General features: G+C 31.6%; 121 protein-coding genes, 1 tRNA gene, 1 other RNA gene and 1 pseudogene (1 of these 124 running past the window's edge). 42 read left to right on the top strand and 82 right to left on the bottom strand.

What is annotated here, in order from left to right:
• The 3 genes in view from nuoF (BUB65_RS00610) to nuoF (BUB65_RS00600) are tightly spaced (at most 19 nt apart) and all read left to right on the top strand, a layout consistent with a single transcriptional unit that may run on beyond the window.
• Window positions 1-1013, top strand: the 3' portion of a protein-coding gene (nuoF, locus tag BUB65_RS00610) for an NADH-quinone oxidoreductase subunit NuoF (RefSeq protein ID WP_073071004.1). 796 nt of this gene lie to the left of the window's left edge; 1013 of the gene's 1809 nt are visible here — the last part of the coding sequence; the start codon falls outside the window, past its left edge; its stop codon occupies window positions 1011-1013.
• 19 nt (window positions 1014-1032) lie between these two features.
• Window positions 1033-1521, top strand: coding sequence for an NADH-quinone oxidoreductase subunit NuoE family protein (locus BUB65_RS00605; RefSeq protein ID WP_073071002.1), 489 nt, complete (start codon window positions 1033-1035; stop codon window positions 1519-1521).
• Window positions 1518-3146, top strand: a complete 1629-nt coding sequence (nuoF, locus tag BUB65_RS00600) for an NADH-quinone oxidoreductase subunit NuoF (protein ID WP_073071000.1) — start codon at window positions 1518-1520, stop codon at window positions 3144-3146. Before BUB65_RS00605 ends, nuoF (BUB65_RS00600) begins: the two co-directional genes overlap by 4 nt.
• A gap of 34 nt (window positions 3147-3180) precedes the next feature.
• Here nuoF (BUB65_RS00600) and BUB65_RS00595 read toward each other — a convergent pair whose 3' ends face one another.
• From BUB65_RS00595 to BUB65_RS00560, 9 genes and pseudogenes are all read right to left on the bottom strand, one after another.
• Window positions 3181-3549 (bottom strand): S1 RNA-binding domain-containing protein, encoded by a 369-nt coding sequence (locus tag BUB65_RS00595; RefSeq protein WP_073070998.1) that lies wholly within the window; start codon window positions 3547-3549, stop codon window positions 3181-3183.
• A 64-nt stretch (window positions 3550-3613) separates the two neighbouring features.
• Window positions 3614-3823 carry a 50S ribosomal protein L31 gene (rpmE, locus tag BUB65_RS00590; RefSeq protein WP_073070995.1) on the bottom strand — a complete coding sequence of 70 codons (210 nt, stop codon included), beginning with the start codon at window positions 3821-3823 and terminating at the stop codon, window positions 3614-3616.
• 93 nt (window positions 3824-3916) lie between these two features.
• Window positions 3917-5119 carry an HD domain-containing phosphohydrolase gene (locus BUB65_RS00585; RefSeq protein WP_200773520.1) on the bottom strand — a complete coding sequence of 401 codons (1203 nt, stop codon included), beginning with the start codon at window positions 5117-5119 and terminating at the stop codon, window positions 3917-3919.
• A 53-nt stretch (window positions 5120-5172) separates the two neighbouring features.
• Window positions 5173-6588: a GGDEF domain-containing protein gene (locus BUB65_RS00580; protein ID WP_073070992.1), complete on the bottom strand. Its 1416-nt coding sequence runs from the start codon at window positions 6586-6588 to the stop codon at window positions 5173-5175.
• Between the two features lie 10 nt (window positions 6589-6598).
• A pseudogene (locus BUB65_RS08405) lies at window positions 6599-7564 on the bottom strand (RAD55 family ATPase).
• Entirely contained in the window at window positions 7546-8001 is a 456-nt protein-coding gene (locus BUB65_RS08485; protein ID WP_200773518.1) for an RAD55 family ATPase, read from the bottom strand. The pseudogene BUB65_RS08405 and the gene BUB65_RS08485 overlap by 19 nt, the downstream one beginning before the upstream one ends.
• Window positions 7998-8360, bottom strand: coding sequence for a hypothetical protein (locus BUB65_RS00570; RefSeq protein WP_073070990.1), 363 nt, complete (start codon window positions 8358-8360; stop codon window positions 7998-8000). Before BUB65_RS00570 ends, BUB65_RS08485 begins: the two co-directional genes overlap by 4 nt.
• A gap of 264 nt (window positions 8361-8624) precedes the next feature.
• Window positions 8625-9182, bottom strand: a complete 558-nt coding sequence (locus BUB65_RS00565; protein ID WP_073070988.1) for a TetR/AcrR family transcriptional regulator — start codon at window positions 9180-9182, stop codon at window positions 8625-8627.
• 40 nt (window positions 9183-9222) lie between these two features.
• On the bottom strand, window positions 9223-10671 hold the full coding sequence (locus tag BUB65_RS00560; RefSeq protein WP_073070985.1) for a radical SAM/SPASM domain-containing protein: 1449 nt from the start codon (window positions 10669-10671) through the stop codon (window positions 9223-9225).
• A gap of 141 nt (window positions 10672-10812) precedes the next feature.
• Between BUB65_RS00560 and BUB65_RS00555 the strand changes: the two genes are divergently transcribed.
• Complete coding sequence (locus BUB65_RS00555; protein ID WP_327192006.1) at window positions 10813-11076, top strand: type II toxin-antitoxin system Phd/YefM family antitoxin; 264 nt, start codon at window positions 10813-10815, stop codon at window positions 11074-11076.
• Window positions 11077-11094: 18 nt separating this feature from the next.
• Complete coding sequence (locus BUB65_RS00550; protein WP_073070981.1) at window positions 11095-12198, top strand: ABC transporter ATP-binding protein; 1104 nt, start codon at window positions 11095-11097, stop codon at window positions 12196-12198.
• A gap of 32 nt (window positions 12199-12230) precedes the next feature.
• Here BUB65_RS00550 and BUB65_RS00545 read toward each other — a convergent pair whose 3' ends face one another.
• From BUB65_RS00545 to BUB65_RS00520, 6 genes are all read right to left on the bottom strand, one after another.
• Window positions 12231-12860 (bottom strand): phosphatase PAP2 family protein, encoded by a 630-nt coding sequence (locus BUB65_RS00545; RefSeq protein WP_073070979.1) that lies wholly within the window; start codon window positions 12858-12860, stop codon window positions 12231-12233.
• 18 nt (window positions 12861-12878) lie between these two features.
• Complete coding sequence (locus BUB65_RS00540) at window positions 12879-13598, bottom strand: ABC transporter ATP-binding protein (protein WP_073070977.1); 720 nt, start codon at window positions 13596-13598, stop codon at window positions 12879-12881.
• Window positions 13588-14445 (bottom strand): ABC transporter ATP-binding protein, encoded by an 858-nt coding sequence (locus BUB65_RS00535; RefSeq protein ID WP_073070974.1) that lies wholly within the window; start codon window positions 14443-14445, stop codon window positions 13588-13590. The genes BUB65_RS00540 and BUB65_RS00535 overlap by 11 nt, the downstream gene beginning before the upstream one ends.
• Window positions 14442-15503 (bottom strand): branched-chain amino acid ABC transporter permease, encoded by a 1062-nt coding sequence (locus tag BUB65_RS00530; RefSeq protein ID WP_073070972.1) that lies wholly within the window; start codon window positions 15501-15503, stop codon window positions 14442-14444. The genes BUB65_RS00535 and BUB65_RS00530 overlap by 4 nt, the downstream gene beginning before the upstream one ends.
• A 14-nt stretch (window positions 15504-15517) precedes the next feature.
• Complete coding sequence (locus BUB65_RS00525; RefSeq protein ID WP_234946710.1) at window positions 15518-16384, bottom strand: branched-chain amino acid ABC transporter permease; 867 nt, start codon at window positions 16382-16384, stop codon at window positions 15518-15520.
• 109 nt (window positions 16385-16493) lie between these two features.
• On the bottom strand, window positions 16494-17612 hold the full coding sequence (locus tag BUB65_RS00520; RefSeq protein WP_073070968.1) for an ABC transporter substrate-binding protein: 1119 nt from the start codon (window positions 17610-17612) through the stop codon (window positions 16494-16496).
• Between the two features lie 276 nt (window positions 17613-17888).
• Between BUB65_RS00520 and BUB65_RS00515 the strand changes: the two genes are divergently transcribed.
• Window positions 17889-19199, top strand: a complete 1311-nt coding sequence (locus BUB65_RS00515) for a nucleotide sugar dehydrogenase (protein WP_073070966.1) — start codon at window positions 17889-17891, stop codon at window positions 19197-19199.
• On the opposite strand, the gene BUB65_RS00510 is transcribed toward BUB65_RS00515, so the two are convergent.
• Window positions 19194-19991 carry a glucosaminidase domain-containing protein gene (locus BUB65_RS00510; protein WP_234946691.1) on the bottom strand — a complete coding sequence of 266 codons (798 nt, stop codon included), beginning with the start codon at window positions 19989-19991 and terminating at the stop codon, window positions 19194-19196. The genes BUB65_RS00515 and BUB65_RS00510 overlap by 6 nt on opposite strands.
• Before the next feature lie 561 nt (window positions 19992-20552).
• Here BUB65_RS00510 and BUB65_RS08260 point away from each other — a divergent pair.
• Window positions 20553-20753, top strand: coding sequence for an AIM24 family protein (locus BUB65_RS08260; RefSeq protein WP_084727981.1), 201 nt, complete (start codon window positions 20553-20555; stop codon window positions 20751-20753).
• Window positions 20754-21084: 331 nt separating this feature from the next.
• Here the strand turns inward: BUB65_RS08260 and mnmE are convergent, their stop codons facing one another.
• The 12 genes from mnmE to BUB65_RS00445 form a co-directional block, all read right to left on the bottom strand.
• Window positions 21085-22416, bottom strand: a complete 1332-nt coding sequence (gene mnmE / locus BUB65_RS00500) for a tRNA uridine-5-carboxymethylaminomethyl(34) synthesis GTPase MnmE (protein ID WP_073070963.1) — start codon at window positions 22414-22416, stop codon at window positions 21085-21087.
• A 7-nt stretch (window positions 22417-22423) separates the two neighbouring features.
• Window positions 22424-23053, bottom strand: coding sequence for a 16S rRNA (guanine(527)-N(7))-methyltransferase RsmG (gene rsmG / locus BUB65_RS00495; RefSeq protein ID WP_073070961.1), 630 nt, complete (start codon window positions 23051-23053; stop codon window positions 22424-22426).
• Complete coding sequence (locus tag BUB65_RS00490) at window positions 23050-23763, bottom strand: WecB/TagA/CpsF family glycosyltransferase (protein WP_073070958.1); 714 nt, start codon at window positions 23761-23763, stop codon at window positions 23050-23052. The genes rsmG and BUB65_RS00490 overlap by 4 nt, the downstream gene beginning before the upstream one ends.
• Window positions 23764-23810: 47 nt before the next feature.
• Window positions 23811-23896, bottom strand: a tRNA-Leu gene (locus BUB65_RS00485).
• A 21-nt stretch (window positions 23897-23917) separates the two neighbouring features.
• On the bottom strand, window positions 23918-25120 hold the full coding sequence (locus BUB65_RS00480; RefSeq protein WP_073070956.1) for a type III PLP-dependent enzyme: 1203 nt from the start codon (window positions 25118-25120) through the stop codon (window positions 23918-23920).
• A gap of 124 nt (window positions 25121-25244) precedes the next feature.
• On the bottom strand, window positions 25245-26381 hold the full coding sequence (locus BUB65_RS00475) for a CD0519/CD1768 family membrane protein (RefSeq protein WP_073070953.1): 1137 nt from the start codon (window positions 26379-26381) through the stop codon (window positions 25245-25247).
• Between the two features lie 14 nt (window positions 26382-26395).
• The gene (locus BUB65_RS00470) at window positions 26396-26875 is read right to left on the bottom strand and encodes a hypothetical protein (protein WP_073070951.1); all 480 of its coding nucleotides are present in this window, start codon (window positions 26873-26875) and stop codon (window positions 26396-26398) included.
• Window positions 26868-27785 carry an SPFH domain-containing protein gene (locus tag BUB65_RS00465; protein ID WP_073070948.1) on the bottom strand — a complete coding sequence of 306 codons (918 nt, stop codon included), beginning with the start codon at window positions 27783-27785 and terminating at the stop codon, window positions 26868-26870. Before BUB65_RS00465 ends, BUB65_RS00470 begins: the two co-directional genes overlap by 8 nt.
• A gap of 10 nt (window positions 27786-27795) precedes the next feature.
• Window positions 27796-28203 (bottom strand): NfeD family protein, encoded by a 408-nt coding sequence (locus BUB65_RS00460; RefSeq protein WP_159429126.1) that lies wholly within the window; start codon window positions 28201-28203, stop codon window positions 27796-27798.
• 60 nt (window positions 28204-28263) lie between these two features.
• Window positions 28264-30174: a threonine--tRNA ligase gene (thrS, locus tag BUB65_RS00455; protein ID WP_073070944.1), complete on the bottom strand. Its 1911-nt coding sequence runs from the start codon at window positions 30172-30174 to the stop codon at window positions 28264-28266.
• Window positions 30175-30190: 16 nt separating this feature from the next.
• Complete coding sequence (locus BUB65_RS00450) at window positions 30191-30595, bottom strand: hypothetical protein (RefSeq protein ID WP_073070941.1); 405 nt, start codon at window positions 30593-30595, stop codon at window positions 30191-30193.
• Window positions 30592-31137, bottom strand: a complete 546-nt coding sequence (locus BUB65_RS00445; protein WP_073070939.1) for an HD domain-containing protein — start codon at window positions 31135-31137, stop codon at window positions 30592-30594. Before BUB65_RS00445 ends, BUB65_RS00450 begins: the two co-directional genes overlap by 4 nt.
• A 183-nt stretch (window positions 31138-31320) precedes the next feature.
• Between BUB65_RS00445 and thrC the strand changes: the two genes are divergently transcribed.
• The 8 genes from thrC (at window position 31321) to BUB65_RS00405 (ending at window position 37952) form a co-directional block, all read left to right on the top strand.
• The gene (thrC, locus tag BUB65_RS00440; RefSeq protein ID WP_073070937.1) at window positions 31321-32532 is read left to right on the top strand and encodes a threonine synthase; all 1212 of its coding nucleotides are present in this window, start codon (window positions 31321-31323) and stop codon (window positions 32530-32532) included.
• Complete coding sequence (locus BUB65_RS00435; RefSeq protein WP_073070935.1) at window positions 32529-33002, top strand: (2Fe-2S)-binding protein; 474 nt, start codon at window positions 32529-32531, stop codon at window positions 33000-33002. Before thrC ends, BUB65_RS00435 begins: the two co-directional genes overlap by 4 nt.
• Window positions 32995-33837, top strand: a complete 843-nt coding sequence (locus BUB65_RS00430; RefSeq protein WP_073070933.1) for an FAD binding domain-containing protein — start codon at window positions 32995-32997, stop codon at window positions 33835-33837. The genes BUB65_RS00435 and BUB65_RS00430 overlap by 8 nt, the downstream gene beginning before the upstream one ends.
• Window positions 33837-34619 (top strand): FAD binding domain-containing protein, encoded by a 783-nt coding sequence (locus BUB65_RS00425; RefSeq protein WP_073070930.1) that lies wholly within the window; start codon window positions 33837-33839, stop codon window positions 34617-34619. Before BUB65_RS00430 ends, BUB65_RS00425 begins: the two co-directional genes overlap by 1 nt.
• Entirely contained in the window at window positions 34619-35065 is a 447-nt protein-coding gene (locus BUB65_RS00420) for a (2Fe-2S)-binding protein (protein WP_073070928.1), read from the top strand. The genes BUB65_RS00425 and BUB65_RS00420 overlap by 1 nt, the downstream gene beginning before the upstream one ends.
• Complete coding sequence (locus BUB65_RS00415; protein WP_073070926.1) at window positions 35062-37365, top strand: xanthine dehydrogenase family protein molybdopterin-binding subunit; 2304 nt, start codon at window positions 35062-35064, stop codon at window positions 37363-37365. The genes BUB65_RS00420 and BUB65_RS00415 overlap by 4 nt, the downstream gene beginning before the upstream one ends.
• Window positions 37366-37486: 121 nt before the next feature.
• Window positions 37487-37708, top strand: coding sequence for a DUF5320 domain-containing protein (locus BUB65_RS00410; protein ID WP_073070923.1), 222 nt, complete (start codon window positions 37487-37489; stop codon window positions 37706-37708).
• A gap of 1 nt (window position 37709) precedes the next feature.
• Window positions 37710-37952, top strand: a complete 243-nt coding sequence (locus tag BUB65_RS00405; protein WP_073070921.1) for a DUF5320 domain-containing protein — start codon at window positions 37710-37712, stop codon at window positions 37950-37952.
• Between the two features lie 72 nt (window positions 37953-38024).
• Here BUB65_RS00405 and BUB65_RS00400 read toward each other — a convergent pair whose 3' ends face one another.
• Both BUB65_RS00400 and BUB65_RS00395 read right to left on the bottom strand, forming a co-directional pair.
• A complete protein-coding gene (locus tag BUB65_RS00400) occupies window positions 38025-40085 on the bottom strand; it encodes a S8 family serine peptidase (protein ID WP_073070918.1) in 2061 nt (686 codons plus the stop codon).
• An 18-nt stretch (window positions 40086-40103) separates the two neighbouring features.
• Window positions 40104-41714: a hypothetical protein gene (locus tag BUB65_RS00395; protein ID WP_073070916.1), complete on the bottom strand. Its 1611-nt coding sequence runs from the start codon at window positions 41712-41714 to the stop codon at window positions 40104-40106.
• A 534-nt stretch (window positions 41715-42248) separates the two neighbouring features.
• Between BUB65_RS00395 and BUB65_RS00390 the strand changes: the two genes are divergently transcribed.
• From BUB65_RS00390 to BUB65_RS00365, 6 genes are read left to right on the top strand one after another with little or no spacing between them, the layout of a single operon-like run.
• Entirely contained in the window at window positions 42249-44372 is a 2124-nt protein-coding gene (locus tag BUB65_RS00390; RefSeq protein WP_073070914.1) for a RelA/SpoT family protein, read from the top strand.
• The gene (dtd, locus tag BUB65_RS00385; RefSeq protein WP_073070912.1) at window positions 44369-44818 is read left to right on the top strand and encodes a D-aminoacyl-tRNA deacylase; all 450 of its coding nucleotides are present in this window, start codon (window positions 44369-44371) and stop codon (window positions 44816-44818) included. Before BUB65_RS00390 ends, dtd begins: the two co-directional genes overlap by 4 nt.
• Window positions 44818-45597, top strand: coding sequence for an epoxyqueuosine reductase QueH (locus BUB65_RS00380; protein WP_073070910.1), 780 nt, complete (start codon window positions 44818-44820; stop codon window positions 45595-45597). The genes dtd and BUB65_RS00380 overlap by 1 nt, the downstream gene beginning before the upstream one ends.
• Window positions 45598-45621: 24 nt before the next feature.
• Window positions 45622-45963 carry a divergent PAP2 family protein gene (locus tag BUB65_RS00375; RefSeq protein ID WP_073070907.1) on the top strand — a complete coding sequence of 114 codons (342 nt, stop codon included), beginning with the start codon at window positions 45622-45624 and terminating at the stop codon, window positions 45961-45963.
• A 10-nt stretch (window positions 45964-45973) separates the two neighbouring features.
• Window positions 45974-46513 carry a transglycosylase SLT domain-containing protein gene (locus BUB65_RS00370; protein WP_073070905.1) on the top strand — a complete coding sequence of 180 codons (540 nt, stop codon included), beginning with the start codon at window positions 45974-45976 and terminating at the stop codon, window positions 46511-46513.
• The gene (locus BUB65_RS00365; RefSeq protein WP_073070903.1) at window positions 46494-47261 is read left to right on the top strand and encodes an ABC transporter ATP-binding protein; all 768 of its coding nucleotides are present in this window, start codon (window positions 46494-46496) and stop codon (window positions 47259-47261) included. The genes BUB65_RS00370 and BUB65_RS00365 overlap by 20 nt, the downstream gene beginning before the upstream one ends.
• Here the strand turns inward: BUB65_RS00365 and BUB65_RS00360 are convergent.
• Window positions 47258-48238 carry a polysaccharide pyruvyl transferase family protein gene (locus BUB65_RS00360; RefSeq protein ID WP_073070900.1) on the bottom strand — a complete coding sequence of 327 codons (981 nt, stop codon included), beginning with the start codon at window positions 48236-48238 and terminating at the stop codon, window positions 47258-47260. The genes BUB65_RS00365 and BUB65_RS00360 overlap by 4 nt on opposite strands.
• A gap of 96 nt (window positions 48239-48334) precedes the next feature.
• Here BUB65_RS00360 and panB point away from each other — a divergent pair, with 96 nt between their 5' ends.
• Genes panB through BUB65_RS00325 form a run of 7 tightly spaced genes read left to right on the top strand, consistent with a single transcriptional unit; the run spans window position 48335 to window position 54011 of the window.
• Complete coding sequence (panB, locus tag BUB65_RS00355; RefSeq protein ID WP_073070898.1) at window positions 48335-49129, top strand: 3-methyl-2-oxobutanoate hydroxymethyltransferase; 795 nt, start codon at window positions 48335-48337, stop codon at window positions 49127-49129.
• Window positions 49129-50289 (top strand): bifunctional phosphopantothenoylcysteine decarboxylase/phosphopantothenate--cysteine ligase CoaBC, encoded by a 1161-nt coding sequence (gene coaBC, locus BUB65_RS00350; protein WP_073070896.1) that lies wholly within the window; start codon window positions 49129-49131, stop codon window positions 50287-50289. Before panB ends, coaBC begins: the two co-directional genes overlap by 1 nt.
• Entirely contained in the window at window positions 50258-51223 is a 966-nt protein-coding gene (locus BUB65_RS00345) for a hypothetical protein (protein ID WP_073070893.1), read from the top strand. The genes coaBC and BUB65_RS00345 overlap by 32 nt, the downstream gene beginning before the upstream one ends.
• A gap of 3 nt (window positions 51224-51226) precedes the next feature.
• Window positions 51227-51829 carry a CBS domain-containing protein gene (locus tag BUB65_RS00340; RefSeq protein WP_073070891.1) on the top strand — a complete coding sequence of 201 codons (603 nt, stop codon included), beginning with the start codon at window positions 51227-51229 and terminating at the stop codon, window positions 51827-51829.
• Window positions 51829-52515, top strand: coding sequence for a segregation and condensation protein A (locus BUB65_RS00335; RefSeq protein ID WP_073070888.1), 687 nt, complete (start codon window positions 51829-51831; stop codon window positions 52513-52515). The genes BUB65_RS00340 and BUB65_RS00335 overlap by 1 nt, the downstream gene beginning before the upstream one ends.
• On the top strand, window positions 52487-52999 hold the full coding sequence (gene scpB / locus BUB65_RS00330) for an SMC-Scp complex subunit ScpB (RefSeq protein WP_073070885.1): 513 nt from the start codon (window positions 52487-52489) through the stop codon (window positions 52997-52999). Before BUB65_RS00335 ends, scpB begins: the two co-directional genes overlap by 29 nt.
• A complete protein-coding gene (locus tag BUB65_RS00325) occupies window positions 52980-54011 on the top strand; it encodes an AAA family ATPase (RefSeq protein WP_073070883.1) in 1032 nt (343 codons plus the stop codon). The genes scpB and BUB65_RS00325 overlap by 20 nt, the downstream gene beginning before the upstream one ends.
• On the opposite strand, the gene purB is transcribed toward BUB65_RS00325, so the two are convergent.
• The 19 genes from purB to BUB65_RS00230 all read right to left on the bottom strand — a co-directional run bounded on the left by purB (window position 54008) and on the right by BUB65_RS00230 (window position 76630).
• Window positions 54008-55294 carry an adenylosuccinate lyase gene (purB, locus tag BUB65_RS00320; protein WP_073070880.1) on the bottom strand — a complete coding sequence of 429 codons (1287 nt, stop codon included), beginning with the start codon at window positions 55292-55294 and terminating at the stop codon, window positions 54008-54010. The two genes, BUB65_RS00325 and purB, sit on opposite strands and share 4 nt — an antisense overlap.
• Window positions 55295-55309: 15 nt before the next feature.
• Window positions 55310-56854 (bottom strand): glutamine-hydrolyzing GMP synthase, encoded by a 1545-nt coding sequence (gene guaA, locus BUB65_RS00315; RefSeq protein WP_073071717.1) that lies wholly within the window; start codon window positions 56852-56854, stop codon window positions 55310-55312.
• A 26-nt stretch (window positions 56855-56880) separates the two neighbouring features.
• Window positions 56881-58092, bottom strand: a complete 1212-nt coding sequence (locus BUB65_RS00310) for an adenylosuccinate synthase (RefSeq protein WP_073070878.1) — start codon at window positions 58090-58092, stop codon at window positions 56881-56883.
• A 23-nt stretch (window positions 58093-58115) separates the two neighbouring features.
• Entirely contained in the window at window positions 58116-59279 is a 1164-nt protein-coding gene (locus BUB65_RS00305; RefSeq protein WP_200773515.1) for an NAD(P)/FAD-dependent oxidoreductase, read from the bottom strand.
• A 507-nt stretch (window positions 59280-59786) separates the two neighbouring features.
• Window positions 59787-61847 (bottom strand): elongation factor G, encoded by a 2061-nt coding sequence (gene fusA, locus BUB65_RS00300; protein ID WP_073070876.1) that lies wholly within the window; start codon window positions 61845-61847, stop codon window positions 59787-59789.
• A gap of 52 nt (window positions 61848-61899) precedes the next feature.
• Window positions 61900-62196 carry a hypothetical protein gene (locus BUB65_RS00295; protein WP_073070873.1) on the bottom strand — a complete coding sequence of 99 codons (297 nt, stop codon included), beginning with the start codon at window positions 62194-62196 and terminating at the stop codon, window positions 61900-61902.
• 9 nt (window positions 62197-62205) lie between these two features.
• Window positions 62206-62724, bottom strand: coding sequence for a hypothetical protein (locus BUB65_RS00290; RefSeq protein ID WP_073070870.1), 519 nt, complete (start codon window positions 62722-62724; stop codon window positions 62206-62208).
• Window positions 62721-64517: a polysaccharide biosynthesis protein gene (locus BUB65_RS00285; RefSeq protein WP_073070867.1), complete on the bottom strand. Its 1797-nt coding sequence runs from the start codon at window positions 64515-64517 to the stop codon at window positions 62721-62723. Before BUB65_RS00285 ends, BUB65_RS00290 begins: the two co-directional genes overlap by 4 nt.
• A gap of 4 nt (window positions 64518-64521) precedes the next feature.
• Window positions 64522-65769, bottom strand: a complete 1248-nt coding sequence (gene murA, locus BUB65_RS00280) for a UDP-N-acetylglucosamine 1-carboxyvinyltransferase (RefSeq protein ID WP_073070865.1) — start codon at window positions 65767-65769, stop codon at window positions 64522-64524.
• Window positions 65770-65773: 4 nt separating this feature from the next.
• Window positions 65774-66400 (bottom strand): hypothetical protein, encoded by a 627-nt coding sequence (locus BUB65_RS00275; protein ID WP_073070863.1) that lies wholly within the window; start codon window positions 66398-66400, stop codon window positions 65774-65776.
• Complete coding sequence (mreB, locus tag BUB65_RS00270) at window positions 66397-67410, bottom strand: rod shape-determining protein (protein ID WP_073070861.1); 1014 nt, start codon at window positions 67408-67410, stop codon at window positions 66397-66399. Before mreB ends, BUB65_RS00275 begins: the two co-directional genes overlap by 4 nt.
• A gap of 1 nt (window position 67411) precedes the next feature.
• Window positions 67412-69991, bottom strand: coding sequence for an alanine--tRNA ligase (gene alaS, locus BUB65_RS00265; RefSeq protein WP_073070859.1), 2580 nt, complete (start codon window positions 69989-69991; stop codon window positions 67412-67414).
• A 23-nt stretch (window positions 69992-70014) separates the two neighbouring features.
• Window positions 70015-70827, bottom strand: coding sequence for a phosphatidate cytidylyltransferase (locus BUB65_RS00260; protein ID WP_073070856.1), 813 nt, complete (start codon window positions 70825-70827; stop codon window positions 70015-70017).
• Entirely contained in the window at window positions 70824-71504 is a 681-nt protein-coding gene (uppS, locus tag BUB65_RS00255) for a polyprenyl diphosphate synthase (RefSeq protein WP_073070854.1), read from the bottom strand. Before uppS ends, BUB65_RS00260 begins: the two co-directional genes overlap by 4 nt.
• Complete coding sequence (gene frr, locus BUB65_RS00250; RefSeq protein WP_073070851.1) at window positions 71501-72058, bottom strand: ribosome recycling factor; 558 nt, start codon at window positions 72056-72058, stop codon at window positions 71501-71503. The genes uppS and frr overlap by 4 nt, the downstream gene beginning before the upstream one ends.
• Before the next feature lie 82 nt (window positions 72059-72140).
• A complete protein-coding gene (locus BUB65_RS00245) occupies window positions 72141-73835 on the bottom strand; it encodes a GspE/PulE family protein (protein ID WP_073071715.1) in 1695 nt (564 codons plus the stop codon).
• Window positions 73819-74874 carry a cell division protein FtsZ gene (gene ftsZ / locus BUB65_RS00240; RefSeq protein ID WP_073070849.1) on the bottom strand — a complete coding sequence of 352 codons (1056 nt, stop codon included), beginning with the start codon at window positions 74872-74874 and terminating at the stop codon, window positions 73819-73821. Before ftsZ ends, BUB65_RS00245 begins: the two co-directional genes overlap by 17 nt.
• 12 nt (window positions 74875-74886) lie before the next feature.
• Window positions 74887-76143: a cell division protein FtsA gene (ftsA, locus tag BUB65_RS00235; RefSeq protein ID WP_073070847.1), complete on the bottom strand. Its 1257-nt coding sequence runs from the start codon at window positions 76141-76143 to the stop codon at window positions 74887-74889.
• 4 nt (window positions 76144-76147) lie between these two features.
• On the bottom strand, window positions 76148-76630 hold the full coding sequence (locus BUB65_RS00230) for a DUF4894 domain-containing protein (protein ID WP_073071712.1): 483 nt from the start codon (window positions 76628-76630) through the stop codon (window positions 76148-76150).
• Between the two features lie 71 nt (window positions 76631-76701).
• Here BUB65_RS00230 and rnpB point away from each other — a divergent pair.
• The 3 genes from rnpB to ackA all read left to right on the top strand — a co-directional run bounded on the left by rnpB (window position 76702) and on the right by ackA (window position 79257).
• Window positions 76702-77035: RNase P RNA component class A (gene rnpB / locus BUB65_RS00225), an RNA gene on the top strand.
• A 44-nt stretch (window positions 77036-77079) separates the two neighbouring features.
• Window positions 77080-78015 carry a class II fructose-1,6-bisphosphate aldolase gene (gene fba, locus BUB65_RS00220; RefSeq protein ID WP_073070844.1) on the top strand — a complete coding sequence of 312 codons (936 nt, stop codon included), beginning with the start codon at window positions 77080-77082 and terminating at the stop codon, window positions 78013-78015.
• 21 nt (window positions 78016-78036) lie between these two features.
• Window positions 78037-79257 (top strand): acetate kinase, encoded by a 1221-nt coding sequence (gene ackA, locus BUB65_RS00215; protein WP_073070842.1) that lies wholly within the window; start codon window positions 78037-78039, stop codon window positions 79255-79257.
• A 45-nt stretch (window positions 79258-79302) separates the two neighbouring features.
• On the opposite strand, the gene BUB65_RS00210 is transcribed toward ackA, so the two are convergent.
• The 7 genes from BUB65_RS00210 to dnaN form a co-directional block, all read right to left on the bottom strand.
• Window positions 79303-79980: a rhomboid family intramembrane serine protease gene (locus BUB65_RS00210; protein ID WP_073070840.1), complete on the bottom strand. Its 678-nt coding sequence runs from the start codon at window positions 79978-79980 to the stop codon at window positions 79303-79305.
• 9 nt (window positions 79981-79989) lie between these two features.
• Entirely contained in the window at window positions 79990-80337 is a 348-nt protein-coding gene (locus BUB65_RS00205; protein WP_073070838.1) for a YbaB/EbfC family nucleoid-associated protein, read from the bottom strand.
• 14 nt (window positions 80338-80351) lie between these two features.
• Window positions 80352-81416 (bottom strand): FAD:protein FMN transferase, encoded by a 1065-nt coding sequence (locus tag BUB65_RS00200; RefSeq protein WP_073070835.1) that lies wholly within the window; start codon window positions 81414-81416, stop codon window positions 80352-80354.
• A complete protein-coding gene (amrS, locus tag BUB65_RS00195; protein ID WP_073070833.1) occupies window positions 81389-82375 on the bottom strand; it encodes an AmmeMemoRadiSam system radical SAM enzyme in 987 nt (328 codons plus the stop codon). The genes BUB65_RS00200 and amrS overlap by 28 nt, the downstream gene beginning before the upstream one ends.
• An 87-nt stretch (window positions 82376-82462) precedes the next feature.
• The gene (locus BUB65_RS00190; protein ID WP_073071710.1) at window positions 82463-82996 is read right to left on the bottom strand and encodes a GNAT family N-acetyltransferase; all 534 of its coding nucleotides are present in this window, start codon (window positions 82994-82996) and stop codon (window positions 82463-82465) included.
• Entirely contained in the window at window positions 82959-83765 is an 807-nt protein-coding gene (locus BUB65_RS00185) for an ABC transporter ATP-binding protein (protein WP_073070830.1), read from the bottom strand. The genes BUB65_RS00190 and BUB65_RS00185 overlap by 38 nt, the downstream gene beginning before the upstream one ends.
• Window positions 83766-83987: 222 nt before the next feature.
• Complete coding sequence (dnaN, locus tag BUB65_RS00180; RefSeq protein WP_073070828.1) at window positions 83988-85091, bottom strand: DNA polymerase III subunit beta; 1104 nt, start codon at window positions 85089-85091, stop codon at window positions 83988-83990.
• Window positions 85092-85191: 100 nt separating this feature from the next.
• Here dnaN and BUB65_RS00175 point away from each other — a divergent pair, with 100 nt between their 5' ends.
• From BUB65_RS00175 to rsmD, 8 genes are all read left to right on the top strand, one after another.
• The gene (locus tag BUB65_RS00175) at window positions 85192-86103 is read left to right on the top strand and encodes a carbohydrate kinase family protein (RefSeq protein WP_073070825.1); all 912 of its coding nucleotides are present in this window, start codon (window positions 85192-85194) and stop codon (window positions 86101-86103) included.
• Window positions 86090-87469, top strand: coding sequence for a glycosyltransferase (locus BUB65_RS00170; protein WP_143606613.1), 1380 nt, complete (start codon window positions 86090-86092; stop codon window positions 87467-87469). The genes BUB65_RS00175 and BUB65_RS00170 overlap by 14 nt, the downstream gene beginning before the upstream one ends.
• An 18-nt stretch (window positions 87470-87487) precedes the next feature.
• Entirely contained in the window at window positions 87488-88264 is a 777-nt protein-coding gene (gene folE2 / locus BUB65_RS00165) for a GTP cyclohydrolase FolE2 (protein WP_073070823.1), read from the top strand.
• Between the two features lie 12 nt (window positions 88265-88276).
• Window positions 88277-88585, top strand: coding sequence for a L7Ae/L30e/S12e/Gadd45 family ribosomal protein (locus tag BUB65_RS00160; RefSeq protein ID WP_073070820.1), 309 nt, complete (start codon window positions 88277-88279; stop codon window positions 88583-88585).
• 13 nt (window positions 88586-88598) lie between these two features.
• Complete coding sequence (locus BUB65_RS00155; protein ID WP_073070818.1) at window positions 88599-89441, top strand: GNAT family N-acetyltransferase; 843 nt, start codon at window positions 88599-88601, stop codon at window positions 89439-89441.
• A 15-nt stretch (window positions 89442-89456) separates the two neighbouring features.
• Complete coding sequence (locus BUB65_RS08340) at window positions 89457-89600, top strand: hypothetical protein (protein ID WP_159429125.1); 144 nt, start codon at window positions 89457-89459, stop codon at window positions 89598-89600.
• A gap of 182 nt (window positions 89601-89782) precedes the next feature.
• On the top strand, window positions 89783-89935 hold the full coding sequence (locus BUB65_RS08530) for a carboxypeptidase M32 (RefSeq protein ID WP_143606629.1): 153 nt from the start codon (window positions 89783-89785) through the stop codon (window positions 89933-89935).
• An 83-nt stretch (window positions 89936-90018) separates the two neighbouring features.
• Window positions 90019-90570, top strand: a complete 552-nt coding sequence (rsmD, locus tag BUB65_RS00145) for a 16S rRNA (guanine(966)-N(2))-methyltransferase RsmD (RefSeq protein WP_268807465.1) — start codon at window positions 90019-90021, stop codon at window positions 90568-90570.
• Here rsmD and BUB65_RS00140 read toward each other — a convergent pair.
• The 7 genes from BUB65_RS00140 to BUB65_RS00110 form a co-directional block, all read right to left on the bottom strand.
• Window positions 90553-91323 carry an ABC transporter permease gene (locus BUB65_RS00140; RefSeq protein WP_073070813.1) on the bottom strand — a complete coding sequence of 257 codons (771 nt, stop codon included), beginning with the start codon at window positions 91321-91323 and terminating at the stop codon, window positions 90553-90555. The genes rsmD and BUB65_RS00140 overlap by 18 nt on opposite strands.
• Entirely contained in the window at window positions 91320-92135 is an 816-nt protein-coding gene (locus BUB65_RS00135; RefSeq protein WP_073070811.1) for an ABC transporter permease, read from the bottom strand. Before BUB65_RS00135 ends, BUB65_RS00140 begins: the two co-directional genes overlap by 4 nt.
• Window positions 92132-93229: an ABC transporter ATP-binding protein gene (locus BUB65_RS00130; protein WP_073070809.1), complete on the bottom strand. Its 1098-nt coding sequence runs from the start codon at window positions 93227-93229 to the stop codon at window positions 92132-92134. Before BUB65_RS00130 ends, BUB65_RS00135 begins: the two co-directional genes overlap by 4 nt.
• A gap of 10 nt (window positions 93230-93239) precedes the next feature.
• Window positions 93240-94262 carry an extracellular solute-binding protein gene (locus BUB65_RS00125; protein ID WP_073070807.1) on the bottom strand — a complete coding sequence of 341 codons (1023 nt, stop codon included), beginning with the start codon at window positions 94260-94262 and terminating at the stop codon, window positions 93240-93242.
• Between the two features lie 79 nt (window positions 94263-94341).
• A complete protein-coding gene (gene speE, locus BUB65_RS00120; protein ID WP_073070805.1) occupies window positions 94342-95214 on the bottom strand; it encodes a polyamine aminopropyltransferase in 873 nt (290 codons plus the stop codon).
• A gap of 3 nt (window positions 95215-95217) precedes the next feature.
• Window positions 95218-95610: an adenosylmethionine decarboxylase gene (gene speD / locus BUB65_RS00115; protein ID WP_073070803.1), complete on the bottom strand. Its 393-nt coding sequence runs from the start codon at window positions 95608-95610 to the stop codon at window positions 95218-95220.
• Window positions 95611-95636: 26 nt separating this feature from the next.
• Window positions 95637-96170 (bottom strand): helix-turn-helix domain-containing protein, encoded by a 534-nt coding sequence (locus tag BUB65_RS00110; RefSeq protein ID WP_073070801.1) that lies wholly within the window; start codon window positions 96168-96170, stop codon window positions 95637-95639.
• 185 nt (window positions 96171-96355) lie between these two features.
• On the opposite strand from BUB65_RS00110, the gene BUB65_RS00105 reads away from it, so the two are divergent.
• The gene (locus tag BUB65_RS00105; protein ID WP_073070798.1) at window positions 96356-97789 is read left to right on the top strand and encodes a phospho-sugar mutase; all 1434 of its coding nucleotides are present in this window, start codon (window positions 96356-96358) and stop codon (window positions 97787-97789) included.
• Here the strand turns inward: BUB65_RS00105 and BUB65_RS00100 are convergent.
• The 17 genes from BUB65_RS00100 to BUB65_RS00020 all read right to left on the bottom strand — a co-directional run bounded on the left by BUB65_RS00100 (window position 97756) and on the right by BUB65_RS00020 (window position 112955).
• Complete coding sequence (locus tag BUB65_RS00100; protein ID WP_073070796.1) at window positions 97756-98532, bottom strand: DUF2520 domain-containing protein; 777 nt, start codon at window positions 98530-98532, stop codon at window positions 97756-97758. The genes BUB65_RS00105 and BUB65_RS00100 overlap by 34 nt on opposite strands.
• A gap of 11 nt (window positions 98533-98543) precedes the next feature.
• Window positions 98544-99194, bottom strand: coding sequence for a DUF554 domain-containing protein (locus BUB65_RS00095; RefSeq protein WP_327192008.1), 651 nt, complete (start codon window positions 99192-99194; stop codon window positions 98544-98546).
• Between the two features lie 28 nt (window positions 99195-99222).
• Window positions 99223-100194, bottom strand: coding sequence for a Gfo/Idh/MocA family protein (locus BUB65_RS00090; protein ID WP_073070792.1), 972 nt, complete (start codon window positions 100192-100194; stop codon window positions 99223-99225).
• Between the two features lie 28 nt (window positions 100195-100222).
• Window positions 100223-101077: a DMT family transporter gene (locus BUB65_RS00085; RefSeq protein WP_073070789.1), complete on the bottom strand. Its 855-nt coding sequence runs from the start codon at window positions 101075-101077 to the stop codon at window positions 100223-100225.
• 17 nt (window positions 101078-101094) lie between these two features.
• The gene (ybeY, locus tag BUB65_RS00080; RefSeq protein WP_073070787.1) at window positions 101095-101496 is read right to left on the bottom strand and encodes an rRNA maturation RNase YbeY; all 402 of its coding nucleotides are present in this window, start codon (window positions 101494-101496) and stop codon (window positions 101095-101097) included.
• The gene (locus BUB65_RS00075) at window positions 101483-102850 is read right to left on the bottom strand and encodes an HDIG domain-containing metalloprotein (RefSeq protein WP_073070784.1); all 1368 of its coding nucleotides are present in this window, start codon (window positions 102848-102850) and stop codon (window positions 101483-101485) included. Before BUB65_RS00075 ends, ybeY begins: the two co-directional genes overlap by 14 nt.
• Window positions 102843-103799 (bottom strand): PhoH family protein, encoded by a 957-nt coding sequence (locus BUB65_RS00070; protein WP_073071706.1) that lies wholly within the window; start codon window positions 103797-103799, stop codon window positions 102843-102845. The genes BUB65_RS00075 and BUB65_RS00070 overlap by 8 nt, the downstream gene beginning before the upstream one ends.
• A 15-nt stretch (window positions 103800-103814) precedes the next feature.
• Window positions 103815-104549 (bottom strand): tetratricopeptide repeat protein, encoded by a 735-nt coding sequence (locus BUB65_RS00065; RefSeq protein ID WP_073070782.1) that lies wholly within the window; start codon window positions 104547-104549, stop codon window positions 103815-103817.
• A gap of 27 nt (window positions 104550-104576) precedes the next feature.
• Window positions 104577-105452, bottom strand: coding sequence for a methylmalonyl Co-A mutase-associated GTPase MeaB (meaB, locus tag BUB65_RS00060; protein ID WP_073070779.1), 876 nt, complete (start codon window positions 105450-105452; stop codon window positions 104577-104579).
• Complete coding sequence (locus BUB65_RS00055; protein WP_073070777.1) at window positions 105449-105853, bottom strand: cobalamin B12-binding domain-containing protein; 405 nt, start codon at window positions 105851-105853, stop codon at window positions 105449-105451. Before BUB65_RS00055 ends, meaB begins: the two co-directional genes overlap by 4 nt.
• Before the next feature lie 12 nt (window positions 105854-105865).
• A complete protein-coding gene (locus BUB65_RS00050) occupies window positions 105866-106273 on the bottom strand; it encodes a biotin/lipoyl-containing protein (RefSeq protein WP_073070774.1) in 408 nt (135 codons plus the stop codon).
• A complete protein-coding gene (locus BUB65_RS00045) occupies window positions 106267-106578 on the bottom strand; it encodes an OadG family protein (protein WP_073070771.1) in 312 nt (103 codons plus the stop codon). The genes BUB65_RS00050 and BUB65_RS00045 overlap by 7 nt, the downstream gene beginning before the upstream one ends.
• A gap of 9 nt (window positions 106579-106587) precedes the next feature.
• Window positions 106588-108126 carry an acyl-CoA carboxylase subunit beta gene (locus BUB65_RS00040; RefSeq protein WP_073070769.1) on the bottom strand — a complete coding sequence of 513 codons (1539 nt, stop codon included), beginning with the start codon at window positions 108124-108126 and terminating at the stop codon, window positions 106588-106590.
• Between the two features lie 14 nt (window positions 108127-108140).
• Window positions 108141-108551, bottom strand: a complete 411-nt coding sequence (mce, locus tag BUB65_RS00035; protein WP_073070767.1) for a methylmalonyl-CoA epimerase — start codon at window positions 108549-108551, stop codon at window positions 108141-108143.
• 139 nt (window positions 108552-108690) lie between these two features.
• Entirely contained in the window at window positions 108691-111261 is a 2571-nt protein-coding gene (gene secA, locus BUB65_RS00030) for a preprotein translocase subunit SecA (protein ID WP_073070765.1), read from the bottom strand.
• A gap of 21 nt (window positions 111262-111282) precedes the next feature.
• Complete coding sequence (gene minC / locus BUB65_RS00025) at window positions 111283-111891, bottom strand: septum site-determining protein MinC (protein ID WP_073070762.1); 609 nt, start codon at window positions 111889-111891, stop codon at window positions 111283-111285.
• 11 nt (window positions 111892-111902) lie between these two features.
• Complete coding sequence (locus BUB65_RS00020) at window positions 111903-112955, bottom strand: HD domain-containing protein (protein ID WP_073070760.1); 1053 nt, start codon at window positions 112953-112955, stop codon at window positions 111903-111905.
• Between the two features lie 76 nt (window positions 112956-113031).
• Between BUB65_RS00020 and BUB65_RS00015 the strand changes: the two genes are divergently transcribed.
• Both BUB65_RS00015 and BUB65_RS00010 read left to right on the top strand, forming a co-directional pair.
• A complete protein-coding gene (locus BUB65_RS00015; RefSeq protein ID WP_073070757.1) occupies window positions 113032-113796 on the top strand; it encodes a metallophosphoesterase family protein in 765 nt (254 codons plus the stop codon).
• Entirely contained in the window at window positions 113789-114610 is an 822-nt protein-coding gene (locus BUB65_RS00010) for a DMT family transporter (RefSeq protein ID WP_073070754.1), read from the top strand. Before BUB65_RS00015 ends, BUB65_RS00010 begins: the two co-directional genes overlap by 8 nt.
• Before the next feature lie 496 nt (window positions 114611-115106).
• On the opposite strand, the gene BUB65_RS00005 is transcribed toward BUB65_RS00010, so the two are convergent.
• Window positions 115107-115343: ATP-binding protein (locus tag BUB65_RS00005; protein WP_073070751.1), on the bottom strand; the 237-nt coding region annotated here is incomplete at its 5' end.

Here is a 115343-nt window from a genome sequence, read left to right as displayed (position 1 = left end):
ATAGTGGTTTTTCTTTCGATATTGAAATTAGGATAGGCGCTGGCGCATTTGTATGTGGTGAGGAAACAGCTCTCATTAATTCAATTGAAGGCCAACGTGGTCAACCAAGAGTAAAACCTCCTTATCCAGCGCAAAAAGGATTGTGGGGTAAACCCAGTAATATAAATAATGTTGAAACCCTTGCCTGTGTCCCTCCTATAATTAACAACGGTCCAGAATGGTTCAGACAATGGGGAACAGAAAAATCTCCAGGTACCAAAGTATTTGCACTCGCAGGAAAAGTGAAAAATACGGGGCTTGTTGAGGTTCCAATGGGTATTACTATTAGAGAATTAATATATGAAATTGGTGGTGGTTCACCCACAGGTAAGAAAATCAAAGCTGTTCAAACTGGTGGGCCAAGTGGAGGAGTTATTCCCGAAAAATACTTCGATACTCCTGTTGACTACGAATCCCTGAATCAATTAGGTGCTATCGTTGGTTCTGGAGGCATGATTGTACTTGATGAAGATGATTGTATGGTTGATGTCGCAAAGTTTTTCTTAGAGTTTACCGTCGACGAATCCTGTGGAAAATGTACTCCTTGTCGTGAGGGGACAAAATTGATGTATGAAATTTTAGATAGAATAACAAGAGGTGAAGGAACAGAGGAAGATATTGAGATTCTCGAAAATCTTGGAAATGTCATTAAAGATTCTTCTTTATGCGGTCTAGGTCAAACTGCACCAAACCCAGTATTATCAACATTAAGATATTATAAAGATGAATATATAGCTCATGTAAAAGATAAATCTTGTCCAGCAAAAAAATGTAAAGAATTAATAAGTTACGTAATTGATCCTGAAAAATGTGTTGGATGTACTGCATGTGCAAGAGTTTGTCCAGTAAATTGTATTAGTGGTGAAGTTAGAAAAGTTCACGAAATTGATCAAGACACATGTGTTAAATGTGGCAGTTGTATAGAAGTGTGTAGATTTGATGCTATTAGTAAAGTAACACCAGCACTAGATTAAAAGGTGAGGGGGTCGCAGTATGATTACAACTGAAGAAATTAGGAACATCGTAAAAGAAGCTAAAAATGAAACACTTGAAGAACAGGATATTTTAATCTATACTCTTCACAAAATTCAAGATAAAATTGAAAAAAGCTACATTCCAGAACACGCTGCCCAAATAGTCAGCGAAGAATTAAATATTCCAATTTCAAAAGTATATGAAGTTTTAACTTTTTATACTATGTTTTCCACTAAACCTAGGGGAAAATATGTTATAAGAGTGTGTACAAGTCTCCCGTGCCATGTAGTAAACGGAAAGGAAATTATACAAGCATTAAAGGATGAATTAAAAATTGACTTTAACCAAACAACAGAAGACGGTTTGTTTACACTCGAAGAATCCGGATGTTTAGGACTTTGTGGGGTTTCACCTGTAATAATGATTAATCAAGAATATTATGGTGATCTCACCCCCGAAAAAGTAAGAGAAATAATTAGAAATCTTAAAGGGGGTGAACAGAAATGAAGCCAATAACTGTTCTAGTTTCTGTAGATAGTAATAGTGTACTTCTGGGTGCCAAAGAATTTTACAAGCAACTTGTCGAACTTGTAAAAGAACACAATTTAGATAAAATTGTCGATGTTTTAGAAACCGGTACGATGGGAAGTTATAACGGGGTTACCATTGGCATTATGCCTGATGGTGTCTTTTATAATGTCAAAAATAAAGATAACGTACTAAAGATTTTTGAAGAACACATCTTAAAAGGTAGAAAAGTCTTAGATTTAGAAATTAGCAAAGAACAATTAATCAGTACAGAAACAAAGGAACTACCAAATGAGTATAAAATAGTAACCCGCAACATTGGAAAAATAGATCCTAAAAACATTGATGAATATATTGCAAATAATGGATATTTTGCTTTAGCAAAAGCATTGAAAATGAAACCTGAAGAAATTATTGACGAAATTAAAAACAGTGGATTAAGAGGAAGAGGAGGAGCTGGATTCCCCACAGGATTAAAATGGGAATTTGCTTATAAAACAAGTGCTGATCAAAAGTTTATCGTTTGTAATGCAGATGAAGGTGAGCCAGGAACTTACAAGGATAGGTTGATTATGGAAGGTGACCCACACAGCGTAATTGAAGCAATGGTCATTGCCGGCTATGCTGTAGGAGCAACTAAAGGATATATATATATTAGAGGGGAATATTATGGTTCTATTGAAAATTTGAGAAAAGCAATAAAAGATGCATATGAATATGGTTTCTTAGGAAAAAATATTTTAAATTCTAATTTTGATTTTGATTTATTTATTAGACTAGGAGCAGGAGCCTACATTTGCGGTGAAGAAACTGCCCTTTTGGAATCAATTGAAGGAAAAGCTGGAAGAGCAAGACTAAAGCCTCCATATCCTCCACAAAGCGGTTTGTTTGGAAAACCGACTGTTATCAACAATGTAGAAACACTTGCAAATGTTCCTTCAATAATACTTAATGGTGCTCAATGGTTCAAATCAATTGGAACAGAAAATTCTCCAGGTACTAAAGTCTTTTGTTTTGCTGGAAATCTTTCAAACAGGGGAATTGTAGAATTACCAATGGGAGTGAAAGTTAGAGAATTAATTGCACTTTCTGGCGGAGTAGCTGGAAGCAATAAACTCAAAATGATCCAGACAGGAGGAATTGCTGGCACATTTATTGGTGAAGATAAATATGATACACCACTTGACTATGACTCTTTTAAAAACTACGGTGTAAGTCTTGGATCAGGTGTAATTCTCGGTGTTAACAATAATCATTGCGTAGTTGATATTGCGTTAAACGTTATGGAATTCTTCAGCCACGAATCCTGTGGAAAATGTACACCATGTCGTGAAGGTACAAAGTTGGCAGTTAATATTCTTAAAAAAATGAGCCATTTTGAAGCAACAAAAGAAGATTTAGACAAATTAATTGAAATAGCGAATCTTGCTAAAAGCGCTGCACTATGCGGTCTTGGACAAAGCTTCCCTGTACCTTTACTCTCGTTGATCAATAATTTCAAGGATGAATTTCTTACGCATATCGAAAATAAAGCTTGTCCTGCAAATATTTGTAAAAAAATAGAAAACAAAAAAAAGAAAAAATCTAAAAAACTGATAAGGTAAATTAAAATAGGGCGGGTTTCCCCGCCCTATCTATTTACCTTCTATTCTTTTTTCCTCTTTTTTTATCAAGTCTTTTACGATATTCCGAATGCTTTCTATCACTATCTTTCATAAACTTTGCCAATTTCCTTTCAAAATCCGAACTTGTTTGTTGGTCACTTCTAGATGTTCCTTTTCCTTCCTTTAACTTTAAAGAAATTTCCCACTTTCCATCCTTAGTTTTACCTAATATTTTTCCTTCAATCTCTTGACCAACTTTCAAATGATCACTTACGGATTTAACATACGTAGATGCAATCTTAGAAATATGGACGAAAGCTTTTTCTCCGTTCTCTAGTTCAACATTTGCTCCAAACTTGAGTATCTCCACTACTTTTCCTTTTACTACTTGCCCAACTTCCATACACACAAAACCTCCCTATGGATTTAAAAATAATTTACGGGAGCAAATGCCCCCGGCAACATTATTAATCTAAATTATATTTCTTTTTGAATTTCTCAATTCTTCCTTCCGTATCTACAAATGCTCCAGCTCCTCTACTACCTTTGTAAAATGGATGACAGCTCGAGCAAACATCAATCCTTACGTTTTCTCTAGTACTATAAAACTTATGCTCAGTGCCACAAGCACATTTTACAGTAATAAGCTTCATCTCTGGGTGAATTCCCTTTTTCACTTTCCTCACCTCACAAATTTTTATTATTTTATCATTGTTATTATACCATATAAATTTTTTATGTAAAGACAAATATCCGTTTCCTTCTTTTAATTAATTCTCAATTACTATATTATCAAATATACCACGCTTGATAAGTCTTACGACTATGTCAACAATACTAGGATCAAATTGCTTTCCTGAACATCTTTTCAATTCCTCAATCGCCCACTCTTTAGAAAATGCCTTACGATATGGTCTATCAGAAATCATTGCATCATACGAATCTACCACTCTAATAATTCGAGCTAAAACTGGAATCTTTTCACCTGAAATCCCTTCAGGATAACCACTACCATCATAATTTTCATGGTGATAAAGAACTGCTTTAATTATCTCTTTCGGAACATTGGCAGGTTCTAATATTTTTACTCCTAGTACAGGATGCTCTCGAATTTTCTCGATCTCTTGAGAAGTTAGAGGGGCTTTTTTTAATAATATATATTCCTCCACTCCAACTTTTCCAATATCATGTAACAGCCCTGCTATATAAATCTTTTTTTGTTCGTTTTCAGATAAGTCTAATTCTCTTGCAACTATTTTTGACCATTGAGCTACTCTCAGAGAATGGCCTTGAGTATATTTATCTTTTGCCTCCAAAGCAGCAACTAGTGCATTTACAACGTTATAAAAATAATTTTGTAATGATTTATATAACTGAGCATTTTCCAATGAGAGTCCCACTTGATTAGCAATAATAGACAAATAACCAATTTCATTACTCCGATGATCCATGGGATAATGTGTACAAACTATTAATATCCCATAAATATTTCCCAATCCTTGAATAGGAATTAGTAAAATTGATTGAATATTCTCTTTCATAAAATTTATTAAATTTTTGAAATATTTATAATCTTTAGTATCTTTTGATAAAACCAATACATTTTCATCTACAAATTCATTAATAACTGTATTTTCTATTTCAATGCGATCTTCAAAATTAACTTTTAACCCATCATTTTTTTCCAAATATGCTTTTAATATAATTTTCTTACCTGTTTCATCAAAAAGCCATATTGCAAAATACTCCCCTTCTATTATTTTATTGAGTCTTTTCAATGTTGCTTTTATAATTCCTTTTAACTTCAAATTAGAAGATATTATTTGTGTTATTTCAATAAGTTTTTTCAACATTAATGCATTTTCTTCTTGGGCTTTATCAAACGCAAGATCGAGAGTTTTATGAAGAGCATTCAAAAGTTTTGACTCTTTCTCGTCTTCAGACATCACATCTTTATCATCTATATTTGCCAATTTTTTCGTCCTCCTAACCAATTAAAATAATCTCTTCATTCAATCAAATCAATTTACAGTTCTTGAAAATAAACACGATTTTTACCTTGTTTTTTCGCTTGATATAAAGCTTTATCAGCTCTTTCAATTAAAGAATATACTGAATCTCCGTTTTTAGCTAGAGTTACTCCTAAACTCACCGTAATTTTACGGTTTGGAAAAGAATAATTTTCAATAGATTTTCGTATTCTCTCCGCAACCTTAATAGCTCCTTCTTTATTTGTTCCAGGTAGAAGAACTACAAACTCTTCTCCATCATAACGTCCAACGATATCTACAGCTCTAATAGATTTTTTTATTAGCTCTGCCACCTTTTGCAACACCAAATCTCCACGTAAATGCCCAAAAGTATCATTATAGGCTTTAAAATCATCAATATCCAAAAAAATAACTGCCAATGGAATTTTATATCTGATTGACTTTTCAAGTTCAACAATAAGCATATTCCGAATTGCTCGTTTGTTGAAAAAACCTGTTAGAAAATCTGTTTCTGCTTCTTTTTCCAACCTACTCACAAGTTTCGCATTAGCTAAAGCTACTGCTGTAAAATTAGCATATATGAAAAGATTCCTAATTCCATTAGCATCCATTATATCTGATGGAAATACGATACCTAATAATCCAACAGCGCCTACAGAAGTCCACAAAGGGTAGATTATTGCTTTACTTTTAGAATTAATTTCTAAACCAGAAAATCCATCCAAACTCGTTAATTCCTCTGTTGTTAAAAAAGTTGGCTCAACTTTTGAAAAAACTTTAGTCATTATTGGATGAGACATCATCCATTCTTTTCCAATTAAATCCTCTTTTAATTCACCTTTAGACTGTGCTATTTTGATTTTATCACCTTCACGCAAACCAATAAATCCTAAATTAGCATTATATATTATAACCAAAGAATTTGTTATAAGTTCCATAGCCTTATCTAATTCCGTTATTGATGTCAAAAGACGACTAATTTCATAAATACTATTTAATTCAAGATTCCGAAACCCTAATAGATTTTTTTCAAGTATTGATTTGAGAACTTCTTCAATTGTTTGATATACATTGTATGCCTTTGCAAGAAAAGCTCTTTCTTCTTCACTCTCAGTTTCAATTTTCTTTGTTGGAGCAATAATGAGATATCCTATTTTTTGCTCATAAGTTCCTAAACGATAAACGTATAGTTTAATACCAAAAGGACATGTAAAAACTCCTTTACGTTCTAAAGAATTAAATATTTTTTTATAAAAATATAAGCACTTCTCATTACAAAGTCGACATTCTTTATTTACCTGCCGGCATATTTCGAAACTCTTACTAAATTTCGAAAAAAGCCCACCATTTGAATTGAAAACATAAATATTAGAATCTATAACTCTGGCAAGCGAATCTTGAAAATCCTGCCAATACTTCATTGAAACAACCAATGAAAGATTCGTAGACATTAAATACACCTCATTTCAACATGTTTTCTTTATCTAATTTTCCTAAGATTTTTATTCCATTTGGAGTAATTTCATATTGTCTAAGTTCTCTACTGTGATTGTTACCTCGTGCTTTGAGAATCCCAATCATTTTTTGAAGCTTTGCACCGTTTTCAACATAACGTAAAATTATTATATTATCTGATATTAGTGAAATTTGATGTTTAGTTACAACAAGTGGTGAAAAGATGTTTTCGTTCAATACTGTAAAAATCGCAGTTACAAATCTTCTCTTAACAAATTGAGATATTGCCTATAAATAATCTTTGTACTTCTTTTCATCAAATACACTTTTTTCAAATGATGATATACTGTCAAGAACAAACCTTTTCACATTATTTGTTTCTATTAAATCCAATATTTCATACGCATGTTTATCAACATCAAGTTCCATAGGAGAAATAAATTTAATACTTAATGTGCCTTCTTTTATATATTTTTCTATATTCCACCCCATACTTTTAGCATTATCTATAATCTGAGCAACCGGTTCTTCAAAAGTAATAAACAATCCATTTTCTCCATTCTTAACTCCCTCAAGTAAAAATTTCAATGAAAAAACAGTTTTACCTGTACCAGTAGCGCCTGAAAGTAACGTAATAGTTCCTTCTTTTAAACCCCCATCAAGCATTTCATCAAGTTCAGAAATTCCAAATCCCTTTCTTAATTGTCTCACTTCATATTGAAGTTCTTTACCTTGCGGCTTTATCCGTGGATACACTTCAATTCCAGATGATGTTATCTGAAACAAATGTTCACCATGTTCAAAATCAGTACCTCTCATTTTCAATATTCGTAAATATCTTTTTTGAAATCTCTTTTCCTGTTGCCCGTAAAGGTAAAAAATCCCATCGGCAACTGCAAATTCACTCAAAAAAGTCAGTTCTTTTTCTTCATACTCCCCAATTAGAAAAACGGTTACTTCCCATATTGACAAAGTAGCTGCAAGTTCATATACAAAAACTCTGAAAGTACTTTCATCAGGAAAAAATCTCTTATAGCTTTAAAACTATCAATTACCAGTATATTAGGTTTATATTTCTTAATTAATTCTGTAAAATACTCTATGATTTTTTCAATTCCCCGTTTTCGTATAACATTTCCCAAATCACCATAAATAAATTTTTCATTCAAAAATTCATCTGAAAAAAACTCAAATTCCTTTAAATGTCTTACCATCTTAAATTGAGACTCAGAGATTGTAGTTAAATATATACTTTTCAACCCTTTTCTTACATTATTCAAAATTATATTTTGAGCAAATATTGTCTTGCCACTACCGGGAGGGCCTGCTATAATATTAAACGAATATAAAGGTATACCACCATATAGAATTTTGTCAAGATTTCTTATTCCTGTTTCTAGTTTTGTCATTCCTTATTCCCTCCCTCTAAATCCAAAGGAATCTCAATCATCTTCTTTATTTTTTCTACACTTTCTCGACCAATAAGTTTAGCAAGAATTTCAACATACTTTGAAATTAGAGCACCAAACATATCATCTATAGGAATATCTGTATTTAATTTTAAACTATCCATTATTCCCTCTAATACCACACCATTTTCTCCATAATGAATCATTTCCATTTCCTTATATTCCATTGAAAGCTCCCATATAATTCTTTCAAATAAAAGTCTAACAGAAAAACTTCCTAAATATTTTTCTGATACATTTACCATCTCATTAATTAACTTTTCATAACGTTTAACCTTTTCTTCCAATGATTCACTCAATGTTATCGCCCCCTTGAAGTTTTTTAACCATTGTCAAAATCCTGAAATTGCTAAGATGTAAAAAAAACATCGTTCTGGATTGTTTTAAAATCATCAATTTTATTATACCACTTCGTATAATTTTTTACACAATGATTCTTTAACATTTGTAATAAATTTATACTTAAAATTAACCAGAAAAGCAAAAAATAAAAAAACTTGGCTCTACAAAAGCCAAGTTAATCAATTTTTTAACTTATTAATATAAATCATTTCATCAATTTTTTATCTTTCCTTTAATAAAACATTCACCAACATCTTTTCAATTTGCCTAAGTAAAGTTTTCCTTGGCACAGAATCAACACTTGCAATCATTTCAGTTGCCACTTCTGGTTCAATATTTTCATTTACATACTTTTTTTTCTTTCCCTCTGAAATCATCTCCTCAATTTTACTTAAAAAACTTTCATATCTTTTTTTTGCATTTTTCCATGTTTCATGATCTAAAATATTTGTTTTCTCACGCCTTATTAACTCAGAAATAGCTTTTTTACTGGTTAAAAAATCTATATATCTTCTCAAAAAATTTTTTATTTTCACTGCATAATTTGATTCATTCTCATTTTCACCGAACAATTCATTCTCAAGCTCATTAATTGAATTTACCCATACTTCTTCAAATAAAACTTCTTTAGAAGGGAAATAATAATAAATCAAAGATTTTCGCACATTCGCTAATTGTGCTATTTCATCTATGCTAACACCCTCATATCCTTTTTTAGAAAAAGCCAATTTAGCTGCTTCTAAAATTCTTTGTTTTGTTAAATTAATCTTTCTTCCCAAATCTAACACCTCAAAAACCACAGGCTTAAAGCCTGTGGTATTAGATATTTAACTTTTTATCAACTTTTAATGCTTCTTCTTTGTTTGCATACCTCTTCATCCTTGTTTCGTAGTTATAAATTCCTCTATTTACAGGATACCTTTCAACATAGCCATGCTCGTACCAAAGTTTGTCAGCATATTGCTTCCACTCTTCGGCTAATTTATCAAGCTCAGGTGCCAATTCATTAATAACTCTTTCTGAACCTTCATGTTGTGGAATTGCATCAAAATGTTTAACCATAGCTCTAAATACCTTTGGATTATCAATTATTGGACATGGTCTGAACAAATTATTTGAAAATGGAATCATCTTTTTGTAAGCTTCAAAGAATGGTGATTTAAAGATTTCTAACAAAGTCTTTTCTCTTATGCTATCTTTTGCAAATTGCTGGAACACACATGGTTCAACATAACCTTTAGCATTAACATGGAAATACTTTGAACCAGCTGAAAGACAACCATGGGTTAAAAATCCATGATTCCAGAAATCTGCCACAAATGCAAACCGACCACTAAGTCTCATTTCATCAGTTTTAAAGAATCTTTCATACCTTTGTTTTGGACTTGGCACAAGATCCATTGTCGGATTGATTCCTACTGGCATAAATTGGTAAATCCAGACATAACCTACTCCATTTTGCTCTAAGAAATCCCAAAATTCATCTTTCATTATAGTATCGTGATTAACTTTTGTAGCAGTCACACTTGCACCAAATGGTACACCATATCTTCTTAATCTTTCCCACGCATTTAGAATAGCTTTATAAACTCCTTTCCCCCTTCTCCAATCCGTTTGTTCCTCAAAACCTTCAACTGATATAGCTATTGTAGCATTACCTAATTCAGCAAGCTTTTTAGCTCTTTCTTCAGTAATTAAAATTCCATTAGAATAAATCATAAAATAGTGTTGATCAAATTCTTCAAGAATTTCAAAAATGTGCGGCCAATAGAATGGTTCACCACCAGTAATCACCCAAAAATAAATTCCTAGTTCTTCCCCTTGCTTTAAAACACTTCTTACCTCATCTTTGGAAAGTTCATATTTTCTACCATAAAGTCCTGCATAACAGCCAATACATTCAATATTACATGCATACGTAGGACTTATAACTCCTAACTTAGGTAAAACAACTTTCTCCCTTTCCATAATTTTTTGCCTCATAGGTTCACCAATTGCAAATTCATTAATAATAAGATTATTAATAATTTTTTCCGTACATTTTGGACTTGAATTTCGAAAAATTTCAATCCACTTTTTAATCATTGGGTGTTCTTCTTCAGCCATTAATCCTATTTTTTTCAACCCACTCTTCGCAGGTTCTTTACTTAAAGCAGCAACAGTAAAAAGAAGCTTGGCAAAAGTCTTCGTATCCGCTTTTCTTATTACACTATTAACTATCTTCCCAGCTTGCCTATAAATTATTCCTTTTACTCCTCCAACAGCCATACTTACACCTCCATTTTTATTGACCATTCAGTCAAATTCTACTCCAGCAATGTTAATTGAGTGTTTCTAAAAAGTAACAGTTAATGTTTTGTGGCTATTTTAGAAAAATTTTGACTATAATTGTAGTCAGGAGGGATTGACTTGCCTAATCAAAAACATTTATTTTATAGTTTGGCGGAAGCAAAAGCAAAATTTTCAAAAGTGATCGAAGATTCTATACGGAATGATGTTATAATCACCAAAAATGGGCATCCCACTTCTGTAATTTTAAACTATGAAAAATACCTAAAAATTATAAATTTTATAGATAAAGTCTGGGATTTATATCTGCTGGAAATAGGAGATCCTTCACTGTTTGGAAAATTAAACATCAATGATCTCTTCGAAGATATCAATGAAGATTAAATATCAGGAGGTGCTGGTATGGCAAAAGTTGAACTTGAACACGTATGGAAAATTTATGAAGGAAAAGTTGAAGCCGTTAAAGATGCAACATTTACAATCGAAGATAAAGAATTTGTTGTTCTTCTCGGACCATCTGGATGTGGTAAAACTACAACATTACGTATGATTGCTGGTCTTGAAGAAATCACAAGAGGTACATTAAAGATTGATGGAAAAGTTATGAATGATGTTGAACCCAAAGATAGAGATATTGCCATGGTTTTCCAGAACTATGCTCTTTATCCTCATATGACTGTCTATGACAACATGGCTTTCGGTTTAAAACTTAGAAAGTTTCCAAAAAATGAAATTGAAAAAAGAGTAAAAGAGGCTGCCAAAATATTAGGTATAGAAGAACTTCTTGATAGAAAACCAAGACAACTGTCTGGTGGTCAAAGACAAAGGGTTGCTGTCGGAAGAGCTATAGTTAGAAATCCAAAAGTATTTTTATTTGACGAACCTCTCTCCAACTTAGACGCTAAACTAAGGGTCCAAATGCGTTCAGAGCTAAAAAAGCTTCATCATAGATTAGAAGCAACCATCGTGTATGTTACGCATGATCAAATTGAAGCTATGACTATGGCAGATAAAATTATTGTTATGAAAGATGGAGTAATTCAACAAGTCGGAACTCCTAATGAAATTTATAATAAGCCTGCTAACACATTCGTCGCAGGATTTATTGGAAGTCCCGCAATGAACTTTATTGACTCAAAAATTATTAAAGATAATGGCTTGTGGATTAAATCTGATGGTTTAAAACTCAAGATTCCAAAACAATTCGAAGAACTTCTCGAACAATATATAGATAAAGAAGTTATTTTTGGTATTAGACCTGAAAACATTTACGATAAAATGTTTGCAATGGCTCCTTCCGAAGGAGAAAACACTGCTTCAGCACAGGTCGACGTTGTAGAACCACTTGGTAGTGAAACAATTTTACATTTGATTGCTGGAAATGATAAATTCGTAGCAGTTGTTGATCCAAAAACTCAAGCAAAAGAAGAACAAATAATTGATGTAGTATTTGATATGAACGCAATGCATATCTTTGACAAAGAAACTGGAAAAGCTGTTTTATAAATCAAATACAAGTTTAAATTAAAAAGCGTGCCTCAGGGCACGCTTTTTTCTTGAAAAAATACTTTTCCTATTGTATAACCAATTATTGCTCCAGCTACTACATCGCTAAACCAATGATAATCACCAATAACTCTTGAAATAGAAAATATAACGGGAATCATGTAAAAAATTTTACCATACTTTTCAGCAATCGGTGTAAACAAAGCCCAAGCAAAGGAACTATGACCTGATGGCAAAGAATTAAATTCATTTTCCAAACTAAAAGGTTTAAATAAAAAGGGAGAATCAGAATAGGTCGGTCTAGCTCTTCCAATAAAAAATTTCAGTCCATATGTAATAAAAGAATTTACAGTTACACTCTCAAGAATTGTAAAAGAAAGATAAGGATCATTAAAATACGTAATGAATGATAAAACTGAAGTTAAAATAACAAAATCTTTTACATCCATTTTATTAATAAAATCTACAATATATATCTCGTACTTACTACTAAACATATTTTGAATTTCTCTATCAATTAAAAATAAGGGCAAAAAAGTTAATTGATAAATCGTCGGTTTAAGTGATTTTAAATCACTTAAACTTTCCTCAACAAGATTAAATGAGAATACAACCCCGGTTAATATTAAACAAATGATAACAACAAATAGTAATCTTCCCAACCTCAGCCCACCTCAATTTTAAATACCTAAATAAGCTTTTTTTACTTCTTCGTCTTTTAAAAGTTCTTTTCCTGGACCTTCTAATACTATTTTACCAGTTTCTAAAACATATCCATAGTCTGAAATTGCTAACGCTCCTACAGCATTTTGTTCAACTAATAAAACGGTGGTACCTTCTGAATTGATTTTTTTAATGACGTTAAAAACTTCTTCAACAAGTACAGGAGCAAGTCCCAATGATGGTTCATCCATCATAATTAATTGAGGTCTTGACATTAATGCTCTACTAATCGCTAGCATTTGCTGTTCCCCACCCGAAAGTGTCCCACCTAACTGCGATAATCTTTCTTTTAATCTTGGAAACAAAGAAAAAATCCATTCTAAATCTCTTTTGATATTTTCTTTGTCATTTCTTTTATATGCTCCCATTATTAAATTTTCATATACAGTTAAATTTGGAAAAATTCTCCTTCCTTCTGGTACTAAAGCAATACCAGTTAAATTAATTATATGAGGCGGTTTATTAGTTATATCCTTCCCATTAAATTTAATATGTCCTCTTTTTGACTTAATTAACCCCGCTACACACGAAAGCGTAGTTGTTTTACCGGCACCATTAGCTCCTATCAACGTTACAATTTTTCCACGTTGAACTTTAACATTAATTCCTTTTACAGCATGAATAGAACCATAGTAGACGTGCAAATCTTGAATATCAAGAACAATATCACTGAGCATGTTCCCACTCCTTACCCAAATAAGCTTCAATTACTTTTTTATTTGTCCTTATTTCTTCCGAAGTGCCTTCTGCTATTATAGAACCATAGTCCATTACAACTATTCTTTCACATATTCCCATTACAACCTTCATATCATGCTCAATTAATAGAATAGTTAGGTCAAATTCATCTCTAATGTATTTAATGAAATCCATTAATTCTTCAGATTCTTTTGGATTCATTCCTGCAGCTGGTTCATCCAAAAGAAGTAATTTGGGCTTCGTTGCTAAAGCTCTAGCAATTTCTAATTTTCTTTGCTGACCATAAGGTAAAGAACTAGCTTTTTCTTGTTCAAATTTTTGCAACCCTATTTTTTTCAATAACTCATATGCAGCTCCCTTCATTTCACTTTCTTTTTTCATATAACCTAACTTTGTCACTGCTCTCCAAAACCAAGCTTTCCCTTTTACTTTTCCTTCTTTTTGATGAGTTCTTAATATTCTATCAACACTTCTGTTATCTAGTGCGTGATGTTGAGCAACCAAAACATTATCAAGAACACTCAAATCAGAAAACAATCTGATATTTTGAAACGTTCTAGCAATTCCTAAATGTGTGATTTGATAAGGTTTTAAAGGTGTTATATCTATCCCATCAAAAATAACCTTACCTTTTGTAGGGTAATAAATTCCCGTAATAACATTAAAAACAGTAGTTTTACCTGCTCCATTCGGTCCTATTAACCCTACTAATTCATTTTTCATTATCTTATTCTCAAAATCATTTACTGCAACTAACCCTCCAAAAGCCATGGTAACATGATTAATATGTAAAATAACTCCTTGTTTTTCAAAAGGCACATTCATTTTTTGACACCTCTCTTTTTGAAAAACCTATATATAGAATTCCAAGTCAGCTCATTTCTCCCAAAAATTCCCCTATTCCAGAAAATCATTGTTAAAATAAAAATTGTCGAAATCACTAAAAGTCTCAATCCTTTAATGCCATTTGGAAAACTTAAACCAAAAAGTGTAAATGGATCTTCTAAATTTCTTAACCATTCCATAAGTAAAGCAAACATTACTCCACCAACTACAGAACCTGTTATACTACCTAATCCACCTAAAACTATCATAATTAATATATAAAAAGTCAAAATAGGGCCTAAGGTAGTAATTTTCGGATCAATTGTTGTTAGCCAGTGTGCATATAAAGCGCCAGAAATCCCAGCAAAAAATGCACCTATAATAAAACTCATAAGTTCATGCTTGAATACATTTATACCCATTGCCTCAGCCGCAACTCTATCTTCTCTTATGGCAAGCAAAGCCCTTCCGTATGAACTTTTCACCAAACTCACAATAAAAACCACTGTGATCAGCAACCAACCCCAAGCCCACCATGTATTAGTGTATTCAGGTATGCCTTTTAATCCTAATGCACCATTAGTTACACTTTGGGCATTTAATGCTATTATTCTTATAACTTCAGCAAACCCTAAAGAGGCTATAGCTAAATAATCTCCTGATAATTTCAATACTGGCCAACCTATAAAAAATGCAAATATTGCTGCTACCACACCACCAGCTAAAGTCGCTATAAAAAAGTTTGTATGCAAATTTTGAATCAATGGATTAACTGGTTCAATTATAAACGAAATTAACTTTTGTTCCGGAGTTAAAGTTAAAAGCGCAGATGTATAAGCACCAATTAGAATAAATCCGGAATGACCTAGCGATAAAATTCCAGTTATACCATTTATTAAATTCAAACTAACAGCCATAATAGCATAAATCGCCATTAAATTTATTATTCTCAATCTATAACTATCCAATGTTTTCGTAGCAATTAATAGCAAAAACATAAAAACTAAAATTGTTAATATTGTTAATATTGCCGTAGTTTTAGGAGATAACTTTTCCATATTTACCACCACCCTTAGACCTTTACTATTGAACGTTTTCCTAATAGTCCAGAAGGTTTAATAACTAAAATCACGATTAAAATTAAAAATGCAAAAGCATCTTTGTACTGCATAACTGAAGGAAACAGCGTTATAAGCATTACTTCAATTAACCCTAATAAAAATCCACCTAAAACTGCTCCTTGCAAAGATCCTATTCCTCCAAAAACTGCAGCAATGAATGCTTTCAATCCAGGATTAAATCCAGTATAAGGGTAAAAGTTTGGATATCTCATCGCCCACATTATTCCAGCTATTGCAGCTAATGCTGAACCTAAAGCAAAAGTAAAACCAATAACCATATCGACATTTATTCCCATTAAAGCTGTTGTAGGAATATCAGTAGATATTGCTCTCATTGCCATTCCTATTTTCGTTTTATAAACAATATAAAAAAGTATCAACAATGCTAATATAGTAATTCCAATCACTATGAAACTTATCTGAGGAATTATTATTTTCCCAACTTTATAGGTTTTAAAAATAACACTTGAATTTTTACCTAATACTTTCATGAATGATTTATAGTTTGAACCGAAAAAAACAACAGCAAAGCTTTCTAGGAAAAACGACATACCTATTGCTGTTATCAAGGCAGAAATTCTCGGAGCATTTCTCAATGGCTTATATGCAATTCTATCAATTAAAAAACCTAATAATGCAGTCGCAAACACTGAAAAAATTACTCCAACAAAAAAAGGCATTTTCATTAAAACAACCGCATAGAATGCAAAATAAATTCCCATGGTCATAATATCTCCATGAGCAAAATTAATTAATCTTAATATCCCATAGACCATCGTGTAACCTACAGCTATCAAAGCATATAACCCACCCACCATTAAACCGTTGAATATATTCTGTATTATTAAAACTGGATTTAAATTCACTGTTTTCACCTCCAATTGCACAAAAACCCCATGGGCAAAGCCATGGGGTTCTAGAAATTTATTACTTATCCACAAATTGATCAGGATTAATAACCGTTTCAAATTCAAAGTTTCCATTTTTCACAACATCAACAATGACTGATTTTAATGCATTCCCATGTTCATCGATCGTTATAATACCAGTTACCCCTTCAAAATTTTTTGTTTTTCTAATTTCTTGAGCTATTAATACAGGATCTGCCTTACCAGCTCTCTTAATAGCATCAACCAGTATCATATATGCATCGTAACCAAGTGCAGCCAAAGTTGAAGGTTTCTTTCCATATTTCTTAACAAAAAGGTCCACAAATTCTTTAGACTTATCAGTTACTTTAGCATCAGGATGGAAATGGGTAGTGAAGTATATTCCCTCTACAGCTTCTCCACCAATTTGAACTAATTCAGGAGCATCCGCTCCATCACCTGCTAAAATTTTCCCAGAAAATCCCAACATTTTTGCTTGCTGAGCAACTAAAGCAATCTCTGGATAATAACCTGTTACAAGAATTGCATCTGCACCATAAGAAAGTGCTTGTGTGATTTGTGCACTGAATTCTTGATCACCAGTTTTATAGAATATTTTTTTCACTTGACCGCCTAATTTTGTAAAAGTTTCAATAAAGAAATTTGAAAGTCCAACACTATAATCTTGTTCAAAATCAACAAAAACCGCTACTTTTCTTACACCAAGTTTTTCATAAGAGAAAACAGCCAAAGCTCCTCCTTGGAATGGATCAGTAAAACAAACTCTAGATACAAATTTTTTCCCCTCTGTAACTAATGGATTTGTGGAAGAAGGTGATATCATCGGTACTTTTTTATCTTCGGCTATCTGACCACCAGCAAGAGAATGAGAACTTGCAACTTCTCCAATAATTGCCACAACATGTTCTCTGTCTATTGCCCTCGAAACAGCATTTGCTGCTTCGGTTTTTTCACTTCTGTTATCTACTAAAACTAATTGAATCTCCTCACCAAGTACACTTGAAATTTGTTCATGTGCAAGTTGAACGCCTTCCCAAACCAATTGTCCAAATGCAGAAATACCTCCTGTCACAGGTAAAACAGCACCGATCTTTATCGTTGAAAAACCTGAAACAACAATAAATAAAACGAGCAGCGAAATAATAAGTTTTTTCATAGTATCCCCTCCTCTTAAAGAAGTAATTACGATTATTTTACAATAATTAACATGAACTGTCAAGTGTAAACAAAAGATTTTTTGTAATATTTTCAAATATTAGACCTTAAAGCAATTTAATCTTATTTTCCGTGTTTACAATTTGATTTAATTGTTAACTGTTGTGTTAAAAACATCGCAAAAAATTGTTCAAATACTTGGAACAAAACCAAACTTAAAAATTTGTGGTATAATTTATTCAGTCAGTGAATGAATAAACAACCAGGAGGGATTGAAATGGTGAATGCATTGTACAACAAAATACAAGAAAAAACTGCTATTGTAGGAGTTATGGGATTAGGTTATGTTGGGCTTCCTTTAGCAGTTGAAAAAGCTAGAGCAGGATATAAAGTCATTGGATTTGATATTCAACAAAAAAGAGTTGATCTTATCAATAAAGGTATCAATTATATTGGTGATGTTGACGATGAAGAATTAAGAGAACTTGTAAATAAAGGTTTAATCACTGCAACTACAAATTTTGATAAACTCAGCGATTGTGATGTTATCAGCATTTGCGTTCCTACTCCACTGGACAAATTTAAACAACCAGATTTAAGTTATATAATTCAAACTTCAGAAGACATTGCTAAAAGGCTTAGAAAAGAACAACTTATTATTCTTGAAAGTACAACTTATCCAGGAACAACAGAAGAAATTGTATTACCTATACTTCTTAAATCTGGTTTGAAAGTCGGTAAAGATTTTTACCTTGCTTTCAGCCCAGAAAGAGTTGATCCAGGAAACAACAGGTTCAAAACTAGAAATACTCCTAAAGTAGTTGGAGGCGTTACTCAAAAATGTACCCTACATGCTAGAGCCCTATATGAAAATGTTCTAGAGGCACCTGTCTTTCCTGTAAGCTCTCCCAAAACTGCCGAAATGTCAAAAATTTTAGAAAATACTTTTAGGCTAGTTAATATAGCACTTGTTCAGGAAATGACAAAAGTTGCTGAAAAAATGAATGTAAATATTTGGGAAGTAATTGAAGCAGCTTCAACTAAACCATTTGGATATATGCCATTTTACCCTGGTCCTGGAATAGGAGGTCATTGTATTCCAATAGATCCATTTTATCTGGCCTTTAAAGCTAAAGAATTTGATCTACACCTCATGTTGGTTGAAGTTGCAGGTCAAATTGCTGATGACATGCCCTATTACGTTGTACAAAGATTAGGAGATATTTTAAATGATTATAAAAAACCACTTAATGGGGCAAAAATTCTAGTTTTAGGTATTGCATATAAAGGAAATATCGATGATCTTAGAGAAAGTCCTGCATTAAAAGTAATAGAAATATTGGAAAAGAAAAAAGCTGAAATATATTATTTTGATCCTTTTATACCCCAATTTGAACATAATGGAAAAACATATACTTCTATTGAATTAAATGATGAAATCCTAAAAAACATGGATGGGGCAATTATTACTGCAGGACACACAGTAGGAGTAAATTACGAAAAGATACTCAAGAATGTTCCTTTCATATTTGATACTAAAAACGTCCTTAAAGATGTAAAAGAAAGAAAAAAAATAATATTATTATAATTCTGGAAGATGCTCCATCACTATTTTTACAATTTTTACATACTCTTCTCCCAATTCTGAATAACGCAGAAGGCCATCAGCAGGATGGCCTTTTTTCTTGCCAGCTCTAATTAATCTAAAATCTTCATAAAAAGGCAATTTATTCAAATTCAAAGCATAACTTCTCATTGAATCTAAAAGATCATCAAAAATTTCTATTTCGTAAGTTGCACCTAAAGGCCTATTTTTCGGCACTATGCCAGTTCCTGGAGAAAACGTCCATTCACCAAAAATATTATTAGCTTCTTGAGCAAATCTACTTGTCCCCCAAGCTGATTCAATTGCAGCTTGAGCAATAGCTAGATCTTCAGGTATAATATCAACTTTCAGTAACAAATCATCAATACTTTGAGCATCATATTTCTTCATATATTCCATTAGAACTTTAGAATTTTTTTGCTTTATAGCCTTTAAAATTTCCTTTCTTTCGCTCATTATTTCACTATTAACTTTTCTAATTATTGGAACTAAAATTTTCAAAAACAATTCTTTTCTCACGTTTGTAGGTGCTTCATTAAAATCTTCAGGAAATCTTTTAACTATTATATTTATATTCGAAAGATCTTCCAGTGAGTTATAACCAATCTCATCGAAAAAATCTTTCAATTCTTTCCAAGAATCGTATTCTATTGTTAGTTCATTAGGGATAACATATACAAATTCTCTTTTAAAATCCCAAGAAATATTAAAATATAAATCAAAAATAACAATTAAGATAAATGTCAAAATTAAAATAATTGCCAGCCGTTTCAAAAGCCTCACCTCTTTATTCCATAAACTTTCTTTACAATTTTATTTTAACATAATACAATGTTAAACAAATTAAAAAATTGTATATAAATAACTACATCTTCAACATCATTATTAATTTTTACATTTCTACTTTAAAACATGTTAAAATAGCCAAAAAGAGGTAAAAACATGAATTTCAAGCTCCATTTCAAAGGCTTTTATAGCATTTTGCAAATTAAAATGGAATTAGGGAAAATAATTATATCAGAACCGGGTACCATGGTTTCAATGAAAGGCAATATAGAGGTAACTACATAAACCAGAGGTCTTTTGAAAGCATTTAAACGTGTTTTTTAAAAGAGAAAATTTCCTTCTAAATAGCTATACAGCAAAAATAAATCCTGAAATTTCCTTTGCCCCAAACTCTCAGGAGATATAGAAATCAATGAGAACAATGAACTTTTGCTAGTACAATTTATTTTGTTTATAACTACTCAAGATTCTATAGATATTAATACAAAATTTGGTGGTTTAAAAAGTTTTTTGCAGGAGAAAGATTCTTCTTTATAAAATTGCTCGGATATGAACATGCTGCTATTTCATTTTTCGGAGCAATTTATAGAGTTAGAATTAGGAGAAAAATTAATGGTTTATATATGGCGTATAGTAGCATTTAATGAAAGGTTTAAGTATTCAATTAAAATCTTTGAAAATATAAAATCTACTTTATTTGGAGGTAAAAGGTTTGTACATGGGTTTATTGGACCCGGAGGGTTTATATAAAACTAGGAATTACCAAGAACCTGTTAGATAGTTCAAAAATTTAACTTCAAAACAAACTGGTAGTAGATAAAAAGTCTAAAAAACACATTTTTTTTGAACCTTTTTAAAAATATCAAGTCAAATACTATAGAAAAACAGAAAACAAAATTTCAAAAATTGAAATATTATGTAAGTAAAGTTATCTTAACAAAAATGGTTCATAATAGAAACTTTCGAAAGACTAACATTGTAACATAAATTCTGTTAACATTATGAAAGAGAAACCCCCTATCCCCCTTGAGATACACCCCCCACAGCTTTATGCGGGCCATAAAAAGGCCCGTGTTTTTTTTTATTTGCCAACACAAAAATTTGAAAAAATGGTATCTAATAAATCTTCACTAAACTTTTTCCCTGACAATAAATCTAATTCTTCCAAAGCTTTTCTTATGTCAATTGATATTATATCAAGTTCATATCCAAAATCAAAATTATCTAATGCACTTTTTATATACATTTTTACTCTTTCTAGAATTTCTAATTGTCGTTGCGTAGTTACATGAGAAGACTCTCCATTTTCTATTATATTTTTCACCTTATCTAAAATTTTATCTTCTAAATTTCTCAATCCTTCGCCTGAAAGTGCACTAATTTGCACAGACTCTTTTTGAAATCTTTCAATTTTCTTTCCTAAATCGCATTTATTCCATACAGGGATAAAATTGTAATCTTTGATTTTTTCATAAATATATTCATCTTCATTTGTAAAGCCTGTTGAAGCATCTAAAACAAACAATATTAAATCGGATTTTTTTATTTCCTTTAAACTTCTTTCAATACCAATTTTTTCAATCATATCATCAGTTTTTCTAATCCCGGCAGTATCAGCTATTATGAAATGTACCCCTTTTATATCTATCTCTCCTTTTATTACATCTCTTGTTGTACCGGGTACATCAGTTACAATAGCTCTATCTTCATATAATAATCTATTAAGTAAAGTAGATTTTCCAGAATTTGGTTTACCTACTATAGTCAAAATAATTCCCGAACTTAAATGCAAGCCTTTTTTACTTTTTTCAACCTTCTCCTTAATTGTTTCATATATTTCATTTAACCCTTTTAAAATCATGTCAATATCACTATCGATATCATCAGGATAATCAATTGAAACTTCTATTTCTGCTAATATTCTCATTAATTTTTCTCTGTATGATTTTATTTCTTCTCCAAGCCTTCCTTTTAAATTTTCAAGAGAAATTTTTAATGAAAGTTCACTTTTTGCTTCTATAATTTGATATATTGCCTCTGCCTGTATTAAAGAAAGTTTTCCATTCAAAAAAGCTCGTTTTGTAAATTCTCCTCGTTCGGCCAATCTTGCCCCACTATTCAAAATAACATCTAAAACTTTGTGAGTAATTAAAATCCCACCATGACAATAAATCTCAACAAGATCATTACCTGTATAAGAATTTGGTGTTTTATAAAATACTATATTAACATCGTCAAGTATTTCGTTGTTATACCATAAAGTTGTGTAATAAACCCTTCGATATTCAATTTTATCTAACTTAGTAAGCTTCTTTGCGATCTCATGACTTTTTTCTCCATCTATCCTAATTACTGCTATTGCTCCAGTCCCTTTAGGTGTGGAAATCGCAGCAATTGTATCTTGCAATGTCATTCTCCTTTCATAAAGGAAATTTGGATATTTTCGAATATCTCCTGGGGTATTTCGGGGGAGTTATGTCTTGTTTTTCGAAAACTAATAAATATCTTTTTTTCTCAAGTATATTATATTCTCTTATGTCTATTAATTTTAATTTCAATATTTCTATCGCTTTTTTTGCATTTTCTAATTCCTGTTTGTAATTAATTCCTTTGTACAAAAAGATTTTTCCATGCTTTTTTGCAAATGGAACTGTAAGTTCCAAAACAACTCTTAGTTCTGCAACCGCTCTAGAAAAAACTGAATCAAATTTTTCTTTAAAAGTACTCTGTTCTTCAATTCTTCCATGAACAAATTTTAATTTATTCAAACCTAACTTTTCACAAATCGTCTTCACATAATTTATTTTCTTCAGTGACGAATCTATCAAAGTCCCTTCAACATCATAAAATATATTAATAAAAACCCCTGGAACTCCTCCACCAGTTCCTACATCTAAAAAATTTTCACCTATTTCTTCTTTTTTGAGAGGTTTTAAACTATCGATGGCAAGAAAATTATAAGCTAACTCAAAATCTTTAAATGCTGTCAAATTAAAAGGTGCATTAATAATCTCTAAAACATAATTTTTGATAATTTCATCTTTCGTCATTTTATTTTCCCACTAATTACCAAAAAATAATATTTTATTATCTCAAGTGGCACATGCCTTTTTTTTATCGGAGATTGTAACCATCTGTAGAACCACTCAAGACGTAAATTTTGAAAAATAATTGGAGCCCTTTTCTTCCTGCCTGAAATTACATCAAAACTTCCACCAACACCCATGGCCAATTTAAATGGCAAGTTAAAGTTTTCGTAAATCCATTTTTCTTGTTTTGGGACTCCCATTCCTACAAACAATAGATCTGGTTTTAATTTTTCAATTTCTTCATTAGGAATTTTCTCTTCTCTAAAGTATCCATGATGAAATCCTACCACATTTACCCCTTGTTTTTTCAATTTTTTTGCCGCTTCTTCAACAACAATTGGTTGAGAACCCAAAAGATAAACTTTCCAATTGTACTTTTTAGAGATGGTACATAGATACATCATAGTATCTATTCCCGTTACTCTTTCTGTATACAAATTCCTGTTTCTTTTTAAGGCCCAAACTATACCTGAACCATCAGGTATTATAAAATTCGCGTGATTAACAATTTTTCTGTAATAAGCATCTCTTAAAGTTCTGAGCAAGATCGAAGCATTAAGAGTAACTACAAATGTTTTTTCTCCATTAATAACTTTTTCAACTATCCTTTTTCTAATATCATTTGTTTTACCAATTATTATATTTAAGTCATTCAATTTCACTATATCCACTTTTTCCACCTTTCTAGCTTAATGAAAAATCCCGGAAAACCCGGGACTGGTGCCGAGGGCGGGATTTGAACCCGCACGGGCAATGCCCACATGATCCTGAGTCATGCGCGTCTGCCAATTCCGCCACCTCGGCACTTCTCAATTCCACAATATATTATAACATATCATATTTCTCTGATTGTTTTAAAATTTCTTCTACTGCATATTCTAAATTTTGTTTCAAAAGTAATCCATTCTGAAAAATTACTTCTGGGGAAGATATTCCATTAAAGTTCGTACCATATTCTGTTGTGTAAGCTCCTGTATTGTAAAATACAACTAAATCTCCAATAGTTGTATTTTTTGGAAGTTTTGCATCATAATACATCACATCCACACTATCGCAAGTAGGTCCTGCTAAAACAAATTGTTTACTTTCAACGAATTCTTTACCAACAACAGAAATTTCATATCTGATATTCTGAATAGTCTCTGTTAAACCATGAAAAACCCCTACATCGGTATAAATCCAATTTTCTTCACCTTTTTTACTTCTTAAAATAACAGATGCTATCATCACACCTGCATTACCTACCATTGAACGGCCAGGTTCAACTATTACAGTTATATTCTCGCCTAAATAATCTCTTACAGATTGATTAATAACTTCGGATATTTCTTCTATAGATGGTATTTCCTTCGAATATTTTATTGGCATTCCTCCACCAGTATTTACCATGTTCATCTCTATACCTTTTCTTCTAGCTTCTTCAAAAACCACAGAAACTTCTCTAATAGCAACTCTCCAATTATTTGGATTGTAATTTTGGGAACCAACATGAAAACTTACTCCTATAGGATTTAACCCGTTATTGTATGCATATTCAACCAACTGAATTGCATGATCAACACTTGTCCCAAACTTCCTTGTCAATGGCCAATCAGCATCATTCTCCATCCCATTAGTACTTATCCTAACATATATATCTGAACCTGGAGCATATTTAGCTATTTTTTCTATTTCCATTTCCGAATCAACTGCAAACATTTTTACTCCATTTTTATATGCAAATTCTATATCACTCGACTTTTTTATAGTATTTCCAAAACTCATCATCTTTGGTGAGACACCTAAACTCAAAAGTTTTTCTATCTCCCCTCTCGAAGCAACATCAAAATGACTTCCAAGCTTTTTCAAAGTTTTAATTATTTCTACATGGGAGTTGGCTTTAATAGCATAATACACTTTGCTATTTTCTATGCTATTAATTAGCTTTTTGTAATTTTCCTTTATTACTTCCAAGTCCATTACAAGTAACGGAGTTCCATATTTCGTAGCAAGCTTTTTCAAAACTTTGTTAACTAATATTTTGTCCACTTGCCCCACTCCCTTCATTTCAAAAGTCAAGTTAATAATAAACTAAATTATGAAACAATAAAATATCTATGAGTTTAATTTTATGATACAAGATGTTACAATTTAAATAAAAAGGGGAGGGGAATTAAAAAACCATTAAATACATAAGGTGAGCAATAACACCGGCAGACAAACCACCAAAAGTATGGGCCATAATTGCTTTTCCAGTTAAATATCTATATCCAAGTTCATCCATCATTGCTACATGTGTACTCAAATATCCACTCCATGTCATACCTATTGCAGTAAAAACTGCTATATCATTGGGACTTATAATCTTTAAATCAATAAATTTTGGAATCAAGGCTAGAGCAGCCCCAGTTGAACCTAAAGATGTTAATGGAAATGCAATCAATTCGGGATTGCTAAATCCAAACAAAGTCTTTATTAAAACAAATATTTTTTCACCTATCATTGGCAACAGTGGAATACCTTCGTAGGCAAGCCCTTGATAACCCTTTGTAGGATCTTTCGGCCCAAAAGTAATCATCATTACAAAAGTACTAATAACAAGCACACCAGGAATAATACCAATCCCTATTTCCACTCCACTTTTTCCACCATCTAACAATGCTTCTAAAAATCTCTCCATAAAACTACCTGGTCGAGTTTTTCTATAGTAATTTTCCGGAATAAGCATTTCTTCTTTTTTAACACTCCCAAATTTCCTTCTTGTAAAAAATGAAAACATCCTCACACTAACTATACTTCCTAAAAACGCTGAGATATTCCCAATAATCACAGCTGGAACAAGATTTACATTCATTTTATTTCCCTGAGCAATCATAAAAGTAGATACTATCAAACCCATTCCAAAAGATGTGCCAAGATTACATAACAACGGTTCTTGCCACTTTTCAAAATTATTCATAAATCTTTTATCTTTGGCAAGAGCAATTATGGCAGGATTATCAGAAAAGTAAGTAGAAATTATACCCATAACCGCTACACCTGGAAGGTTAAAGAGAGGTTTAATTAAGGGTTTCAAAAAGAAATCAATTAGATCAGCTACTCCAAATTCAAACAATAACGAAGAAAAAGCACCGGTAAGAACTGCAACAGCCATTATAAAAAAAACTGTGTTAATCAATAAATCATGAGCAGTTAACATGAGTGTCTTAAAGAAATTTGCTGTACCCATTGTTGTTTCTATCCCAACAAATACTAAAACTAATACTGCGATAAATGCAATGGCTTCAAAGCTTATCTTTTTCTTAAACACTTAAATCCCCTTTCTCAGTCCAATCTTAAAGCAATTAGTACTACTCCAACAAATAAAGATATACCACCAACTATTAAAGGATGCAAGGACTGAGAAATGGAATATGAAGCAATTAATATTACTAAATACTTGAAAAATGTACCAAAAATTCTTCTACGCACTCTTTTTAATGAAAAACTAGCATATTCGAATCTATCATTTCCAAGTGCCAAAACTAAAGTTCTAAAACGTGCATCAATGGAATAAATATCCCTTATTATTCTATATAAATGATACAAAGTTGACAAAACTATTAAAAATATAAAATTTATTACATTTGATTTCACATAATACCAACCGAAAATTCCTAAACTAAGTACAACCATCTCATTAAAAAATCTGAAAGTACCATACCTGAAAAACGAATTAGATAAGACTATTAAAAATGCAAAAATAATTGAAACCAGGAGCCCTAAGGCTCCTGATAAACTTATGACCAGTAAAACTTTAACCATCTTTATTTTCACCGCCGTCTTTTTTAAACAATTCTCCAATGGCACCTATGCTACCCAAAATACCTGAAACTTCCATCGGTAAGAAAATCTTCGTCGCAGTTCCATTAGCAACTTCCTTGAGAGTTTCAAGATATCTTACAGCAAGTAAATCATTCGTAGGATTGCCTTCATGAATTGATTTAAATACTACCATAATTGCTTCACCTTGTCCTTGCGCTTCTGTTATAAGTTTAAATTTATTTGCCTCAGCAACTTTCTTAATTGCTTCTGCCTCACCTTCAGCTTTTAAAATTGCTGCTTGCTTTTGCCCTTCAGCTTTTAATATTTCAGATTGTCTAATACCCTCTGCTTCGAGAATTGCAGCTCTTTTTGTTCTTTCTGCCTTCATCTGTTTACTCATGGCTTCCATAATATCTTTTGGTGGATCTATCTTTTTAATTTCAACACGAGTAATTCTAATCCCCCACTTATCTGTCGCTTCATCTAACACTGTTCTAAGTTTAGCATTAATTCTTTCTCTAGATGTAAGTGTTTGATCTAATTCAAGTTCACCAATAACATTTCTCAAATTTGTTTGAGCAAGTTTTACTGTTGCAAATTCAAAACTACTAACGTTATAAATAGCTTTATATGCGTCAGTAATTTCATAATAAATAACCGCATCTACAGTTACAACAACATTATCTTTGGTAATAACTTCTTGAGGTGGAACATCTATAACATGTTCTCTTAAATCAACTTTCTGCATTCTATCAAAAAATGGAACAATAAAATGAATTCCTGCTTTTACTTCTTTCCTAAATTTCCCTAATCTTTCAACAAGCCCTCTTTCATATGGCCTAACAATTCTTATCCCTGAAGCTGCTAAAATAAGCAGGAACAAAATTATTATCAAAAACAATATATACATATTTCCCCTCCTAACTTTCTTTTTCTTCTTCTTCACGTTCTACAATTAAATGCGCTCCTTCTACTTGCAATACTTTTACATGTTCACCTTTCTTAATCTTTATATCATCCTTTTGAGAATACGCACGCCAAGTATCACCATTTACTTTTACAACACCTTTCCCTGCTTTATTGTCTATTTCTTCTATGACCAAAGCTCTTTTTCCAATAATTTCATCAATATTAATCTTTCTTGGTTGTTCACCACTCATCTTATTAACTAATGGCCTTGTTAAGACTACTAGAATACCTGAAACAATTATAAATGTAGTTAGCTCCCAAATAGTATTCCCTACAAAATAGGCCGTAATAGAAGCAGCTATTCCACCAATTCCAAACCAGAAAATAAAGAATGTTGGAGTAATTATCTCCAATACCATTAACACAATACCTAAAACCAACCAAAAAATTGTTGGGTTGATTATATCACCCCCTTTAATTTATCCTTTTTTCAAAATTTCATTCTTCAAAATTTCCAAAAATTTTTCTACTTTTAAATCTTTAATTTCCTTACCATTTCTATCTCGAACGCTTATAGTATTTTCTCGCTGTTCTTTTTCGCCTACTATGATCATATATGGTATTTTATTCATTTGAGCATCTCTTATTCTGTATCCAAGAGTTTCATTTCTGGAATCCAATTGTACTCTTATTTCATTACCTTTCAACTCTTCAACTAATTTTTTTGAATATTCCGTATATTTATCTGAAACAGGCAAAATAATAACTTGAACTGGAGAAATCCATAGTGGAAATGCTCCTGCATAATGTTCTATTAAAATCCCAAAAAATCTTTCTAAAGAACCATATTTTGCGGCATGAATTAAAACAGGCCGTACTTCTTTACCATTACTGTCAATATAAGTTAAATTAAACCTTTCCGGCATTTGAAAATCAAGTTGAATTGTTGCACATTGCCATTCTCTACCAAGAGAATCTTTCACCTGAAAATCAATTTTTGGACCATAAAATGCTCCTTCACCTTCTGCAATTTCAAAATCTAAATTAATTTTCTCCAAAACATTTTTTAAAGCATTTGTTGCTATATCCCAAACTTCTTCATCTCCCATATGATCTTCTGGCATAGTGCTAAGAGTTGCTTTATACGAAAAACCGAACGGCTTATAAAGTTCGTCTATTAGTTTTACCAAAGATGTTATTTCTTGCTCTATCTGATCTTTTCGACAAAAAATGTGAGAATCATCTTGTGTAAAAGCTCTTACACGCAAAAGACCATGTAAAACTCCACTCCTCTCATACCTATGAACTTTTCCAAACTCAAACAATCTGATTGGTAAGTCTCTATATGACACTACGTCGTTCTTATAAATTAATATATGACCGGGACAATTCATAGGTTTAATTGCATATTCCACATCTTCTTTTTCAGTAAAATACATGTTATCTTTATAATGTTCCCAATGACCACTTTGATGCCACAATTTAACATTCATAACAAGAGGAGTTGCAACTTCTAAAAAGCCATATTTTTTGTGAAGTTCTTTTGAAAAGTTTACAAGTTCGTTTAATACAATAGTTCCTTTTGGAAGAAATATTGGCATACCAGCTGCAACTTCTGTATTAATAAAAAACAACCCAAGTTTTGGACCTAATTTTCTATGATCTCTTTTTTTAGCCTCCTCGAGCATCCTTAAATAGTTCTCCAACTCTTCCTTATTTGCAAAAGCCGTACCATATATTCTCTGAAGCATTGGATTTTTTTCGCTCCCTCTCCAATACGCCCCGGATACAGACAATAATTTAAAATGCTTAATTAACCCTGTTCTTGGCAAGTGAGGTCCTCTGCAAAGATCTATAAATTCTCCTTGTTTATAGAAACTTACTTTGTCATCTTGTATTTCTTCTATTAACTCCATTTTATAAATCTGTCCCTTTGCCTTCATTAACTTCAATGCCTCTTCTTTATTTAATTCAAATCTTTCAATCTTCAAATTCTCTTTTATAATATTTTTCATTTCCTTTTCTATTCTTTTTAAATCTTCTTCAGTGATTGTACCATCCAAAATTTCAAAATCATAATAGAAACCATTTTCTATAGTTGGCCCAATACCTAATCTTACATTATTTTCCCCGTATATTCTTACAACTGCTTGAGCCATGATATGCGCCATAGTATGTCGATAAAATTCTGGCGCTTCTTTATCTTTCTTTGTGATAATTTTCAAAGTACAATCAAAATCTATTGGTCTTTCAAGATCCCACAATTGCTCATTTACTAATGCTCCTACTGCTGTTCTATATAATCCTTCACTAATTTCCTTTGCAATCTGACCAGGAGTAACAGAATTTTCATATTCTTTCTGATGTCCATCAGGTAGAATAATTTTCATAAATACACCTCCAAGTTTATTTATAAAGAATAATTTTCTTTCTATACAATATCAAGAAAACAACAAATGAGATTATCATCGAGAAAAAATATGAATAATCATATCCTTCAAAAATTAGTGGTAGTAAAAATAAACCACTCTCAATCAAAGGTACTACCCATATTTTTAACCACAATTCTCTCATTGAGTCAATTAATACAATCAAAAATATCAACATTGCAAATAGCAAATTATATTCTCCATAAATTACTATAACATAAAAAGAAAGATAAATAACATATCTTAAAGCTTTTCCAAACCCAAATTTATTCACTGATTCAAAGTAAAATATTAAAGGTATAAGCACTAAATAATCCAAAAAAGCTCTATCAAAAGAAATCAAAACTAAGGGAAATAACCATAAAAACCATCTGAAAATCATAAACCAAGATCCTCCGAAATTTCTTTCATTGCTTCCAAAGAAAGTTCATAAAATTTATCTAATGTCAAACCAAATTCCTCACAAGATTTCATTTGTTCCCTGCTTGCACCTTTTGCAAAGGATTTTTCCTTAAACCTATTCAGTAAAAAATTTACATTTATAGCTGATAGCTTTTTTTCAGGTTTTATTAATGCACCTGCAACTATAAAACCAGTTGTTGGATCAGCTGCATATATCACTTTTTCAATTAAACTTTCTCTTTCCTTTTTTCCACAATGTGCTAATATAGCATTTTTGATTTCTTCAGTAACTGAATCCCCTAATATTTCTACAGTTTTTAAACCGTGCTCTTCGGGTGTATTTTTCGTGTACTCATAATCTAAGTCGTGTAACAATCCGGCCAAACCCCAAACTTCTTGGTTTTCGCCAAAATACTCAGCTATTTTTCTCATAACAGCTTCTGTAGCAAGACAATGTTTAATTAAATTTTTTGTTTTAACATGCTTTTTTAACAAATTGTAGGCTTCCGTTCTTGTCAGCATCCTACCCACCTCCGTTAAAAATAGTATACCACATTTTCCATTCAGATTACTTTATTCTTTTTGTAACCTCATTATCTTGATTTATCTTCAAAAAATAGTGATTTTGTTTTTTTTTCGTAAAATTACTACATTTTCTGTAATTTTTTACTAAAAGTATAATTTTAGCAAATTAGGAGGGATAAAATGTATAAACTCAGATGTATTTCTTGTGAAAAAATTTATGAACCTTCACCAAATTTATATACCTGTCCCAAGTGTGGAGAACGAATGGGAACACTCGAAGTTATTTATGATTATGAAAAAATCAACATTCATAAGAACGATTTTGATCCTGAAGGTGATATTTCCCAATTTGTCAAAATACTTCCCATTAAAAATTACGTAACCCATTTAAAGGTTGGAGGAACTCCTTTATACAAATTTAAAAATGTTTTGGGAATAAAAGAACTTTTAGTTAAATATGATGGAACTAATCCAACTGCATCTTATAAAGATAGAGCAACTGCTATAGCTATTTCAAAAGCGTACGAATACAACTATGAAACAATTTATTGCGCCTCAACAGGTAACGCTGCAAGCTCTCTAGCAGGTTTATCAGCCTCAACAAAACTAAATACTTTCATTTTTGTTCCTGCAAGCGCTCCAATTGCTAAAATAGCTCAACTTTATGTATATGGAGCTAACGTAATACAAATTGATGGGAGTTATGACGAGGCATTCGATATTTCAATGGAAGTAGGGAAAAGATTAAAATGGTATTCAAGAAATTCAGCTATCAATCCCTATTTACTTGAAGGGAAAAAAACAGGAGCACTGGAAGTAATCGTACAAAACAACTATGTTACACCTGATGTTGTATTAGTCGGCGTAGGAGATGGAACAGTAATTAGTTCGTTATATAAAGGTTTTTACGACTTTTACAAATTAGGTTTAATTAATGAAATTCCTAGAATCATTGGAATACAAGCAGAAAATGCCGATGCTATTGTAAAAACATTTGAAAAAGGGAAACCGTATAAACCCGTTGATATAGAATCAAAAACTATAGCTGACAGCATTTCAGTTGGAAAACCAAGAGATGTTATAAAAGCTTGCAAATATGTCGAAAAAAGCAATGGTACTTTTTTAAGAGTCTCAGATGCTGAAATTTTAGAAGCAATATCCGAAATGGCCAAATTAACCGGTATTTTCGGAGAACCAGCTGGTGCAGCATCTTATGCAGGTTTAAAAAAAGCTATTAAACTTGGCTTAATAAGAAAAGATGAAAGCGCCTGTATTTTTGTTACAGGAAATGGGCTTAAAGATATTAAATCTGTTGAAAAACTTATAAAAACTAAAAAAGTGAAACCAGATATTGAAGAAGTTCTAAAGTTCATAAAAGAGGTGAAAGTATGAAAATCAAATTTAAATTAAACGGGAAAATTGTTGAAAAAGATGTGCCGGTTCATAAAAGAGCTATTGATTTTTTAAGAGATGACCTCAATGTTTTATCTGTAAAAGAAGGATGCAGTGAAGGTGAATGTGGAGCTTGTACAATCTTAGTAAATGGAAAGAACGTACATTCCTGCCTCATGCTTGCAGTTGAATTAGACGGAAAAGAAGTTATAACAGTTGAAGGATTGGAAGATGACATTATACAAAACGCTTTTCTTGAAGCTGGAGCAATTCAATGTGGTTTTTGTACTCCTGGCTTTATAATATCAACCAAAGCTCTATTAAACGAAACACTTAACCCATCCGTTAATCAAATAAAAGAAGCACTTGAAGGTAATCTTTGCCGATGTACGGGATACGTGAAGATTGAAGAGGCTGTCAAATTGGCAGCTAAAAAGTATCTTAATAAAGGAAGTGAAAGCAATGATTAAGCAATATTTCAGACCGACTAATATTGATGAGCTTTCTGAACTCAAATTAAAAACAAATGGTTATCTTTTCGCAGGAGGAACAGACTTACTTGTAAAAATTAGAGCTGGAACAATTAAAACCGAAACATTAATTGATACAAAATATTTAGAAACAGATGGAATAAAAACTAACGCAAACAAATTATTCATCCCATTAAATACCACTTACACAGAACTTCGAAAATTCTTGAAACAAAATCAAATAAATTTACTTCTTGAAGAAATCATCAAAACAATAGGTTCTCCAATGATTAGAAATAGAGGTACGCCTGTAGGCAATATTGGAAATGCTTCACCAGCTGGAGATTTTGTTCTTGCAAGCTATTTATTCAATGCTCAAATATTAATCGAACCTACTTCAAAAAAAATACCAATAAATCAATTTATAAAAGGGCCCGGAAAAATTGAATTATCTGATGATGAATTCATTTATGGAATTGAATTAGAAATCTTAGAAAACTATAAATATTATTTTGAAAAAGTTGGAAGAAGAAATGCCATGATAATTTCTATTGCTAGCGTAGGAATGTTACTAAAAGAAAAGGAAGGAAAAATTGAGGATATTAGAATTGCTTTAGGCTCAGTAGCCCCTTACATTCTTAGAGACGAAAATTTGGAAAAAAGTGTAATTGGAAAAGAAATTAATGAAGACTTATTTAAATTCCTAGCTAGTAGCTATCAAAAAATAGCTTCTCCTATAACTGATGTAAGAGCTACAAAAGAATACAGAAAAACACTTGTCTATAATCTAATCTTAAAAGCATACAACAATTTATATAAAAAGGTGGTGATGTGATGCTTCACTTTAAAGAATATGTAAAACCTAAAACTTTAGAAGAAGCCTACAACTTACTTAATTCAAAAAATTCTGAGATATTAGGGGGAGCCGCATTTCTCAGACTATCAAACAGAAAAATTGACCTAGCAATTGATCTCATAGATGCTGGCTTGGACTATGTAAAAGAAAGTGAGAGTATTGTTGAAATTGGAAGTATGGTAACTATATCAGCGTTTGAAGAAAACCCTGCTTTATCAACACTATTCGATGGATTTCTCAAAAAGGTTGCCGAAACAATATTGAGTTTTCAAATGAGAAATATTATAACTATTGGTGGAACACTTTATCCAAAATACGGTTTTTCTGATTTAATTACTGCATTGCTCGTACTAAATACAGATATCTACTTGTATAAAATGGGAAAACTTCCTTTAGAAGAATTTTTGAAAACAAAAGTTCATAAAGATATTCTAGAAAAGATCGCAATAAAAAAAGAAAATCTTAAAGTTTCTTTCCAGTATATTAGAAATTCAGAATATGATTTCTCAATATTAAATGTTGCTGTTTCAAAGGGAGAAAAAATAAAAATAGCCGTTGGAGCAAGGCCAGGAGTAGCTGTACTAGCCCGCAATGCCATGGAACATATAACTAAAAAAGAATTGAATGAAAAAGTCATCGAAGAAACTGCAAAAATTGTATCGGAAGAAATTGATTTCTCAGATGACATAAAAGCATCAAAAGAATTTAGAAAAAAAGTTTGTGTAGCTCTTGTTAAAAGAGCCCTATTGGAGGTGATGTAATGAAAATAAATGTCGTCATTAATAACGAAAAAAAAGAATTGGAAATTGAACCTGATGAAATTTTATTAGATGTTCTTAGGAGGTATGGATATCATAGTGTTAGAAGGGGTTGCGATACAGGAATGTGTGGTATTTGCACCATCTTATTGGATGGGAAACCAGTTCCTTCATGCTCAATTTTTGCAGCTAGAGTCGACGGCCATGAAATAACCACTGTAGAAGGCCTTCCTGAAGCTAGAGAATTTGCAGAGCTTCTAGCTGAAGAAGGGGCTGACCAATGTGGTTTTTGTAGTCCTGGATTAATAGTAAACACAATTTATATTAAGAGAGCAAAAATTGAAAAAATGGATGAGGTTAAAATAAAGCTTATCGGTAACCTTTGCAGATGTACTGGTTATGAGGGACAACACAGGGCTATCGCCAAATTTTTGGGGGTGGAAAAATGAAAGAAGTAACAAGAAAAATTCCAAAAAAAGATGCGTTGGGAATTACTTTAGGTAAACCCGTATATACTGAGGATCTTGCTCCGAAAAATGCATTATTTGTTAAGATCTTAAGAAGCCCCCACGCATTTGCAAAAATCAAAAATATAGATACTACCGAAGCTGAAAAAGTTGATGGAATCGAATGCATCCTAACATACAAAGATGTTCCTAGAGTTCCAATTACCAGAGCAGGCCAAGGGTACCCTGAACCTTCTCCACATGATTGGTATATTCTTGATGAATATGTAAGATATGTTGGAGATGAAGTAGCGATAGTAGCAGGTAAGAACGAAAAATGTGTGAATGAAGCTATTAAAAAAATTAAAGTTGAATATGAAGTACTCGAACCTGTTTTAGACTTTGAAAAAGCCGAAGGACATTCATCAATTATCCATCCTGAAAAAGAAACACATCCAATGTTTGAAATTGGATTTAACGCCGAAAAAAATATTGCCGCTTCATATGAAATGGAAATTGGAAATATTGAAGAAGAGCTTAAAAAATGCGACGTTGTAGTTTCCCAGCGTTTTTACACACAGGCACAAGCTCACGTAGCATTTGAACCTCACACAGCGGCTTCTTATATAGACATGCATGGAAGACTAGTTATTATTTCTTCAACCCAAGTTCCTTTCCATGTCAGAAGAATCATTGCTGAAGCATTTAAAATACCAATTAAAGATGTAAGGGTAATTAAACCTAGAATTGGTGGAGGATTTGGTGGAAAACAGGCTGTCCATGGGGAACCATTTGTCGCCGCAGTAACATTGAAAACCGGCAAACCAGCAAAAATAGTTTATTCAAGGCAAGAAGTATTCGAAGCAACATATAGTAGACATCCCATGAGATATGATGTTACATTAGGAGCAACAAAAGATGGAAAATTGAAAGTAATTGATATAAAAGGACTATCAGATACAGGAGCATATGGCGAACACGCCCTTACGACATTCATGGTAGCAGGTTCAAAAACATTACCTTTGTACAATAAGGTGGATGCTGTAAGATTTTCAGGAAAAGTTGTTTATACAAACAAGGTTCCCGCAGGAGCCTATAGAGGTTACGGAGCAATTCAAGGTAATTTTGCATTAGAATCAACCATCGATATATTAGCAGAAAAACTTGGAATGGATCCTCTAGAATTTAGAAAGAAAAACATGATAAACGAGGGAGAAACTTCTCCAATCTTCAAAATTATGGGTGAAGGTCGCGAAGGCGTAGAAATGATTGTTAGAAGTTGTAAGTTAAACGAGTGCGTTGAAGAAGGAAAAAAATTAATTAAATGGGATGAGAAATTCCCAAGAGTAAAAGTATCCGAAACTAAAATAAGAGGCGTTGGTATGGCAATTGCCATGCAAGGTTCCGGAATAGCAAATATCGATATGGGTTCTGCAATTTTAAAACTTAACGATGATGGTTCTTTCAATTTATTAGTTGGTGCCACAGATCTTGGAACAGGAAGCGATACAATCCTCGCTCAAATAGCTGCCGAAGTTCTTAATGTTCCAACTGAAGATATAATTGTGTACTCTTCAGATACTGACCTTACACCTTTTGACGTGGGAGCATATGCTTCAAGTACAACTTATGTTTCGGGAAATGCAGTAAAAAAAGCTGCTGAAAAAATGAAAAAATTAATAATAAAAGAAGGGGCATTAAAACTCGGGCTTGATGAATCTAAAGTAGATTTTGACGGTAAATATGTATATGAAATCGATGGTGATAAAAAGGTTTCACTAAAAGAACTGGCGACTGTTTTACTATATACGGAACATCAAAAACAATTAATTGCTGAGGCTTCTTACGTTGGGCCAGAGTCACCACCACCATTTATGGCAGGATTTGCCGAAGTCGAAGTTGATATTGAAACTGGTAAGGTCAAATTAATCAACTATGTTGCAGTTGTAGATTGTGGAGTAACTATAAATCCTAATCTTGCAAAAATACAAGTTGAAGGCGGCCTCGTCCAAGGAATTGGAATGGCACTCTACGAAGATGTTAAGTATTCTCCAAATGGTAAGTTACTCACAAACAATCTTATGCACTACAAAATTCCTTCAAGAGTTGATATAGGAAATATAATAGTAAAATTTGCTGAAAGTTACGAACCAACTGGACCATTTGGCGCCAAATCAGTTGCAGAAATAGGAATTGATACCCCACCAGCTGCTATTGCTAACGCAATCTATAACGCAGTTGGAGTTCGAATAACTTCCCTTCCAATTACACCTGAAAAGATATTACTAAATTTAAAAAAATAAACCAAATTCTCCAATTATCTCCACCCCATAAAGGGGTGGATTTTTTTATAGAATATTAATTATTGAAAACTATTGACATTTTATCAATAGTGATATAAAATATATTCCAGGAGGTGAAATTATGAGGTGGAATGGTAGATTTCGAAGAAGGCACAATCCTTACTTTTATAGCAGATGGAATAACCCATATTTTCCTGATTTTTATGAACTAAAAGATGAGAGATTATTTCTAGAAAACGAAAAAGAAATGTTATTAGATTACAAAGAATATCTGAAAGAAGAAATGTTATACGTAGAAAGAAGAATAGAAGAAATAGAACAAATGCTACAAGGAGGTGAATAACATGCCAGGATTTGATGGAACAGGACCTTTTGGAACGGGACCTTTGGGGTTTAGAAGAGGTTACTGCAGAACATATGGAAGAAAAAACGTATGGATAAATCCATATATCAACGGGTACAGCTTTGATAGAGCTTTTGGACGAGGTTTAAGAATGGCACGAAGAAACGGACAAAGATTTGGATATGGTAGAGGTTTTGGTAGAGGTTTTGGATATGGTAAGGGTTTTGGAAGAATAAGTTGGTAATCAAAAATGCAAATTAAAAACTGCCCACCATATACGGTGGGCAGTTTGATTTTAACATTTTAAATTATTTATTTAGAAAGCTGTACCAAATAAATACCACCAATAACCGTTCCCACCATATTCATCAACTGTTGCCAATGTTGCGTCCGTAGAATCAAACGTTCCATACACAGGTATTTCATATCCATTTAGCGTAACTGTACCAGAAACTGTGCAAATAGTTCCTACTTCAGATCTTTCTATTCTCAAGAAAGCTAAATCAGCAACTTGCGAGAAATCATACACTGTACCAGTTGCAAAGGGAACCTCATAATATGAATATCTTGAACCATATACTAATTCAAAAAATGCTGAATCAAGCGTAACAGTAGCTGAGTCTAAATCTGCAGTTGGTTCATCAAATTCTACGTTAAAAGTTGAAGTGAACGTGAAAGTCCTTGTAGAATCTCCAACTAAATTAACAATATCATTATATTGTCTTTCTTCTTCGATCCTTCGAGCATAACTAATTCCATAATATCCATTAGCATAAGATCTATCGTTAGAATCAGGTCCCCCTACTATAACTTCATAACTTCCTGCATCAATGTTTGAAAAATGTGCTACTCCTGTATAATCTGTCTTTGCAAAATAGTCTCCTCCATTTTCATCTACTCTTTTCAATGAAACAAATACACCTGAAATACCATATCCCCAACTATCTTTAGCTACAACATCAAATGATAATCCACCGTTTCCTGGTAATTCTAAAGCTACCGAATTGCTTGCATTTATTAGTCCAAACCCTGATGAATGATCAAATCCAGGTTCATCAATATCAACTGCACCATCTTCAATCAATTTCCTTATTTGCCAAGGAGTTGCGTTCGGATATTTATCTAATAAAATCGCTACCAAACCTGAAACATGAGGACACGCCATTGAAGTACCTTGATAAAAATCGTATAAACCTCCATTCGTTCCTTCTAAAGTATACCCTTCATATCCCAACGAACTCATACCCGGAACAGTAGATAAAATATTAACCCCAGGTGCACCAACTATTACTGCATCACTTCTATTTGAAAACCAAACCGTTCTATAGTCACCACCGTAATATTCTACTGCTCCTACTTGAATTATTCCAGGATAGTTTGCTGGATATTGTAAATGTTGATCTGTGTGGCCATTTCCTGCAGAAACAGTTACAACTACATTATTATCTAAAGCATAATCAAAAGCTGTTTTAAGTGTATAACTATAGCCCCATCCTCCCCAGGAATTCTGAAGCACATTTGCTCCATGATCAACGGCCCAAAGAATACCTTCAGCAACTTCATCATCTCCTACGTAACCTACAGTATCAAATATAACAATAGGCATAATTTTCGCGTCGGGTGCAACACCCACAATTCCTATAGAATTATTTGATGCGGCAATTGTTCCTGCTACATGTGTACCATGTGCTCCTCCATAAGAAGAATCAGTACCCGCTGGTAAAATCTCATCGGTCAATGGTCTATAGCCTTCAACAACTTGACCAATCAAATCAGGATGTGTACCATCAACCCCTGTATCTACTACTGCAACAACTACCCCTTTGCCAGTATAACCAGCATTCCAAGCATTTTCAACATCTAAAGCTTCAAGACCCCAAAGGTATTTTGAAAATTCTTCATTACCTCTTCCAGTAAATGAATCAATAGAAACTTCTTTTTTACCTTTTATTATATTAATGACTTCATCTGAAACAGGTTTTGGATCTATAATTTGTCTCTTGTAACTTGGCTCAACATATTTTATACCTTTAAGATTTAGTTTAAATATTTTTTCATAAGCTTTCTCTACAGTTCCTTCAAATTTTATAGAAACCATTTTTATTTGAGGTAAATCTACGACTATCTTTCCATTCAAAACTTCTAATATTTTGTTTACATCTTCCCTATTTCTGTAACCAACTAATATTTTGCCTTCTTCATATTCTAAATCTCCTAATTTTCCAAAAATAACTTTGTCATCATTTGAATTAAAACCACTTCCAAAATTATTGTTGGTAGTTACTTTATTCAGCGAAACATTATTAACTCCACATGCCGAAAGAATTAGAAACAAAGCTAAAACAATTGGTAAAGTATATTTTAAAAGCTTCTTCATCACATCTCCCCCCTTTCCTTAATTCTCACCAGTTGTAAAGGTATTGTAAATCTCAGCCTCAACACCTATAGGATCAAATATACCAGCTTGATCTGCATATATTGAGTAAGCTATCGAATCATCGTCACCAACAATTGCTATTGCAAGTTCGTTACCCCACTCATAGGTTTTGTTCTTTTGCAAAACATTATATTGATACCAATCACCTATTCCGTAATCCACCCACCATAATCCACTCGGTGGATTATTAAAATCAAATGAAACACTTGTAGCATATGTTCCAATGAAACTATAATATGGGTAACCAGTTCCACTTAAAGAGTAATAACCATAATCATTCAAAGTATTATCATAAAGCCAAATATCAAAATAATAAACTGGTTGACCTTCAGGTGATTCAACGGGATTAACTATTTCCCAAGAAAATGTTGGATTTATAGAAACATCAGTAGCACCATCAACTGGGCTTAAATATTTAATATCAAACATACCGAGAGGAACCACTGAACCCAATAATGTTGGAGTAGCAACGTAATCACCATATTTTGCAGCAACTTCGTACCAAACTTCCTTCCCTGCTTCTAATTGTGGAGATTTATCTCGATAATAATTATATCCTGCTGGAACTGTTGCTGTTTCCTCAAAATTTTCTCCATCGAAACTTCTGTAAATTACATAACCTTCAGGTTCATCTGTAGTTGCCGAAGCTGATGAATCTTCCCATAAAGTCCAAGAAATTTCAACCCAAAGATTTGTATCTTTAATTGGAGCTGCTGTTATTTTTCTCTCACTATTGAATTCTGGAATTGCTTTCTTGTTTATCTTTATCGGATTATTATAGAACTCTAGTCCTCCGCGTCGTGTATATGCAAATATACTTGGATCTTCTTTCTCAACTACATATGCATTTTCAAAGATTATTTCTTTACTAATATTGAAATAATAAACATTTGCAACCATATTTTCATTTTGATCAAATACGACCACGTATAAAGGAACTAAACCTGAAAATCCTGAAATTGATAAAGTGCCTTCTGCAGGTGATTCATAATATATTGTTCGTGGAGTAGTGAAAAAACCTGAACCTGGAATTCCGCCTAACTTCACGTAAATATATTTGACATCATATTCTGATGTGTCTACGTTAATGACATAATAAATATCATTATTTATTGTCAACATGTTGTTATTTAAAGTTAATTCTGTAGCTTTTGAACTATCTGTATAAAACTTTATTGTAATATTTATAGGTTCTTTAGTAGTGGTCACGCCAACAGAAGACTTTCTCAACTGAGTTTCAATAGTTGTTGTTTTTTCAGCCTCAAATCTAACGTTATTAAACCTAGTAACTGCATAACCATCTTTTGATATAACAAAGTCTAAATATGAGTAATCAACATTTGTAGGGATACTAAAAACAACATGCCCTTCACTATCAGTTGTACCTTCCATTATTTTTTCACCATGATAAAAAACTTCTACAGTGGCGTCAGATACTGCATATCCTGAGTTATATTCAGTTACAAATAACTCAAGACCTGTGGTTGAAACGTTAAATAATACACAACCACTAAAGAAAATGAAAATAGTACTTACAAGAAGTGTCAAAAACAAAAGTCTCTTTTTCACACCTACCCCTCCTTTTTAATTTTTTAACTTTAAATTTAAATTAAACTAGAAAATCCTTATTTGATTTTATTATCACCTCCATTGCTCAAATGATAAATTTAAATAACAATTTTTTCATTTACAAAAATATATTGTATCATATTTTCTAATAAATATTCAATTAATTAAAGTTTTTAAAATCCGATAAACAAAATATAAATTAAATTAAATTGGAAACGGTTTCAAAACTAACTTAATTATTTTTCATCTCAAAATGTTAATTTTCTTGAAAATACGTTAATACTGCAAAAGTATAAAACATTCGCTAATAACTCTTCGAAAAACAGGCTTAATTGTTCAATCATTTGCAAAAGGTTACTAAATAATTGGTAAACTCTAAAATTGCAATTACAAATTAAATAAAATCATCCGGGTAAAAAATTTAAAAAATGTTTTTTTTATATTTCTTAATCATCTTATTATTTTCTTAACTTTTTGTTTCACACTTTACTTTGATTATGTGTTAAAATAATTAATATCTTAGAAGGTGAAAATATGGTTAAAACTGAAAATTACATTAAAGAATTTGAAATTATCTCTCAGAAAAAATTTAACCCCGAAGAAAAAAGTCTAATAGAAAAAGCCATAAAAATGGCTGAATATGCTCATGAAGGTTTTTACCGAAAATCAGGTGAGCCCTTTGTAACCCACCCATTGGAAGTTGCAAAAATTCTTGCATCCCTAAAGCTAGATGTTACTTCATTAATCGCTGGTATTCTTCATGATTCAGTTGAAGATAGTGAAGGTCGCGTCACTTTAGAAGACATAAAAAAAGAATTTGGAAAAGAAGTTGCATTAATAGTTGATGGGGTTACAAAAGTAAGCAAAATAAACGCCCCTGTTGGAAATATAGAACAGAAGAAAAAAAGCGAGACAATCCAAAAAATGCTTTTAGCAATGGCTGAAGACGTTAGAGTGATTTTTGTAAAACTTGCCGATAGACTTCACAACATGCGTACAATTGAGTATGTAGATAATATTGATAAAAAGAAATACAAAGCATTAGAAACTCTCGAAGTATATGCTCCAATTGCTCACAAACTTGGAATCCATGTAGTCAAATGGGAACTTGAAGATCTATCTTTTAAAGTTCTTCATCCAAATGATTATTACAAAATTAAAGAATTGGTTGCTAAAAAGAAAAAAGAAAGAGAAGAAAGAACCAAAGAATATGCTAATCAACTAAAAGCTGCTTTAAAAGAACATAATATAAAAGCAAAAATTGAAGGAAGATACAAACACTATTACAGTATTTGGAAAAAGATGAAAGAAAAAAACAAAAAATTTGACGAAATATACGACTTGATAGGTATAAGAGCCATAGTTGATGATATAAGAACATGCTATACAACTGTCGGAGTTGTACATCAAATTTGGGTTCCTCTTCCAGGAAGGTTTAAAGATTACATTGCTGCTCCAAAGTCAAACGGTTATAAATCTATTCATACAACTGTTATTACCCAATTTGGTGAACCATTAGAAGTTCAAATAAGAGACCATAATATGCATGCTGAAGCTGAATATGGATTAATAGCTCATTGGATATACAAAGAGAAAAACATCAACTTAAAACAAAAATGGCTTCTTCAACTTCTAGATTGGAGAAAGGAACTCATTCAAGGGAATACAAACCTATCAGAGTTAAAAAATGAACTTCAGCTTGGTGAAGTTTTTGTTTTAACACCTAAAGGCGAAATTATACATATGACACGAGGTTCAACAGTTATTGATTTTGCATATTCCATTCACACAGAGATTGGGCATCATTTTTCAGGAGCGAAAGTGAATGGAAAAATTGTTCCCATAAGTTACAAACTTAAAAATGGTGATGTAGTTGAGATTCTTGTTAACAAATCGAGTAAAGGACCTAGTCTTGACTGGTTAAAATACGCAAAAAGTCCTAGAACAAAAGCAAAAATCAGAAGATTTTTTAGAGAAAAAGAAAAAGAAAGGTTAATTGAATCAGGAAAAGATGTTATAAGGAAAATTGCAAAAAGATTAAATATATCAATTGAAGGGCTTCTAGAAAATGAAAAACTAAAAAATTTCATGAAAAATCACAATTTAACTCCTGAAGAATTATATGCGCGAATAGGCGAGGGAAGTATTACATTTAACGATTTACTCAATTTAATTGAAAAACAAAAAGAAGAAAAAAAGATTTCTTCAAAACAAAAGAAAAACTATAAGAATTTGATATCTGTAGATGGAATTTCATCAATTGATGTACATATAGCAAAATGTTGCATGCCTGTACCGGGCGACGAGATCATTGGAATTTCTAGTAGAAGAGGAATCACTATACATAGGGTTGGATGCAAAAATGTTCAAAACATTGAAGAAGAAAGGAAATTTAAGGCAAGTTGGATCTCAGAAGGATCTAGTGGATTTAATGCTGCTATTGAGATAGAATTAGATAGAAATGAGCGATTACCTGAAATAATGAACATATTTATTTCCAAAAAAATTAATGTTTCCAGTTTGAAAGTTTTTGAAGCCGAATCGTGGAAAACAATATTTGCAAATTTCACAATTATGGTAAAATCTTTAAATGAGCTAAATGAATTAATTAAAGAAATCGAAAAAAAAGCTGGAGTTATGAGGGTGAGAAGAAAATGAGAGCAGTTATTCAAAGAGTTCTTAATGCTTCAGTAAATGTAAATGGAAAAACTATTGCAAAAATAAATAAAGGAATTTTAGTGTTGCTTGGCGTTGGAAAACATGATACTGACGAAGACGCAAAGTATTTATCTGATAAAATTGTAAATTTGAGAATATTCGATGATGAACAGGGCAAAATGAATCTTTCATTGATAGATATAAAAGGAGAACTATTAATAGTTTCACAATTCACTTTATTTGGTGACTGTAGGCGTGGAAGAAGACCTTCATACTCTGAGTCAGCACCTCCTACTCAGGCAAAAAAATTATACGAAAAATTTATTGAGTATTCAAAAAAATACGGTTTAAAAGTAGAAACTGGTACTTTTGGAGCTTATATGGAAGTTTCACTTATTAATGATGGTCCAGTAACACTTTTACTAGATTCTAAGAAGGTGTTCTAATGCTTTTGCACGTATGTTGTGCTCCTGATTTAGTACCAGCATACTTTCATTTAGGGAAAATAGAAAACGTTTATTTTTACAATCCCAATATTTATCCAAAAGAAGAATACGAAAAAAGATTAAAAGAAGTTTATAAACTATCATACGTGTGGGGATTTAATATTGTTGAAAGTGAATATAATCCCAATGTGTTTTATAAGCTTATTAAAGGATATGAACACCTAGGTGAAAATAGCACTCGATGTGAAAAATGTATTTTCCTTAGATTATATAAAACTGCATTGAAAGCCAAAGAAATTGGAGAAAATGAATTTACAACAACTTTAACGGCGTCTCCAAGAAAAAATTTGGATAAAATAAATAAAATTGGTAAAATTGTAGAAAAAGAAACTGGAATTAAATATGTAGAATCTTTTTTCAGAAAAGGTAAAGAATATCAAAAATCATTAAAATTTATAAAAGAAAGAAAAATTTATAGACAAAGTTATTGTGGTTGTATATTTTCACTCAATGAAGTTGAAAAAATCAAACAAGAAAAGTTAAAAGAAAGAAAAGCAAAATTAGAAAAAATTGGACTTTCAAAGTATGAACTTGACCCTGAAATATTAATCATTACTGAAGAAAATTTTAGTGAAATAGAAAATATTTTCACCGACTTTATTGAAATCATTAAACCTAAAATGTTAATTGTAAAAAACGATATCGGAAAAAAATTAAAATTAAAAGAAGGGTGGAATAAAATCAATAAATATAATTTAAAAGTGAAATTCTTAACGTAACAATATGTTAGAGGAGTGTTCAAAATGCTCGATCTATTCAAAAATATACCGTTATTAGCAGCAGTACTTGGTTTTTTGTTTTCACAATTTATAAAAGTAATCATTTATAGAGATATAAAAGCATTTGGAAGATATGGAGGAATGCCAAGTGCTCATATCTCAACAATTTCAGCTTTGGCTTGGGCAATAGCAAGAACAACTGGTTATGACTCTCCACACACCGCTATCGCAGCTATTTTCTTAGCTGTAACAGCTTCTGATGCAGTAGGTTTGAGAAGAAAAGTGGATCCAAACAGTGGGCATACAATGGCAGAAGCAATTGCTGGTTTTATTTTAGGAATGTTAATTGCATTTATAATAACTTAGGAGGTAAAACATGAAAAAAATAATTTTATTTATATTAATCTTAACACTTTCCACTAATCTTTTGGCATTACCAGGCCAATGGTTTAGAGATATGATAAAAGAATATAGAGCATCTCATGGTTTAGACACTTATGATGAAATGTTGTATGAGATTGAAGATACAATCATATCAATTTCAAAAGAAACGGGAATTGACCCTCTCCTGATCACTTCAGTAATAATTGTGGAAAGTGAATTTAGAAATGTAATTGGCTTAGACGGTGAACTTGGCATGATGCAAATCAAACCGGAAACGGCTGCCTTTGTTGCAAAAGTGTTTAAAATCGAAAAACCTGAAGAAGGATGGATTAGAATTCTTTGGGATTATAAGTTAAACATAAAAATCGGAACTTATTATATAAAGTATTTATACAATAAATTCGGAAACATTGTAGATGCTATTAGACATTACAATGGTGGAATTTATAAAGACATTTATGCTGAAAGAATAATGGAAACTTACAAAAAAATGCTTAAGGTGGCTTCATCATATGAACAACAAAATTCTTGAAGTAAAAAACCTTTGTTTTTCATATGAAAATTTTTCACTGAACAATTTAAACATTTCACTAAAAAAAGGAACTTTTGTAGGAATTATTGGCCCTAATGGCGCTGGAAAATCAACCACTTTAAATTTAATCGCAAAACTATTAAAACCAAAATCTGGAAAAATAATACTTTTTGGGAAAGATATAAGAAAACTTAACCGATTAGAAATTGCAAAATTAATTTCATTTGTAAGGCAAGACTTCAACCCGGCATTTGAGTTTAAAGTTAAAGATATTGTTGAAATGGGAGGTTATCATAAAAGTAGAAGTTTCTTCTCAAATTGCGAGGACTTAACAAAAATAAAAGAAAGTTTAAAAATAGTCGGACTAGAAAATTTTGAAAACAGGAGTTTTTCAACACTGAGTGGTGGAGAACAACGCAGAGCTTTAATTGCAAGAAGTTTGTATCAAGAGACTCCAATAATACTTGTGGATGAATTAACAGCTCATCTTGATATTTCGCATTCGATAAAGATAGTTGAAATACTAAAACAACTTACAAAATTTGGGAAAAGTGTTTTAGCAGCATTTCACAATATAAACATTGCTGCAAAATATTGTGACTATATCTATGCCTTAAAAAATGGAAAGATTATTTTTGAAGGAATTCCCAAAAATGTAATTTATAAAGAAAATATTCAGCAACTTTATGAAACAGAAGTAGAAATTCTACCCCACCCCACTAAAAATTATCCAATAGTAATTTTTTAAGCGAGATTATGTATCAAATTCTTAAGCTTTTCGTACATTTCTTTCGCATCTTCTTCCATTTGTTTTCGAACCTGCAATTTAATTCCTTTCACTTTTGAAATTTTATACGAAGCTTCAATTATGCCTTTTGCATATCCATTGTAATCCTTTTGGTATTTATGAAAAAAACGCCTAAATTTTTCATCTTTTAAAGAAATAAAAGGTACTTCAAAGTATGCTGCAATCAAAGCCCCATGAAATCTCTCACTAATTACTAATTCACTCTGCTTTATATGACTTATAGAATCTTCCACATCACAATAACTTACTTTCAGCTTTTTTACGGAAAAGTTTGATAAACGTTTTGCAAGTGGTACATCTTCAGGCGAAAAAGGAGCAAAAACTACGTTAGTAAAACCTTGATTAGCTAAACATAATAATACTGGAACATAACTTCTAAACTTTCTGGGTACAATGACTGCTTTTCTCTGAACTTTTTTTTCGTATTTTTCTTCGGATAAAATCGGAATTGAAGGATCTGTATAAATAAAAGCTTTGTTATTATACTTTTTCACATATTTATATGAAACCTCATCTCTTGAAAATATATATAATTTTTTATTTCTTAGCAAATCCTTAAATAAAATTCTACTTAAATATCTTTTAAATGGGCCAAAACTATTACCGAAAAATATTACCGGTTTTCTGAGAAACAATGAGATTTTAAAAATCAAATAATAATACATAAAACTTCTAAAACTAGTTTTATCTTGTAAAACTCCTCCGCCACCACATATTACTATGTCACTTTTGCTTATAGCATTTAAAACTGAAATAATATTAAACCTACTATACGCATTCTCATACTTAACTTCTTTAGGTAAAAGTTCAACAACTTGGTAATTTTCTCTTTTCAAAAATTTTTTAATTGAAATTCTCATTAATTCATCACCTAAATTCCCGAAACCATAATAACCTACTAATAGAATCTTTTTCACAGAATACCCCCTAATTATTTACTAGAAAAAGTATAACATAAAATTTTTTAATAATGGTATAATTTAGTATAGAGAATTTCTAAGGAGGAATATGATATGAATATTAATAAGATCATGAAAATGAAAGGAAAAGAAAAGATAGTAATGGTAACAGCTTACGATACCCCTTCAGCAAAAATCGCTGAAAAAGCCGGTGTTGATATAATATTAGTAGGGGATTCTTTGGGCAACAATGTTCTTGGTTATTCAGATACTATGCCAGTAACAATGCAAGAAATGTTAATCCACTTAAGAGCGGTTAGAAGAGGTGCACCTAATTCATTTATTGTTGCAGATATGCCATTTTTGTCGTACGGACATAGTGAAGAAGAATCAATTAAAAATGCAGGTATATTTCTTAAAAATGGTGCAAATGCAGTAAAACTTGAAGGTGGTAAAGTTTTCGGAAATTTAATCAAAAAAATGATTTCAATAGGTATACCTGTAATGGGACACCTTGGTTTAACTCCACAATCTTTAAATGTATTTGGTGGATATAAGGTTCAAGGTAAGACAAAAGCATCAAGGGAATACTTAATAAACAACGCAATAGAGCTTGAAAAAAGCGGAGTATTCTCTCTTGTATTAGAAATGGTAATTGAGGAAGTTGCAAAAGAAATAACAGAAAAACTTTCTATTCCAACTATTGGTATAGGGGCTGGAAGGTTCTGTGATGGCCAAGTACTAGTTTTCCATGACATAGTCGGACTTAACCCGGAATTTCAGCCGAAATTTTCTAAAAAGTATGTCGATAGTTTTAATATGATGCTTAATGCCTTAGAAAAATATAAGCAAGAAGTTAAAAATGAAGTATTTCCAAGTGAACACAATATCTTCAGAGGAGGAGAGTAATGCATATATTATTAGGAGTTTCAAGTGGCATTGCAATTTATAAAACCGTAGATCTTGTTAGTAAATTAAGGAAGGAAAATTATGACATTGATATAGTTATGACAGAAAATGCTGCAAAACTCGTTTCACCTACCGTCTTCTCAGCAGTTGGAAATTGTAATGTTTATATCAATACTTTTGATATTAACCATGGTTGGATCACACATACTGATCTTTCAAAAAAAACGGACATTTTTGTACTTGCACCAGCTACAGCAAATACTATAGCTAAAATTGCAAATGGCCTCGCAGATAACCTTCTAACCACAATTGCCCTAGCTTTACCTGAAAAAACCCCTAAAGTTATTGTTCCAACAATGAACACTCGTATGTATGAGAATCCAATTACTCAAAAAAATCTCGAAAATCTTAACAAGTACGGCTGGTATATTCTTGAACCTGACGAAGGTCATCTTGCCTGTGGTGACATCGGCAAAGGAAGATATCCAGATAATCGAAAGATATTAGAGGTTATAAAATTTATTACCTCGCCAAAGATTTTGATGAATAAAAAAGTACTTGTTACCGCTGGACCTACTAGAGAAAATATTGATCCAATTAGATTTATCTCAAATAATTCTAGTGGAAAAATGGGATATTCTATGGCAAAAGTTGCAAAAAGACTAGGGGCTTACACATGTTTAATTTCCGGACCAACTTGTTTAGAAAAGCCTCATTTAATTGATGAATTTATACAAGTTACATCCGCTAATGAAATGTTCAATAGAGTTATGGAAAGAGTAACAGAATATGATCTTATAATTATGACTGCTGCTGTTGCAGATTATAAACCGAAAACTGTATCAAATTCTAAAATAAAAAAAGTAAACTCAAAACTCATCGTTGAACTTGAAAGAACAAAGGATATATTATCCGAAATTGGAAAAAACAAAAAAAATAATCAAATAGTCGTTGGGTTTGCTGCCGAAACTGAAAACATAATAGAGTATGGTAAAGAAAAACTTAAAAAGAAAAACGCTGATTATATTGTTGCAAACAATGCTAACGAAGTAATGGGAAAAGACTCAACAAAAGTATATGTTATATCAAAAGACTCTATAAAAGAAATTGAAGGGAGTAAAGAAAAAGTTGCAGAAGAAATTTACAAAATTATCATTTAGTTTGCTGGTTCTCTTATCCTACACTCTTTTTTCGGAAAGTATATATACTGGTATAAAATATACATATAGAAACACTATTTATGAGAATTACATTATCTTAACAAGTTCAATAGAAAGGAAGGTAGTAATTTTTAACGTTGAGAACAAAAAAATTGACTTCTTCTTAACTAATGTTGGAGTCTATCCAGTTGTTTCTTATATGAATGAAAAAGAATTACTAGTAATTGATAGTGTAGGAAAACAAGTACTTTTGTATAACTTGGAAAATCTCCAAGTGGTTAATAAGGAGCTGGATTATAAACCTATTTTTTATAAAAAATTAGATAATGTTGTTTACATATTAGACAACAATGGAAATTTGTACGGTTTTAACTTTGATCTTGAAATAATATATCATCACAAATTCTCCTCTAAGCCAAGTTATTTTGACTTTTACAATTCAAAAGCTATAGGTTTTTACATTTGGAACAAAGAAATAGACATCGAATATGATAACAAATTACTTAACTTTAATTTAATAACACCTAATCACATGATTTCAAAATATGTTCTTGATTCTCGAGGAGGGAAAATTTTAGATTTCGAAACAAAAAAAATATATACAACAGAACCTTATTTGTCATTCGGATTATTATGGAACAATGAGCTTTACTTTGCCTCCATGTTTACAAAAACAATATACAAGTTAAAAAATGATAAAATATACAGTGTAGCCAAATTAGAGTTTCAACCTACAAATGGAAAAGTATTTAATGATCGATTGTATATTCTTTCAGCACATGATGATAAGCTTATAATTATTGGAAAGAAAATAGAAGTTTTTGATACAGGAAAATTCCCTATAGATATTTTTAAATATAAAGACAAAATAATAGTAATTTGTGCTGATAATGGTGAAATAAATATATTTAATGACAATCAAAAAGGAGGTTAACTTATGAATGTTAAAAAATGGGTAATAACCTACTTTCCAACAATTAAAGTAAATCAAAATGTTGGGGAAGCATTAAGAAAAATGCGGGAGTACGCATGTGATTACTGCATAGTTCTAGACGAAAACGACAAATTCGAAGGGGTACTTTATAAATCAAGCATTAGAGATTCGGAACTTGAAGAATCAGTTAATAATTACGTTACATTTCCAGACTTTTATGTTGTAGAAGATTCAAATGTCGAAGAGGCAGCTTTAATGTTAATTGAAAATAGGGATCAAATACTTCCAGTCGTAAATAACAATGCAGAAGTAATTGGTATCCTGACAGTACAAGAAGTATTAGAAGCATTCACTGAACTTTCTGCTATGGATGAACCGGGAACAAGAATAATTCTTGAACTTCCCGATAAACCTGGAGAGTTAAAGAGAGTAATTGATGTATTAGCAAACAATAAAATGAATATTTTGTCAATTTTAACTTTAAAAGATGATGGAAAAAGACAAGTTTCAATCAAAGTTCAATGTGATGACCCTGAAACAATCGCTAATCTACTAGAAATATATGAAATTCATTATACCTCTATTATAGAAGAAGAAGGTTTTTAATGGAATTACTTTTCAAATTTGAAAATTTTGAAGGTCCTTTGGATTTAATATTGTTTTTAGTAAAAAAGAATAAATTGAGCATAAGGGAAATTCCCTTATCTCTTCTTGCTGATGAATTTATGAATTATCTAAATAATATGAAAAAAATGAACCTAAATATAACTTCAGAGTTTATTGCCACTGCTTCATACTTAATGGAATTAAAATCAAAAAGTTTATTGCCTCGGAGTAATGAAGATAAAGAATTCCAATATTCAAAGGAAAATTTTTATGCACAAGTCGAACAATATGCTAAATTAAAAGAAATGGTTGAAAATGTTAGAAAACTAGATAACAAGAAGATAAAAAACTACCCCATAAATGTAAGAGTTGTTTTTCCAAAAATAAACGAAAAAAAGTTTGAGAAACTATTAAAAAACACTCTTCAAGAAATCGAACTAAAACAAAAGGTATATCAAATAAAAAAAGAATCTCTTTCAATCGAGGTAGTCATGACAAAAATTCTCAACGAATATATTGATAAAAATCTCTTTGATGTACTAAAAGAATCTAAAAATAGATACGAGTTTATAGTTAAATTTTTAGCGATCCTAGAATTAATAAAACTCAATAAAATCTTTTTAGACAAAAAATTTAAAATCAAGAGAGTGGTCAGAAATGCAAAAAAATCAAATAGCCTTGGTTGAAGCAATGATATTTGCTTCAAGAGGTATTAAAAAACAAGATCTTCAAAAAATAACTGACATTTCGGAGAACGTTTTAGATGAAATTATTTTACAACTTCAAAAAAAATATAATTCCTCCGAAGAACATGGCATTGAACTAAGGAATATTGACGGATTCTTAAGATTTTACACTAAAGAACAATTTTCATCAGAAGTATCCAAAATTGTAAGAAAAAGATCTTTAAGTAGTCTTTCTGAAGCTCAGTTAGAAATTGTTTTACTTTTAGCTACTAAAAATAAGTTAACTAAATCTGAAATTGATGGTATAAGAGGAAAAGATTCCTATAATGTACTTAAACAATTACTGTCAAGTGGAGTAGTAAAGAGACAAAAAAAAGGAAGAGGCTATATATATTCTCTGACTAACGTTTTTAAAGACGAAACTATGGTAGAAGAACTTGTAAAAGACCTTGGAGGTGCTGAACTTGACTATTCAGGAAGCTAAATATTTATCAAAAAAAATCATGGAATCTGGAGAAGTTCCCCTATTAGTTGGACATTTTGGGGTTGGTAAAACAGATCTAATGAGAGAAATAGCTAATGAAACCAATAGAAAACTTGTAATTTTAGTACTTTCACAAATGGAACCAGGTGATCTTATTGGTTTGCCTTCTAGAGAAAATAATAAAACAGTCTTTTTGGCACCAGACTGGTGGCCTGATAATGAAAACTATATAATTTTTCTAGATGAAATAAATCGTTCACACAGAAGCATAAGAAATGCGATTATGCAACTTTTAATTGATAAACGAATACACAACCACGTCTTACCAAAAGGTACTTGGATAGCTGCTTCAATGAATCCTCCTGATGAAGACTATGATCAGGTGGATTTAATTACAGATCCCGCTTTTCTTTCAAGATTTTTTATTCTTGAAATTTCTCCAAGTGTTGATGAATGGTTACAATGGGCTGATCAAATTGGATTACCAGAAGAAATCAAAAAATTTGTAGAAAAAAATCCTGAATTCTTGTTTCCAAGAATAAATGTTTCTTTAAAAGCTAATATAAAACCAAGTCCTAGAAGCTGGTATAAATTAGGAAATGTTCTTAAAAAACTTTCAAAAGAAGATAAAAAAAGATTTGGATATCAACTTGCTTCAGGAATTTTAGGATCAGAAGCAGCGAAAGTTTTCATCGAAAATATGTTTTTTGAAATTCCAAATGCACGAGATATAATTTTAGAAGGTAATATTCCTGAAAAACTGGAAATTCATGAAGTAAATTCTATAATTATAAGAATTGTAGATTTTATTTCAAATATTTCAGAAGATGAAGCAAAAACAATGATTGAAAACGTTGAAACTATTTCTAATAATCTTTTAAAGTTATCAAAAATTATCCCGAAAGATAGTTTCTTCAGTTTAGTTAGACTTTTAAGTGAATTATCTAATGAAAGTGGTTATAAAGGTCAACTCTGTGATAAAATAATTGAAAAAATAAGTTTCAACGATTAACCTTCAAATCTTTCATAAATTTTATCGATATTTCTTAAATAATACGAAGGATTAAATAACTCTTTAAGTTCTTTGTTTGTAAATATGTTTCCAAAATGATTTTCAACTTCCTTCTTAAACGATAAATTTTTCTTTGTACAAATTAAGGCAACTCCTTGGACCTTTTTATATGCTTCTTCTCTTGAAAATCCTTCATTCATTAGCGCGTGGAAAACCCTTTGAGAATAAACTAAACCTTTGGTAATATCAATGTTTCTTCTTATATTTTTTTCAAAAATTACTAAGTTTTCTATTAATTCTTGTGCTTTTTTCAACATATAAAATACCAACATAGTTATATCTGGAAACATAAATCTTTCTGCAGAAGAATGAGAAATATCTCTTTCATGCCATAAAACTATATTTTCAAGAGCAATGTTAACATAGTTTTTTACTATTCTTGCCAAACCTGTTAATCTCTCACTCAAAATTGGATTTTTCTTATGTGGCATAGCTGAAGAACCCCTTTGCCCTTTTCTAAACGGTTCTTGCACTTCAAAAACTTCTGTTCTCTGCAAATGTCTAATTTCCACTGCCATTCTTTCAATGGCAGACGCAATTAGAGCAAATACTTCAACTAAATAAGCGTGATAATCCCTTGGAATTACTTGAGAAACCGTCAAAGCAGGTTTTAATGATAAATACGATAATGCCAACTCTTCTACTTGAGGATCGATATTGGCATAATTTCCAACCGCTCCAGATAACTTTCCAATAGAAAGTTCTTCATAAGCTTTTTCTAACCTTCTCAGATTTCTACCAAATTCATCGTACCAAGAAAGAAATTTTAAACCAAAAGATGTTGGTTCGGCATGAACACCATGTGTTCTCCCAATAGTTGGTAAATATTTATATTTTAAAGCTTTTTCATATAACAACTTCCTAAGCAATTCAATTTCACTAAGAATATATTTTGTTGAACGAATCAAAGCTAAAATGTTAGCAGTATCTACTACATCTGAAGAGGTTAATCCATAGTGAAAATATTTTGCCTCATCTCCCATTTTTGAAGTTACAACTTTGATAAATGCTATTACATCATGTTTTATTTCCTTTTCCATTTCTAAAAACTCTTCGATATTAAAATAAATATTATCTTTTATTTTTTCATAAGTACCTTTAGGTATTTTTTCTAATTCCTCATATGCTCTAATTACAGCCAACTCCACTTCTAGCCATCTTTCATATTGATTTTCAAGAGTCCATAAGCTTTTAATTGGTTCTAATGCATATCTTTCAACCACTTTATTTTTCCCTCCTTACTCCCACTCAATTGTTGCTGGAGGTTTTGAAGTAATATCGTATACTACTCTATTTATTCCACTAACTTCATTAATAATTCTCTTTGCCACTTGATTTAAAAACTCGGATGGTAATTTTGCCCAATCTGCAGTCATACCATCTTCGCTATTCACAGCACGAAGAGCTATTACATTTTCATAACTTCTATAATCCCCCATAACTCCTACCGTTTTTATTGGTAACAATACGGAAAATGCTTGCCACACCTTGTCATATAAATTTTCTTTCCTCAGTTCCTCAATGAATATATAATCCGCTTTTCGAAGTTTTTCAACGGATTCTTTTGTTACCTCTCCGATAATTCTTACAGCAAGGCCTGGACCAGGGAATGGATGTCTATTAATTATCTTTTCAGGAATATTTAAAATTTTTCCTATCTGTCTAACTTCATCTTTAAATAAATTTCGGAAAGGTTCTATAACTTTGAACGGTAATTTTTCTGGTAATCCTCCTACATTATGATGAGTTTTTATTTTCGCTGCTGATTTGCTTCCGCACACCTTACTTTCTATAACATCCGGATAAAGTGTACCTTGAGCAAGAAATTTAATATCACCATGTTTTTCTAGTAACTTTTTCGCAGTTTCGTTAAATATCTCAATAAATGTATGTCCTATAATTTTTCTCTTTTCTTCTGGTGCTTCTACACCTTTTAAAACTTCAAAAAACTTTTCTTGAGCGTCTACTATTACTAAGTCAATACCTAAATCCTCAAAATTTTCAACAACTTCAGATTTTTCGTTTAATCTTAAAAGTCCCGTGTCCACAAAAATTGGTATCAAATTATTACCTATAGCTTTATTTAACAAAATTGCTAGAACAGATGAATCAACTCCTCCAGATAGTCCCAATATTACCTTATTTTCTCCTACTGTTTCTCTTATTTCCCTAATTTTTTTCTCAAGAAAATCTTCCATTCTCCAGTTCTTCTCAATTCCTACAACTTTTTCAATAAAATTTGATAACAGTTTTCGCCCATACTGACTATGAGTAACCTCAGGATGAAATTGTACACCATATATGTTCCCTTCCACATTTCTTACAACCGCATACGGTGAATTCTCACTCTGAGCTATAACATAAAAATTTTCTGGCAACTCTTCAACTCTATCTGAATGGCTCATCCATACCTCAGATTTTTTAGGAATACCATCAAAAATTGGATCTTTTTTGATTATTTCTAAAAATGTACGTCCAAATTCTCTTTTTGAAGACTTTTCTACTTTCCCACCAAATTTCTGAATTATGCTCTGTAGTCCATAACATATGCCAAGAATTGGTACATTTAGCTCAAAAAAATAATCTTGGATATATGGCGCCCCTTCTTCAAATACACTTGCTGGACCACCTGAGAAAATTATCGCAGCTGGATTTAATTCAACCACTTCTTCCTTCGATACATCCCAGGATAAAAGTTCGGCATAATATCCAATTTCTCTTATTCTCCTTACAATTAACTGTGTATATTGTGAACCAAAGTCGATAACAACAACTGTTTTAATGGTATACATAACTCACCTCCAAAAATTCAATTTTGCCTAATTTGCTTAATTTGGTCAACCTTTGGTCCATAGGATACGTATTTAATTTTAACATCCACAAAATTTTCAATAAATTCCAAGAACCTTTTAAAATTTAAATCATTTAAAGTTTCCCAACCATCCAAATATGTATATACTGGTGTAACTTCTTTTATTTCATCAATACTAGTGATATTTTCCTTCACTTTACTTCCAATTTTATATCCTATACATACTGGAATTTTTGTTATTTTACTAAGTATATCACCTTTTGTCAACACCAACTCTTCGACACCTGAGACCTTAATAGCATATTTCAATAGAATCAAATCTAACCAGCCTACCCTTCTAGGCCTTCCAGTTGTTGCCCCAAATTCTTTACCTTTTTCTCTTAACATCGCTGCTTCTTCACCATAAATTTCTGTTGGAAATGGCCCATTTCCGACTCTAGTTAAATACGCTTTAAAAACTCCTAAATATTTATCAATTTTAACTGGATATCCTACTCCACTTTGAACTCCAGTAGTATTACAATTAGTTCCCGTAACATACGGATAAGTCCCCATATCCAAATCTAACAATACACCCTGTGTTCCTTCAAACAGTACATTACTTTCCTTTATCTCTTCTATTATCTCCATCTGACTTACAATATAACGTTTAATCTTTTCGTATAGCTCAATAATGTATTTATAATTTAAAGTTAGATTTATCCCATACATTTTATAGTAAAACTCAGAGATATTCCTCAATTTTTTCATTAAATTATCTTTATTTTCAAAATCCTTTAGTCTTATTCCAATCCTATTAATCTTGTCAGCATAAGCTGGTCCTATTCCTCTCTTTGTAGTACCTATATGTGTCTCTTCATCAATTTTCTCGTCTAATACTTTATGAAATGGAAGAACAACATGAGCCAAATTCGAAATCTTTATTTCCGGTAAATAATCTATTTTATTTTTCAATTCCTCAATTTCTTCAACTAACGTTTCTAAATCAACTAATACTCCGTTTGATATAATCAAATTTAATTGTTTTCCATTATAAAATGAGGGCAAAAGATGATTGACAATTTTTATTCCTTCATTATATTCAATTGTATGCCCGGCATTACTTCCACCACTAAATCTAACCACATTATCAAAAAACTGCGAAAAATAAGCAACAACTTTTCCTTTCCCTTCATCTCCCCACTGAAGCCCTACAATTACTATTTTCATACGGCACCTCCTAATGAACAATTTTAATTTAACTCTTTTTTTAGTTTTAAGTACTCTAATATTCCATGCGCTGTAGCATGTACAATACTTCTAGTATAACCAGAACAGTCACCGATAAATTTAAGATTAGATACTAAGTTATTATCCATCTTTTTACCGTAGAACTTAACTTCAATACCATACAACAAATGTGTTGGATTGGAAATTCCTGGGATTACATTTTCTAATTGATCTAAAAATTCTGTAATAGCTTTCACCGTTTTATGAAGTAAAACAAGGTTAAGATCTCCAAGTATATATTCATTTGAATCTAAAGTTGGATAAACGTTCCACAATTTTTTTGTTCTTTTTCCTTTTTTGAAATCTCCATATGTCTGTAAAATTACCTTCTCCCCTCCCGCCAAGATATTAGCTAGTTTAACAATATATTCTCCATATCCATTAGGATCATTAAAAGGTTTCGTAAACCTATGGGTTACAAGAATTGCAAAATTTGTATTTGAAGATTTTTTGTTATGGAAAGAATGGCCATTTACAGTTACAAAATTAGAATATTTTTCCGTCACAACATATCCGGAAGGATTATTACAAAATGTTCTAACAAGAAATCCATTTGAAGCTTGATATTTTACTTTAAATTCATATAACATGGTGTTCAATTCTTGAACGACAAAATTCGGTAACTCAAATCTCACACCTAAATCTACAGTATTGTTTTGAAGTACAAGCTCAGGATATTTTGAACTAATAGTATCAATTAATCTTGAACCACTCCTTCCTACAGCAATGTAAACTTTTTCAAATTTTTCATTATATTGCTGACCATCTTTTATGTACTTTATTTTCACAGAATTATTATATATATTTTTCAAGAAAACTTTTAATTTATCTGTACCTAAATGATAAAACTTTGATTCAATTAATTTAAATCCATATTTATGAAACTCTCTTTTCATATTTACATTTACTTCTTGGGTTCCTGTTTCAGGAATTGTATTAGATACTCGACAATAAAAATCCACAATTTCTTTTTGTAAATCTGTATCTAAAAGTATTTCATCCAAATCTCCACCCATTTCAGAAGAAATAAACAATTTTCCATCAGCTCTTATCCCACTTATTGAGGAAGAATACACATCTTTATTTGCCTCAAACACAGTTACATCTTCATCTTTTACATTTTTCAAAAAAACCTATACTAGCAGCACCAAATCCAATAACCGCTATTTTCATTATCTCAACCTCCATAATGGTATATTAAATTAAAATAAAAAGAGAGAAGCTAAGCTTCTCTCTTGTTGTAAAAAGCCTCTCTTTCTAAAAGAAAGAACATAAAAGAATTTATACTTATGTACTTTGAAAAACTTATTATACTTCATCTTAATCCCCCTTTACGTTTATATTTTATCCTCCAGTTTCTATATTGTCAAACATACTCCGTTATCTATCATTATTTTTTACATCAAACTTTTTAACTTAAGATACCCAAGAATGTTTTATTCAAGAATGTTAGATTCTTGTTCTCCAGTAGGGTATATAGCCACTTTATAGTGTTTAATTTTAATTTTAATTTTAAAACTATTCAATATCAAAAAATTGAATTTTTATAAAAAAAAACACCCCCGAAGTGGCGAGCCAAAAGCAAGAAGGGGGTGTTTTTTCCTAAAAATATAAAACCAAATTCACTTTAATGATTATTCTTGTTCCTCTAACTCTCGCTTTCTTTCTTGAATGATTTTTTCTTGAACATTTGGTGGTACAATATCATACTTTAAAAACTTCATAGTAAAGTACCCTCTACCACTTGTAATAGAAGAAAGCCTTCCCGAAAAATCTAACATCTCAGCTAATGGTACTTCTGCCATTACTTTTGTAGTTCCTTTTCCAGCTGGTTCCATTCCCAATGGTCTTCCTCTTCTTGAACTTATCTCGCCCATGACATCTCCTGCATTTTCATCGGGAACAAAAACTTCAACTTCCATAATAGGTTCAAGTAATACAGGTCTTGCTTGCTCAAAAGCCTTTCTAAAGGCTTGGATAGCAGCTATTTGGAATGAAATATCCGAAGAGTCAACTTCGTGGTATGAACCATCAAATAATGTTACTCTAACATCAACTACTGGGAATCCCGCAAGAGAACCTTTTTTCATTGCCTCTTTTATACCCTTTTCCACCGATGGAATAAAGTTTCTTGGTATAACTCCTCCAACAATTTTATCAATAAACTCAAAGCCTTTTCCTCTTTCAAGAGGTTCAATTTCAATCTTTACATGCCCATACTGACCATGGCCACCTGTTTGTTTTTTATGTTTATGTTCACCAATAGCTTTTGACATTATAGTTTCTCTATATGCTATTTTTGGTTTTCCTACTTCAACATCAACACCAAATATGCTTTTTAACTTTTCAACCATTGCTTCAAGGTGTATACTTCCAATACCAGAAATAACTGTTTCTGCTGTCTCAGGATCAAATTCCCACTGGAAGGTTGGATCCGAATCTGCCAATCTTGCAAGTCCATTACTAATCTTGTCAATATCAGATTTTGATTTCGGTGTAATACTTTTCGAAATCATTGGTTCTGGAAATTCTGGAGGAATAATTTTTAATTTTCTATCTTTGTGTGTCATTGTATCTCCTACAGAACTTTCCTTCAATTTAGGAACTACAATTATATCTCCACAGGAAGCTTCGGAAACTTCAAAAGTTTCTTTCAATTTCGTAAAGTAAATATGTCCAATCTTTTCTGTAGTTTCTTTATTAACATTAATTAAAGTATCCCCAGCAGATAATTTTCCACTTATGATTTTTATAAAACTTAATTTTCCAACAAATTGATCAACAATTGCCTTAAACGTATAACCTACAACAGGTTCTTCTTCCAAAGGATTAACCTCAACTTCATCTCCTGATTCCAATTTTGCCTTGTAAGCTAACCCTTCAGAAGGATTGACACCTAAAATTTTAACAGTCTTTAAGAAGAGATCAACACCTATATTCTTCTCTGCAGAACCGCAAAAAACTGGAACTATTTCACCTGAACGATAGCCTATTTTCAATGTCTTTAAAAGCTCTTCAGCTGTAATTTCTTCATCAGCAAAATATTTCTCCATCAATTCTTCGTCTAAAGAAACAATATCTTCTATCATAGAAGCTTTCAACTCTTCAATTTTTGATTTTAATTCATCAGGGATATCTGTTTGTTTTGCTTTTCCATTTTCGTACGAATATGCTTTACCAGAGAAAAGATCAACTATTCCTTTGAAATTTTCAGCTTCACCAATTGGATAAAAAATAGGTACAAATTTTCTTTCAAATCTTTCTTTTAAACTATTTAATACATTCTCAAAGCTTGCTCTTTCTTTGTCCATTTGGTTAACAAAAACCATAATAGGTTTTTTCATTCCTTCGGCCATCGCCCACGTTCTTTCAGTTTGGATTTCCACTCCAGCCGTAGCATTGACAACGGAAACAATATTTTCTGTTACAAATAGCGCATTTATGACTTCACCAACAAAGTCACTAAATCCTGGGGTATCAATCACTGTATATTGTATATCGTTAAAGTCAAAAGTAGCTACATGCGAAGAAATACTTGCACCTTTTTCAGCTTCAATAGGTTCGTAATCTACTTCTTTACTACCAATTTTGTCTAACTTTCCGGCATTAAACAACATAGCGGAAAGTAAATAACTTTTTCCTGATCCGTTATGACCAATTAGAGAAAGTGTTCTTTTCTTGTCCACAGTTGACATTTGCCCACCTCCGATATGAATTTTCATTCAGAAAAATTATATCATATTATTGTCATTCATTATTTTTAATATTTGAAACTACAATCCTTAATCCACCCTCTATTAATCCTGCACCTAATAAAACTAAAATAAATTCCCAAAAATTAATGTCAACGACTCCTAAAGACGTTATTATAATTATAACACCAACCAACAATGAACCAGCTCCATTAGGAAATGATTTAACCATCTTAAAAACACCAAAAGTACCTATTAAAAACCCTATAAATATCCAAAACGAATTCGACAGAGAAAAAAACACAGCTAAAATTATCAAAACTCCCAATGATATTAAAAATACACCTGACATACTCTCACCTCACGAGAAAAAATCTGTTAATTCAGATTCAATTTCAAATTCGTATTCTTCTTCATCAAACATACTTTCAAAAACATTTTCTACCAAAACTCTAATTACAAGCTTTGCTATTTCTATGTTAGACATATTAAAAGTAAGTTCTTTGTCTAGTAAAACGTATATAACATTGTTTTTCACAATCAATCCTTTTATTTTTTCAGTTTTTATTTCAGAGACTTCAACATCCAACATTAGAGAATTAGTAATCTTTAATTCCTCTGAAAAAGTTCTGTATTCAGAGTTTTTCGTTAACCAATCACCTAAATCTTCAGTCAAAGAAAATCCACTAAAATAAACTAATTCTCCTTCATTTTCTGTTTCATATATTTCCAAACGCAAATATCCAAAATTTTCGTTAGGGACAAGAGAACACTTAATTCCATTTTCTTGAAACTCCGACAACTTCTTAACTATAGCAGTTAGCATATTCTTTTTTTCTTTCTTCACATACTTTACATTAAATCCATCTATAAATTTCACACTTGTGCCTCCTTGTAATTAAATTCTGGAACAATTTCTTTTGCAAGTAATACTGCTTCTTTTATATCTCCCATTTTCAATTTTTCAAGTAAATCTCTTGTCTTCTTTTCAATTTCTTCCCTCGAAAGATCCGGTTTGTATTCTATATCAAATATTTTAGTATGATGGGTATTTTTTGGAATTTCATATGGATAAAATAATTCTTCACTTAGTTTTTCTCCAGGCCTAATACCTATATACTTTATTTTTATATCTCCTTTCCCCATCAATTTTGCTAAAGATTTAGCAACATTTTCTATTGGAATCTGCTCTCCCATATCTAAAACAAATAATTTTTTTCCTTTTAAATATACACCTGCTTCCAACACTAACGAAACTGCTTCAGGTATACTCATAAAGTATCTCTTCATCTTCGGATCGGTAATTGTTACGGGTTTATTTTGCTCAATTTGTCTTTTAAATTTCCACAAAACACTTCCTCTACTACCTAATACGTTACCAAACCTAACAACTCCAAATTTCGTTTTACAATCGTCAGAGTTAGAAAGAACGTACAATTCTGCTATTCTCTTACTTAATCCCATAAAAGATGTGGGATTTACCGCTTTATCCGTTGATATAAATATAAACCTTTCTACATTATATTTACATGAAAGTTTTACTAAATTTATTGTTCCAAATACATTTACTCTAATAGCTTCATACGGATTCTCTTCCATCAATGGAACATGTTTGTGAGCTGCTGCGTGAAAAATTATTTCCGGCCTAAATTTTTTAAATATAGCTTCCATCCATTCTTCATTTTCAACATCCCCTATTACCCTTACAAAATCCAAATTCTCAAACCTGGCCACCAAATCTTCGCTTATCTCATATATACTATTTTCGCCTCTTCCTAACAAAATTAACAGTTTTGGTTTCTGTAATGATATTTGCCTGCAAAGTTCAGAACCAATACTTCCACCCGCACCCGTTACCATTACTACTTTATTGGACAAATATTTTCCAATTCTTTCCAAATCTACTTTCACAGGTTTCCTACCTATTATATCTTCCAAAGACAAATCCCTGATATCTTCAAGTTTTACTTCTTCTTTTAAAAGTTCGTTAATATGTGGTAATACTCTTACTTTAACTAGATCTAAATCAATATGTTTTAATATTGATCTTATTTGCTCACTAGTCGCAGATGGAATTGCAATAATTACCTCATCAATATCGTATTTTTTTACAAATTCCATTATTCTTGAAATAGGACCTTCAACCCTAATACCGGAAATTGTTCTGCCAATTTTTAAAGGATCATCATCTAAAAAAGTTAAAATTGTTCCATATCCTGAATGCTGAACCTCTCTAGCTATCATTACTCCTGCATCTCCTGCTCCTATTATTACTATTTTTTTATTACCGCTTTTTGCGCTAAAAACAAAATGTTGGTAAAATAATCTTATAACTATCAACAACACAAAAGAACCTAAAAAAGTTAACATCCCAACTGATCTCGGAAGAATAATACCTCGATAAAAATGTAAAAAAGTTAATACACCAACATAAGAAATGAAAGTCCCACGAAAAATTATCAGAAAATCTTTTGAGGTTGCATACCTCCAAACAATATTATAATTTCCATTGAAAACATACACAATAGCAGAAACAACTATATAAACATAAATAAATTTATTATATTTGCTCATTTCTGCAAAATCAAAACCAAACCTTACAAATAAAGCCAAAACACCAGCAAACACAGTTGCTAGAATATCAATTGAAAATAAATATAATTTCCTTTTCAAAAAATCACCCCAAATGTTCTATATTTCCACCTAAACTTCTTATTTTATCCACAATTAGTTCATAACCTCTAAGAACATGAAAGTCATTATAAACTTCTGTAGTCCCTTCAGCTATTAGCCCGGCAATAATTAAAGCTGCACTTGCTCGTAAATCAGTTCCTTCTACTTTAGCACCACTCAATTTTTCAACACCGTTAATTATAGCCGTACCATTTGTTATGTAAATATCAGCTCCCATTCTTACTAATTCATCTACATGAAGAAACCTATTCTTAAAAACATTTTCAGATATCATACTTGTACCTTTCGCAACAGAAAGATACACCATTATTTGTGGCTGCAAATCAGTGGGAAAACCAGGATAGGGTAGTATATTAATTTTCGCACTTTTTTTCTCTCTCGAACCATCTACAAAAACTTTATTTTCGTAAAATTCCAATATCGTGCCAGTTTCAGTCAAAACTTGCCATAAGGCGTCTAAATGCGAAGGAATAATGTTTTCTATATAGCCTTTCCCTCCACTTGCAGCAATCGCAATAGCATAAGTTCCAGCTTCTATTCTATCGGGTATGACCTTGTGCTTAACACTATTTAATAAATTAACTCCTTCAATGAAAATCTTCTTAGTTCCTGCCCCGCTTACTTTAGCTCCCATCTTGTTCAAAAAAGATTGTAAATCTTCTATTTCAGGCTCCATTGCAGCATTTTCTATAATAGTTGTTCCTTCCAATATCGCCGCTGTTGTCATTAAATGTTCAGTTGCACCAACACTTGGAAACGGCAGAGAAATTATCACATCTTTGTCTTTTTTTCTATATTCAGCATATACTTCCCCATGTTCAATCGTTATTTCAAATCCCAATTTTTTTAAACCCTCTATATGAAAATCAACCGGTCTTACACCTATTGCACACCCACCAGGTAAAGCCACTCTTGCTTTTCCTAAAACAGCAGCAAGAGGACCTAGCACATTAAAAGAAGCTCTCATCTTCCTTACTAATTCATATGATATTTTGCCATTAGTAACTTCCCCCGAAATTTTTATTTTTCCATTTTCAAATTCCACTTTTTTACCCGATTCTCTAATAATACATAACATTGTCTGTACATCCAACAAATCTGGTACATTCTCAACTATTACAACATCATTCGTTAATAACGATGCTGCCAAAATAGGAAGAGCTGCGTTTTTAGCACCAGAAATTTTAACTTTTCCACTTAATTTAGATTTCTGTACTCTAAAAAAACCCATATTATCATCCTCTGCCTTTTATATAATCCGGTAGTAAAATAAACTTGGTTTTGAAAGAGATATTAGGTAAATTTTTGAAAAAAATACCATCTTTTATATTACCTAAACTGATACCTTGTTTGTACAGTAAATAACCATAAGGAGAATATTTGGATAAATAAACCTCTCCAGATTTTACATCAACTTCATCTTCTATAATTAATTTTCCATCTTTTATAATTGCCTCAAGTTCAAAACTTCCGGTTATAATAGTAACATTAATTGTATCATACCACCATTTTTTTACGTAAACGTATTTTCCTGTAGTTTTCGCAATTCCAACGAACTTACCATCTACTGTCAAAACTATTCCAGGTTTCTTTATCTCGTAAAAATAAATACCATCAATCGAATAACTTAATACTTCCAAAACATCAAGTTTGGAATCAAATAAATTTACTTCATATGTTACTTCTTTTCTTTCCATCAATTCATTTAAAACCTTCCTCAACAGAAAAAATGGATTAAAAATTCTTGAATAACTCTCTTTTGCAACTTTGACTATTCTATTTTCTAAAAGAACATTAACTAAAAAAATTGATATCAAAATGAGCAATACAAAAAGTAAAACTTCATTTTTATAATTTTTCATTCGTTCCTCCTAAGCCTGGACAAAATAGATACTTTATTTAAAACCATTCCAGCGCCTCTTGCAACACAAGTAAGAGGATCATCTGCAATTAATGCGTCAATTCCTGTTTCTTTTGTAATAAGTTTAGTTAATCCCCTTAACAGTGCACCTCCACCTGCTACCACTATCCCTTTTTCTGTAATATCAGCAACAAGTTCAGGAGGAGTTTTTTCCAACGTAAGTTTTGTAGATTCAATTATTTGTATTACTATTGGTTTCAAAGCCTCTCTAATTTCTCCACCTTTTAAAATTAACTTTTTTGGAAGGCCACTCGAAAGATCTATCCCTGTTACGTATGTTTCTAATTCATCATATTCTTTTTCAGGATATACATTCCCAATTTCTATTTTTACTCTTTCAGCAGTTCGCTCACCAATTACTACTCTATAAACCTCTCGAACGTACTGGATTATAGCTTCATCGAGTTCGTCTCCTGCAACTCTAATAGATGTCCACGTTACTAAACTTCCCAAAGATATTACCGCAATTTCAGTAGTACCTCCACCAATATCAACAACCATATTTCCTGAAGGCTCTTCCACATCTAAATTAGCTCCTATTGCAGTGGCCATTGGCTCCTCTATTAAAAAAACTCTCTTAGCTCCCGCCTCGTTCCCTGCTTCTATTATTGCCCTACTTTCTACTTCAGTAATCCCTACGGGCACACCAACTACAACATTAGGTCTGAAAAATGAAAACCCATTTTGAGCCTTGCCGATATAATAATCTAACATAGCTAATGCTATGTTATAATCAGCAATTACTCCATCCTTTAAAGGTCTAATAGCCTTAATATATGCTGGTGTTTTCCCAATCATATTTTTTGCTTCATTCCCCACTTTTATTACTTCATCGGTCTCAACGTTTATTGCTACAACTGAAGGCTCGTTAATTACTATACCTTTCCCTTTTACATAAACTAATGTATTTGCTGTACCTAAGTCTATACCCATATCATGCCTTTTAAACATATCAACACTCCTTTAAAATATATCTTAACTTTTGTATTGCTTTATCAATTTTCGACGCGTCCTTTCCACCAGCTTGAGCAAAATCCGGTCTTCCACCTCCACCACCATTAAGTTCTTTAGCCAGTTCTTTAGCTATTTTCCCAGAATGTAATCTTTCCTGATCTTTCTTTCTTTTTACAATTATAATTACTTTGCTCCCAACTTTATTAAATATAACAACAAGATCTAACCCTTTATCAATTAATCTATCAGCTATTTCTCTCAGAGCCTCCGTGTCCATGTTTTCAAACTTTAGTACATTAAATCTTATTGAATTGATTTCTTCCGAACTCTTCAAAATACTTTCAATATTAATTGATTTTTTCACCTGTTCTTTGAGTTTGTTTTCAAACTCCTTAATCTCCGATTTGAATTTTTTGATTTTGTTAATTACTTCAGAATCATTAGCGTCTAGCTCTAATTTAATTAACTTCCAATTTTCCTCAAGATTTCTTAAATAGTCCAGAGATTTCAAACCAGTAATTGCTTCAATTCTCCTAACTCCAGCACTTACAGATCCTTCAGATATAATTTTGAATAGTCCTATTTCCCCAGTATTTGCAACATGGGTACCTCCACACAACTCTTCGCTGAACAATCCAACTTTAACAACTCTAACATAATCTCCGTATTTCTCTTCAAATAAAGCTATTGCTCCTTCTTTTATTGCTTCTTCAAAAGTTTTTTCTTCAATAACAACGTTTTGAGCTTTAAGAATTTCTTTGTTAACTATATCTTCCACTTCTTTTATCTCTTCCGGGGTTAAGGCAGCAAAATGAGTAAAGTCAAATCTTAGCTTTTCAGGAGCTACTAATGATCCCGATTGTTTTACATGGTTACCTAATACTTTTCTTAATGCAGCATGTAATAAATGAGTCGCCGTATGGTTTCTCATCGTCGCTTTTCTCTTATCAACATCTACTTTAGATTTAACAACTTCGCCTACTTTTAACTTACCTTTCAACTTGCCCTTATGTACTATAATCCCTTCCTTTGGACTATAAACATATTCCACATAAAATTCTCCATAATCTCCTTTAATAACACCTTTATCAGAAACTTGGCCACCTTTTTCTGCATAAAAAGGAGTTTTATCTAAAATTATTTCACAATCGACATCGTTTGCTTCAGTCACAAAATCGTCAGTTCTAATATAAAGAATTTTCGAATCTTCCTCCATTTTCTCGTATCCAACAAATTCTGTCTTTATTGATAAAGATTCATATACTGTCTTTTTAGAAAATTCAATTTCACCTATTGCTTCTCTTCCTCTTTTTCTTTGTTGCTCCATATATTGTTCAAAACCTTTTACATCAAGTTTGTAATTATTCTCTTCAGCAATATCTCTCAATATGTCGATAGGAAAACCATAAGTATCGTACATTTTAAAAGCGTCTTCCCCACTTATAACACCATTATTTTCCTTTGCTATCCTATGAACTATTTCAATACCTCTATTTAAATTTTGCAAAAATCTTTCTTCCTCACCTAATACAATCTTTTTAACAAACTCTTCTTTTTCTTTTATTTCTGGATAAACAGAATTCATTTTTTCTACAACAGCAGAAACTATGTGATACAAAAAAGGTCTTTTTGCGCCTAAGAGAGCTCCATGTCTTGCTGCTCTTCTCAAAATTCTTCTTAAAACATATCCTCTTCCTTCGTTGGAAGGTAAAACTCCATCAGAAATCAAAAAAGTAATTGCTCTTATATGATCAGCTATAACTCTAATAGAAACATCGGTTTCTTCATTTTCTTTGTATCTGACATTTAAAATGTTACATATGGTATCTATTATAGGTTTAAAAAGATCAGTATCAAAGTTATAATATACTTTTTGCATCATTGCCGCCAGTCTTTCCAAACCAGCACCTGTATCTATGTTTTTCCTTTTTAACGGTTGTAAATTTCCTTCTTCATCTTGATAAAATTCTGTGAACACTAAATTCCAAATTTCTACAAATCTACCTTCTGTATTTGCAGGATTAGGTTCCTTACCATCAAATGTTGGTACTTCAATACCAGTATCATAAAAAATCTCCGTATCAGGTCCACAAGGACCTGTCGGACCTGCAGGGCCCCAAAAATTGTCTTCTTTTCCTAACTTTAGAATTTTATTAGTTGGTACTCCAATCCTTCTCCATATTTCATATGCTTCGTCATCTTTCTCATAAACGGATATCCACAGTTTTTCTTCTGGAATTTTTAAAACTTGTGTAATAAATTCCCAGGCCCATTCTATAGCTTCTTCTTTAAAATAATCACCAAAAGAAAAATTGCCAAGCATCTCAAAAAAAGTGTGATGTCTAGGCGTTTTCCCTACGTTTTCTATATCCGTTGTTCTCAAACATTTCTGACAGGTAGCTATTCTAGTATAAACGGGATCCACTTTACCCCAAAAAATCGACTTAAACGGAACCATCCCTGCTACAGTAAAGAGAAGTTGAGGGTCATCTGGTACTAAAGAAGCACTCGGTAAAATTTTATGGTTTTTTTTCTTAAAAAATTCTAAAAATAATTTTCTTATTTCATCGCTACGCATGTAATGAAACCCACCTCCATTGATTATTTACTCATAAATTCCAAGAATATATATATCACAGGTGCAACAAATAATAAACCATCGATTCTGTCAAACATACCACCATGTCCAGGCATAAAATTCCCCATATGTTTTAAATCATAAGCTCTTTTTATTGAAGATTCAAATAAATCACCAAATGTATCAAATATACCCGTAATAATACCAAAGACCAAAGAGTACCAATAAGGAAGATTATAGTCAAAAAATCTGTTTATTATCATGAAATAAATAATAGTATAAATAATTGTCCCAAGAATCCCACCAATTAATCCTTCATAACTCTTGTTTGGACTGTAAATAGAAGGTAGTTTATGTTTTCCAAACGATATTCCAAAAAAATAAGCGAAAGAATCATACGCCCAACTCAATGTTAGAGTTAACAAAGCAACCGCTGCCCCATGTTTCATATATAAAGGAATAAAAAAAGATAAATTCATCGAAATATATACAAGAGCAATTAAAAAAATCCCATAAAACTCCATAACTTTATTTTTATCTTTTATAGTAAATAAAGTCAAAGTCATAGCAATAATAAAAATTGAACTTAATAATTCAACTGGTCTATTAATAAACCACAAACCATATAATATAGGAAATATTGAAACTAAAGAAGTGTATAAAATAACAATTCCTATTCTTTTATACCTCATCAAAGTTGAAAAAAACAATTCAGCACTTGCAAGTAAAACAATTGAAGAAACTAGACCTACAAGACTTTTATATGAGACAAAGCAAGCCACTACGAAAGGAGCAATAATTAACGCAGAAATAATTCTAATTCTTGTTTCACTCACTTTATCCCTCCAAACCGTCTCTGACGCTGCTTGAAATCTTCAATTGCTTTATCTAACTCCTTCTCGTTAAAGTCAGGCCAATATACGTCTGTAAAATACAGTTCACTATACGCAGATTGCCAAATCAAAAAATTACTTAATCGTTTCTCGCCAGACGTTCTTATAATTAAATCAGGATCAGGAATTTCTGGAGTATAAAGGAATTTTTTAAATATTTCTTCATCCACTTGAGAAATACCATTTTTAATTATTTTATTCACCGCATCTACAATTTCAGCCCTTCCCCCATAATTTAATGCCATATTAACAACTATCCTATTATTACCTTTTGTTTTCTCTTCATATTCTTTGCAAATTTCGTACACTTTCTCTCCGGCTTCTTTTATACGACCTGAAAATATCAGTCTAACATTTTCTTTTTCCATTCTTTCATAAAATTCAGAAATCTTATTTACCAAAAGTCCAAAAATGTAATTCACTTCAGATTTGGGTCTTTTCCAATTTTCTGTTGAAAATGCATAAAAGGTGGTGTACCGAATCCCTCTTTGAGCACACCACCTAACCACTTCTTCTATTTTATAAGCACCTTTAAGGTGCCCATAAACCCTCGGTTTATTTCTCTTCTTCGCCCAACGACCATTACCATCCATTATAAAAGCTATATGTTGAAGTCTCAAAATTCCATTATCTCCTTTTCCTTCTTTTCAAATAATTTATTTAGCTCTTCAATATATTTATCAGTTAAATTTTGAACTTCTTTCTCATATCTTTTTTCATCATCCTCTGAAATTTCTCCGTTTTTCTTCATTTCTTTCAACTCTTTTAGAATATCCCTTCTAATATTACGAACAGCAATTTTTCCGTGTTCAACAATTTCTTTTGCTTTTTTTACCCATTTTTCTCTTTGTTCAGTTGTAGGTGTTGGAAAAATAAGCCTAATCACATTTCCATCATTCATAGGATTTAAACCTAAATCACTCGCTTGAATTGCTTTCTCAATTGCCCCTAATAGATTCCTTTCCCAAGGTTTGATAATTAATGCCCTTTCTTCAGAGACACTAACGGTAGCTACTTGATTTATAGGAGTAGGAACGCCATAGTAATCCACTTTGATTTCTTCTAGTAATGCAGGGGAAGGCCTTCCAGTCCTTAACTTTCTCAATTCGTCACTAATCGCTTCAATTGATTTTTTCATTTTTTCTTCAGTCTCTTTTATAAATACAGGCTTCATTTAAACACCTCCTGATCGTTATTTTATTTCTATTTATATTATATCATGCTAAATTTTAAGAACAATATTATTAAAAATCACCTTATTCTTCTTCCTCACCACCTGTTACTCTCAAAATTTCTTCCAATGTAGTCTCACCATTTAAAACTTTGTACATTCCATCTTCAAACAACGTCCTCATTCCCTCTTCTTTTGCTGCTTCAGTAACTTCTATTATAGAATTTCCTCTTTTGATAAGTTTTCTAATTCTTTCATCCACTATCAAGACCTCAGCAATTGCTGTTCTTCCCTTATAACCTGTATCATTACATGCGTCACAACCTTGCGCAACAAATTGATACGGTTCATATTCAGGATAAAGTTTCATGGCAATATCTCTATATTTATCTGGCAAATCTGACTTTACAGCACATCTTTTACATACTTTTCTCACAAGTCTTTGACCTATAACTCCCACTAGTGATGAACTAATCAACGAAGGTTCGATGCCCATATTAACTAATCTATCAATTGCTCCTGGAGCTGTATTGGTATGCAAAGTAGATAAAACCAAATGTCCTGTTAAAGAAGCCTCAACAGCTAATTGAGCTGTTTCTTTATCTCTTATTTCTCCTACCATTATTATATCTGGATCTTGCCTTAAAAACGTTCTTAGATATTTAGCAAATGTCAATCCAATTTCTGGATTTACTTGACATTGAGTAATACCATCTATTGTATATTCGACAGGATCCTCCGCTGTGATTATATTTACTCCTTCATGATTTAAAGAATTTATAATTCCTACCAAAGTTGTACTTTTACCACTTCCAGTTGGACCGGTAACAAGAATAATGCCATAAGGATGTTTAATAAGTTCTTGTATTCTTTTGAAATTATATTCTGAATATCCTAACTCTTCCAGTTTTCTATGAGACTGCGAAACTCTTAAAATCCTTATAACAACTTTTTCTCCATAAACGGAAGGCATAGTAGAAACCCTGAAATCATACTGTTCATTTTCCTTTTTTAAATAAAACTTCCCATCTTGCGGGAGCCTTCTTTCTGTAATGTTTAAATTTGACAAAATTTTTATTCTTGTCACAATAGAATTGTGAGTCGATCTAGGATATTCCGTGATTTTTCTTAAAACGCCGTCGATTCTATATCTAACTGCAACCATTCTCCTGCTTCTTGGCTCAATATGAATGTCACTTGCTTCCAACTGAAGAGCACGCTCGATTATATTATTAACCATTCTAACTATTGGTGTACTATCATCAAGAAGTTCTTCTTCAGTAATCGGTTCTTCTTCCTCTTCTTCCTCCATGAAAAGTTCATTTGAAACCTCAAAATCAAATCCTTTTTCATGTTTAATTTCAAACATCAATTCTTCAAATAAATTTGGTGCAATTAAATAAATTTCTACATCTTTATTAAATAAAAATTTTAATCTTTTCTTTATAAGAGATAAATTATAAACATTATCGGTTGTAACAACTAGTTTATCGCCTTCCTCTTTTATCGGAATAAACCTTAATTCTTCCATTAAATCTATTTTTATTCGATTTTTTAAATCTAAGTCTATTTTAGGCTTCTCAGAAAAAAACTTTAAACCATACTGCTCAGCTAAAGCTTTTGTAATTTGATACCAGGTACAAAGCCCTAGATCCACCAATATCTCACCTATTGGTCTTTTAGTTTCTTTTTGAATACTTAACGCATATTGTAAATCAGTTTGAGAAATGATTCCCTTTTCAATTAAAATATCACCCAACCTTTTATATCTTTTTTCCATCATCTCCCATAACCTCCAAGCCAAATTTAAAGAGCGCAGGAATGTCCTCTTCTGAGAATAAGAAATCCTCCTCTTGTTCAAATCCAGTAGCTATTAAAGTTACTCTTATTTCATCTTCCGGAACTTCTTCATCAATTATCACTCCAAATTTCATATCTGCGTCTTCACTACATGTTTGTCTGATAATCATCGCAGCTTCTTGCATTTCTTGCAATTTAAAAGTTTTGGGAGCAGTAATATTTAATATTAAGGAACTAGCATTCTCAATGGGATGTTCAATCAATCGACTTTCCATTGCACTCCTTGCAGCCTCTATTGCTCTATTTTCACCTTTTCCCACACCTATACCTAACATTGCAGCCCCTGCACCACGCATTACAGATTCAATATCTGCAAAATCTAAATTAATATAACCCCTTTTAGTTATTAATTCAGAAATTCCTTTAATACCCTGATGTAACGTTTCATCTGCTTTTGCAAAAGCGTTAACTAAAGGTATCTCTGGCGAAAGTTCTTCCAAAAGCTTATTATTACTAATTTTTATTAATGTATCAACTTTTCCATGAATTCTTTTAATTCCTTCCATTGCGGCTTTCCATCTCGGAGTACCTTCGAAAAAGAAAGGTGTTGTAATAATAGCCACAGTTAGGATTCCCAAGCTCTTTGCTATTTCTGCAATTACAGGAGCGGCTCCTGTTCCCGTTCCACCACCAAATCCTGCTGTAATAAACAACATATCAGTTCCTCTTAGTAATTCTTCTAACTTTTTCTTGTCCTCAAGTGCAGCCTCTTCACCAACTTTCGGATTACCTCCTGCTCCTAAACCTTTTGTTAATTTTTCACCAATTTGAACTACTTCATCTGCCTTACTAATTTCTAAAACCTGTACATCGGTGTTTACAGCAACAAAAATAACATCTTTTATACCTGCCTCAACCATCCTATTAACAGCATTACACCCAGCTCCACCTACACCTATTACTTTTATAACTGGCATTGTTTTGGAAACATTATTTTCTCGTCTTACATTAAATCCCATATTAATTCCTCCTCAAAACAATTTTTTGAAAAAATTAGAAATAATTTCTGAAAAACTTCTTCGACTTTTCACGGGATTATTATAATAGTCCTCAGTTTTTTCATATAATACTATATTTCCTAATGTCGAGGCAAACATAGGATCATTTAATACATTTTCATTCTCTTCTATTATAAAATCTTCGGTATATATAAAATTACCAACTCTTACAGAACACCTCATTATATCAGAAGCAACATCCGTGATTCTCGCAATATTTGCTCCTCCACCTGATAAAACTATTCCTCCAGGAATACCTAAATCTTTAAATTCATCAAAATTTAAAACTGCATCTCTGTAAACTCTTCTAACTTTCATAAATATTTCCCTTAATCTTGCATGGATGATTCTAGCTAATCTTTCTCTTTCAGTTTCAAGGCTTGTTCTACCATCTAAAGCTTTATATTCTATTTTAAAAGGTTCTATATTTTCAAACATAGCTATACCATGTATTTTAAGTAGCCTCTCTGCTTCATAAATAGAAGTTCTCAAGACTCTTGCTATATCAAGTATCACATGTCTTATAGCAACAGGAATTCTTACTAACATTACAGGTGCATTATTTAAATAAACCGTAACCACAGTAGTATGGTATCCCATATCAACATGCATTACTCCACTATCTTTTTCCATACCAGTTAAAATCGCTTCTCCTGCAGAAACTGTAGACAAAAAATAATCAGCTTCACCAATTGTATCTCTTGTAGCATAGTCAACAATACTTCTATGAATAGTATCACCAATAATTAGAGAATAAACAGCCTCAAGCTTTTTAGCTGTCATATCCACCGGGTTAAAAACTATCTTCTTTCCATCCAAAATATACCTTTTTGTGAAAAGGTGATACACAAGGTTATTGTCATTTATTACTTCTCTTAACAATAATTCCTTTATTTCATCTAAATGTTTTTCATTAACAACTGCATTATTTTCATCCTCTGAAAGAATTAACTCTTCTCTAATTTCTCGTAACTCAAAATTCCCACAACTTGAAGAAACTAAAAAGTCTCCCTTTAAAATTTTTCCAACTTGTTCTTCAAGATTTTCAATTAATATGTTCATCGAATCATTTAATGACACAACATCTTTGATATCACCTAATTCTATTCCTTTTGATTTAACAGCAGAATATGCTAGTATTTCCTTTCCATCACTTGTATAATTAATTACAATTCCTTTCAGTGTATCATTTCCTATGTCTATAGATATAACTGGAGACCACCTGCTCATTATTTCACCTCACTTTTATCAACATATCATCCTTTATATAATATATCGCATTACTTTCTGTATATTTATATAGAATCTTTATATTTTCAAAATAAATTGCTAATTTCTCTATATCTTCAAAAAAGATTTTAGCATTATTTAATAAAATAAAGCTATTATCTTCTAAATTTATTTCATAAACAATCGTTGGAACCTTCTGAGGAATATACTTTAAAATCGCTAAAGATATCGTACCACTTTTTTCATCTATAAAATCTTTGGGAATTTTTAATATTGGAGTCTTCTGAAATTCGCTAATACTTTGGATTAAATCAAAAATTTTTCCTTCATTATTGACCATCCATAATTTATTTTTATATGGTAAAATAAAAGTAGCTGAGGAATACTTCTCAAAACTAGGCTCCTCAAACTTTTTCTCTAAAAAAAATGTTGAATTCAAAATAATAAATAAAACAAACAATACTGTTAAAAAATATGTTTTTTTCATATAATCACTAAACAATATTTTATCATACTTTTCTTTAATTTTAACATAAAACATTTAAATTTTAAAAATATGGAGTGGGGCTCACAAGCGCGACTAATCGAACCCAGATTAGTCGAGGAAAGTCCGGACTCCGTGGGCGAGGTACCGGATAACGTCCGGAGGGAGTGATCCCTGGAAAGGGCCATAGAAAAGAAAACCACCTGCAAAGGTAAGGGTGGAACGGTGAGGTAAGAGCTCACCAGGCATGGAGCAATCCATGTGCTTGGCAACCCCTACCTGGAGCAAGGTCGAGCAGGGAAAGGGTGGCTCCGCCCATATCCCGGGTAGACCGCAAGAGAAATTTGGTAACAAATTTCCTAGATAGATGCTTGTAAACAGAATCCGGCTTATAGCCCCACTCCTAATTTTTCCAATATGGTATAATAAACTATGGATAAAGGAGGGAAAATATGTACGTAAATACTAAAGAAATATTGGAAAAAGCCAGTAAGAATTTTTATGCTATTCCAGCTTTTAACATCAACAACCTTGAATTTTTAATTGCTATAATTGAAGGAGCTATTGAAAAAAACGCTCCAGTTATTATCGAAACCTCCGAAGGAGCAATCAAATACGCTGGAAATGGTGATATTTATCGTGGAGCAAATTTATTTGTTAAAATGGTTAGAGAATATGCTGATAGTGTAAAAATACCTATAGCTTTACATCTTGATCATGGAAAACATTTGGAATACATTGCCGCTGCAGTTAAAGCTGGATATTCTTCTGTGATGATTGATGCTTCTCATGAAGAATTTGAGAAAAATTTAACCATCACAAAGGAAGTAGTAAAGTGGGCCCACGCAAGTGGTGTTTCTGTAGAAGCTGAACTTGGACAACTTTCTGGGATTGAAGATAATGTTTACGCTGCTGAAAATGTCTTGGTTGATCCTGAACAGGCTAAAATTTTCGTCGAAGAAACTGGTGTAGACTTTCTCGCTCCCGCAATTGGGACTAGTCATGGCGCTTTTAAATTTAAGGGCGAAGCAAAACTTGATTTTGACAGATTGAAAAAAGTTAAAGAACTCACGAATATTCCTCTTGTGCTTCACGGTGCATCTAGCGTATTAAAACAATTTGTAGATATAGCCGAAGAATTTGGTGCAGACTTTGGAGGGGCAAAAGGCGTACCTGCAGAAGAAATTAAAAAATGTGTTGAATTAGGTATAAATAAGGTCAATACAGATACTGATTTAAGAATTGCATTCGTAGCTGGTGTCAGGAAATATTTAAAAGAAAACCCAAAAGAATTTGATCCTAGAAAATACTTCAAAGAAGGAATGAATTATGTAAAAGAAGTAGTTATGGATAGATTGGAATTCTTAGGAGCATCTGGAAAAGCATAATATGAAAAGGAGGCTCATAAAATGATTGTACTTGTTGTAAACAGTGGTAGTTCATCTATAAAGTATCAACTATTAAACATGGAAGATGAAACTGTGCTTTGCAAAGGCATGGCTGAAAGAATAGGTATTCCTGGAAGTAGGATTATTCACAAAAAAGCAGGTGAAAAATTCGTTATTGAAAAACCTATGGCAAACCATGATGATGCACTAAAATTTGTTCTTGAAACCTTAAAGGACGAAAAATATGGTGTAATAAATGATTTCAAAGAAATTGATGCTGTTGGTCATAGAGTTGTACACGGTGGTGAAAAATTCTCAGGTTCAGTGTTAATTGATGATGAAGTGATTAAGGCAATAGAAGAGTTTTCGTATCTCGCACCACTTCACAATCCACCAAATTTGATGGGAATCAAAGCAATAATGAGGCTCTTACCCGGTGTACCAAATGTTGGTGTATTCGATACGGCTTTCCATGCAAAAATGCCTAAAAAAGCTTACCTTTATGCTATACCTTACAAATACTACGAAAAGTATAAAATTAGAAGATATGGATTTCACGGAACAAGCCATAGATATGTATCGAGAAGAACTGCAGAAATATTAGGAATTGACTATAACAACTCTAAAATCATAACTGTTCATCTAGGGAATGGTGCATCTGTCGCAGCAGTTAAAAATGGAAAAAGTGTTGATACTTCAATGGGATTTACTCCTCTCGAAGGGCTTGTAATGGGAACAAGATCTGGAGATTTAGACCCTTCAATAGTTACTTTTTTAATGGAAAAAGAAGGTTTAACCTCTGAAGAAGTTTATACTATTCTCAATAAAAAAAGTGGTGTTTTGGGCTTAACTGATAATTTCAGCTCTGACATGCGAGATATTGAAGACAAAGCTTTAGAAAACGATCCTCTTTGTAGATTAGTATTAGATATATATGAATATCGTATTGCTAAATATATTGGCGCTTATGTTGCAGCTATGAATGGTGTGGATGCTATTTCGTTTACAGCAGGAGTCGGCGAAAATTCCCCAATTACCCGAGAAGAAATATGCGAAAACTATCTTTCTTACCTAGGTATAAAAATTGATAAAGAGAAAAACAACGTAAAAGGTGTCGAAAGAGTTATTTCCACACCTGACTCCAAAGTGTCAGTTTTAATTGTTCCAACAAATGAAGAATTAATGATTGCCAGGGATACAAAAGAGATAATCGAAAAAGGTATCAAACAACTGGAATATTAAGAAAAAGCTGGCTTAAGCCAGCTTTTTTTTTCATTTTTATTCAATTTAAACAAAAACCGTAATTGAATTAATTATCAGAAACACAAAGGAAATAATAATCGTAGCCACAAAAATTATTCTTAAATTGCGCCAAATCTTCCTAGATTTCAAAGAATAATCGCGTAAAGGAATAAGGTATCCTAAAATCATACCAGTTAGAAATCCTCCAATATGAGCAGCATTGTTAATATTTGTCCCGGGCATGAAACCAAAAAGTATATTTATTAAAATCATTGGTAAAAAGACTGTTCCAGTTAATGGTTTCAAAATATAAGGGGTATCTTTTCTGAATCCCGCAGCGAAAAGTACACCTACTAATCCAAAAATTGCTCCACTTGCTCCAACAGAAAGTGAATTGTAATAAAATAATTGAGTTGCAATATTGCCAATTAAACCACTAACAAAATAAAATGATAAGAATTTATCAGTGCCATATATTCCTTCAACAATTCTACCCAAATAATACAAAGCATACATATTAAATAATAAATGTAAAAACCCTCCATGAACAAACATAGCAGTTATAAGTCTGTACCATTGCCCACCCGAGACTAATGGCCCAAACTGTGCACCAAATAATATATAAACCATAGTACTATCCGAAAAATAATATTTCATAATTTGCATTAAAAGCAGAATAATAACATTAACCAATATAAGATAGTAAAAACTTTCTCTTTTCATCCTATCTCCTCAAATTCCAAATGGTAACATTTCTTGTGTAACTTTTGAAAGTTCCTCTTCTCTTTTTTGTTCAATTTTCTCCATTAACTCATCAAATCCAGCAATTAGTAGATCTTTTAACATTTCCTTATCTTCAAACAAATCTTCATCAATTTCTATATCCTTTACTTTTCTATCAGCACTTCCAACAATTCTTACTGCTCCTCCACCTACACTAACCTCAACTTCAACATTGGAAAAGTTAGCTTCTACTTCTTGTATTTTCTTTTGAACTTCCTCCTGAAGCTTTTGGAGTTGTTCCAATTGCTTTGTTTTTCCGCCAAGACTTTTACCACCAAAACTTTTTAATTTTTTCATAATATACCTCCTACTTAATAAATTTGTTCATAAAATGAAAAACCATCTGTTTTGAATATTTGTTGATCAGGAGCAACTAAAAACACTTCTGCATTATTTTTTGGAAACACTGTCCTAACAAATAACCAATTTTGAACACCTAAAACAAAAGCAGCTGTTGAATAAGCATCTGCACTTATTGCATCATCAGAAATTACTGTTGCACTAATTGCACCATCTGCAGGATATCCCGTTTTAGGATTAATTAAATGGTGATACCTTATACCATCTTTAATGAAATATCTTTCATAATCGCCACTTGTAGCAACTGCTCCACTTCTTAAATAAATATAATCTATACTATCTGTTCCCCGAGGATTTCTAATACCAATTATCCAATAATCTTTTCCAAACTTAGGTCCCAAAATTCTAATGTCACCACCAGCTTCTATAAATCCTGTACATTCCTGATCAGCAGACTTTGCAATTTGATAGGCTCTTTCCAGTGCATACCCTTTTGCAAGCCCACCTAGATCAATCCAAACACCATTTGTTTTAATTGCTTTCTTGTTATAATCAATTTGAATCTTTTTAAATCCACTATTTTTTAACGCCTCATTTATATCTAATTCAGATGGTACTTCTCTTTCTACATTCTCAGATACTTTCTCAGTATATTTCGAAAATCCCCACAAATCAATTAATCTTCCCAAGCTTGGATCAAATGCTCCATCAGTTATTTTTGCGTATCTTAATGCTAATTCGATTAAAGCAAATGTCTCGTCATCAACTTCAACCCAATCCTTACTATGATTTAATTTGTGAATTACAGAGCCTTCTTTATATGGGTCAAACTTATTTGTAATTCTGTCCAATTCAGCAAATATTTCCCTAGCTATTATATCAGGATTTAATTTAGTAGATATTTTTAAGTGAACATAAGTTCCCAAAGAAAATGTCTCAAAGTCACTATACATCTTGGGATTTCTAAAAAACACAGCAACAAAAATCACAATCACAACAATACCTAATAAAATCAATAACGAAAAAAGGGAAATTCTACTAAATTTATTTAAATCTTGACGATTTCTTTTCCGCATATTTTACATTTACCCTCCTTAGTCAAATTGAAAGTTTTTATATCATACCCTTCTCTAACTATCACCGGAGTATGACATTCAGGACATCGTGTCGTTTCATATTCAGACTCAAAAATATTTCCTATATACACGAAATTCAAAAATTCCTTAGCTAAGAAGTACAGTTTCTTTAACTCTTCAATTGAAGTAGGAAAAATCTCATACTTATAAGCGGGAAAATATCTTGATAAATGTAAAGGAATATCCTTACTTATTTTTGACAATGCCTTAAATTCTTCAATAAGTTCTTCTTCTTTGTCATTTTTTCCAGGAATAATTAAAGTAGTTACTTCTATATGGACCCCCAGCTTATATGCAAGTTCAATGACATCCATAACTGGTTTGTAATCTCCTAAGCACTCTTTTTTGTAAAATTCACTATTAAATCCTTTTAAATCTATATTCATTGCGTCAATATTTTGTAATAACAATTTTAAAGGTTCCTTTTCTATATAACCATTAGTTACTAGAACATTATATAAGCCTTTTTTGTGTGCAATTCTTGCTGTATCTAAAACAAACTCATACCAAACTACAGGCTCACTATAAGTATACGCAATTCCTTTTGAACCTCTAGAGATTGCTATCTCAACCAATTGATCAGGAGTAACCAATTTGACTGCAGGTTTTTCTTGTGAAATTTCCCAATTTTGACAAAACTTACATTTAAAATTACAACCCCAAGTGCCAACTGAAAGAATTTTAGCACCAGGATCGAAATGATACAATGGTTTTTTTTCGATTGGGTCCATAGCAATGGAAGAAATATCACCATAATTTTTAGTGTATAAAATTCCTTTCTCATTAAAACGCACGCCACATATACCCAGGTCCCCATCTTTCAAGAAACATTTATGAGGACATAAATTACATATTACTCCTTCGCCTTTTTCTTCGAAAAAAGTAGCCATCTTTTTCATATTAACACCACCTATCTCTACTATATAAATTATAACATAAAAAAAGCCGCCTAAGCGGCCATCATCCTGTAAAACCCATAATCAATTTTAAACTTGCGATTCAAAATTTCTCCAATAATCATCCGCCAATATAGACATTCTAATTACATCCCAATATTTTCCTTTTATATAACGTGCTTGTCTTTCTTTACCCTCTATAAGAAAACCACATTTTTCATAAACTCTTATTGCTCTTTTATTAAATTCATAGGCTCGCAAATATATTCTATTTAAATTTAAATATTCAAACGAATATTTCAACATTAATCTTGTTGCTTCAGTACCCATACCTTTATTCCAATACCTTTTATCAAATATTCCAATACCAAACTCTGCAGATCTATTTATCCAATCAATGTCTTTCAATCCAGTTCCACCTATTAATACTCCATCTAATGTCTCTATAGAGAAATTAACAACATCAAGTTTGTTTGTATTATTCTTTATCCAATTTTCTTCTGCGTATTTATTAATTGGCAAAACCAAAGATAAATATTGTCTCAGTTCTTCATCATTAATTAATTCCACAAATTTTTCGGCATCCTCAATCTCCATGGGTCTTAATAAAATTAGCTTTCCCATTAATTTCAAGATTTACACCTCCAGAAAGGAACTCTCTTATTCCTACACTTCTCACATGCATTACATTCCTCAAATTTTTTAATTCCTCTATTTTTACAAGCAGCGGTTCATTGTTACCTTCCAAAATCACATAAATATATCTCTCATATTTTTTCCAAAAGTCCTCCACCGAACCAAAAAACATTAATTCGCCTTCATCTAAAATTAATACTTTATTACACACTTTTTCTATTTCCTCATCATCGTGTGTTACATACAAAACAGTCTTATTCGATTCTCTTAATTTTCTTATTCTATTAACAATTAGTTTCTTTGATTCCGCATCCAAACCACTCGTGGGTTCGTCCATTAAGATAATATCAGGATCAGGTAATAAAGCTATTATCATTGATAATCTTTGTTGTAATCCTTTCGAAAGTTCCTGTGTTTTCTTTTTCATATGAACTTGCAACTCGAAATACTTAATTTCTTCGTATATTCTTTCTTTAGAAATTTTTCTAAGGCTTGCAAAATACTTTAGATTATCTTCCAAAGACAATTCGGGAATTAAAATTGGTTTTTCGGGAATATAAGATATTACCTTTAAGTTAGTTATTACCTTACCAGAACTTGGTTTTAATATTCCTGCAATTAATTTTAATAATGTCGTTTTGCCACATCCATTTTTTCCTACAACTCCTAAAACTTCACCATCTTCCAATTTAAAATTTAGATTTTTTAAAGCCCAAAAATTTTTAAATTTCTTCCCTAAATTTTTTACTTCGATCAAGCTTTGGGTACCTCCATATAAATTGTTTGGTCATCATCTATTTTCATGATTAGATTTACAGAAACTACTAATAAATAGTCAATATCATTGTCTATATAACTTATCTTGTAACCTTAACTTCAGAAAGATTCATCCCATATCTTTTTAAAAACAAATCTGACTCAACTATACAATTTTTGCAACCTTGATTTTCCTTTGAAAGCCCTTTTTTATTTTCATACATTATGCTCTAACAGGAAGAACAATATATAAATAGCCCTCCATATCTTTTGAATTTACTTGCATAGGGCTTAATTCATCTACAAAATTAAAAACAATTTCTTCTTCATCTATGTTTTTTACAGCCTCATTTAAGAATCTAGGATTAAAGTTAATTATTAAATCTTCTCCTTCTTTTTCTATATTTAATTCTTCTCTAACTTCTCCGTATTCTGGACTTTGACTAGTTAAAACCATAACATTTTCTCCTATTTCTAACTTTACTTTGTCGTTACCTCTTTTAGCAATTATCATATTTCTTTTCAGTGCTTCTAAAAATTCATCCTTATTAAATGAAATTCTTGTTTTAAAAGCTTTGGGTAAAACTCGTCTGTAATCCGGGAAAACTTCTTCTACAACTCTAGTAATTACAGTAACATCTCCAGCTGTAACCGACATTTTTTTGTGATCGCAAGTAACTTTAATCACTGGTTCATCAGTTCCTGATAGCATATTTTGTAATTCTTTCATACTCTTTAGTGAGATTATAAAATCAATTTCAGCTTCAACATTTAACATCTGTTCTACTAAAGCCAATCTATAACCATCACTAGCCACAAGTCTCAAATATTTATTCTTAATTTCCCAATACACTCCATTTAAAGCTCTCATTGCACTCTCTGTTGAAGCACAAAAGATAACTTTATCTATCATTTCTGACAAAATTGAAGTTTCAATCTCAAAACTTATACCAGCTTTTTCAAATTCTAAAGGAGGAAACTTTTCTGGATTTGAATAAGTGGTAATATTAAATGAAGTTTTCCCACTCCGTATGTTAAGTTTTCCAAAATTATATTCGAAAATCACTTCATCTTCATCAATATTTTTTACAATTTCTTCTAAAAGCTTGGCATCCACAGCAAAAAAATCATTACCATCAAATTCGCTAACGGGAAGCTTCGCTACCACAAAAGTTTGCATATCTGTCGAATAAATATTTATAGCACCATTTTCAGGTTTAAAAAGTAAACATTGAAGAATTGGGTCCACTGTTCTTGAACCTACCGCTTGTGCAGCAACAGAAATCTTTTTAGCAAATTCTTGCTTGTTAATTGCAAATTTAAGCATAATTCCCCTCCTTTTATCACATTTTACTTTCATTTTTTATTTTAACATAATCTTTTTGATTTTTTACAAAATAAGGTAAAATATAAATGGGGTGAAAATAATGAAAATAATATTTTTGGGTGAGATTTTAATAGATTTAATCTCAAAAGAAAATTTAAAAGATACAGTATCCTTTACAAAAAAAATGGGTGGAAGTCCTTTAAACATAGCAATAAATTTATCACAATTAGGTATCAGATCCTCAATTATTTCTCGAATAGGTAATGACCCGTTTGGAAAATTCATCATGGAGAATTTGAAAAAGTATAACATAAACACCGACCACATTCAAGTTGATGAATTTCATAACACAACCGTAGTTTTCGTATCAAAATCAAAAGGCACCCCCGACTTTTTTATTATAAGAGGTGCTGACAAATTTTACGAAATCCCAAAAATTAATTTTGATAATGCAAAATTTCTACATTTAAGTTGTTGGACAATTACACATGAAGAAAATTTTACTAAAACAATTAAGTTAATAGAACAAGCTAAAAATTGCGGAGTAAAAATTGGTTTTGATCCAAATTGTCGCCAAAAAATTTTTTGCTCTCACAAAATTGACCTCGATAAGATTTTTGAAATCCTTAAAAACACCTTCATCATTAAACCTTCTTTAGATGATGCAAGAGAAATATTTGGCCCTCTTCCAAAAGAAAGTTACATAGAACTCTTACACAAATTTGGTATAAAATATGTAATATTAACTTTAGGAAAAGATGGTGCCCTCGTGTCGGATGGAACAAAAATTGAACACATTCCTTCAAAAGCAACTAAAGTTATTGATTCTACTGGAGCAGGTGATGCCTTCTGGGCCGGTATTTACTTTGGACTTCTAAATAATTGGCCGATATTTAAAGCAGCTAAATTTGGAAGTATCCTTTCTTCAATTGTTTTAAAAAATGTGGGAGCTATTTCTAACTTAACAGAAGCAAAAAACTATATAAAGGAGTTAGAAAATGAAAATAACTAAATTAGCTTTCTTTAATCCCCAAGGAAATTTCGACAAAAATGATAGTCATTTGACTGAACATCCAGATTTCGGCGGACAACTTATTTATGTAAAAGAGCTTGCAAAAGAAATTTCAAAACTGGGAATTAAAGTTGATATAATCACCAGAAAAATTGTTGATGAAAAATGGCCTGAGTTTTCTGATAATTTTGATTATTATCCTGGTTATGAAAATCTTAGAATAATTCGCGTCCCTTTTGGAGGAAATAAATTCCTTAACAAAGAAAAATTATGGGACCATCTTGGCGAATATGTAAAACAAATTATCAATTTTTATAGCAAAGAAAAAAAGTTTCCTGACTTTGTAACCACACACTATGGCGATGGAGGAATTTCTGGCACAATGTTTTTATACAAAACAGGTATTAATTATTCATTTACAGCTCATTCTCTTGGGGCACAAAAAAAAGATAAATTTTCGAATTTTGATGAAAAATTCCTTGAAGAAAAATATCGGTTTTCAATTAGGATTTCTGCAGAAAGGACTGCTATAAAATATGCATCTTTGATTGTCACAAGTACAAAACAAGAAAAAGAAGTTCAATATATGCATCCGGCTTACAAAGACATTTCCATTCAAAATATTAAAAAGTTTTTTGTCATTCCACCAGGTGTTAATACAAGTATTTTCAATAATGTTGAAAATGAACAATCTAAATATTATGAAAATATTTTAGGTAAATTCAATAAAAGTTTTATTATCCTATCAAGCAGAATAGATCCGAAAAAAAACCATATATCTGTTGTAAAAAGTTATGTTAGCAACAAAAGACTTCAAGAAAAATTTAATTTGATAATAGTCGTTCGAGGAATAGACGATGTTTATAAATACTCTCAAAAAAACACTGATGAAGCAAAAATTTTGAATAAAATAATTACACTTGCAAAAAACAAAAATTTGCTTTCTAATATTATTTTCTTAAATATTCAAAGTCAGCATGAACTTGCAGCTCTCTATAAAGCCGCTTCGAAATTTCACTCAATTTTTGCTCTAACTTCAAAATATGAACCTTTTGGACTCGCGATCGTTGAAGCAATGGCATGCGGCCTACCGATTTTGGCCACAAAATTTGGAGGACCTGTTGAAATTCTAGACAATGGAGTATACGGCAAATTAGTGGACCCGGATGATATTGAAGATATTTCAAAAAAAATACTTGAAATTGCTAACAATTATATTTATTACAAAGAAATTGGAATTAAAAGAGTCTTATCTAACTACACTTGGAAAAGCACTGCGGAAAAATATCTGGAAAAAATCTTACATTCCAAAAACAGAAAAATTGAAAATATAGAGCTTCCGAAATTCTTTTTGAAACAAATATAAAACAGAAAGGATGGAACCATGCTCAAGGATGTGCAAAATGAAAAAGACCTAAGAAATATCCCATTAAAACATGTAGGTATTAAAAATCTAAGATATCCAATAATTGTTCTTGATAAAAAGAATAAAATTCAGCATACAGTTGCAGATATCAATATGTTCGTAGATCTACCAAAAGATTTTAGAGGAACTCATATGAGCAGATTTGTAGAAATCTTGAATAATTTTCATTTTAAAATCGAACCAAAAACCATAAAAGAGATTTTGGATGATTTGAAAAAGTCTTTAAATGCTCAGAGTGCAAAGATAGAAATTTCTTTCCCATATTTTTTGAAAAAAGAAGCTCCTGTAACAAAAATAGAAAGTTTTCTTGAATATAAATGTGGATTCAAAGCATATGATAATGATAAAAAGTATAATTTTTATTTAGTTGTTGAAGTACCTGTACAAACTTTATGCCCTTGTTCAAAAGAAATTAGCAAGTACAATGCACATAACCAAAGAGCAAAAATACTGATTGAAGTTGAAACATATGAATTAATCTGGTTTGAAGAGTTAATAGCAATAGCAGAGCATTCAGCAAGTAGTCCTTTATATACGCTTTTAAAAAGACCTGATGAAAAGCATGTGACTGAAAACGCATACGAAAATCCAAAATTCGTTGAAGATGTTGCGAGAGATGTTGCGCTGAAACTAAAGGAAGATAAAAGAATAAAATGGTTTAAAGTTGAAGTAGAAAGTTACGAATCTATTCACACACATAATGCATACGCCTGTGTTGATTCGTTAACACTGTAGGAGGTGTTAAAAATGACAGAAAAAAAAGTTTTAACTCTATTAGGATTTGCTTCAAAAGCAAAAAAGTTAGTTTACGGAAAAGACAATATCAGAGAATACATAAAAGATTTTAAACAAAAACATAAAGTAATTATAATAGCTTCCGATGCTGGAGAAAGAGTTAAAAGAGATGTAAAAATCAGATGTGAAATTTCACGAGTTCCTTACATTGAATTCTCAAAAAAAGATGAATTATCAAAAGCAACTGGTATGTTGAATGTTTCCGTATTGGGTATTAAAGACGAAAATATTGTGAAAAGCATAATTGATTTAATCACCTGAAAGGGGTGATATAATGGTTATGAAAATTTTAACTTTAGATGAATACTCACAAATAGAATTCATAAATCTTCTCAATAAGGTATTTGAAGACTACACTGTACCAATTAAGTGGAATGTTGTAAGTTTCCAATTAGATGCTAGAGAAAATTCGATTTCGCTATCTGATAGTTTTATTTTTCTTAAAGATAACAAACCTTTTGGCTTTATAGTAATAAGCATTAGAAAAGAAAGAGCTCGTATAGATGCTATGGGGGTTATTAGAGAAGAGAGAGGAACAGGTGCTGCAAGTTATATTTTAGAACATTCGATAAATTATTTAAAATGGCGAGGAATTAAAAAAATTCAACTTGAAGTTGTTAAAGATGACTTAAGGGCTTTTAAGTTTTATGAGAAACATGGCTTTAGAGAAAAAAGATTATTACATTCCATGAACCTAGAAAATCCAAAAAGTTTTTCAGTCAAATACAAACATATTTCAGTTGAATCTAGAACGGTGTACACACAAGCATTAGAAATTTATTTTTCTGGTAGAAAACTAAATTGGCAAAGAGAACCTATTTCCCTTCTTTTGTCGGATGGAAGGTATAACTTTGAAAAAATAATTACCGATGAAAGTGAAGGATATCTTGTCTGGGGAAAATCAGACAATGAAAATGTTTACATTATAGATATTGGAACAAAAGATGATTGGAATAAAATTACAAAAGCTTCTGTACAATATTTAACTAATACAACAAAATGTAAAAATATTCTAATTTCAGCTGTTCCAGAAGACGATGAATTATTTAAATCTTTAAAAAACTTAGGATTTAAACCTTTTCTGATTCAATCCGAAATGGAAAAGGAACTAACTTAAAGGGTTAAAACGTTTATGGACATAAATCTAAAAAAACTTAAAAACCACTTGAGAAAAATTTCAAAGTTTGAAAGCACTATTGCTTTACTTTGTTGGGATCAAGAACTTGCATGCCCAAAAAATACTGTAGAAATAATAAAGAACTTTGGAAAAATATAAACATAGTTAAAAAGACGCTAACATGCACAAAAGCTGATAAAGTAACTTACAACTTATATATTATAGTAGGGTTTAATAAACGATATGATTAAGGTCTTAGAACTTCCCCAAATTTGGAATGAAAAAACGAAAAAATATTTTAGGATTACACCCAAAACCTACAGTGAGAAGTACTACAGGATATCCTTTGGACTCATAGTTCTTTGGGATTTTTTCTTTCTTATATGCTTGGTAATTTATATGCCGCACAAATTTATTATGCAATGTTAAAAGAAATAAAAGATTTTACCTACAAAATTGAGAATAATCAATTTATGGCCCACAAGATTTATTAAAAGATGAAACATTAAATCCAAACTATTTTATAAACTACGTAAAAACAAAATTTGAAAAAGTTTACGGACTATATAACCCTATTTTGAGGTGGAACATGCTAGTTATAGAAACAGGTAGTTTTAAAAGGAAAAGACTAGAAATGGTTCCTGATAAAAGAACAAGGTATACCCCCGGTAAAGTAAGAATGGCTTTAGTAAATATACTTAACTTAAATAATAAAACTGTACTCGATTTATGTGCAGGAAGTGGTATAGTTGGTTTTGAGTTTTTAAGTAACGGTGCAAAGTACGTTCACTTTGTTGAAATATCAAGCAAAGCGGTTAAAACCATTGCTGCTAATTCAAGAATCCTAGGAGTTGAAAAAAGAATAAAGATTTTCAAAAAAGACGCAAGAATTTTCCTAAGAACTTCAAAAAATAGGTATGAAATCGTCTTTACAGATCCTCCATTTGAACTGGGAATTGTAAATAACCTCTTAGTAAACATCTCCAACATTGTAACAAAAGATGGAATTATAATAGTTGAACATTCAAAAAAAGAAAAATTGAGCATTCCCGATAGCCTTGAATTATTAGTTACTAAAAGATTTGGAGATATTCACTTGGATTTTTTTAGGTTAAAAAATGTACTTTAAATATTTTTTTAGAATGACACTTAAAGTAATTGTTCCAATCAACATAAGAGTAGAAATTGCATTTATTGAGGGAGAAATTCCAAATCTTATCATTGAATAAATTTTCAATGGAAGTGTTGTCGAACCAGGCCCTGCAACAAAAAATGTTATGACAAAATCATCAATAGAAAGCGTCAGAGACATAAAAAATGCCGCCAAGATCCCAGGAAAAGATATTGGAATAATAACTTTAAAAAGTGCAACATTTTCGGTTGCTCCTAAATCATATGCTGCTTCAACAATACTGTATTCGAAATCTTGAAGTCTCGAATATACTATCATCAAAACATATGGAATAGAAAAGGTAACATGAGCAATAAAGATGGTTAACAAGCTAAGTCTAAGTTTGATAAAAACAAAAAATATTAAAAGAGAAACACCAATAATTATATCTGGGATAATTAATGGCAAATAAGAAATAATCCAGATTGTCTCTTTTCCCTTAAATTTTCCCCAATAAAGCCCTATAGCTCCCAAAGTTCCTAAAACTGTCGCTATAAAACTTGAAGAAATTGCAACGATCATTGAATTCCAAAAAGCTTTCCATATAGTATATGAATCAAAGAATAATTCTTTATACCACATGAGACTAAATCCTGTCCAAACAGGAGATTTGGAAGCATTAAATGAAAAAAAGATAACTATAGCTATAGGAATATAGAAAAATATGAATACTAAAAATGATATAGTTTGCACAAATTTACCAGAATTCACTGTAACACTTCCTTCTGACTTTTTCTTACAAATACTATAACCCCAATTAAAGTTATAAACGTAAGTACTGAAGAAATTGCAGCCGCAGCTGGCCAGTTTTTGGCGGTTGTAAGTTGCCTAGCTATCTCATTTCCAATCATTTTAGAATTTATTCCTCCAACTAAATCAGGAATAGCATATGAGCCCATTGCAGGAATAAACACAAAAATTATTGAAGTAATTAAACCAGACTTTATATTTGGAATTAACACCTTAAAGAAAGCTTTTCTTTTATTACACCCCAAGTCTAACGCAGCTTCAAGAATAGAGTTATCTAGTCTTTCAATAGAAGCATATAGCGGTATTATTGCATAAGGTAAATAGGCATATACTATAACTAAAATTACTGCAAATGGGTTATATAAAAATTGTATATATCCATCTACAAGCCCTATTGCCCTTAGTAATTGATTTACAAGTCCATTGTTTCCTAATACAAAGATCCAGGCATAAATTCTTATCAAAGAATTAGTCCAAAATGGGATCACCACAAGAAGCAGTAATAAATTTTTAAACTTACTTTTTGAAATATAATAAGCCGTTGGAAGCGCCAATAAAATAGTAACAATTGTAGAGATTAAAGAAATCCAAATTGTACGCCAAAGAATTTTTAAATAACTAACAGTAAAAAACGATTTATAACCTTCTAAAGAAAATCTAAAATAAACACCTCCATAAGGTGTCTTTTCTAAAAAACTATAACTTAAAATTATTAACAAAGGTATTATAAAAAAGATTATCAACCAAAATGCATATCCAGATACAAGCTTCAATTTTTGCTCACCTCAACAATAAAACTGTCATTTGGATCCCAGGTTATGTATACTTCGTCATTCCAATGGATTATCGATTCATCCAAAAGATACTTTACGTGCTGTTTATATATCTTCATAATGTAACCTTCATCTAATTTAACAAAATATTTTGTTTGGTATCCCATATATATTTCTTCCTCAACTATTCCATGAAAACTATTAGCTCCCTTTAGAGGTTTACTCGAAATTCTAATTTTTTCTGGACGCAAGGTTATTAATAATTTGTCACCTTTTTCTACCTTTTTATCTTTATAACACTCAAATTCTCCAATTCCTTGAGCTTCTACCCTTACAAATTCTTCTTGCACATCAATAACCTTTGCTTTCATTAAATTTGTTTCTCCTATAAACGACGCTACAAATTGATTTGATGGACTTTCATATATTTCGTACGGAGTACCAATTTGAACAATCTCTCCTTTATTCATTACAGCAACATGATCAGAAACACTAATTGCTTCTGCTTGATCATGAGTAACATATATAAAAGTTATCCCTACTTTATCGTGCAAATTATCAAGTTCAACAAGTAACTCTTGCCTCAGTTTGGCATCTAATGCACTAACTGGTTCATCTAAAAGTAAAACATTCGGCTCATTTGCAAGAGCTCTAGCTATTGCCACTCTTTGCATTTGTCCTCCGGATAGTTGAGATGGCTTTTTACTTGCATGTTCTTCAAGCCTAACCAGATTCAATAGCTTTTCAACTCTCTCTTTAATTTCTGATTCTGAGACTTTTTTCAATCTCAAAGAAAATGCAACATTTTCGAAAACACTTAAATGTGGAAATAATGCGTAATTTTGAAAAATAGTATTTACTTTTCTCTTGTGCGGTGGAATATTAATAACTGATACCTCATCAAAAAATACATCACCAGTATCTGGTTTTTCAAGTCCTGCAATTATTCTAAGTAAAGTTGTTTTGCCACAACCAGAAGGCCCCAAAAGGGAGAAAAATTCTCCCTTTTGGATTTCTAAATTAACATCTTTTAATGCTTGAAAACTTCCAAAAAATTTACTTACTTTTTTTACAGTCACCTTACTTCCTATCATCTTAAACTCCTCACATAATTATTTCTTGCCATGCTTTGTTATACAATTCAATATATTCCCCTATATCTTCAATAAACTCACAATTTTTTAATTCTTCGATTGTATATATCGGTTCTTCTTTAATATATTTTCTTGCCTCAACATTTGGAGACGGTAAACCAAGAAAATCTGCAATTTTCGCTGCGTTATGAGGCTCAAGAATGAAATTAATAAATTTATAAGCTAAATCAACGTGTTTAGCGTTTTTCAAAATCACCATATTGTCAATCCATAAGGTTCCGCCCTCTTCAGGAATAAAAAAGTCATAGTATTTTTCCTCACCTTCAGGAATTCTTTGAAAAATGTCTTCAGCATATCCATGAACTACCCAATATTCCCCATTAACAATTCCATTTGCATAAGAAGAAGCATCAAATTTAACTATATTCTTTTTCCACTTTAAGACTAGTTGTTTCGCTTCTTCAATCTCTTTAGGATTAGTTGAATTAACAGAGTATCCCAAATATTTCAAAGCAGCACCTAATACCTCTCTCATATCGTCAAGTAAAGTCATATGCCCTTTCAGTCTCTCGTCTTCAAAAATAGACCACGAACGTTTGTAATCTTGTACATATTTTTTATTAACAGTTATACCTGTTGACCCCAACATGTACGGAACACTATATTCATGATTCGGATCATACGTTGTTTTACTCAAAACTGTTTCGTCCAAATACTTGAAATTAGGAATTTTAGACAGATCAAGCTTTAAAAGCATTCCCTCCTTCTTCATTATTGACACGTGATCACCTGAGGGAAACACTATATCATATCCACTGCCACCTGCTTTGATTTTCGCATACATCTCTTCATTAGATGCAAAAGAATCATATACAACTTTACAATTATATTCCTCTTCAAATGCTTTAATCACTTCATCTGGAATATATTCTTCCCAGTTGTAGATGTATAATACTTGTTCCTTTGGAATACTTACAATCACTACAACAATCACAATTACGACTAATACTAAAGATATCCAAAACTTTTTCATATACATCCCTCCTTTTTTTACACAGTATAAAAAAGGATGGACACTTGTCCATCCATATACAAAAACTTTTCACTCAACTTCATAGCTTCTCCAATTCTTTTTTCAAAAAGGTTGGTAGAGCAAATGCTGCTCTGTGAATCTCTTCATTATAATATTTTAGCTCTTCCTCAAAACCCTTAACTCTTTCGGAATCAAAGTCTTTTAGAGGATCAAGACCTTTTGAACCAAACGTGTAAGCCCACATTCCACTTGGATATGAAGGCATAAATCCTAAATATAGTTTGGTAACAGGAAAAACTTTTTTAATTCTAGAATATGCTAATCTCATCCAAGCTCCATCATATAACCAGTCTTCTGACTCTGCAGAAAATGTTCCATTTTCAGTTAACGCATCGTAACATGCTTTATAAAAATCTTCTGTAAATAAATGCCCACCTTCTCCAGCTGTAGGATCAGTAGAATCAATTATAATCACATCAAATTCATTTTTAAAATTTCTAACAAATTTTGAACCATCCTCAAACACTAATTCTACTCTGGGATCATCCAATTTACTTGCTGTGACAGGGAGGTATTTCTTTGCTGCCTCAACAACCATTTCATCTATTTCACACATGATTACTTTCTCAACACTTTTATGTTTCAAAACTTCCCTAACACTTCCTCCATCGCCTCCACCTATTACAAGAACCTTTTTTGGATTTGGGTGCATAAACATAGGAACATGTACAAGCATCTCGTGATAAAAAAAGTCATCCTTTTCAGTGGTCATAGTTATCCCATCAAGAGAAAAAACTCTTCCAAAGAAGTCTGTTTCAAATATATCTATTCTCTGATATTTACTTTGTGCACTGTATAAATGTCTGTTCATTTTCATAAATATTCCACAATTACCAGGTGTGTAATATTCAAAGTACCATAAATGTCTGTTTGGAACAAAACCATACTCCATCGCTTACACCTCCATTTTATGTGGTGAATCTTCTGGTATTCCTATTTCATCATATTTTCCCCTTAAATGCTCGACTACGTGAACTCTTTGAGATTTCAATATCTTCTTCAAATACGAAAATGCTTTCCAGGGATCAACATCATCACCACATGTAAATAAATCAACCGCCGCATATCCGTACTCCGGCCATGTATGTATAGTTAAATGTGATTCTGAAATAACTACCACTCCACTAACCCCATAGGGGAGGAACCTATGAAACGAGGAATTGACAATAGTTGCACCAGTTTCATATGCTGCATCTTTCATTGTTTTTTCAATTAATTCTACATCATCTAGTATTTCTTTATCACAGTCATAAAACTCAGCTATGATGTGTCTTCCTAAACTTTTCAATTTAATCCCTCCCCGTTCTAATTTTTTTATTCAATGTTTATCCACAAAAATTTCACATTATTTTTATAAGGATTTCTTATTTTATGTTTCCTATCAGCACAATAATAAAAACAATCGCCTTCACCAACTTTATATACCTTATTATCAAGGATTAATTCCAATTTTCCCTTTATTACATATCCAAATTCGTCTCCTTCATGAGGTTCTTCTTCTTCTGTTTCGGCACCTGGTACCAACTCAATTAATTTTGGATCTATCGATTTATCTTCTATATTATCCATCAATATATACCCTTTAATCCCAAGTTCATCTAAATACATTGGTACTCTCTCTTCAACTTTAAATACTATTTTTTCCCGTTTTTCATCAGAAGCAAAAAAACTTTTCAAGTCTGAACCTAAAACTCTTAAAATTCTTTCAAGTGTATCTATTGAAGGTGAAACTTGATCATTTTCCAGTTGGGAAATGAAACTTCTCGATAAATCACATCTATCAGCCAATTCTTCTTGAGTATAACCCCTTGCTACCCTTAAATTTCTTATTTTTCTACCTAATTTCAAATTTTCACCTCGTATATGTCTATAATACTAATCAAAATCTGTCCATTATACACAACATATTATATAACCTTTCTTACACCTTTCAAGTAAATTTAATGTAACTTTTATGTAAACGTCGCATCAAGCTTACATTTAACGAGAGTTAATGCATAGTATAATATTATTGAAAGGAAGGAGGGAACTACATGATATTATTTGGAACCGGTGGAATAAGAGGAATCATGAAAGAGGGAGAATTTGATGAAAAAACAATCATGGTAGCAACTAAAGGGGTTTCAAATTACATGAAAGATAATAACCTAAAAAGTGTTGTAATAGCTTATGATACAAGAAACAATTCAAGAAAATTTGCAGAATTAACAGCTAAAGTTTTTGCAGCGGATCAGCATAAAGTTTTATTATTTTCTGAACCTGTTCCAACACCTGTACTTTCGTTCGCAGTAAGATATTTAAAAGCAGATATTGGAATCGTAATAACTGCCAGCCATAATCCTCCTGAATATAATGGGTATAAAGTGTATACTTCAAATGGTGTACAAGCAATACCCCAAGTTACAAACATCCTTTCAAAATATGTTGAACACGCTTGGAACTTACCTATACACCTTTCAGATAACTTTAAATTGATAGATGATAAAATTTTAAACAAATTTGTTGAAATCGTGTGCGAAACAGTAAATACTGATTTAACAGGTTTAGAAATTGTCTACACTCCACTTCATGGAACAGGTGCAAAACCTGTAATAAAAGTACTTGAAAAACTTGGGGCAAAAGTTATTAAAGTTGAAGAACAAATGGAACCTAATGGAAACTTTCCAACTGTTAAATCTCCAAATCCTGAAGACGATGAAGCTCTTGAATTGTTAAAACTTTATATGAAAAAATTTAAAGTTTCACTTGGGATTGCAACTGATCCCGATTGTGATAGAGTGGGAGTTATTTGGAAGGATACAAGGCTTACTGGAAATCAAGTTGGAGTTATATTAACGAATCTTCTTTTAGAGAAAGCACAACATAATTCAATGGTTATTAAAACCATTGTTACTACAGATATGGTAAAGCCAATGTGTTCCGAAAAAAACGTAAAAGTCTATGAAACTCCAACAGGTTTTAAATTTATAGGTGACCTTATTGAAAAAAGTAAACTGAGTTTCTTATTCGGTTTTGAAGAAAGTTGTGGTTACCTTACTGGAAACCATGCTAGAGACAAAGATGGAGTTATTGGTTCTGCACTTGTAGCTGTAAGTGCCAAAAATAATGATTTAATTGAAACACTGGAAGAATTGTATGCTAAGTATGGCTATTACTATGAAAAACTCCTTAACTTTAAATTCAAAGATATTAAGATTGCAAAAGAATTATATGAAAAGATCAAAAATGGTACACTTCCCAAATCAGCAAAAAAAATAATCGACTATTCAAAAGGAATAGATGGCATCTTACCTAACGAAACTCTTAAAATCGTTTTTGACGAGGGAAAAATATATGTAAGACCCTCAGGAACCGAACCCAAACTAAAGGCATATGTAATGACAAATTCAAAAATAAAGGAAGAAGCAGAAAGAAATATTGAAAAATTGTCTAACTACTTTTTTTCCTTCATTGAGAGTATGATATGAATAAATTTATCGTATAAACCACAATACTCTGGAAAAGTTTTGCAAAAAAGTTCTCTTTCTTTTCTCACAATATTATAATCTTTCCTTGCAATGGGACCAGTTATAGACTCTACGGTCCCGTTTTTCTTTATATTCTCAACCATATTATTTAATAAACTCTCAACTACACGAGAAAATTTTTCTTTAGAAATTTTTCCTTGTTCATATAACTTTTCTGAAAGATATGCTAAAGCTAATGAAAAGTTGCTAATCAATACAGCTGCTAAATGATAATATGTTTTTGATTCAGGGGGAATTATAAAATATTCTCCACCTAATAAAGAAACTATTTTTTTTGCAACTTCCAAATTCCCTTCTATCCCAAACACAACATTTTTCAAGTTCGTTTCTTTTCCTAAAACAGGACAATTTGGATGTACAGACGCAGGATTCCAATTTGTTGGAAAAATATTTGATGAAAAATAACCACTAAAATGGATAACTTCAATGGTCTTTTCGTTAACATACTTTTTTAATATGCTAGATGCTTCAGGTAATATTGAATCTGGATATCCAACAAAAAGAATTCCTTCAAACTTAAAACTATCATTATAATCTACTGGTGTTCCTTGACCCATTTCTTCACATAATTTTTCCGCTTTTCTTTTATTCCTCGAAAGCACATAGCCAATTTCAACTTTATCTTTCAAATTAAATAGTAAAGCGCTTGTTACTTTTCCAACACCAGCAACATTAATTAACATTTTATGCACCCCTAAAATTTAGACACTATAAATACAAGAAATGGTGAGACAAACAATGCAGGTAAAAAATTACCTATTTTTGTATCTTTAATTTCAAGTATTTTCAAACCTATTCCTAATACCATCAATCCTCCAACAGCAATCAAGTCGTTAAGGTAAACTTCCTGAGTTAGGAAAGAAAGTTTCGAAGAAGAAAAAACAATAACTCCTTGTATTATTAAAACTGATAGTGAAGATAACATTACTCCTAAACCATACACCGAAGCTAAAACAACAGAGGAAATTCCATCTAAAAGTGATTTCATGTATATTATTGAACCATCACCAGTTAAACCCGCAGTAATTGAACCAACTATTGTCATAGGCCCTACAAGAAAGAGTAGAGAAGAAGCCACAAAACCAGTAGAAAAATCTCCTTCCTTAATAGAATTTCCAACCTTTCTCAGAAAATTTTCAATATCGATAATTTCACCTATTATTCCACCCAGTGCCATAGAACCAAGGACTATCAAAAAATTATTTACTTTTAAAATCATTGTAATACCAAGTCCAACAGTTGAAAGTCCAACCGCGTAAAATAGTATTTTTTTTATTCTTTCTGGTAAACCCCTTTTTAACAAAATACCTATCGTACTACCGATTACAACGGCTATAGCATTAATTACTGCAGTGATTATGATAAACCACCTCCTATAACAATGAAGTTAAATCTATTCTGTCCCCATTAGATTTTAACGCCGCTTCAAAAAACGCTAAATCTTTTAAAGCTTCTTCAGGAGAACCGAGTTCATTTTTACGAACACCTAGTATAATTTCATAAAAATCCTCGAATTCTTCTTTATACCCCATATTTTCTTCCACTTCAATTATTTCATCATTTACTATAATTTTATTTCCTTCTAATTTGATCTTTCCTATTGTGCCAATGACTTCAAAAGTTTCCTCAGATTTTATAGCATATGAAACCGTATAATTTCCAACAACTTGATTTTCAAATTCAAATACTGCCTCCAAAAAATCGGGACCACCTAAAAAACTAGCATGTTTTTTAGTAATTGCTGAAACCCATTTAATATCACCAAATATTAATCTCATAGCAGCCACATGATGAACACCACCATCTGATAGAAAACCTCCAATATGTTTTGGGGTTTTTCTCCATTCTGTTTGCGCATATTTATTATTTCTATCCATTCCTATCCAAATTTTCCAATTAAAGTATAAAGGCTTACCTATTTTCGATAGAACTTCTTTTACTTTATAATATTTTTTTATATGTCTCCAGTTTTCTGCAATGTAGATTACTTTATCAGTTTGTTTAGCTAAATTTACCAATATTTTACCAGTTTCAACATCAGTAGAGATTGGCTTTTCACATATTACATGAATATTTTTAAGTATAGCTTTTTCGGTAAACTGAACATTTAGTTCGATTGGAATAGTTAAATCAACAGCTTCAATAACTCCAGAATCTAAAAGCTCTTCATATGTATCGAAAATTTCAGGTGAGCCTACTAACTTTGCAAATTCTTCTGCATGTTTTCTGGTTCTACTATTCACAGCCGTTATTTCAAACTTGTCCCTTAACTCTTTCAAAATTGGCCAATGAAGTTCCTTAGCAGCTATACCACAACCCACTATCCCTAAACGTATTTTTCTCACACCAATCACTCCCTAAGTTCACCAAATATTATACAACTTTTCTATATATTACAAACGCTCCTAAAATCAAGAAAACAGTTCCAATAAATCTAAGCTTAATTTTCTCCTTGAAAAAGATATACACGAAAATTATAGAAACTAAAGCAGAAACCATAGAAAGTGGTTCTGCTATACTTACATCGATATACTTAAAGGCTTTTAAAAGAAATATATAGGCGTATGCATTGCAAAATCCTCCTCCAATCAAATACATCCATTTGTTTTTTATAAAAACAACATAGTTTTTTATACTTTTTTCTTTTATAAAACTAGCAATAAAAAAATATAAAGTCATTGTTAAATACACACCAATGGAATACCCAATTGGATCATAGTATCTGTGTATAGTTAAAAAACCATCGACAGTTCTACCTACTGCAATTAGCATTGAAGAAATTATCATTGCAAAAGCCCCTTTACTTTTTAAGATATTTACATAAGATTTCATAAAACTTCCAGATTTTTTTAGATAAGAAACTCCATACACCATCATTATACTTCCCAAAAGTTTATTTACAGTTACCTTCTCACTTAAAAAGATAAATGCAACAAAAATCAGGAAAATAGCATTAATATTGTAAAGAGGGGCTACAACTGAAACATCTTCATTGGAGAGTGCATACATATAGAGGAAGAATGAAAAAAAGTAAATAGTTCCACTAATGAAGGATACTTTTATAATATCTAAATTAACCTTATTCAAAAATGGTAACAATGTTAATAAAGAAAAACTAAAAAACCCCCAAGAAGCGGTTATAACTGATTGATTTTCAACTATCTTTTTCCCAGTAATTCTTTCAAAACTTAAAAGCAAAATTCGGAGTGATATCCATAGGAATGACATGAAATAACCTCAATATTCTAATTATCTTTATACTTTCTTAGATAATATTCCTGCTTTCTAAACATTTCTTCAGATTTTGAAGTGTCGTATTCGTGATCATACCCCGCAACATGTAAAGCGGCATGTATTAAGACAGTCAATAATTCATCCTCAAAGCTACTTAAAAACTTTTCTGCATTTTCTCTGACAATTTCTTCGCAAACAAAAACTTCTGCATAAAGATCTTCATCACCGTAAACAAAAGTAAGAACATCTGTAGGGCCTTCCATCCGCCTGTATTCCTTGTTCAATTTTTCGATTTCATCTCTATCTACAAAAACTAAACCTACGTTCACTTCCTTCTTCAACTCTTCTTTTAAAACTTCATTCATGATTTCCAGAAATTTCTCATCGTATTCAAAATTTTCATTGTATATCATCGATTTGCACCACCTTTTGAATATCCTCCTTAGGATACTCAACCCTAACCTTAGTAATATTTACAATCACTTTAATAAATTCCTCAACAATTAACTCTAACTCTTTTAAGTTTAATCCCGATTCATCCAATTGCCTTTCATTGTATATCCCAGATACTATTTTTTCAACCACTTCTTTTATACTTTGATAACTTGATGATTTTATACTCTTTAATGCTGCTTCTACACTATCAGCAAGCATTATTATCCCTGCTTCTTTAAATTGTGGTTTAGGCCCAGGATATTTAAATGCATCTTCTGAAGTATCTGGTTCTATCTTTTTTGCTTTGTGATAGAAATACTTTTGAACTCTAGTTCCGTGATGCTGCGGAATTATAAATTCAATTCTTAACGGTAACCTATATTTTCTAGCAAGCTCTATTCCTGATTTTATGTGATCCTCCAAAATGATATGACTCAAAAATGGGCTAACCTTATCGTGAGGGTTTTCAGCATCTTCTGGAAGATTCTCGACAAAAAAGTAAGGTCTAATTATTTTACCAATATCGTGAAAATAAGAAGCTACTCTGGTAAAAGTCGAATTTATTCCTATTCTTTCAGCTGCAGCTTCTGCAAGCGTAGCAACCATAATACTGTGATAATATGTCCCAGGAGCCTGTATAGAGAGTTTTTTCAACAAAGGATGATTCATATTTGCAAGTTCTGATAAACCAATGTTAGAATATATTCTTGTAAAATATTCAATATATGGCAGGAGCCCTAGAATAAGAACTGTTGAAATGAATGGATTTAAAAACGAAATTGTTAAATGATAAACATTTAGATATTTTGGATTAAATAACAATATAATAACAGCAAGAATAGATGTATACAATGCAGCCTTTGCAACTTCTATTCTTCTATTGACATTTCTTATAAGAAAATTCATAAAAATTATTTGTGGAACAAAAAACAACAATATATAAAAGTTATTTGAATGAAAAGCTATTAAAAGGCTTTGTAACATTCCAGCCGCTATACCAATTTCATAAGACATCAAAAGTGTTAAAAGCAAACTGGTAATCAAAAATGGTGAAAGCATAAAATCAAACTTTATGACGAAAGGATAAGTTATTAAAATTCCCAAAAGGAATAGCAAATAAAAAGTTATCCTATAAATTACATGTAATTTAAAATAATAAATACTTTTCAACAATAATTCAATAACTAAATACCAAATAAAAATTAACAATACAAACTCGTTAAATGATGTTGATATTTCAAAATCAAAAATATTAAATATTAAAACTGCAACAATCGATACCAATAATCCTTCAAAAGATCTCGAGTTTAACCTTTTAAAAAATTCATTCATCCTGTTTTTTTACTCCCTTTTCATAATTTTCATATGCTTTGATAATTTTTTTAACTAATGGATGTCTGACAACATCAGCTTCAGTTAAGTAAACAAAGCTTATTCCTTCTATTCCACTCAATATTTTCTGGGCTATAACTAGACCTGAATGCTCTTTTATATCTATCTGAGTAATATCACCAGTTATAACCGCTTTTGAATTAAATCCAATTCTTGTTAGAAACATTTTCATTTGTTCATAAGTTGTATTTTGTGCTTCATCAAGAATAATAAAAGCATTATTCAAAGTTCTGCCACGCATATAAGCAAGTGGTGCTATTTCTATAATATTTCTTTCTCTATAGGAAATAAATTTTTCTAACGGCAACATATCCATAAGTGCATCAAATAAAGGTCTTAAATACGGATCAACTTTCTCAGCAAGATCGCCAGGAAGAAAACCTAATTTTTCGCCAGCTTCAACTGCAGGTCTAGTTAAAATTATTCTGTTTACCTTTCCGGATCTTAAATAATCAATTGCTAATGCTGACGCAAGATAAGTCTTTCCCGTACCAGCTGGACCTATTGAAAAAACTATATCATTTTTCTCTATGGCTTCAATATATCTCTTTTGCCCCTGGGTTTTAGGTTTAACTCTACCTCTTGCTATTGTTTTAGTAACTACATCCGTTAATACTTTTGAACTTTTTTCTATCTCCTTTTCATCTACTAAATATTCAAACTCTTGTTTGTCAATTAAATGCCCATCTCTAGTAATATTAATCATCTCTTGAATAATACTCTCAGCAATTTCAACGTTTTCACTATCTTCTCCTTTTATTACCACTTCATTTCCTTTAATAGTTATGTCTAAGTTGAACCTCTTTCTAAGATATCTAATTCTATTATCGTATTGTCCAAAAACTTCAACTATAATAATGTCCTCAGGTATACGAATTTTTTTGATTATTGCCACATAAGCACCTCACTTCAATCTTTTTAAAATTTCTTCTGCCTCAGCCTTTGCTTCTTCATGAGTTTTTATTAACAATGGATGAGGAAGACTTTCAAGTACTATATTCAATTCCTTTATTGCTAGTTCCTTTTTACCCCATTTCTCGTATAATTTCCCTAATTCTAAATGTATATTAGGATAGTTTGGTAAAAAATCGAGGGCTTTCAGTAAATAAGCCTCCGACTTCTTATAGTTATTCAATGGCCAGGGAACATCTCTGTATCTCATCCCTTTTGCAAGATAAGCCAATCCTTTATAAAAATTATCATCCAACAATTCAATCGCTTTGTCAATATAATTATCAAAATCTCCAAGCATAAATAGACTTTTAACTATTCCTTTGAATTGAGCCAACCTTCCAATGGTAGCTCCAGCTACATAGTAAGCTCTTCCATTAGTTTCATCCAACTCAATCGCTTTTTTTGCATATTCCAAGGCCTTTTCATACATCTCTTCTTTTTTCTCACCTTCCACTCCCCAAAGTCCATATTCCATATACGCTTCTGCTAACAATGTGTATATATCTGTATCCTCTTGCAAATTTTCTTCTAAAACATCTATGACTTCTTTCATATGAGCTGCATTATGAAAACTCCTAGCTGTTAGAAATTTGGCTTCAACAACCTTAAATTGTAACGATTTAAAATTCAGAGAAAAAGATAATATTGCTAATAAGATCATTAAAGCTACTATCACTTTTTTCATACTATCCCCCCTAATTAAAAAATTATATCACTTGTTACAAATGTTCTTTAAAACCTCATTGATAATACCTTCTACACTTTCGACCTTTTTCACATTATCTACACATTCTTGAATTTTTCTAATCAAAATGGCCTCAGCATGTTTTTTCAATCTACGTTCATTTCTTTTCCTAATCTCACCATTTTTATAAAACTGTTCTAAAACCTTTTGGATGTTTTCTACAAGATCATCAACACCTATACCAGATGTAGCAATCGTTTTAATAATTGGTTTTTTTATGTTTGAAAGTGAAAAAGTAGCTTCGAGTCTTGCTTTTAAATAATCCGCACCCTCAAGATCAGCTTTATTGATAACATAAATATCTCCTATTTCCATAATTCCGGATTTTAAAAATTGAATATCATCTCCTGAACCTGGCGATAAAACTAGCACAACAACATCTGAAACATAAACTATATCAATTTCACTTTGCCCAGCACCTACAGTTTCAACCAAAACATAATCAAACCCAAATGCGTCCATCAACTTTATAACATCGAAAATGCTTTCATTCAATCCACCAAGACTTGAACCACTCCCCATACTTCGGATAAACACTTTTTCGTCCAAAAAATGAGTCTTCATTCTTATTCTGTCACCCAAAAATGAACCACCACTAAATGGACTAGTTGGATCGATTGCAATAACGCCTACTGAGTACTTTTCTTTTCTAAGATACGAAATCACTTTATTAACCAACGTGCTTTTCCCTGTACCAGGACTACCTGTAAAACCTATAATCTTCGCACCTGTTGAAGGAAGACTATCTACAAACCTGTCATGTGGATTATTTTCCACATAAGAAATTAACTTTGCAAGTGCTCTGATATCTCTGTTTTGCATTTTTTCTATAATATCTTTCAACTTTCTACCTCCGAAAATATTTTTCTTATTTTTTCCACAATTGTAGAAAGAGGTGTTCCAGGTCCAAAAACTTCTTTAATTCCCATTTTTTTCAAAGTTTCTACATCATCCGGTGGAATTATTCCACCAACGAAAACAGGAACATCTTCTATTCCGTTTTCTTTCATGAATTTTAATAATTTCTCACAAATATTCATATGTGCGCCAGATAAGATTGATAAACCAATTAAATCAACATCTTCTTGTATGGCGCTTCTTACTATTTGTTCAGGCGTCTGTCTAAGACCAGTATAAATTACTTCCATCCCTGCATCTCTCAAAGCTTTTGCAACAACTTTTGCCCCTCTATCATGCCCATCTAACCCAGGCTTAGCTATCAAAACTCTTATTTTCTTTTTCACGATAATTCCCCCTTATTCGAGCTCAACTATAACTTGTCCCGTATCTATATTATCTCCTTCTTTGACAAGTACCGCTTTGACAGTCCCTGCAACATCAGACTTTATCTCATTCTCCATTTTCATAGCTTCTAAAATTACAATTTTGTCTCCCACGTCAACTTTTTGACCTGTTGAAACAAACACCTTTAAAATTACCCCCGACATAGGAGAAAGAATTTTCTTTTCCCCTTTCGAAACTTCCACTTTTTCTTCTACTTTTTTTTCTATTTTTGTTTCTATCTTCTTTTTACTTGTTGTCATTTGAACATCCTGTTTTGTAATCATCTTTGCCTCTTCTTTGTTCTGAATACCCGTAGTTATTTCCTCAATTTCAACAAAATACTCTTTACCATTTAACTTAACTTTAAATTTTCTTACCATTCTTTTACACCTCGCCAGCCAGATTTTTTCCAATATTCCCATTCGCGTTTTCCATATTTTCTACGATTTATCTTTTTCACGGAGATTATCTTCACATTATTTCCCAACATGGCGTACACTGCTGCAATAACTGCTGCAATTTCTTCCTCTTTATCTTTTACTTTTTCTCTTACTGGCAATTTTTTAGGAAGCTTTACAGTAGCCTTTTTTGAGAAAAAACCAAATAATTTGAAAATAATAAATAAAATCGTAAAAACAAAAAAAACCGTTATCAAACCTATAAAAACGATTAATGCCTCCTGCATCTGCTCACCTCATAATGGAATATTTCCATGCTTTTTCTTTGGACGCGGTTCAACTTTTGTTACACCATATTCAATTGCTTTTGCTATCCACTTCCTTGTTTCTCTTGGATCTATAACTGCATCGATATAACCTCTAGCAGCAGCAACATATGGGTTTGCAAACATTTCTTTATATAATTTTATTTTTTGTGCTCTTAGCTCTTCAGGATTTTCGGCTGCTTCAATTTCTTTCTTAAATATGATATTTGCAGCACCCTCAGGACCCATAACTGCTATTTCTGCTGTAGGCCATCCAGCAACAAAATCTGCACCTAAATGTTTGCTTCCCATCGCAATATAAGCCCCACCATACGCTTTTCTAAGTATAATAGTAACTTTCAAAGTACTAGCTTCACTATATGCATACAACAATTTAGCGCCATGCCTAATAATTCCACCATGTTCTTGTTTTGTACCCGGTAAATATCCTGGAGTATCCACAAATGTGATTATTGGTATGTTAAAGGCATCCAAAAATCTAATAAATCTAGCAGCTTTATCTGAAGAATCTATATCTAAAGCCCCTGCAAAAACATTTGGTTGATTTGCAACTATCCCTACACTATAACCGTTAATCCTCGCAAATCCTACTACAATATTTTTTGCAAAATTTTCATGAACTTCTAAAAACTCTCCATTATCAACTATTTTTCTAATAACATCTCTCACATCATATGCCTTCTTTGAATCAGATGATACTATATTCAATATGCCATCATCTAATGAAAGATCAGAAGAAACACCTATCGGTGGCTCTTCCATATTATTCTGAGGTATGTAACTTAAAATTTTCTTAACAATCTCTATAGCTTCTTCATCACTTGAAGCTACAAAATGAGCATTACCACTTTTAGTATTATGAACAAGGGCACCACCTAATTCTTCTTTCGTTATTTCCTCACCAGTAACAGCTTTTATTACATTAGGGCCAGTAATAAACATTTGAGCAGTCTTATCAACCATTATTACAAAATCAGTTATTGCCGGTGAATATACAGCTCCTCCAGCACATGGACCAGCAATCAAGGTGATTTGAGGAATAACACCAGAAGCTAACGTATTCCTAAAAAATATTTCCCCATAACCATATAATGAATCAACTCCTTCATGAATTCTGGCACCTCCAGAATCATTAATGCCAATAAGGGGGATACCAAGTTTTATTGCCAAATCCATCAATTTTACAATCTTCTTAGCGTGCATTTCACCCAGGGAACCACCCATTACTGTAAAATCTTGGGAAAACGCGGCCACTGTTCTCCCATTTACTTTACCAATTCCAGTAACTACTCCATCAGCAGGTAATTCTTTTTTATCTAAACCAAAGTAAGTATTTCTATGTTTAACAAATTTGTCAATTTCCTCAAAAGTACCTTCATCGAATAATAATTTAAGTCTTTCACGAGCAGTTAACTTTCCAGCACTGTGCTGTTTCTGAATTTGTTTCTCACCACCACCAAGTTCTATTCTTTCAGACATTTCCTTTAATTTTTTGATCAACTCCTCCATGTTTTTGCCTCCTTTTACTTATGTTCACCTTCAACTAACTCAAGAAGTACCCCACCTGTTGTTTTAGGATGTAAAAACAAGACTTTTGTTCCCCCAGCCCCTTTTTTTGGTTCCTCCGAGAGAGGTTTAAAACCATTTTCTTTAGCTAGTTTAACTGCCTCCTCAATATTAGTTATATTAACCGCAATATGATGAATTCCTTCTCCTCTTGTCTCAAGAAACTTGGTTATCTCCGAACTTTCAGATAAAGGCTCAAGAAGTTCAAAACGTGTCTCGCCAATTTGAATAAAATAAACTTTTAAACCCCTTTCAGGTAATTCTTCGATTTTTTCTACTTTTAAGCCTAAAAAATCTCTATATAGTTTTAAACGCTCTTTCGCGTCTCTAACTACTATACCAATGTGATCTATTTTAATAGCTTTCACACAACCACCTCCAGATTGATTTTAACATCATGAAAAAGCTTAGGCAATTCTAAAAATAAAAAGTTAGATTCAATTAAAAGTTTAATCCAACCATTAATTTCATCTTTAAGGTTTAAGTTCAATTTTACAAAAATTACTATTAATTCCTTTTAACTTTCAATTTCTTTTTCGTTGACTTTTTTGTCGCCCTTCTCTCTTTTCTACTTACAAGACTGAATTCCTCATGGACAACTCTTAACTTTTCTAAATCTTTCTTAGATTCTTTTTCCGCCTTCTCGTCAATTTTTCTAAGATTCATTATTAGCATGATTGTTTGTTCATATATTCTAGCCATCATTTCATCAAACATTCTAAATGTCTCTTTCTTAAACTCAATTATGGGATCTTTCTGTCCATATGTCCTTAAACTTACCGCCTCTTTAACATGTTCTACTTCTTCCAAATATTGTCTCCAATTTTCATCTAATACTCTCAAAGCTATAAACTTACCTATTTTTGGAAAATCTTCACCAAATTCTTTCCTCTTTGCTTCAAATCTTTCACTAAATTTATTTATTAAAACTTCCCGGAGTTCATCCCTTGTATCAGGAAGTTTATCAGTAATTCCCCACAACTTTAATGATTCTAAAATGCCAGCTGTGTCACAAACTCCCTTTTCACAAAATTCTTCTAACCTTCTTTCAACAAAATCCTCGATGGCTTCTTTAAAATGTTCCTCTATATTGCCTGCCAGCAAATACTCTCTATAACCATATATAGCTTTTCTTTGTGCATCTAAAACTGTATCCATTTGTAACAGATTTTTTCTTATAGAAAAATTTATACTTTCAACTTTTTTCTGTACTTGTTCAATTAATCTTGTCAACATTGGATGATAAATAGGTTCTCCTTTTTGTATTCTTACCATATCCATGATTTTTGAAATTTTATCTCCACCAAAAATTCTTACAATATCATCTTCAACCGAAAGAAAGAATATTGATTCTCCAGGATCCCCTTGTCTACCAGCTCTACCACGAAGTTGGTTGTCTATCCTTCTACTTTCGTGCCTTTCAGTCCCTATAATTAACAAACCACCAAGTTCTTTAACACCTGGCCCTAATTTGATATCAGTACCTCTCCCAGCCATATTTGTTGCAATAGTTACTGCTCCCTTTTGTCCAGCTTTTGCTATAATTTGTGCTTCTTTTTCATGATACTTAGCATTTAAAACTTCATGCGGAATACTTTCTTTTGATAACATTTTACTTAAGATTTCACTTTTCTCAATTGAAGTTGTTCCAACTAATACAGGTTGCCCCTTTGCATGACGTTTCTTTATTTCTTCGACAATCGCTTTATATTTCTCTTCAGCGGTTCTATATATCAAATCATCCCTATCAATCCTTATCATAGGCTTATGAGTTGGGATAACAACAACCTCCATGCCGTAAATTTGTTTAAATTCCTCCTCTTCCGTTTTTGCGGTACCAGTCATACCTGAAAGTTTTTGATACATTCTAAAATAATTTTGGTATGTGATAGTTGCATAAGTAACTGATTCTTCTTTTATTGCAACGCCTTCTTTTGCTTCAATAGCTTGGTGTAAACCTCCACTATATCTTCGCCCTGGGAGCAAACGTCCGGTAAATTCATCAACAATAACTACTTCACCGTTATAAACTATATAGTCAACATCCTTTTTAAACAAATGATGAGCTTTTAATGCGTTTAATAGGAAATACATTTTATTGACATGTTCAGGATCATATAAGTTATCAATTTTTAACAGCTTTTCAATATGTTCTATACCATCGTCAGTTAAAATCACTGTTTTCTTTTTTTCATCAACCACAAAATGTTTGTCTTTAATTAACCTTTTTGCTATTTGATCAAATCTTCGGTAATCAGAAGCCCTGGTTTTTGAAGGTCCACTAATTATTAAAGGTGTTCTAGCTTCGTCAATAAGGATACTGTCTACTTCATCCACAATTGCATAAAAATGTCCTCTTTGAACTCTATCATCTAAATCTATTACTAAATTATCTCTCAGGTAATCGAAACCAAATTCAGTATTTGTTCCATAGGTAATATCACAGCGATACGCTTCTTTTCTCGAAATTTCCTTTAAGTCTACTTCAAAAGCTTCAACAGCCTTTTTTACTTTTTCTTCATCCGATAAAAACTCTCCTGTAAAATTCTCAGGCCATACACTCCAGTTTTCATGAAGAGCTTTTTCAGCAAGGTCAGGATTTTTCCATACAATTTCAAACGATTTATTTTGTGTATTTATTACACTCACCCTTAAACCCAAAGCAAGGTATATGGGGCCCATCCACATTGCATCTCGCTTGGCAAGATAGTCGTTCACGGTAACCAAATGAACACCCTTACCAAGTAATGCATTCAAGACTATTGGCATCGTCGCAACTAATGTTTTACCTTCACCTGTTTTCATTTCGGCTACTTTTCCCTCGTGAAGCACCATACCTCCAATAAGTTGAACATCAAAAGGACGCATTCCAATAGTTCTTTTTGCAATTTCCCTAACGATCGCAAAAACTTCATTTAAATATTCATCAATGTTCTCTTCATCAATATTTTCCTTTATTTTTAAAAATTTTTTTCTTAATTCTTCTGAGACAGTATTTTCATAATTTTTTTCATTAATTTTTGCTACTCTTTTAAAATATTTTTTTATCATTCTCTCATTTTTATCAAACAATTTCATCCTAAAACCTCCATTTTATTTCTACTCGTTTCCTAATTCTTCAATATATATCTTTCCACCTTTTCCATATACAAAAACTGGTGACTCATACTGTTTTGAAAGAACTTGTTTTATTTCACCAATTTGAATAAGGGAACTCTTTAAATTAAGTGACAAGATATACGAATTGGCAACTTTCAAACCCGCTCTTACAATACCAAAGCAGTTACCAAAAATTACCAAAGTACCGCCGGCAATTATTTCCGAGCCTGAATGTACATCTCCAATGAAAATTAAATGCCCAGAATGATTTAACTTTTGTCCAGAACGTAAATTTCTAGAAATTATCAATGTTTCCATTTTGGGCTCATCTTTTTCCTTCACTCTTACGATAGCATCATTTTCATCATAATTTTCCGTCAAAATACTCGATACTTTCAAATCATATGATTCTATCTTTTCAATAATCTTCGGAATATCTTTTATTTTTTTTCTGTATTCTTCAACTTTCAACATTATTTTGTCTCCAGGTTGGAAAATATGGCTTACATTTTCAAATATGTTATTTATCTCTAAAAGTAAACTTTTAAGGTCTTCATACTCATCAATATACAAAACAATTCCAGATTTGAGCATTTTAAGTTCAACCATCAAGTCCCCCCCTAAAATATCAAATCTTCTATTTCATCAATCCATTCAGATAAATCAAGCTCAGAAAAATTCTTTAATTTCTTTTTGAAATCAAAAAATGCATCTCTAAAGACATCTTCCTTGTTCCCTGAAAACATTTCCAACGAACATTCCAAAAGTGCTGCAAAATGATCTGCCGCTCTAACTATTTTTCCCAAATAACCTTCAAAAGGATTAATTACAAATTCCAAATAATCACTTATATAAGAAATTGAAGGATTTACACTTATCCAATCTAAAAACATTTCCTTTTCAACTAAGGAAACTAAATTATCTAGCTCAGGACTTTTTTTCTTGGTAGGGGTTATTACATCTCCAGTAAACGCTTCAGGTAAGTCATGTAGCAAAGCTCTTTTGATTACTTCCTCTTTCTTCTCTTCGGATAAAGATAACAAGGTAGAAATTATGTATGCAACAACTACTACAATGAACGAATGTCCCGCAACTGTAGTTTTTATGTTCCTGTGAACCCTATTCCATCTTGTCATTGAAATCATATTAAGTACTATAGAAAAGATTATTTTAGATATTTCTAAAAGTTCTTCTTTCTCTTCAATTTCAATCTGTTCCAATTTTGCGTTTAACTCTTCAATTGGAATTTCATAATCAAATAATTTTCCATTAACTTTTGCCTCAAATAAACTGGTTATAACATCTGCAAATTTATCATATACAGATTGTTCATCCGTTGTTATTTGCTTTATAAAAGCTTTATCTATTACTTTGTATAAATCATTAAAAGCTTTTTCTCTGACTTTTTTCCATACATCAGGCGAGAATCTCTCTACTCTTTCCTTTAATTCAAGGGATATATCTGACAACACAAGTTTGGGTAAAACCCGCGACAATCTCCACTGAACAGACTCTTCAACTTTTTTTTCGTATCTATCTTTTAAGAAAAAAGAAATTAAAAGTGTTGTATAAGCATTATCAGCTTCTGAAAACTTAATTATTGCCGGCTTATTATTCCATCTTTGAATAGTAAATAAATTTCCCAGCATAAATATTAATCTACCAAAACCCATTTTTGTCTCCTCCTTGAAATTATTGTATCACATATAATAATTATTTGATACAATTATATTTTAGAGGTGATTTATTATGCTTTATGTTATCGGAGATATTCACGGTTGTTTTGATGATTTAATAAAAATAATAGATCAAATTGAAGATAATTCAAAGATTATCTTTTTAGGTGATTACATTGATAGAGGGCCTAAATCTAAAGAAGTAGTTGACTTAGTAAAAGATTTAAAAAATGCAGTACCTCTAATGGGGAACCACGAAGATATGCTGATCAGATACTTCAATGGATATAGTAGTTCGTGGTTACATCCAAATAACGGCGGATATGCAACAATAAAGTCGTTTGGTTCACCTGAAAAAGTCATAACATATTTAGATTTTTTCACAAGTTTGAGATTTCTTCATTTGGAAAACATCATGGGAGTAAACATTTTATTTAGCCATGGAAATATTAATCCAAAATTTCCTGTTAAAGAAATACTGGGTATAAAAACCTATGATGAATATTATGAAAAAATACAAGAGAAATTAATTTCATTTAACGAAACCAATATATGGGAAAGAAATATCTTTGAAAAGCCAACAGGAAATTACGTCGTGGTTCATGGTCACACACCATTCAATAGTGTGTTTTTGAATAGATACAAAAATAAAATATTTGAGATAAATATAGATACTGGTGCAGTATATGGTGGTTGTTTAACTGCATTAAAAATTCCATATACTGACGATGAGATCAAAAAAGACACAACAATTTATCAAATATCGTCTAAATCAAAAGTTTCGAGTAGGCCCCTTTGTTCTTTAGAAGATTTATTTAGGAGGAATAATTTTGAGTAAAAAATGGATAGCAGTCTCCAATCTTTTGTTAGTTACAGCTATTTGGGGACTTACTTTTCCCATACAAAAATTAATCCTGCCCAGCATTTCTCCGTTTGTTTACAATGCAATTCGTTTTTGGATTGCAACCCTTTTATCATTTCTTTTGTTCGGTAAAGGAAATAAATTTGGCCTCTTGCTTGGAATTGTTTTAGGATTTGCATACGCGGCACAAACATGGGGATTAGCAATAACTACTTCATCCAAAAGTGGTTTTATTACAGCATTTTATATTGTTTTAATTCCCTTGTTTTCTTATATTATTGAGAAAGAAAAGCCAACATTTTTTCAAATAACAGGTTTTTTCATTGCAATAGTCGGAGAGTATTTCTTATCTGGAGGTATAGATTACTTTAATGTTGGAGATTTTTTAACATTAATTTGTGCAATATTATATGCATTACACGTCGTAATGGTAACTCATTTCTCAAAAAAAATGAAAGAAGAACACCTACTTACTTCCCAATTCTTTGTTGTAGCATTATTAAATTCCTTTCTTGGCATTGGCTCATCTTGGAAAATAAGCTTGAACATATTTAGTGTAGCTAGTTTTACAGCAATCTTTGCTACTATCTACGCATTGATTGCTCAAATAAGATATCAAAAAGTAGTGGGGAGTAACACCTCAGCCTTAATATTCGTTGGCGAACCCGTATTCGCAACTATTTTTTCAATAATCATACTTTCAGAAAATTTAACATATTTCCAATTCTTAGGCATTTTTCTGACCACATTTGCATTAATACTAGCAGTTTTACCAAATTATAAAAAATAACTATTGCTTCCATGAATAACCAAAAAAAGTAATCTATAGAGCAACAATTGTAATTTTTAAACTTTTCCTTCAGTATTTAAAACTTCTTTTATTTTCTTCAATTTTTTTATCTTCTATAAATTGAACCCTCTACCTTGAAATAAATTTTTACATTTACAAACAAATCGCTTTAAAAACATAGCTTTTATATTCCACTATGGATAATTAATAACTATTCAACATAATCACTATCTTTTGATAATTCAAGCTTTACATTCCACTATGGATAATTAATAACCGATAATTCAACTCCAAGACTCTTTGGTGGTATTAAACTTTACATTCCACTATGGATAATTAATAACTTCTAATTCTCCAAGTTTCCACTTAATTCTTTCATCACTTTACATTCCACTATGGATAATTAATGTAAAAGTCAACATAAAAATGTATAAAAAAGGGAAAATAAAAATGTACAAAAAAAGGATAAATAAGGTTCATTATTGTTGTTTAGATATTATTGTTTAGAAGAATTAGAGAAAAATTCAAGTTTTTCCTTTAATCTATAAGATTTTCCTTTAATTAAGATTACGTGGGAATGGTGTAATAGTCTATCTAATATTGCTTGAGATAGTACAGGAGAACCAAATATCTCGCTCCATTCTGAAAACGGAGTATTGGTTGTTATTATTGTTGAATGTTTTTCATATCTTTTTGAGATTAGTTGGAAGAATATATTTGCTCCATCTCTATC

This window comes from Thermosipho atlanticus DSM 15807, from assembly GCF_900129985.1.
Taxonomy (GTDB): Bacteria; Thermotogota; Thermotogae; order Thermotogales; family Fervidobacteriaceae; genus Thermosipho_A; species Thermosipho_A atlanticus.
The sequence above is the reverse complement of the archived record's forward strand: the minus strand, read 5'-3'. Positions and strand labels throughout refer to the sequence as shown.

Excerpts from the sequence above, each read along its gene's own strand:
- BUB65_RS00605 (WP_073071002.1), top strand. The coding sequence starts at position 1,033 with ATGATTACAACTGAAGAAATTAGGAACATCGTAAAAGAAGCTAAAAAT.
- nuoF (WP_073071000.1), top strand. The coding sequence starts at position 1,518 with ATGAAGCCAATAACTGTTCTAGTTTCTGTAGATAGTAATAGTGTACTT.
- BUB65_RS00595 (WP_073070998.1), bottom strand. The coding sequence starts at position 3,549 with ATGGAAGTTGGGCAAGTAGTAAAAGGAAAAGTAGTGGAGATACTCAAG.
- BUB65_RS00580 (WP_073070992.1), bottom strand. The coding sequence starts at position 6,588 with ATGTCTACGAATCTTTCATTGGTTGTTTCAATGAAGTATTGGCAGGAT.
- BUB65_RS08485 (WP_200773518.1), bottom strand. The coding sequence starts at position 8,001 with ATGACAAAACTAGAAACAGGAATAAGAAATCTTGACAAAATTCTATAT.
- BUB65_RS00560 (WP_073070985.1), bottom strand. The coding sequence starts at position 10,671 with ATGGCTGTTGGAGGAGTAAAAGGAATAATTTATAGGCAAGCTGGGAAG.
- BUB65_RS00550 (WP_073070981.1), top strand. The coding sequence starts at position 11,095 with ATGGCAAAAGTTGAACTTGAACACGTATGGAAAATTTATGAAGGAAAA.
- BUB65_RS00540 (WP_073070977.1), bottom strand. The coding sequence starts at position 13,598 with ATGCTCAGTGATATTGTTCTTGATATTCAAGATTTGCACGTCTACTAT.
- BUB65_RS00535 (WP_073070974.1), bottom strand. The coding sequence starts at position 14,445 with ATGAATGTGCCTTTTGAAAAACAAGGAGTTATTTTACATATTAATCAT.
- BUB65_RS00530 (WP_073070972.1), bottom strand. The coding sequence starts at position 15,503 with ATGGAAAAGTTATCTCCTAAAACTACGGCAATATTAACAATATTAACA.
- BUB65_RS00525 (WP_234946710.1), bottom strand. The coding sequence starts at position 16,384 with ATGGTGGGTGGGTTATATGCTTTGATAGCTGTAGGTTACACGATGGTC.
- BUB65_RS00520 (WP_073070968.1), bottom strand. The coding sequence starts at position 17,612 with ATGAAAAAACTTATTATTTCGCTGCTCGTTTTATTTATTGTTGTTTCA.
- BUB65_RS00515 (WP_073070966.1), top strand. The coding sequence starts at position 17,889 with ATGGTGAATGCATTGTACAACAAAATACAAGAAAAAACTGCTATTGTA.
- BUB65_RS08260 (WP_084727981.1), top strand. The coding sequence starts at position 20,553 with ATGAACATGCTGCTATTTCATTTTTCGGAGCAATTTATAGAGTTAGAA.
- mnmE (WP_073070963.1), bottom strand. The coding sequence starts at position 22,416 with ATGACATTGCAAGATACAATTGCTGCGATTTCCACACCTAAAGGGACT.
- rsmG (WP_073070961.1), bottom strand. The coding sequence starts at position 23,053 with ATGACGAAAGATGAAATTATCAAAAATTATGTTTTAGAGATTATTAAT.
- BUB65_RS00470 (WP_073070951.1), bottom strand. The coding sequence starts at position 26,875 with ATGGTTAAAGTTTTACTGGTCATAAGTTTATCAGGAGCCTTAGGGCTC.
- BUB65_RS00465 (WP_073070948.1), bottom strand. The coding sequence starts at position 27,785 with ATGTATATATTGTTTTTGATAATAATTTTGTTCCTGCTTATTTTAGCA.
- BUB65_RS00460 (WP_159429126.1), bottom strand. The coding sequence starts at position 28,203 with ATGGTATTGGAGATAATTACTCCAACATTCTTTATTTTCTGGTTTGGA.
- thrS (WP_073070944.1), bottom strand. The coding sequence starts at position 30,174 with ATGAAAATTATTCTACCTGATGGACATCAGAAAGAATATGAAAATTCT.
- BUB65_RS00450 (WP_073070941.1), bottom strand. The coding sequence starts at position 30,595 with ATGATTTTCAGATGGTTTTTATGGTTATTTCCCTTAGTTTTGATTTCT.
- BUB65_RS00445 (WP_073070939.1), bottom strand. The coding sequence starts at position 31,137 with ATGCTGACAAGAACGGAAGCCTACAATTTGTTAAAAAAGCATGTTAAA.
- thrC (WP_073070937.1), top strand. The coding sequence starts at position 31,321 with ATGTATAAACTCAGATGTATTTCTTGTGAAAAAATTTATGAACCTTCA.
- BUB65_RS00435 (WP_073070935.1), top strand. The coding sequence starts at position 32,529 with ATGAAAATCAAATTTAAATTAAACGGGAAAATTGTTGAAAAAGATGTG.
- BUB65_RS00430 (WP_073070933.1), top strand. The coding sequence starts at position 32,995 with ATGATTAAGCAATATTTCAGACCGACTAATATTGATGAGCTTTCTGAA.
- BUB65_RS00425 (WP_073070930.1), top strand. The coding sequence starts at position 33,837 with ATGCTTCACTTTAAAGAATATGTAAAACCTAAAACTTTAGAAGAAGCC.
- BUB65_RS00420 (WP_073070928.1), top strand. The coding sequence starts at position 34,619 with ATGAAAATAAATGTCGTCATTAATAACGAAAAAAAAGAATTGGAAATT.
- BUB65_RS00415 (WP_073070926.1), top strand. The coding sequence starts at position 35,062 with ATGAAAGAAGTAACAAGAAAAATTCCAAAAAAAGATGCGTTGGGAATT.
- BUB65_RS00410 (WP_073070923.1), top strand. The coding sequence starts at position 37,487 with ATGAGGTGGAATGGTAGATTTCGAAGAAGGCACAATCCTTACTTTTAT.
- BUB65_RS00405 (WP_073070921.1), top strand. The coding sequence starts at position 37,710 with ATGCCAGGATTTGATGGAACAGGACCTTTTGGAACGGGACCTTTGGGG.
- BUB65_RS00400 (WP_073070918.1), bottom strand. The coding sequence starts at position 40,085 with ATGAAGAAGCTTTTAAAATATACTTTACCAATTGTTTTAGCTTTGTTT.
- BUB65_RS00390 (WP_073070914.1), top strand. The coding sequence starts at position 42,249 with ATGGTTAAAACTGAAAATTACATTAAAGAATTTGAAATTATCTCTCAG.
- dtd (WP_073070912.1), top strand. The coding sequence starts at position 44,369 with ATGAGAGCAGTTATTCAAAGAGTTCTTAATGCTTCAGTAAATGTAAAT.
- BUB65_RS00380 (WP_073070910.1), top strand. The coding sequence starts at position 44,818 with ATGCTTTTGCACGTATGTTGTGCTCCTGATTTAGTACCAGCATACTTT.
- BUB65_RS00375 (WP_073070907.1), top strand. The coding sequence starts at position 45,622 with ATGCTCGATCTATTCAAAAATATACCGTTATTAGCAGCAGTACTTGGT.
- BUB65_RS00370 (WP_073070905.1), top strand. The coding sequence starts at position 45,974 with ATGAAAAAAATAATTTTATTTATATTAATCTTAACACTTTCCACTAAT.
- BUB65_RS00365 (WP_073070903.1), top strand. The coding sequence starts at position 46,494 with ATGAACAACAAAATTCTTGAAGTAAAAAACCTTTGTTTTTCATATGAA.
- panB (WP_073070898.1), top strand. The coding sequence starts at position 48,335 with ATGAATATTAATAAGATCATGAAAATGAAAGGAAAAGAAAAGATAGTA.
- coaBC (WP_073070896.1), top strand. The coding sequence starts at position 49,129 with ATGCATATATTATTAGGAGTTTCAAGTGGCATTGCAATTTATAAAACC.
- BUB65_RS00340 (WP_073070891.1), top strand. The coding sequence starts at position 51,227 with ATGAATGTTAAAAAATGGGTAATAACCTACTTTCCAACAATTAAAGTA.
- BUB65_RS00335 (WP_073070888.1), top strand. The coding sequence starts at position 51,829 with ATGGAATTACTTTTCAAATTTGAAAATTTTGAAGGTCCTTTGGATTTA.
- scpB (WP_073070885.1), top strand. The coding sequence starts at position 52,487 with ATGCAAAAAAATCAAATAGCCTTGGTTGAAGCAATGATATTTGCTTCA.
- BUB65_RS00310 (WP_073070878.1), bottom strand. The coding sequence starts at position 58,092 with ATGAAAATAGTAATTGTAGGGCTTCAGTGGGGAGATGAAGGGAAAGGA.
- fusA (WP_073070876.1), bottom strand. The coding sequence starts at position 61,847 with ATGTCAACTGTGGACAAGAAAAGAACACTTTCTCTAATTGGTCATAAC.
- BUB65_RS00295 (WP_073070873.1), bottom strand. The coding sequence starts at position 62,196 with ATGTCAGGTGTATTTTTAATATCATTGGGAGTTTTGATAATTTTAGCT.
- murA (WP_073070865.1), bottom strand. The coding sequence starts at position 65,769 with ATGGGTTTTTTTAGAGTACAGAAATCTAAATTAAGTGGAAAAGTTAAA.
- BUB65_RS00275 (WP_073070863.1), bottom strand. The coding sequence starts at position 66,400 with ATGAAAAATTATAAAAATGAAGTTTTACTTTTTGTATTGCTCATTTTG.
- mreB (WP_073070861.1), bottom strand. The coding sequence starts at position 67,410 with ATGTTTAAAAGGCATGATATGGGTATAGACTTAGGTACAGCAAATACA.
- alaS (WP_073070859.1), bottom strand. The coding sequence starts at position 69,991 with ATGCGTAGCGATGAAATAAGAAAATTATTTTTAGAATTTTTTAAGAAA.
- frr (WP_073070851.1), bottom strand. The coding sequence starts at position 72,058 with ATGAAGCCTGTATTTATAAAAGAGACTGAAGAAAAAATGAAAAAATCA.
- BUB65_RS00245 (WP_073071715.1), bottom strand. The coding sequence starts at position 73,835 with ATGGAAAAAAGATATAAAAGGTTGGGTGATATTTTAATTGAAAAGGGA.
- ftsZ (WP_073070849.1), bottom strand. The coding sequence starts at position 74,874 with ATGGGATTTAATGTAAGACGAGAAAATAATGTTTCCAAAACAATGCCA.
- ftsA (WP_073070847.1), bottom strand. The coding sequence starts at position 76,143 with ATGAGCAGGTGGTCTCCAGTTATATCTATAGACATAGGAAATGATACA.
- BUB65_RS00230 (WP_073071712.1), bottom strand. The coding sequence starts at position 76,630 with ATGAAAAAAACATATTTTTTAACAGTATTGTTTGTTTTATTTATTATT.
- fba (WP_073070844.1), top strand. The coding sequence starts at position 77,080 with ATGTACGTAAATACTAAAGAAATATTGGAAAAAGCCAGTAAGAATTTT.
- ackA (WP_073070842.1), top strand. The coding sequence starts at position 78,037 with ATGATTGTACTTGTTGTAAACAGTGGTAGTTCATCTATAAAGTATCAA.
- BUB65_RS00210 (WP_073070840.1), bottom strand. The coding sequence starts at position 79,980 with ATGAAAAGAGAAAGTTTTTACTATCTTATATTGGTTAATGTTATTATT.
- BUB65_RS00205 (WP_073070838.1), bottom strand. The coding sequence starts at position 80,337 with ATGAAAAAATTAAAAAGTTTTGGTGGTAAAAGTCTTGGCGGAAAAACA.
- BUB65_RS00200 (WP_073070835.1), bottom strand. The coding sequence starts at position 81,416 with ATGCGGAAAAGAAATCGTCAAGATTTAAATAAATTTAGTAGAATTTCC.
- amrS (WP_073070833.1), bottom strand. The coding sequence starts at position 82,375 with ATGAAAAAGATGGCTACTTTTTTCGAAGAAAAAGGCGAAGGAGTAATA.
- BUB65_RS00190 (WP_073071710.1), bottom strand. The coding sequence starts at position 82,996 with ATGGGAAAGCTAATTTTATTAAGACCCATGGAGATTGAGGATGCCGAA.
- dnaN (WP_073070828.1), bottom strand. The coding sequence starts at position 85,091 with ATGCTTAAATTTGCAATTAACAAGCAAGAATTTGCTAAAAAGATTTCT.
- BUB65_RS00175 (WP_073070825.1), top strand. The coding sequence starts at position 85,192 with ATGAAAATAATATTTTTGGGTGAGATTTTAATAGATTTAATCTCAAAA.
- BUB65_RS00170 (WP_143606613.1), top strand. The coding sequence starts at position 86,090 with ATGAAAATAACTAAATTAGCTTTCTTTAATCCCCAAGGAAATTTCGAC.
- folE2 (WP_073070823.1), top strand. The coding sequence starts at position 87,488 with ATGCTCAAGGATGTGCAAAATGAAAAAGACCTAAGAAATATCCCATTA.
- BUB65_RS00160 (WP_073070820.1), top strand. The coding sequence starts at position 88,277 with ATGACAGAAAAAAAAGTTTTAACTCTATTAGGATTTGCTTCAAAAGCA.
- BUB65_RS00155 (WP_073070818.1), top strand. The coding sequence starts at position 88,599 with ATGGTTATGAAAATTTTAACTTTAGATGAATACTCACAAATAGAATTC.
- BUB65_RS08340 (WP_159429125.1), top strand. The coding sequence starts at position 89,457 with ATGGACATAAATCTAAAAAAACTTAAAAACCACTTGAGAAAAATTTCA.
- BUB65_RS00130 (WP_073070809.1), bottom strand. The coding sequence starts at position 93,229 with ATGATAGGAAGTAAGGTGACTGTAAAAAAAGTAAGTAAATTTTTTGGA.
- BUB65_RS00125 (WP_073070807.1), bottom strand. The coding sequence starts at position 94,262 with ATGAAAAAGTTTTGGATATCTTTAGTATTAGTCGTAATTGTGATTGTT.
- speE (WP_073070805.1), bottom strand. The coding sequence starts at position 95,214 with ATGGAGTATGGTTTTGTTCCAAACAGACATTTATGGTACTTTGAATAT.
- BUB65_RS00105 (WP_073070798.1), top strand. The coding sequence starts at position 96,356 with ATGATATTATTTGGAACCGGTGGAATAAGAGGAATCATGAAAGAGGGA.
- BUB65_RS00100 (WP_073070796.1), bottom strand. The coding sequence starts at position 98,532 with ATGTTAATTAATGTTGCTGGTGTTGGAAAAGTAACAAGCGCTTTACTA.
- BUB65_RS00085 (WP_073070789.1), bottom strand. The coding sequence starts at position 101,077 with ATGTCATTCCTATGGATATCACTCCGAATTTTGCTTTTAAGTTTTGAA.
- ybeY (WP_073070787.1), bottom strand. The coding sequence starts at position 101,496 with ATGATATACAATGAAAATTTTGAATACGATGAGAAATTTCTGGAAATC.
- BUB65_RS00075 (WP_073070784.1), bottom strand. The coding sequence starts at position 102,850 with ATGAATGAATTTTTTAAAAGGTTAAACTCGAGATCTTTTGAAGGATTA.
- BUB65_RS00065 (WP_073070782.1), bottom strand. The coding sequence starts at position 104,549 with ATGAAAAAAGTGATAGTAGCTTTAATGATCTTATTAGCAATATTATCT.
- BUB65_RS00050 (WP_073070774.1), bottom strand. The coding sequence starts at position 106,273 with ATGGTAAGAAAATTTAAAGTTAAGTTAAATGGTAAAGAGTATTTTGTT.
- BUB65_RS00045 (WP_073070771.1), bottom strand. The coding sequence starts at position 106,578 with ATGCAGGAGGCATTAATCGTTTTTATAGGTTTGATAACGGTTTTTTTT.
- BUB65_RS00040 (WP_073070769.1), bottom strand. The coding sequence starts at position 108,126 with ATGGAGGAGTTGATCAAAAAATTAAAGGAAATGTCTGAAAGAATAGAA.
- secA (WP_073070765.1), bottom strand. The coding sequence starts at position 111,261 with ATGAAATTGTTTGATAAAAATGAGAGAATGATAAAAAAATATTTTAAA.
- minC (WP_073070762.1), bottom strand. The coding sequence starts at position 111,891 with ATGGTTGAACTTAAAATGCTCAAATCTGGAATTGTTTTGTATATTGAT.
- BUB65_RS00020 (WP_073070760.1), bottom strand. The coding sequence starts at position 112,955 with ATGGGTTTTGGTAGATTAATATTTATGCTGGGAAATTTATTTACTATT.
- BUB65_RS00015 (WP_073070757.1), top strand. The coding sequence starts at position 113,032 with ATGCTTTATGTTATCGGAGATATTCACGGTTGTTTTGATGATTTAATA.